Source organism: Desulforhabdus sp. TSK (assembly GCF_022836495.1).
GTDB lineage: Bacteria > Desulfobacterota > Syntrophobacteria > Syntrophobacterales > Syntrophobacteraceae > Desulforhabdus.
Genome location: NZ_BQXM01000018.1, coordinates 1 through 96,965 on the forward strand (window position 1 = coordinate 1; position 96,965 = coordinate 96,965).

General features: G+C 51.9%; 76 protein-coding genes and 1 pseudogene. 58 read left to right on the forward strand and 19 right to left on the reverse strand.

Annotation, left to right across the window (positions count from 1 at the left end):
- Nucleotides 1-108: 108 nt before the first annotated feature.
- Nucleotides 109-957 carry a hypothetical protein gene (locus MWC30_RS11900; protein ID WP_244084403.1) on the forward strand — a complete coding sequence of 283 codons (849 nt, stop codon included), beginning with the start codon at nt 109-111 and terminating at the stop codon, nt 955-957.
- A gap of 131 nt (nt 958-1,088) precedes the next feature.
- Here MWC30_RS11900 and MWC30_RS11905 read toward each other — a convergent pair whose 3' ends face one another.
- Together MWC30_RS11905 and MWC30_RS11910 are read right to left on the reverse strand one after the other, a co-directional pair.
- Nucleotides 1,089-1,643 (reverse strand): GNAT family N-acetyltransferase, encoded by a 555-nt coding sequence (locus MWC30_RS11905; RefSeq protein WP_244084404.1) that lies wholly within the window; start codon nt 1,641-1,643, stop codon nt 1,089-1,091.
- A gap of 1 nt (nt 1,644) precedes the next feature.
- Nucleotides 1,645-1,947 (reverse strand): DUF1778 domain-containing protein, encoded by a 303-nt coding sequence (locus MWC30_RS11910; protein WP_244084405.1) that lies wholly within the window; start codon nt 1,945-1,947, stop codon nt 1,645-1,647.
- A 198-nt stretch (nt 1,948-2,145) separates the two neighbouring features.
- On the opposite strand from MWC30_RS11910, the gene MWC30_RS11915 reads away from it, so the two are divergent.
- From MWC30_RS11915 to MWC30_RS11990, 16 genes are all read left to right on the forward strand, one after another.
- Nucleotides 2,146-2,550: a hypothetical protein gene (locus tag MWC30_RS11915; protein ID WP_244084406.1), complete on the forward strand. Its 405-nt coding sequence runs from the start codon at nt 2,146-2,148 to the stop codon at nt 2,548-2,550.
- A 54-nt stretch (nt 2,551-2,604) separates the two neighbouring features.
- Nucleotides 2,605-2,913, forward strand: a complete 309-nt coding sequence (locus tag MWC30_RS11920; RefSeq protein ID WP_244084407.1) for a DUF4326 domain-containing protein — start codon at nt 2,605-2,607, stop codon at nt 2,911-2,913.
- Nucleotides 2,914-3,037: 124 nt separating this feature from the next.
- Nucleotides 3,038-3,265: a hypothetical protein gene (locus MWC30_RS11925; protein ID WP_244084408.1), complete on the forward strand. Its 228-nt coding sequence runs from the start codon at nt 3,038-3,040 to the stop codon at nt 3,263-3,265.
- A 139-nt stretch (nt 3,266-3,404) separates the two neighbouring features.
- Nucleotides 3,405-4,049, forward strand: a complete 645-nt coding sequence (locus MWC30_RS11930; protein WP_244084409.1) for a DNA-processing protein DprA — start codon at nt 3,405-3,407, stop codon at nt 4,047-4,049.
- A gap of 222 nt (nt 4,050-4,271) precedes the next feature.
- On the forward strand, nt 4,272-4,598 hold the full coding sequence (locus MWC30_RS11935; protein ID WP_244084410.1) for a hypothetical protein: 327 nt from the start codon (nt 4,272-4,274) through the stop codon (nt 4,596-4,598).
- Nucleotides 4,595-5,137 (forward strand): hypothetical protein, encoded by a 543-nt coding sequence (locus MWC30_RS11940; RefSeq protein ID WP_244084411.1) that lies wholly within the window; start codon nt 4,595-4,597, stop codon nt 5,135-5,137. Before MWC30_RS11935 ends, MWC30_RS11940 begins: the two co-directional genes overlap by 4 nt.
- Nucleotides 5,138-5,152: 15 nt before the next feature.
- A complete protein-coding gene (locus MWC30_RS11945) occupies nt 5,153-5,356 on the forward strand; it encodes a hypothetical protein (RefSeq protein ID WP_244084412.1) in 204 nt (67 codons plus the stop codon).
- A 192-nt stretch (nt 5,357-5,548) separates the two neighbouring features.
- Entirely contained in the window at nt 5,549-5,995 is a 447-nt protein-coding gene (locus MWC30_RS11950; RefSeq protein ID WP_244084413.1) for a single-stranded DNA-binding protein, read from the forward strand.
- A gap of 257 nt (nt 5,996-6,252) precedes the next feature.
- Complete coding sequence (locus MWC30_RS11955; RefSeq protein WP_244084414.1) at nt 6,253-6,537, forward strand: hypothetical protein; 285 nt, start codon at nt 6,253-6,255, stop codon at nt 6,535-6,537.
- Nucleotides 6,534-7,424: a DUF3150 domain-containing protein gene (locus MWC30_RS11960; protein WP_244084415.1), complete on the forward strand. Its 891-nt coding sequence runs from the start codon at nt 6,534-6,536 to the stop codon at nt 7,422-7,424. The genes MWC30_RS11955 and MWC30_RS11960 overlap by 4 nt, the downstream gene beginning before the upstream one ends.
- A 53-nt stretch (nt 7,425-7,477) precedes the next feature.
- On the forward strand, nt 7,478-8,914 hold the full coding sequence (locus MWC30_RS11965; RefSeq protein ID WP_244084416.1) for an AAA family ATPase: 1,437 nt from the start codon (nt 7,478-7,480) through the stop codon (nt 8,912-8,914).
- A 113-nt stretch (nt 8,915-9,027) separates the two neighbouring features.
- Nucleotides 9,028-9,231, forward strand: a complete 204-nt coding sequence (locus MWC30_RS11970; protein ID WP_244084417.1) for a hypothetical protein — start codon at nt 9,028-9,030, stop codon at nt 9,229-9,231.
- Entirely contained in the window at nt 9,228-9,461 is a 234-nt protein-coding gene (locus MWC30_RS11975; RefSeq protein ID WP_244084418.1) for a hypothetical protein, read from the forward strand. The genes MWC30_RS11970 and MWC30_RS11975 overlap by 4 nt, the downstream gene beginning before the upstream one ends.
- A complete protein-coding gene (locus MWC30_RS11980; protein WP_244084419.1) occupies nt 9,439-9,858 on the forward strand; it encodes a hypothetical protein in 420 nt (139 codons plus the stop codon). Before MWC30_RS11975 ends, MWC30_RS11980 begins: the two co-directional genes overlap by 23 nt.
- An 8-nt stretch (nt 9,859-9,866) precedes the next feature.
- A complete protein-coding gene (locus MWC30_RS11985) occupies nt 9,867-10,088 on the forward strand; it encodes a hypothetical protein (RefSeq protein WP_244084420.1) in 222 nt (73 codons plus the stop codon).
- Nucleotides 10,085-10,285, forward strand: coding sequence for a DUF2997 domain-containing protein (locus MWC30_RS11990; protein ID WP_244084421.1), 201 nt, complete (start codon nt 10,085-10,087; stop codon nt 10,283-10,285). Before MWC30_RS11985 ends, MWC30_RS11990 begins: the two co-directional genes overlap by 4 nt.
- A gap of 40 nt (nt 10,286-10,325) precedes the next feature.
- Here MWC30_RS11990 and MWC30_RS11995 read toward each other — a convergent pair whose 3' ends face one another.
- Both MWC30_RS11995 and MWC30_RS12000 read right to left on the reverse strand, forming a co-directional pair.
- Nucleotides 10,326-10,535, reverse strand: a complete 210-nt coding sequence (locus tag MWC30_RS11995; RefSeq protein WP_244084422.1) for a hypothetical protein — start codon at nt 10,533-10,535, stop codon at nt 10,326-10,328.
- Nucleotides 10,507-10,713, reverse strand: coding sequence for a hypothetical protein (locus MWC30_RS12000; RefSeq protein WP_244084423.1), 207 nt, complete (start codon nt 10,711-10,713; stop codon nt 10,507-10,509). Before MWC30_RS12000 ends, MWC30_RS11995 begins: the two co-directional genes overlap by 29 nt.
- A 251-nt stretch (nt 10,714-10,964) precedes the next feature.
- Between MWC30_RS12000 and MWC30_RS12005 the strand changes: the two genes are divergently transcribed.
- The 6 genes from MWC30_RS12005 to MWC30_RS12030 all read left to right on the forward strand — a co-directional run bounded on the left by MWC30_RS12005 (nt 10,965) and on the right by MWC30_RS12030 (nt 18,684).
- Nucleotides 10,965-12,413 (forward strand): AAA family ATPase, encoded by a 1,449-nt coding sequence (locus tag MWC30_RS12005; protein ID WP_244084424.1) that lies wholly within the window; start codon nt 10,965-10,967, stop codon nt 12,411-12,413.
- A 211-nt stretch (nt 12,414-12,624) separates the two neighbouring features.
- Nucleotides 12,625-13,548: a hypothetical protein gene (locus MWC30_RS12010; protein ID WP_244084425.1), complete on the forward strand. Its 924-nt coding sequence runs from the start codon at nt 12,625-12,627 to the stop codon at nt 13,546-13,548.
- Between the two features lie 116 nt (nt 13,549-13,664).
- Nucleotides 13,665-14,495, forward strand: coding sequence for a hypothetical protein (locus tag MWC30_RS12015; RefSeq protein WP_244084426.1), 831 nt, complete (start codon nt 13,665-13,667; stop codon nt 14,493-14,495).
- A 339-nt stretch (nt 14,496-14,834) separates the two neighbouring features.
- Entirely contained in the window at nt 14,835-15,815 is a 981-nt protein-coding gene (locus MWC30_RS12020) for an AAA family ATPase (RefSeq protein WP_244084427.1), read from the forward strand.
- Nucleotides 15,816-15,827: 12 nt separating this feature from the next.
- Nucleotides 15,828-18,302, forward strand: coding sequence for a S8 family peptidase (locus MWC30_RS12025; RefSeq protein ID WP_244084428.1), 2,475 nt, complete (start codon nt 15,828-15,830; stop codon nt 18,300-18,302).
- 55 nt (nt 18,303-18,357) lie between these two features.
- The gene (locus tag MWC30_RS12030) at nt 18,358-18,684 is read left to right on the forward strand and encodes a DNA-binding protein (protein ID WP_244084429.1); all 327 of its coding nucleotides are present in this window, start codon (nt 18,358-18,360) and stop codon (nt 18,682-18,684) included.
- Between the two features lie 56 nt (nt 18,685-18,740).
- Here the strand turns inward: MWC30_RS12030 and MWC30_RS12035 are convergent, their stop codons facing one another.
- Together MWC30_RS12035 and MWC30_RS12040 are read right to left on the reverse strand one after the other, a co-directional pair.
- Nucleotides 18,741-19,148 (reverse strand): PP2C family serine/threonine-protein phosphatase, encoded by a 408-nt coding sequence (locus MWC30_RS12035; RefSeq protein ID WP_244084430.1) that lies wholly within the window; start codon nt 19,146-19,148, stop codon nt 18,741-18,743.
- A 590-nt stretch (nt 19,149-19,738) separates the two neighbouring features.
- Nucleotides 19,739-20,182 (reverse strand): hypothetical protein, encoded by a 444-nt coding sequence (locus tag MWC30_RS12040; protein ID WP_244084431.1) that lies wholly within the window; start codon nt 20,180-20,182, stop codon nt 19,739-19,741.
- Between the two features lie 324 nt (nt 20,183-20,506).
- On the opposite strand from MWC30_RS12040, the gene MWC30_RS12045 reads away from it, so the two are divergent.
- The 8 genes from MWC30_RS12045 (at nt 20,507) to MWC30_RS12080 (ending at nt 34,377) form a co-directional block, all read left to right on the forward strand.
- Nucleotides 20,507-21,607, forward strand: coding sequence for a hypothetical protein (locus MWC30_RS12045; RefSeq protein WP_244084432.1), 1,101 nt, complete (start codon nt 20,507-20,509; stop codon nt 21,605-21,607).
- Between the two features lie 107 nt (nt 21,608-21,714).
- The gene (locus MWC30_RS12050; protein WP_244084433.1) at nt 21,715-22,650 is read left to right on the forward strand and encodes a hypothetical protein; all 936 of its coding nucleotides are present in this window, start codon (nt 21,715-21,717) and stop codon (nt 22,648-22,650) included.
- 58 nt (nt 22,651-22,708) lie between these two features.
- A complete protein-coding gene (locus tag MWC30_RS12055) occupies nt 22,709-26,809 on the forward strand; it encodes an ATP-binding protein (protein ID WP_244084434.1) in 4,101 nt (1,366 codons plus the stop codon).
- Between the two features lie 105 nt (nt 26,810-26,914).
- Nucleotides 26,915-28,003: a hypothetical protein gene (locus tag MWC30_RS12060; protein WP_244084435.1), complete on the forward strand. Its 1,089-nt coding sequence runs from the start codon at nt 26,915-26,917 to the stop codon at nt 28,001-28,003.
- A gap of 117 nt (nt 28,004-28,120) precedes the next feature.
- The gene (locus tag MWC30_RS12065) at nt 28,121-30,877 is read left to right on the forward strand and encodes an ATP-binding protein (protein WP_244084436.1); all 2,757 of its coding nucleotides are present in this window, start codon (nt 28,121-28,123) and stop codon (nt 30,875-30,877) included.
- Between the two features lie 2 nt (nt 30,878-30,879).
- Nucleotides 30,880-31,812, forward strand: a complete 933-nt coding sequence (locus MWC30_RS12070; RefSeq protein ID WP_244084437.1) for a hypothetical protein — start codon at nt 30,880-30,882, stop codon at nt 31,810-31,812.
- Nucleotides 31,813-32,068: 256 nt separating this feature from the next.
- Entirely contained in the window at nt 32,069-34,129 is a 2,061-nt protein-coding gene (locus MWC30_RS12075; protein ID WP_244084438.1) for a hypothetical protein, read from the forward strand.
- A 95-nt stretch (nt 34,130-34,224) separates the two neighbouring features.
- Nucleotides 34,225-34,377, forward strand: a complete 153-nt coding sequence (locus MWC30_RS12080; protein ID WP_244084439.1) for a hypothetical protein — start codon at nt 34,225-34,227, stop codon at nt 34,375-34,377.
- A 217-nt stretch (nt 34,378-34,594) separates the two neighbouring features.
- Here MWC30_RS12080 and MWC30_RS12085 read toward each other — a convergent pair whose 3' ends face one another.
- Nucleotides 34,595-36,010: a hypothetical protein gene (locus MWC30_RS12085; protein ID WP_244084440.1), complete on the reverse strand. Its 1,416-nt coding sequence runs from the start codon at nt 36,008-36,010 to the stop codon at nt 34,595-34,597.
- Nucleotides 36,011-36,176: 166 nt separating this feature from the next.
- On the opposite strand from MWC30_RS12085, the gene MWC30_RS12090 reads away from it, so the two are divergent.
- From MWC30_RS12090 to MWC30_RS12145, 12 genes are all read left to right on the forward strand, one after another.
- Nucleotides 36,177-37,448 carry a hypothetical protein gene (locus MWC30_RS12090; RefSeq protein WP_244084441.1) on the forward strand — a complete coding sequence of 424 codons (1,272 nt, stop codon included), beginning with the start codon at nt 36,177-36,179 and terminating at the stop codon, nt 37,446-37,448.
- Nucleotides 37,445-39,478, forward strand: a complete 2,034-nt coding sequence (locus tag MWC30_RS12095) for an AAA family ATPase (RefSeq protein ID WP_244084442.1) — start codon at nt 37,445-37,447, stop codon at nt 39,476-39,478. Before MWC30_RS12090 ends, MWC30_RS12095 begins: the two co-directional genes overlap by 4 nt.
- A 4-nt stretch (nt 39,479-39,482) precedes the next feature.
- Nucleotides 39,483-40,139: a 4Fe-4S single cluster domain-containing protein gene (locus tag MWC30_RS12100; RefSeq protein WP_244084443.1), complete on the forward strand. Its 657-nt coding sequence runs from the start codon at nt 39,483-39,485 to the stop codon at nt 40,137-40,139.
- The gene (locus MWC30_RS12105) at nt 40,136-40,816 is read left to right on the forward strand and encodes an FHA domain-containing protein (protein ID WP_244084444.1); all 681 of its coding nucleotides are present in this window, start codon (nt 40,136-40,138) and stop codon (nt 40,814-40,816) included. The genes MWC30_RS12100 and MWC30_RS12105 overlap by 4 nt, the downstream gene beginning before the upstream one ends.
- Nucleotides 40,813-41,742, forward strand: coding sequence for a PP2C family serine/threonine-protein phosphatase (locus MWC30_RS12110; RefSeq protein ID WP_244084445.1), 930 nt, complete (start codon nt 40,813-40,815; stop codon nt 41,740-41,742). Before MWC30_RS12105 ends, MWC30_RS12110 begins: the two co-directional genes overlap by 4 nt.
- Nucleotides 41,739-44,468, forward strand: a complete 2,730-nt coding sequence (locus tag MWC30_RS12115) for a serine/threonine-protein kinase (protein ID WP_244084446.1) — start codon at nt 41,739-41,741, stop codon at nt 44,466-44,468. Before MWC30_RS12110 ends, MWC30_RS12115 begins: the two co-directional genes overlap by 4 nt.
- A gap of 72 nt (nt 44,469-44,540) precedes the next feature.
- A complete protein-coding gene (locus MWC30_RS12120; RefSeq protein WP_244084447.1) occupies nt 44,541-45,482 on the forward strand; it encodes a hypothetical protein in 942 nt (313 codons plus the stop codon).
- Nucleotides 45,483-45,498: 16 nt separating this feature from the next.
- The gene (locus tag MWC30_RS12125) at nt 45,499-46,950 is read left to right on the forward strand and encodes a BON domain-containing protein (protein ID WP_244084448.1); all 1,452 of its coding nucleotides are present in this window, start codon (nt 45,499-45,501) and stop codon (nt 46,948-46,950) included.
- A 10-nt stretch (nt 46,951-46,960) separates the two neighbouring features.
- Nucleotides 46,961-47,236 (forward strand): hypothetical protein, encoded by a 276-nt coding sequence (locus tag MWC30_RS12130; RefSeq protein WP_244084449.1) that lies wholly within the window; start codon nt 46,961-46,963, stop codon nt 47,234-47,236.
- Between the two features lie 26 nt (nt 47,237-47,262).
- The gene (locus MWC30_RS12135) at nt 47,263-48,120 is read left to right on the forward strand and encodes a hypothetical protein (protein WP_244084450.1); all 858 of its coding nucleotides are present in this window, start codon (nt 47,263-47,265) and stop codon (nt 48,118-48,120) included.
- On the forward strand, nt 48,111-51,110 hold the full coding sequence (locus MWC30_RS12140) for an ATP-binding protein (protein WP_244084451.1): 3,000 nt from the start codon (nt 48,111-48,113) through the stop codon (nt 51,108-51,110). Before MWC30_RS12135 ends, MWC30_RS12140 begins: the two co-directional genes overlap by 10 nt.
- A 95-nt stretch (nt 51,111-51,205) precedes the next feature.
- The gene (locus MWC30_RS12145; protein WP_244084452.1) at nt 51,206-51,967 is read left to right on the forward strand and encodes a hypothetical protein; all 762 of its coding nucleotides are present in this window, start codon (nt 51,206-51,208) and stop codon (nt 51,965-51,967) included.
- Nucleotides 51,968-52,445: 478 nt separating this feature from the next.
- On the opposite strand, the gene MWC30_RS12150 is transcribed toward MWC30_RS12145, so the two are convergent.
- The 10 genes and pseudogenes from MWC30_RS12150 to MWC30_RS12195 form a co-directional block, all read right to left on the reverse strand.
- The gene (locus MWC30_RS12150) at nt 52,446-53,120 is read right to left on the reverse strand and encodes a DUF1566 domain-containing protein (RefSeq protein WP_244084453.1); all 675 of its coding nucleotides are present in this window, start codon (nt 53,118-53,120) and stop codon (nt 52,446-52,448) included.
- 189 nt (nt 53,121-53,309) lie between these two features.
- Complete coding sequence (locus MWC30_RS12155; protein ID WP_244084454.1) at nt 53,310-54,788, reverse strand: WD40 repeat domain-containing protein; 1,479 nt, start codon at nt 54,786-54,788, stop codon at nt 53,310-53,312.
- Nucleotides 54,789-54,861: 73 nt separating this feature from the next.
- A complete protein-coding gene (locus MWC30_RS12160) occupies nt 54,862-55,893 on the reverse strand; it encodes a hypothetical protein (protein WP_244084455.1) in 1,032 nt (343 codons plus the stop codon).
- 2 nt (nt 55,894-55,895) lie between these two features.
- Nucleotides 55,896-57,494, reverse strand: a complete 1,599-nt coding sequence (locus tag MWC30_RS12165) for an Hsp70 family protein (protein ID WP_244084456.1) — start codon at nt 57,492-57,494, stop codon at nt 55,896-55,898.
- A gap of 124 nt (nt 57,495-57,618) precedes the next feature.
- The gene (locus MWC30_RS12170) at nt 57,619-58,275 is read right to left on the reverse strand and encodes a DUF1566 domain-containing protein (RefSeq protein WP_244084457.1); all 657 of its coding nucleotides are present in this window, start codon (nt 58,273-58,275) and stop codon (nt 57,619-57,621) included.
- Nucleotides 58,275-62,039 carry an AAA family ATPase gene (locus MWC30_RS12175; protein ID WP_244084458.1) on the reverse strand — a complete coding sequence of 1,255 codons (3,765 nt, stop codon included), beginning with the start codon at nt 62,037-62,039 and terminating at the stop codon, nt 58,275-58,277. Before MWC30_RS12175 ends, MWC30_RS12170 begins: the two co-directional genes overlap by 1 nt.
- A gap of 35 nt (nt 62,040-62,074) precedes the next feature.
- Nucleotides 62,075-62,332 (reverse strand): hypothetical protein, encoded by a 258-nt coding sequence (locus MWC30_RS12180; RefSeq protein ID WP_244084459.1) that lies wholly within the window; start codon nt 62,330-62,332, stop codon nt 62,075-62,077.
- 208 nt (nt 62,333-62,540) lie between these two features.
- Nucleotides 62,541-63,947 carry a hypothetical protein gene (locus MWC30_RS12185; protein WP_244084460.1) on the reverse strand — a complete coding sequence of 469 codons (1,407 nt, stop codon included), beginning with the start codon at nt 63,945-63,947 and terminating at the stop codon, nt 62,541-62,543.
- Between the two features lie 2 nt (nt 63,948-63,949).
- Nucleotides 63,950-64,600 carry a 4Fe-4S single cluster domain-containing protein gene (locus MWC30_RS12190; protein ID WP_244084461.1) on the reverse strand — a complete coding sequence of 217 codons (651 nt, stop codon included), beginning with the start codon at nt 64,598-64,600 and terminating at the stop codon, nt 63,950-63,952.
- 578 nt (nt 64,601-65,178) lie between these two features.
- A pseudogene (locus MWC30_RS12195) lies at nt 65,179-65,733 on the reverse strand (DUF5685 family protein); the annotation flags it as partial.
- Nucleotides 65,734-66,065: 332 nt separating this feature from the next.
- Between MWC30_RS12195 and MWC30_RS12200 the strand changes: the two are divergent.
- Both MWC30_RS12200 and MWC30_RS12205 read left to right on the forward strand, forming a co-directional pair.
- Complete coding sequence (locus tag MWC30_RS12200; protein ID WP_244084463.1) at nt 66,066-66,596, forward strand: hypothetical protein; 531 nt, start codon at nt 66,066-66,068, stop codon at nt 66,594-66,596.
- Nucleotides 66,597-66,599: 3 nt separating this feature from the next.
- Entirely contained in the window at nt 66,600-66,950 is a 351-nt protein-coding gene (locus tag MWC30_RS12205) for a transposase (RefSeq protein ID WP_244084464.1), read from the forward strand.
- Between the two features lie 432 nt (nt 66,951-67,382).
- On the opposite strand, the gene MWC30_RS12210 is transcribed toward MWC30_RS12205, so the two are convergent.
- Nucleotides 67,383-67,616: an ATP-binding protein gene (locus MWC30_RS12210; RefSeq protein ID WP_244084465.1), complete on the reverse strand. Its 234-nt coding sequence runs from the start codon at nt 67,614-67,616 to the stop codon at nt 67,383-67,385.
- A 695-nt stretch (nt 67,617-68,311) separates the two neighbouring features.
- A complete protein-coding gene (locus tag MWC30_RS12215) occupies nt 68,312-68,449 on the reverse strand; it encodes a hypothetical protein (protein ID WP_244084466.1) in 138 nt (45 codons plus the stop codon).
- 441 nt (nt 68,450-68,890) lie between these two features.
- Between MWC30_RS12215 and MWC30_RS12220 the strand changes: the two genes are divergently transcribed.
- From MWC30_RS12220 to MWC30_RS12280, 13 genes are all read left to right on the forward strand, one after another.
- The gene (locus MWC30_RS12220) at nt 68,891-69,118 is read left to right on the forward strand and encodes a type II toxin-antitoxin system Phd/YefM family antitoxin (RefSeq protein WP_244084467.1); all 228 of its coding nucleotides are present in this window, start codon (nt 68,891-68,893) and stop codon (nt 69,116-69,118) included.
- Nucleotides 69,115-69,528: a type II toxin-antitoxin system VapC family toxin gene (locus tag MWC30_RS12225; protein WP_244084468.1), complete on the forward strand. Its 414-nt coding sequence runs from the start codon at nt 69,115-69,117 to the stop codon at nt 69,526-69,528. The genes MWC30_RS12220 and MWC30_RS12225 overlap by 4 nt, the downstream gene beginning before the upstream one ends.
- Before the next feature lie 370 nt (nt 69,529-69,898).
- The gene (locus MWC30_RS12230) at nt 69,899-70,399 is read left to right on the forward strand and encodes a hypothetical protein (protein ID WP_244084469.1); all 501 of its coding nucleotides are present in this window, start codon (nt 69,899-69,901) and stop codon (nt 70,397-70,399) included.
- A gap of 3 nt (nt 70,400-70,402) precedes the next feature.
- Nucleotides 70,403-72,685 carry a DNA sulfur modification protein DndB gene (locus MWC30_RS12235; RefSeq protein ID WP_244084470.1) on the forward strand — a complete coding sequence of 761 codons (2,283 nt, stop codon included), beginning with the start codon at nt 70,403-70,405 and terminating at the stop codon, nt 72,683-72,685.
- A gap of 82 nt (nt 72,686-72,767) precedes the next feature.
- Nucleotides 72,768-73,793, forward strand: a complete 1,026-nt coding sequence (locus MWC30_RS12240; protein WP_244084471.1) for a DUF4007 family protein — start codon at nt 72,768-72,770, stop codon at nt 73,791-73,793.
- Nucleotides 73,790-77,287 (forward strand): hypothetical protein, encoded by a 3,498-nt coding sequence (locus MWC30_RS12245; RefSeq protein WP_244084472.1) that lies wholly within the window; start codon nt 73,790-73,792, stop codon nt 77,285-77,287. The genes MWC30_RS12240 and MWC30_RS12245 overlap by 4 nt, the downstream gene beginning before the upstream one ends.
- Nucleotides 77,280-78,065, forward strand: coding sequence for a phosphoadenosine phosphosulfate reductase family protein (locus tag MWC30_RS12250; RefSeq protein ID WP_244084473.1), 786 nt, complete (start codon nt 77,280-77,282; stop codon nt 78,063-78,065). Before MWC30_RS12245 ends, MWC30_RS12250 begins: the two co-directional genes overlap by 8 nt.
- Before the next feature lie 22 nt (nt 78,066-78,087).
- The gene (locus MWC30_RS12255; RefSeq protein ID WP_244084474.1) at nt 78,088-82,716 is read left to right on the forward strand and encodes a protein kinase; all 4,629 of its coding nucleotides are present in this window, start codon (nt 78,088-78,090) and stop codon (nt 82,714-82,716) included.
- A complete protein-coding gene (locus MWC30_RS12260; protein ID WP_244084475.1) occupies nt 82,713-84,338 on the forward strand; it encodes a hypothetical protein in 1,626 nt (541 codons plus the stop codon). The genes MWC30_RS12255 and MWC30_RS12260 overlap by 4 nt, the downstream gene beginning before the upstream one ends.
- Nucleotides 84,335-89,638 (forward strand): ATP-binding protein, encoded by a 5,304-nt coding sequence (locus tag MWC30_RS12265; RefSeq protein WP_244084476.1) that lies wholly within the window; start codon nt 84,335-84,337, stop codon nt 89,636-89,638. The genes MWC30_RS12260 and MWC30_RS12265 overlap by 4 nt, the downstream gene beginning before the upstream one ends.
- Nucleotides 89,639-89,655: 17 nt before the next feature.
- The gene (locus tag MWC30_RS12270) at nt 89,656-90,504 is read left to right on the forward strand and encodes a DUF4007 family protein (protein ID WP_244084477.1); all 849 of its coding nucleotides are present in this window, start codon (nt 89,656-89,658) and stop codon (nt 90,502-90,504) included.
- 11 nt (nt 90,505-90,515) lie between these two features.
- Nucleotides 90,516-94,850 (forward strand): hypothetical protein, encoded by a 4,335-nt coding sequence (locus tag MWC30_RS12275; protein ID WP_244084478.1) that lies wholly within the window; start codon nt 90,516-90,518, stop codon nt 94,848-94,850.
- Nucleotides 94,847-96,955, forward strand: a complete 2,109-nt coding sequence (locus MWC30_RS12280) for a DNA phosphorothioation-associated putative methyltransferase (RefSeq protein ID WP_244084479.1) — start codon at nt 94,847-94,849, stop codon at nt 96,953-96,955. The genes MWC30_RS12275 and MWC30_RS12280 overlap by 4 nt, the downstream gene beginning before the upstream one ends.
- Nucleotides 96,956-96,965: the final 10 nt, after the last annotated feature.

Sequence of the window (96,965 nt, forward strand, 5' to 3'; positions counted from 1 at the left end):
CCACGACCCCTTGACACCCCCCCGCGCCCATGCGCCACAGCCCCTAACGATGCAGTTTTTCGGCTGTTTCACGGCCCGGTTATTACCCCTCTTCAAAAGGAGTCGGTCATGCATTGGACTACCCAACCCTATTGGCCCCGGTACGCTGTGGAGGTTTCAACCCTCGAAGGCGCCTTCGAGGATTTTCCCCATGGCGACCATGCACCGGTTTTCCCCCGGCAAATGGATCGCGCCATTTACGAGGAAACGCCCTTCGGCTTCCCCGTTCCTGCCGTAGCGCATGAAGTGCGCGCCACCTGCCCGCGGCACCTCACACTTTCCTTTGTGGCCAGGCGCGCCCGTTGTACACGCAAAGAGGCTGCCCCCCTTGCGGATTCACTGGCCATTTTGGAGGCCGATGAGCACACCGCCCGCGTCATTTGCCGCTGGGCAGCCGTTCGTGGAGTTTCGGCAACCGTTGATTACCTCTATCCGTTCGTTTTGGGAGTCGCGCAGGTCGAGCAGGTTTCAGAAGAAGACGTCATGACCCACGAGTCCGAATATGTCCCTGAAACGCTCGCTTATCATCCCATGGCCGAAGAGTCGAAAGGCCCCGATTGGGTCGAGCGGCAGCCCTCATGGTTTCAAAGGCTCCTGGAATCCATACGCGCCTGCAAAACGGAAGAAGCCCTCACGGCACTGGGCAAGGCTTATTATCAAATCAAGTCCCTCGATGAAAACCAAAGTGGCGTGCTTTGGTCTTTCTACCATGCCCAAAAGGTTTACATCCTCAGAAGGCAGCATCTTTCCGCCTTTGCCCGCAAGCTCAAGGCAAGGATAGAAGCGGAAAAAAATCTCCCCGCTTTCGGCCGGCAATTGCACCGCATCCAAAAGGGCGAAATCGAAGCGCCCGCCCTCAAGCCTCATGAATGGCGCATCCTTTGGGCAGCCTACCACGCCCGCAAGGCGCAACTTTAAGCAGCAAGGCCCCGGGTTTCCCCCCGGGGCCTTGCCCGGATGCTTCGACGGCTTTCAGGGAGCCGAAATGCAGAAGCGCAAAAAGCAAAGACAGGGAATCATTTCATCATGTCGGTTGAAAATGGCCTCTTCTATCCTTCAAGGTTTTCAACGGGCGTATCGGGCGGGACGTGGGGAAAAGCGAGCAGGATGGTCTGGCGGGGAAGCATCAGGGTAAGGGGTGCATCATGCAGGGGGATAAAGCCGAATTTCCGGTAAAAACCGGCCACTTTCGAATTCTTGGCATCCACGAACAAACCCACGACCCCCGCCACCTGTCTCATCGCACCGGCGACCCGGCGCATGGCATCGACAAGAAGGATTCTTCCGTAACTATTGCCCTGACAACGGGAATCAATGGCCAGACGCGCGAGCCTCGCTGCTGGAAGATGCGACTTGGGGAGTCCTTTCCTGTGTTCTACAGGTATGTCCGACACATCCGCTTCAACGAAGGAGAGCGTAAAAAAGCCCAGAACTCTTCGAGGTTCAGTCCTGCGGGTCAAAACGTAGGTATTGGCGATCCCCTTGTTCAGGTGCTGACAGGCTGTTTTTTTCAAGTAGTCGTCGAGGGCGGATTCGCCGCAGTCGAACGCCTTCCGATCGTGCTTTTCGGCGTCCAGCAGACTGATGATCAAATCCTTTGCCATTTCAATCTTGGGCTTCCACCAGTCGCGCATGGGCAGAAACGGCGTCCACCAGGGCCTCGTTTGGCTCGGGTGGATTCTCCAGTGCTTTCAGGAAAGTCTCGGCATCCCCTGAGGAGAGCTTAATGACCTCCATGCGCTGCAGGACTTCATTCGCACGCTCAAGAGCGGCCTGCACGATAAACTGGTTGATGGAGGCCCCGTATAAGGCTGCGGCACGTTCGATGATCAACCGGGTGGAGCTCGGTACCCGGGCGGTGATACGATCATCGGCCGGTTTTCGATCTCTGACTTGAGTGGCCGGCATTGTTTGTCTCCTTTTTTGACACATCATAAAACATTGGTGCCAGCTTGGCAACATTCTTTAATTCTTGACCTGGAAATGGGTCACGAAAGTCTTTAGGGAGTCATCATGTCACTACCGGCGATTCGGTCGAAATACTTCACCGTCAATTTTTGAGCCACACACTTCACTCACCCTATTTATCACGACAGGAGAAATCACATGACCGATTTTCACGACCAACAGGACCCTATGGAAATGCAGGACTATTTCGATGCGCTCGATATCGGGGAAATGGACAGTCCCGACCAGACCGACCGCAAGGTCAGGAGAGACATGAAGGAATTGAGCCTGGCCGAATTTCTCAGGAACATTCCGGACGAAGGCTATCGGATTTTGATGCTCATGGTGGAAATGCTCCAGGAACTGGATGATCCGAGCCGGAAGACAGCTTCGGCGAGCCTGCAATTCGAAAAAATTCGGAGAGGAATTCCCCTCACTGATTCCGATGCGCAAGCGTTGGTTCTGGACCAGATCCGCCACCTGCTTTTCGACAAGATTTCCTGCCAGGAATTTCTCCGGAGGATGTCCCTGATCGCCCATCTATCCGATCTCGAAGAGCAGTAGCGCCGAGAGATTTCATTTCGGCCTGCCTGGAGCAACTTTTTTGGGAGATGAGTTATGGCAATACAGGTGGTGAATAAAAAGCTGTTCAAGGGAGAAGGCATTTACATCGGTCGGCCCAGTGTTCTCGGGAATCCATTCGCCATAGGACGGGACGGGGACCGGGACGAGGTCATCGCCAGGTATCGGGCCTGGTTGTGGGATCAGGTAAAAGCCCGGAACGAGGTGTTTACCGAGTTGTTGAAGATTAAAGCGATGGCCGAACGGAGTGATGTCTATCTGGTCTGTTGGTGTAAGCCGTTAGCCTGTCACGGGGATGTGGTGGCGTCATGTGTCGAGTGGATGATCCGGGAGGGAATTGCGTAGAGGCAGAGAAATCGAGGACTTTCCGGATTTGAATTTTCACCGGTCCGAACCGACATCCCCAGCATCCAAGTTTTATTGCCGTCTACCTTTTGCAAACATTCACTTTTGCTGAAAGGAGACGGTCATGCACGATTACTGGCGAAAGCGTTTCGGAAACTGGAGCGATCCGGAGATGTACGAGCTGGCGAGAATCCACCATTACGATGTGGTTCACGAGATCGGGATCAGCCTCGATTCCGATCCGGAGGTCTGGAACGCAGCGGACTGGGAGGATTTCGAACCCTGGGATATGGATGCGGCGGAGGGCGCATCAAATCCTCTGCCCTCGATGAAGCCATCCAAAACCTCATGAGTTTTATTTTCTGCCTTCCGATCATTGCTTGTTTTACCATCGCTCTTTACCGCCACAAAAAATCTCGTTTCCGCCTCTCCAGCGTGGTTGTTGCTTCCTGGCTTTCTTGGCTTGGTCTCATTTCACGGGGAGGTGTGTCATGGCGGGTTTGGTGGCAGTGGTGGGTTCTCGGGAGTTGCCGGCGTCCCGGGCTCTGGCGGTGGCTGACGTAGTGCGGTCTCTTCTGCAGCGGGATTGCAAAATTGGAACGGGGGGAGCCCTGGGGGCGGACCTCTTTGCTCTCCAGGCGGTGGTGGCGTCAGGAGCCTCGGCGTGTGCCGGTTCCATGGTCTTCCTGCCAGGGGATATTTCACAGGCTCCAGCCCGATGTCGTCCGGTGCTCCACACTTTTGTCTCACAGGGAGGAGAAGTGGTGCCCGGTCAGGCAGTTCGCGGTTGCTCGCGGCATCAGTACCTGAGCGCGCTTTTTGCCCGGACCATCGCGTTGGTCAAGCGTGCCGAAGGGGTCGTGGCATTCATTTCCGGTGAATCTCCCGGCACCTGGTTCACCTGCCGTGAGGCGGCCCGGTTGGGGAAGCCGGTCGTGGTCTTCCCCGTGGCTGGCCCGAGAGGGTTGCGGTCCATCGGTTGTGGCTCGTGGCGCCCGGTTGGTGGGTGGGTCGGGGCCTGGCGGTGGTTCCACTCGGTGGCGCTGGGGGAAAAGTGCCGGCACGGGATCACGGTTCAGTGCTGTGCCGGTTTGCCGGAACCCGTTCGGGAGGAGGAAGAACGCATTGTGGCGTAACAGTGAGAAACGATGGGACGCTGAAGACGCTGACTAAAGCGCTGACTTTCGCTGAAAGTACTTCAACTTTTCTTCTTTTATCAGCGTTTGTCTGCGGTCATCAGCGTTTTCAGCGTCCCCTTCCACGACTTTTTCCCACCTCGAAAATTCAATTTCCGTCTCTCCAAAGTGAAGCGCCTGAAGAAGGCAAACATATCAACCATTCACTGAAGGAGATTCATCATGAAAAAGCATCTGGCAGTACTGAGTTTGAGTCTGGTTCTTACTTGTTCCGGAATGGCCGCTGCTGAAGATCTGCTCCTCACGGCCAGGGTGGAGCGGGCCATGCAGAAGGTCAACAAGGATGGCGCCCCGTACACGATTCTGTTCATTTCAGAAGATCGAACGCTTCAGGGAGTTTCCTACACGGCGGAGGCTCCGATTTTCGCCTTCGGCCCTTCCCACCAGGAAGCCTCGGCCGTCCAGGGTGGTGAGACCATCAAGGCCATCGTCTCCAGGAGGGACAATAACGGCGATGTGACGTACACCCTCAGAAAGATCGTCAAATGAGAGCCCGGCTGCTTCGCTTTCACAGGAGAGCGAAGCGCATGCTCTCCTTTCTCACGGTTTACCTGGCTCTCTGCGGTCTCGTGAGCTTTTCCCTTTTTATCCTCGAAGAATCCATGCAAACGGCCATGTTCGGCATCTGGCCTGCCCAGGACGCCAAGGACTGGCAGACGGTGAAAGCCGGGGCGGATTTCATCCGGACCACCAATCGGACCATGACTTTCATCAATTGGGCAGTCGGCTGGATACAGCCCCTGTCCTTCGTCTCCTATCGGACCTACAGCAAGGCGGCCGACATTTACGTGCAGGGAGTTCACGCCAAGACGTTCGCCAATGCGCCCGAACTGTTCGCCGGCGAGCGGGTGTCTCTCTTGTTCACTCCTGAAGTTGCGCGCGACGGCATCGCCACCAACCGCAACATCCATGTTCAAAGCCCTTCTCCTCTCCAGGCAGGCAAAAAATATCGCGTCTCCGGGATCGTGTCCCTCGATGACGGGGCGATCACGATCCGCGCGGATTCGATTTCAACCTGCCTGGAGTGAAAGGAGGTGATGCCCATGAAGGTCACGGAAATCACGGTTCTGGTGAGCAAAAAGATGTCGAAGGATTTCAATTCGTGGACGGTTTCTCACGGAGTCACGGCGGAAATGGAGCTCGGAGAAGATTGGAAGCAGGCAGCTCGAGCTTTGAGAAGAGACCTCAAAAAGCTCGTCTGTGGCGGCCTCAACGGGGAGGACAAGGTCCTCGTTCACATCAAATAGGATTTCCGTCTGTAGGCGGTGAAAGCGGGTCTTGGCCCGGCACTTTGCCCGAGTGCGGCTAGAGGAGCAAGGTGCAGCACTACCTGCCGTCCAGGCTGTCGGAGAAGCGTGTATCGGCAGCAGGGTAGTCTCCGGAAGGCAAGGCCCCATCTTACAACACTTTGTTAACACAACTTATAAAGGATTTTAGCCATGATCAATTCCGTCACCATCGCGGGAAATCTGGGCCAGGACCCCGAGATTCGGTACACCCAGTCGGGTCTTGCCATCGCCAACCTAAACATCGCCGTGAACGAGTTTGCCAAGGGACAGAACGGCGAGATGGAGAAAAGAACGCACTGGTTCCGCGCCACAGCCTTCGGGCGGACGGCGGAGATCGCCGTGGAGTACCTGAAAAAGGGCTCCAAGGTCTGCATTTCGGGGCAGCTCGTGCAGCGCTCCTGGCAGGACCAGTCGGGGAACAACCGCTCCTCGGTGGAAATCCGCATCAACCAGCTGGAGCTCCTTGGGGGAAACGGTGCCCAGGAGAGCCAAGACCGGTCGGGAACTGAAGCCTATCAGGCTTCGGCGCAGCGCCAGGCCCAGCAGCACTTCAACCCCGACGCCGATTATGTCCCCACCGAGGACATTCCATTCTGAGTGTAAGCGGTTCGCCACGAAGGCACGCTTATGGATTCCCCCCTGGAGGCATTCTTCATACGCTTCGTGCTTTCGTGGTGAGCCGTCAATCCCGACGGTCATGATGGTGCATCGTTCCCCCTCCATCATGAAATCCCCCCTGGCCCCCCTTTGCCAAAGGGGGGAAACGCAATAGCTCTCTGGCTGAGAAACACAACGCTTCCCCCTTTATCAAAGGGGGATCGAGGGGGATTTTCACAGTAAACAGGAGAAACGCCATGCAAATCCAACAGGGAAAACGCACCCATGATACCTCTTCCCTGCCGGCGTGGGCGCAGCGGCACATCGCCGAGCTCACGGCGGAGATCGAGAAGCTACGGTCCGCCCATGAAATCCTCACCCACCGGGAGTGGTTCGTTCTGAACGGCCCGCCCCCGGAAGAGGCCGAATCGGTCACCCGGCTGTGGTTCCTGGGAGCGACCGGAGCGCAGCTCGCCTTTGCCCTTTACCCGGGAGACACGCTGCTGGTGGGAAGGGCCATGAGAGAGGAGAGCGATCCATGAAAGACATTTTTCAAGAGGCTTGCCTCGTTCAAATGAGCACTTCCTGCTGGCAGGGTTCCAGGATCCTGGAGGCTTCGGTCATGGAGGAGGTGGGAGACAGCGACTGGCTGCGAGGCCGAAAGTATCTCGTGAATCCCGAAACCCTCCATCCCATCCGGGCCGTCATCAGCCGGGCGAGGAAAGACCTGGAAAAGAAAGCCCTGCCTTTTCCCATCCATGGGCTCACCCTGGTTCCCAAGGAGCAGATCGGCAACGTCGAAGAGGTTTTGAACCTCCACCGATCCGAGTTCTGCAAGGAGGTGGTCCGATTCGAAGAAGGTTACGAAGAAGCGAGAGAAATGGCGCGCCTGAGCCTGGGAAAGCTTTTCAGTGAAACCGATTATCCTGCGCAGATCCGGACCAAGTTCGACTTCAGCTGGACCTACCTCACCATCCAAACGCCGGGTCGGCATAGCATCCTCACACCAGAAATCTACGAGCGGGAAAAGGCCAAATTCGCAGCCATGATGCAGGAGACGGAGGAGCTTTGCATCGCCGCTCTCCGTGCCGAATTCGCCGACAACGTCGCCCACATCGTCAATCGTCTCACAAGCGAGGAAAGCGAAAAGCCCAAAATCTTCAAGCGCTCCATGATGGAGAAGATGCAGGCCTTCCTGGATTCCTTCGAGGCCAGGAACCTCTTCGACGATGACGAGCTGCAACGTCTTGTTTCCGAAGCGCGGCGCATCGTGGGCGGCGTATCCGCGTCCGCCCTCCGGGAAGATCCCTTCCTCAAGCATCAGATCGCCGCCGAAATGGGGAAGGTCAAGGATGCGTTGAATCTCGCCCTCGTCGACATCCCCCGACGAAAGATCCACATCCAGGAACCACGCTCCTTTGCCGCGTGAACAAAATATCCAGGTTCGGTCTGCGCCCCCAATCAAACACAAGGAGAAAAAACATGATCAAGGATTATCTTCGGGCGGGATATCCCGCCATCTGCCTGCTTACCCAGGAGCCCCACCGCGCTGAAACGGTACTTCCCTGCGAGGGCTGGAGCTTCACCGCCTGGGATTGCCTCCAAGGCTTTCGTACTGCGGAAAACGGCAAGCTCCTGGATGAGGTCCGCGACCCCGTCGAGGCGATCCACTGGCTGAGCACGCAGCAGGACAGCGTCCTCCTGGCCCACAACCTCCACCTCTTCCTGGAAATTCCCGAAGTCATCCAGGCCGTTCAAAACGGCGTGGTGCGATGGAAGTCCATCGGCTGCTGCCTGGTCATGGTCTGTCCCACGCTCCAGCTCCGTCCGGAAATCGAAAAGCTCTTCCACATCATCGCCATGCCGCTTCCCGGCGAAAGTGATCTTTTCTCCATGCAGCAGGACCTGGCCAAGGGAGTTTCCCTCCAGGATACCGAGGGGAATGCTCTTCCGGTGGAAGCCGACACCCACACGGCCCGGGCGGCCAAGGGCCTCACAGAGTTCGAGGCTGAAACGGCGTTCGCCCTTTCCCTCGTGAAAAAGGGACGATTCGACCAGCACGTGATCACCGAAGTGAAAGCCCAGATGATCAAGAAGTCGGGGCTCATGGAGTTCTGGGAGCCCGCAGACATCAGCCGGGTAGGGGGACTCGGCACCCTCAAAGCATACATCCGAAACCGCGCAACGGCATTTCTCCCTGGAAACGAGCACCTTCCCAAACCCAAAGGCGTCATGCTCGTGGGGATTCCCGGCACCGGAAAGAGCCTCGCGAGCAAGGCCACCGCCTCCATCCTCGGCTGGCCGCTCATCCGGCTGGATATCAGCGCCCTCAAAAATTCACTCGTAGGGGAATCCGAGCGGCGCATGCGTCAGGCGACCGGCATCATCGAAGCCTTCGGGGAAGCGGTGGTGTGGGTGGACGAGATCGAAAAGTCGCTGGCCGGGTCGCAGTCGAGCGGGCAGACGGACAGCGGCGTCACGGCTTCCATGCTGGGACATCTGCTCACCTGGATGCAGGAAACTACGGCCCCCATCCTCATGATGGCCACCGCCAACAGTGTCGGTATGCTCCCGCCCGAACTGCTGCGTGCCGGCCGATTCGATGCCGTTTTCTTCGTGGACCTGCCGGGCAGCGGGGAGCGCCTGGAAATCATTCGCATCATGAACGAGAAGTATGAAGCCGCCATCCCGGAGGAGATGGCAGCCCGGCTGGACGGATTCACCGGGGCTGAAATCGAGCAGATCGCCAAGGACTCCCTCTTCGACGGGCTCGATGCCGCCATGAGCGCCATCGTACCCCTTTCCCGCACCATGCGGGAAGAGATCCAGTCCCTTCGAGAATGGGCCAGGACACGCGCCCGCCCGGCCAATACCCCGGAAGATCAAATTACGGAGCAGCGCAAGATCCGCTCAATCTGACCATTGCCAAGGACCCCTCGCTGTCCATCGATTTCATTTCCGTCTTTTGAGATGGAATCGGTGGCGGGAGGAGTATCCGCATTGCCAGGAAACTTTCAAACAGGAGGACCAATATGCTCTTTCTTGCGTTCGATCTTTCAAGCTTTTCGTCCAGCTCCGAGAGCGCCATGAAAATGCGCATCGTCGAGCACCACAACTTCGAATCCGCCAAGGAGTTCGTTTCCACCTGTTTCCCGGGAACCTGGGCGATTGTGCCCAAGAAGCTCTTTGATCGGGGCATCGTTCAAAACATTCTGGAAAGAAAGGAAACCGTATGATCCTGAGAACTTTCAGCATCCAATCCTCGGTCGATCCGGAAGCGACCATTGCCGTCCAAGAATGCAGGGAACCCGGCACGGTGTGCGTCAGCATCGTGGGAGGGGACTCCTCCAGCAAGATCGTTTTGAACGAAGAGGAGCTGACGGAGCTGTGTGCCCTGCGTTACGACGTGCGATTTCAAAAATCTGCAATAGAGGAGAAGCTGTATGAGTCATGTTTCGAAAATTGAGCTGGAAATCAACGACCTGGAGACCCTCGAAGCGGCCTGCGCGTCTTTGGGCCTACAGTTCGTGCGGAACCAAAAAACCTACACCTGGTACGGCGAATACATGGGGGACACCCCCCTCCCGGAAGGCTTTTCGGCCGACGACTTGGGCAAATGCGACCACGCCGTCCGGGTCCCGGGGGCTGCCTACGAAGTGGGAGTGGTTCGGAAGGACGGAAAGTATTTCCTGCTCTGGGATTTTTGGAGGGATGGGGGGCTGGAGCGAGCATTGGGACCCGGAGCGGGGAAGCTCAAGCAGGCTTACGCCATCGAGCGCGTCAAGCGGGAAGCCCGCCTCAAAGGCTATCGCGTCCAGCAGGCCAAATCCGTAAAGGGCATCCGGCTTGTGCTCTCAATGTAGGAGGACCCATGAAAAGTCGTCTCGAGATACCCGACACCCCCCGCGCCGACCTCGTGCCCATCCGTCAGGCCTACTTCAGCCGCGAATTTTGGGACATGTGGGATCGCATGGGGGAACGGGGCCGGCATGCCAGCCTGCTTGGCTGGATCGCGGAGCTGGAAGGCGCCATTCGGCGCATGCAGCGAAGCATCGATCGCATCCACGAGTGTTTGGAGGGAAACGAAAAATGAAGCAGATCGTTATCGATATCACGGAAGATGGAGAGGTGAAGATCGAAACGCGGGGATTTACCGGCAAGTCCTGCGTGGAGGAATCCCGGTTTCTCAAAGAGCTCCTGGGGAAGGAACTGGCCCGGCAGCTCACCACCGCCTATTACCAGGTAGACGGCAAGACCTGCGTGAAAAAGCACCTGCCGCTTTGCGGGTAACGCATGAGCTTGGGGAGAATGAGAAAATGGCCGGGTCGCTTCATTGAAAGTGCTCTTTCAAATCAGCTTCAGAATAGACAAGAGGCTCATCTTCCATATCCTTCAAAGCCGATTCCAGCGAAAAGTGGAACCACTGTCGCTCCTCGTCTCTGCAGGCATCATCGATTACTTTTTTCAAGAGAAACTCCAAGAAATTCAGGGTGTCGGCCTGAATGGCGGGATCAACTACCAAGTTTTTCAAGGGCTTCATCGAATGGAATACTCTCTTTGCGATTCCTTGCATCGAGCAATCGTTTTTTCATGGTCTCACTCTTGAGCAAGTAAGCTGTCTCTTTCTCCGACTGAATCTCTCGCCATAATTCAATGGGCACGATAACCCCCGTGATCTTCTTATTCTCATCCGAAATGTATTGGATCTCTCCCATCATGCACCCCCCTGTTGGCGTCAAACTGGAATGCACCCCGTATCTTCGCCGACGTTCTTTCTATCTTTGAAACGATCAATTGCAAGTCCACACATTGACCACTTCTTTGTGTGGCGTCGTGCTTAAAAATTTAAAAAAATTATACCATGCTCCAGCGCGATCAACACAAGATTTCCGCCAAGGTTGTTTTCAGCATTTCCGGCAACGCCTATTTGGTACGACCCCCAAAACAAACTCTGAAGAGGAGGTACTTCATGCAACAGGATCAGCCTCTAAAAATCATCCAGCTTACCGCTGAAAACGTGAAAAAGCTCCGTGCCGTTCAGATCACTCCCGAAGGGCACATCGTTCAGATCTCCGGTCCCAACGCTGCAGGCAAGACCAGCGTGCTGGACGCGATCTGGTACGCCCTCGGCGGTGGTCAGGCTTTGCCTGAAGAACCCATCCGCAAGGGAGCCGCTAAGGGAGAGATTCGGCTCGACCTGGGAGAGATGCTGGTGACCCGGACTTTCACTCACAAGGGCAGTTATCTCAAGGTCATGAACAAGGAGGGACTGGAGTGGAAAAGCCCTCAAAAAGTCCTGGATCAGCTCCTGGGGAAGCTCTCCTTCGACCCGCTGGCCTTTGCGCGCCTGGATGAAGGCAAGCAGCGCGAGCTTCTGCTCTCCCTGGTGACGATTCCTCTCTCCTACGAGCATCTCCAAAGGCTGTCCGGCATCCCTGCTCAGGAAAACGGAGACCCCATCGGGGCCATGAATGCTGTGTACAAGACCGTCTATGAGCAGCGTGCCGACCACCATCGCAACGCCAAACGTCTGGAGGCTGTCGTCACGGCGGTCGAAATACCACCGGGAATGGAAACGGTACAACCAGTCAGTGCCGCACAGTTGCTTTCCGAGAGGAAGCGCCTCGAAGAGGAAAATGCGCGCAACGATGGGATGCGAAGAGAGCTGCTCGACCTCGAACGCAGCCATGAGGGGCTCAAAGAGCGGAAAGAAGAGCTAGAGCAAAAAAAGCAAGACCTCCTGCAGCAGCTCCGCGAGACGGAAGACCTCATGATCAGTACAGACTCCCTTATCGGAAGCTCCCGGGAAGAACTGCTTTCTGCGGTCAGTGCCGTCCGTGACCTCGTCGACCACGATCTCTCGGAAGTCGATACACGAATTGCCCAGGCTGACGAGCTGAACCGCATTGCCGCCGATGTCGAAAGACGCCGAGGGCTCGAAGAGGAGCTTGCCCATGAGCAGAAACAGGCGAGCGAATGCACCGCAAAGCTCGACGCCATCGCCCGCTACAAGACGGAGCTCATGGAACGGACCGATTTTCCCGTCAGCGGGCTCGACTTTCGAAATGGAAAGGTCGTGTACAACGGCGTCCCCGTCAGCCAGGCGAGTACCGCCGAAAAGCTCCGCGTCGGGATGGCCATCGCCATGGCTCTCAATCCCAGGCTCCGGATCATCCGCATCGAAGACGGCTCACTCCTCGACAGGGAATCCTGGAGGGTCATCGAGGAGATGGCTCGCCAGGGCGACTACCAGGTGTGGATCGAGACGGTTGCCGACGAGCCCGGTCAAGGCATCTACATCTACGATGGGCAGGTCTTGGGCGGTAATGGAAGCCAGGAAGCACGGCAGCTTTCTGAGACCCTTCCGCCTGAGAGTTTCCCCGAGCTCGATTCCCCCTCCGACTCCATGCTCATGTAGTCCCAATTGTATCAGTCTCGTTTCCGACGCGTCGGAAAGTTCTGCAGCCTCCTCCTCGAGCCCACACTCATCTGATTTCCGTCTACCGATTGTGAATCCATTTCGGTTGCATCGATGCCTCCCATTCATCGGGACGGCTTGAGCTTCCTCGAATGCCTTATCAACGCGCAATCCAACCATTCATCCCCTATCTTGCATAAGGAGAAGAGCCATGCCCTGGAAAAGAGCCCTTTGCCCGGACGGGCAGGAAAAGACCTTCGATGATTGCCTTGCCTGCCAAAGTGAATGCTTCGACCTGGAAATCCGCGAAGCCCTCTTCGAGCGCGAACGCAACTGGCAGGCTGCCGAGCACACGGGGGATCGCATCAGCGTGACGGCGCTCCTCGGATGCCTTCGATCGACCTACCTGGAACGGGTCACCGACTATGCGGCCACTCCCGAAAGCATGTGGTACAGCCTGCGGGGGGAGCTGATCCACCGCCTGGTGGAGCGCCCCGACATGGACAATCCCTACCTGCGACGCTCGGAGATGCGCCTGCGGGCCAGCGTCAACGGGCACGAGGTGAGCGGCCAGCTCGACAACTACAAACTGCGCTTCCTGGAACAGGGGGTGCTCAAAGACTGGAAATCCATCGGGGACAACGGCCTGCAGTACGTCATCTTCGAGGGCGCCAAGGAAGAGCACATCTGGCAGACCAACATCTATGCCTGGATCGCCCGGCAGAATAGGTTCCGCGTGGATCACATCGAGATCGCCTACCTCTCCCTCATGCAGGTCGTGAAAACGGGGCAGGTGACACCCTTCGTCGAATTTCTCGTCCATCCCCCGGTCAGGAGCGGCAAACGCCGGAACATGATCGGGCACCCGCGGCTTGTGCGAGAATACCCCTCGGGCAAAAAGAAGTGGGAATGTTACTACCGCATCCCCGAGGTCCCGCTTTACGATGACCGGAGCGTCCTCACCTTCGTTACTCCCAAGCTCGCCTGCCTCGCGCAGGCCTTCGATTCCGGTATCCTGCCGCCGGTCGCCGATGAAGAGACCCGCCGGTGGAAGTGCGACGGTTACTGCCGGGTCCGTGGGCTGTGTGAAGCCGAGGAGGGGAAACATGGCCGATCACTGGTGATTCCGCGATAGCGGAGGGGATGCACCATTTCACTGAACTATCTTGCCGGGCAGCATGAGGGCATCCGTGCATCCACCCCATTTCCTTGGTCCGGTTTTCACAGTCTGCAACCTAACGAGGATCAATCATGGAGCTCAAAACCATCACGGGAAAAGACTTATTCGAAGCATTCCGGGAGCTCGATCGGCAGCTACCGGCTCACGCCTACAAAAAGATCGAAGGAGGGAAGGGCGGCAAGCTCGGTCTCACCGACATTATCCCCGCTTTCCTGCCCGATCTGCTCCTGGAGCTCTTCGGACCCATCGGCTACGGCTGGGGCTTCAACCTGGACGGCATCGACTCTTCATCCAAGACCGTCGAGCGCAAAGGAGGCTACACAGAGGAAGACGTGACCGCCACCTGCAAGCTTTCCATCTGGTATCGCTTCCTGCGCGACGGCGAAGTGGCCATGTCCGATCCCGTCCCCGCAACGGGCGGCAGCACCAACACCCTCATCGAGTGGGCCATGAAGGGGGCGCTCACAAACGCCCTCGGCTGTGCCTGGTTTTTCGCCGGCTATCAGCTCAGTGTGTACAAGAACGAAAGGTCTCACAATGGCGACGGAATGCACAACACCGGGCATGGACCGAGAAATCAACAGGAACAGCACCACAGAAGCCCACAGCCCCCGCCCCCGAATCCATCCAACAGCCATGCCGCATGGCAAACGGCCGTGAGCACCATCGACCAAATGCTCACAGGCCTGAATCTTCCACAGGATCGATACTGGAAATATGCAATGGCCAAATACAAAACCCCGCGAGACAACCTCACTGTGCCACAACTCCAGGAGCAAGTGATTCTACTGACCCAGTGCCGCCAGAATCCGGCCAAGCTCGATCAATTCCGCGGGCTCCTTGGCGATGTTGCCGAAAAACACGCTGTGGCGCAGGGAGAACAAGACGGAACGATGTGTTGAGTATAGCTCGGCATAGTAAAGTGACCATGCGTGGTGCACCTGGGTGAGCCTTGAGAAACCCGACAAGAAGGGCTGCTCGATCGTGTTGCCGGCATTGAGCACCCCCTTTGATTTTTTAGATTTTTTGACTATTTCACATGATTGAGCACTAATAAATCCAGTAGATTAAGATCCTATCCGTTCAATGTCGGGCGTTCCATTGGGTTTTCATCATTGAACACACTCTACGTGTTTGTCATTCTTTCAACTTGTCTTACTTCGGTATTCGCATTAGTGTTTGTTCAATTGGTCCCGCGTTTATGTAGGTTCCAGAAACAAAAATATAAGATAGGGTTTTTTATGGCCACAGCGGAGCAAATCAAAGCATTGATCAAGAGCTACATAGAGGAAGATGATGCTCGCTTTTGTGCTGTCGCCATGCAGGTTGCAGCACACGCCGCCCGTCAGGGGCATGGACGTCTTGCCGATGAACTGCGCACTCTGGTCGATGAAGCCAAATCCAGTGCCGGGACCAAGTGCCGAAAAGGCCCCGTACCTATAGCCACTCCACGAGGTGAGCTCTCTGAGCTTCTGGCCGCATCCTACCCGCAAGCAAAACTGGCGGATATGGTGTTGACCGATGCTCTGCTGCGGCGTGTGACACGGATTCTCAGAGAGTATCGCCAGCAGCATAAGCTCCATGCCCATGGTCTATCGCCGCGCCGAAAATTCCTTCTCATGGGTCCGCCCGGGTCCGGCAAAACTATGACAGCCTCCGCTCTTTCGGGTGAGCTCAAGTTGCCGCTTTTCGTTATCCAGCTCGACGGCCTAATCACCAAGTTCATGGGAGAGACGGCTGCAAAGCTTCGGCTCATCTTTGGAGCCATGGAGCAGACGGCCGGTATTTATCTGTTCGATGAGTTCGATGCCATTGGCAGCGAGCGAGCCATCCCCAACGATGTGGGGGAAATGCGCCGTATTCTCACATCTTTTCTTCAGCTTCTCGATCAGGACAGATCAAACAGCCTGATCGTTGCCACGACGAATCATGGAGAAGTGTTGGACCGAGCCCTGTTTCGACGCTTTGATGATGTGATCGAGTACCAGCATCCGACTCGAGACTTGGCTCAGACCATGTTCAAGAATAGCCTGGCGGCTTTCGATACCACGGACGTGGACTGGAAGTGCATTCTCGATGCGGCCGGCGGCCTCAGCTATGCAGATCTTGTCCGAGCGTGTGAAGATGCTGCAAAGGAATCGATCCTCTCGGGAACGGTCGTCGTCACAACCGGACGCCTCCTCTCCGCTTTGGAAGAACGGCGTTCTGTAGTGCACCGATGAAGAAAGAGATAAATGCCAACTGAAGGAAGCCAACAGCTCAAACACCTCGTCGTCAAGGGAACAACCACCACCGAAAAGTATACCTCTCCACGGCTTGGAAGGCAGAGTTTGGCGTTGCCTTCCCGAAATGCGTCCATACACGGTGCCGGGCTTTTGAAACAGATCGAAGCCGCGCGTACAGCCGCACAGTCTATCGATGACAACAGAACCGCGGTCGGCATCCTCGATCAGAAGGGGATGCACATAGAATTCAGGAGTGAGCCAGAATTCGAACTGGCTTTGAACAGCCTCGAATCGTCTCAGCAAGGCATCGAGCTTGCCGCCGTTAGGCAGCGGGGCGAGGTCATGTATGCAACTGTATTCATACCTGAAGGCAAGTTCTCCTATTTCGTCAAAAAATTGGAGGACTATGCTGCCGGTGAAACACAGACCGGAAGGCCGCGAAACGAGCGGCTTGTCGCCGGCATTTCCGAAATCCACCTGGCAGCCCTCGAATCTTTCTGGACGGACGATGAAAGTATCTTTCCGGCCTCGGACGATCCTTTGTGGTGGGAGGTTTGGCTTCGAGTCGGTGGGGATCGTGAGGCCACCCTGACCACATTTCGTCAACACGGCAGCCGTCTTGGACTTGAAATAGGCCCCTCGGAAATTCGCTTTCCCGACCGCTCCGTGGTGCTCGCATATGGCGCCAAATCGCACATGAGCCGATCTGCGGAGCTTCTGGATTGCATCGCCGAACTGCGGAAAGCAAAAGATCCTCCAAGCTTTTTCATCGACCTTTCTCCCTATGAGCAGAGGGAATGGGCAGGAGACCTGAGCCAAAGACTCGATCCGCCGGATTCCAGTGCGCCCGCTGTGTGTCTCCTGGATACCGGAGTGAACCATCGACACCCTCTCCTTCAACCAGGGTTGAAGGACGACTCTGTTCTGACATGTCATCCTCGATGGCCCGCAGCGGATCATCACGGTCATGGCACCGAGATGGCGGGTGTGGCGCTCTACGGCGATCTAGCTCCATTGCTTGCGGCAAAAGAGAATGTGAAGCTGGTCCATCAGCTCGAATCTGTAAAAATCCTGCCGCCTATCGGGGAGAACGATCCGGACCTGTATGGGGCCATTACCCGTGAGGCTGTCGCCAGAGCCGAGGTGGCAGCCCCTTTCCGTCCGCGCAGCATATGCATGGCTGTCACAGCCCCGGATTTTCGGGATCGGGGATATCCCTCATCCTGGTCTGCTGAATTGGATCAGATTTGCTCCGGTTCCGAAGATGGTCAGCAAAGGCTCATGTTCGTTTCCGCAGGCAATATCGATCAGGAGGATTGGCGCCTGTATCCGGACATCAACCAGGCCAACGGGATTCACGATCCTGCTCAAGCATGGAATGTGGTGACGGTGGGTGCGTACACGGACAGGATTCATATTCACCACGAGGATTATATTGATTGGCGGCTCGTTGCCAACGCTGGCGCCTTGAGCCCTTCGAGTACGACGTCTCTTTGTTGGAGCCGCAAGTGGTCCGTCAAACCCGACATCGTCATGGAAGGAGGAAATGCGGCACGAAATCCCGTTACAGGTGAGGCAGTGCCCATCGACGATTTGTGTCTACTTACGACATACTGGCGACCGCTCTTCAAATCCTTTGTGACCACTCATGGTACCAGCCCGGCAACCGCGCAAGCTGCCAGAATGGCCGCTATCCTCCAGCATCGATACCCCGAGTTTTGGCCGGAGACCATCCGAGCGCTGATCGTGCACTCCGCCGAGTGGACCCATGCCATGATGGAGGAATTCATACCCTTCAAGACAAGGGGGAATCGGGAGCGATTGCTCCGTTGTTATGGGTTTGGAGTGCCGAGCCTGCGGCGTGCCATGTGGAGTGCCTCGAATTCAGTCACTCTCATTATCGAGGATTCGCTCAATCCTTTCCTCAAAGAAGGAAGTTATGTCAAGACCAGCGACATGCATCTCCATAGCATTCCCTGGCCGGTGGAGGTGCTCGAGAATCTGGGAGCGTCTCAAGTTGAAATGCGGGTGACTCTCTCCTATTTCATCGAGCCCAGTCCCGGTCGCCGTGGTTGGAAGTACCGACACCGTTATGCTTCTCACGGTCTGAGGTTCACAGTGAAGATGCCCACCGAATCCCTCGATGAATTTCGAAAACGAGTCAATAGAGCTGCGCGGGATGAGGAAGAGCAGGTAGCGGCCAGCTACGATACGGGTTGGGTTCTTGGATCTCAGCTCAGAGACCGGGGCTCCATTCATTCAGACCGTTGGCAAGGAACGGCAGCCGACCTGGCTCACAGAGGGTTGTTGGCGGTTTACCCTGTCGGCGGTTGGTGGAAAGAACGCCATCACCTTGGGCGTTGGGACCGGAAAGCCAGGTACTCCCTCGTTGTATCGATCCGATCCGAGCAAGTGGGAGTCGACATCTACACACCCATCGCAAACAGGATAGCCGTTCCTACTGATATTTCAGTCAGGAGCTGAGCATGAAGGTCAATAATCTGGAGGCTGGGGAGCTACGAATAAAGAGCTTATAGAAATGGCATTGACGAGAGATTTCAAACAGACTGTAATCGAACGCGTCCAGCGCGATCCTGAATTTTCCAGAGCCATGCTGGATGAAGCGGCCACGTTGTTTCTCAATGGCGGACCGGAGACAGCCCGGCTCAATCTGCGGGACCTGGTGAACGCGATAGTGGGATTTGAGGAACTGGCATCCTTGACGGCCAGGCCGAGCAAGAGCCTTCAACGGATGCTTTCTCCCAGCGGGAATCCGGGCATGGACAATCTGGCGGGCATCTTTGAGGTGATCCTCCGCAAGCTGAAGGTGGGGATTGAAGTCCGCACTGTGGAATTGGTGTCATAGCTTCATGTTGCAACGTACCCTTTCGAATATTGACTCCCTTCAGAACCAGTTGTCTGTCAGTCTTCCACCTCGAAAAGAAGAACCGTGATGTCATCGGAGGAGCCTTTGTGCCTGGACCGCTGAGCAAGCTCCATCACCGCACGCCGAATATCGGTGAATTCCTCCACCACCTCAACCGCTTCAAGCAGTTCGAAGGCCTTCGTGACTCCATCGGAAAACAGCAGTACTCGATCTCCCTCTTCCAACGAGTGAGCTCCGACGTCAATTTCGAGCTCCGGCCCCAATCCAAAAAACCTGTAAATCCCACCATTACATTCGTGAGAATGCGTGAGCACCGTGGCCTGGCCGTCCCGGATTTGAATTGCCATGGTGTCGCCGGCATGGAACACAAAAAGCTGATCTTCATAAATCCACGCAATGGACCCTGCACAGCCCCCCTTGTGCCGCCCACTCTTTGAGTCCATCCCCCACTCATGAATTGTGAGATTGGCCTTCATCAACAATTCATGAATCCCCTCTGCTGAGAGTGCCCAAGCCTCAGGATGCGTGTAAAACCGCCCCAGTTGGTCGCACAGTTCCTGGGGGCCCGCATCCCCAATTCCGTACTTCCAATCCCGTCGAAAACAGCGAAAATTTCTCCTCGGTTTTGTGACCCCACCAAAGGCACATCTTGCGAAAGTATTCGATAGCGGTCCTCATTGAACTGGTGGCGGGTTCCTTTGAGAGAAGCGACCGCCACATTCCCTTTTTGTTCAACTCTCGCGAAATTTTTTCCGGGGATGGAAGGCCTCATTTCACCTGGCCCTTCCCGCTGCAGGCCGGGCAGCGCAGTTCTCCAGTTCCATTGCACCTTGAACAATCCTTTCCTCCAATTCCCAGCACGGGCAGAGGATAAATGCGTCCCTTACCATTGCATGTAGAGCATTGGATAGTCCCTTTTCCGTTACACCTAGGGCATTTCCTTGCCATGTTCTTCTCCCTGCTCATAAGTGATTGCATGAATCAAAGGCCTATTCGGTACGATGAGGTACCGAGCATCCGGTAATCTTTTCGCTTACGCATCCTCAAGATCTTCCCAATTCTCGCACACCTCCCCAAGCCATTCCCGCAGGCGTTGCCTGGAGAGATCGTGAAATGGGATGTGAGTCACCCAAAAACCTCTTTTTTCCAGCTTGCGAATCTCGTCCGAAATGGATGCATTGGAATGGACAAGAAGCGGAACATCGAGGGAAACATACTGCATCACAGCATGGTAAACCTCTTTACCCGAAAGCTCTTGATCCCGTTTCGTAACTGCCTGTTTTTCAAGGTTGTAATCCAGGAGGATACCGGCATATTCTCCACGAGGCCCGTCCAGCCTGAGAATAGTCAAGGCTTTCCCTGCGCTGGTAGCCACTACGGGCTTCACCTCTTCCGGAAGCCAGCAATGCAGAAACCGAATCCGGTCCTGATCGTCTTCGACGATGAGCAGTCGAAAAGGTTTCTTTCTCGTTTTCATGGCGTTAGGGTTTCTGCCGATCTGATCTTGTCAGGGCATCAGGGAAAAATGACAGCCACGACTGGTCCTGTTGCGTCCGTCCTTGGAGTATTCCTCCGGTTACATGAATTCATTTTCTTGAATCTGTCAGGGGATTTTTCAAGTTCATGTCGTTCTCTCCCATGAATACAGCGCAATCTGGCGAAGCTACTGTTTTACCTGCACATTGATCCGACAAAAGGCTTGTCAATTACTTTGGGTTACTGCTAAAAGATTTGAATCATATCGATCTTATTCAATTCATTTTTATGGCCGACATAAAATATATGATGGCTGAAACCTGCGTTGAAGGACAATTTTTTACACAAATGGATCTTGCATCGCTTCTATCGCTGGAATTCCGCTTCGACCTGTCTTGAGAGGAGAATCGCCAATATGCTCGATAAGCGACATGATTGGGTCCATTTGATCTGTGCCGGCAGAGACGAACGTTTTCAGGATATCCCTTGTGAGGATTTTCGTGCGTCTTCAGGGCAGTGCACGAACTTGACGAAAATTAGCCAATGTCACCGCCTTTTCCATTCCATGGAAGAAATAGGCATTGATGTGCGCGGGATCCTTTTCAATCCTGCCCACGGATGTGGGTTGATGGAGAAAATGTGGGAGAATAGTCGTTGCGATCCCTTTCAAGTGATGCTGAAGGCGGTTTCCCTGAGCGCCACATCCCTGCAACGGTCTTATGGGCACGGCTTGGTTGATTCTGAAGAGGATATCGATCTGCGCTCCCTTGTGCAAAGGCTCAAACGCCCTGTAGAGCTCCGAAATGGTTGTAATCTGTCTGTATGGGCGGCTTACATACGCAAAGCGGTCGACAATGAAATGCTTGGAGTTTTGCGTCGAAGAGGGGTGATTTTGAGGCACGAGTCATGCCGGGCATGCGCCCATATCTCTCTTTCAAGGCCCTTCACATGTACTTTGGATGTCATCGAACCGATGGAAGGTGATATCCGTGGAGAACGCGCCAATCCTTACTATGGGATGGAAAGAAAAAGACGTGATCCTGTTTGTGCCGGCTACTCCGCCAGAGAATATGTCCTCCCATGTGTGCATAGTGAATATCGGCCCGATTCGGACCCCAGCAGGGATTTGCATCCAAGTGAGACGAGGCTCTATGTTGAAGAATTGACTTTTCTTTTGAAAAAAAGGTTCGAAAAATCACCAAAAGCCAGCAAAGCAAGACAGAAATGTGGGCGACAATTGGAGCTTTTTGTCATCCTTCTTTCCTTGTTGAAAGACCATGAGTGTACGGAACAGGAGGCTTTCCAGATTCTTGCTGAAACGTCTGGAATGAACAGGAAAATGATTCAACGCGACTTCATGGAAATTCGTATGTTCCTGAAGGATGCAATCGAAAAAGAGGGTGTGGAGGCCATGGAAACGCTTTGATAAGAAATCGCTCGGCCGTTCAAAAAAAATGTCCCTATGTGATGGGAAGGACCATCATATTTGATAAAGAGTTTTTGTCCGGCGGTTCTGATTCGGCGGAGGGCGCTATGAGTGAATCAAACGATTTGCAGATGACCGATAAGAAATTGAATGATGCTCTCCAAAACGACAGTGCGCTCTTTCTGCTCATGCGACAAGAAGCCATTTCAGACCCTTATGAAAAAGTGACCAAGATTGTAGAAGAGGGACGCCATCCGTCTCATGAGATGCTCTACGATTACGTGCTGGAATGGTTGGACGAGAAAACATTCGGAATGCTTTTGGAACACATCTCCATTTGCGGTTCCTGCGCCGGCGAAGTTTTGAGAATCAGGACCTTGGAAGAAGATGCCGAAAACAATTTGCCCGGATGGGACCATCCAACCGAGCTCCCAGACGAAGACCATTTGTCAGATCGGGTGCTCAAAAGTTTCTTGAGAGCGATCTTCACTGAGCGCAATCTCCTACACCTTCGGTCTTGTGAGAGCTGCCAAAAGCGACTCAGGGAGCTCGAGGGAGCCACCAGATTTTCATTGGACAGGATGGAATCCGTCGATTTTTCCCAGCTCATGCTCCGCTTTTCGGGTAAGTTGAACAAGCTCAAAGATGCTTTTGAATCCACTCTGCAAATTTTCCGTTTCATGCCGCTTCGGACGGTTGCATCGGCATCGACCGGGAAGCAGGATACATCCTGGATTACGGCCCTCGTGAAGGACTCGGACGGCAACACCACCGAGACCGTGAGTCTGGAAATGTGCAATCCCCCGCGTATCGAACGCGGTGTTTTCACCACCGAAATAGAAACGACTGACAAGCGATTCTTCGGCTGCGAAATGACAGTGGGGATATCTCTGCGCTCGGCAGGAATCCTTTTGACCGTTCGAGATGTGATTCCCTCCGATGGAAGGGTCTACATTCGGGAACTGACCGGGTTCGAAGGAACTTTCGATCTGCATCCGCACATGTTGATCGTGACCATTCTTTGTACCGCAAACAGAGGCTGAACAACTTCCAACCAGTCCTTCGGAGGTGTCCGTTGCGGCCCTTCGGGAAGGAACTTGTATGTCGAGTTCACTGTCAGAAAAAAGGATCCAGCTGGAAAAGCATCTCCAGTGTCTCGACAATCCCTCCTGCACACCGAAGCAACACTTTAACCGGCGCAAGGCCCTCGAAGAATTCATCGAGCACACGCTTCATTTCCTGAACAGTTCCCTAAACGGTATTTACAAGAATGACGATCTTCTCGAGGTGAAACATACCCTCGATACAATCCGGCAAACTGGTTTCCCGGCCGCGGACGCATACCTTGACCTGATGGGGAGGGTGGCCACTGCCCGCCTGAACGCCCACCGAGAACTGGTTCTCCTTGTCAAAAAACTGAGGTCGATGGAATTCCAGATTTGTCAGGATTCCAACGTGTTGGAAGTCTTGTGGGATCTCGGCAATATCCATGAAAAGTATGTGCATTCCTTGACGGGAAAAGCCCTGTTCGGGGAATACCGGGAACCCGGAGCACCTGAACCGCAGTCCAACCTCCCCCACGAGGTCCAGGAGGAACTGGAACAGTTCATCGAACAGGGTGGGCTTGATTGCACGGAGAGGCTTACAGCGCTCTTCAAAGTGTACTTTTCCTATCTCGAATCACAGGAAAAATCCCAGACTCTCGAAGATATCGGACGGATGGTCCGCCATGTTCTGGAAGACGAGGGCCGGACTGCGGAAGTCAATACTTTGTTCATTGAGAAGACGGTGGATCCCGACGGCATCGCTTTGCATCGCTGCGCGGCATTGGACCGGGTCGGCGTGAGGTTGTTAGACAATGGCTCGGGAAAAATTACGAACTCCGTGGACGCCGACGTATCCATGAACGATGCTGTTCGTAATGGTCTCGAGGCAGCCATGGACTGTCTCCGAAGAACTCTGCATCCCAATATACATTTCGCAATCTTCGATTACACATGGTGGATTCGTGACGCTTCGAAAGTCTACGAACATGAATCTATTGGGCTCTCGATCGCCCTGGCCGCCATTGCCGCATACACCGGTGTCGATGTGGATGGAAGCATTGCCGTTACGGGACAGGTCGATTCTTTCGGCAAAACAAGCAGAGTGGATATCGAGGAAAAGTGCCAAATGGAAGGCCATTTCCTCGAGACAATCATTGTCCCCGAGGAAAATCGTCCCGATATCCCTGCCCGACTGGCTGCGAAGGTCAAAACGGTAAGGCGCCTCGATGAGGCCATGAGCATTGTCTTGGGTGAGGCGACAATTCGTGAAATGGTTCTCTCCAGGCATAAAAGCTCTTTGAGAAATCTCGGAAGGTCCGTCTCGGATTATTTTTCCCTTCTGCCTCAAAGTGCTTACGACCGGAGAGCTTTCGTCCCGAGACTTGAGGCCATGGCCCTGGTGGACCGGTTTCTGAGCGACCAACCCTCTTGCCTGATCCTCACGGGAGAGGCGGGCATGGGGAAAACCTGGCTGCTCTATGAACTTTGTCATCGCTATCGAGCGGCAGGCTGCCACCTCTACATTCGCGACCCGAGCCAGTTGACGAGTTTCGATCATTTCATGCGGGAATTCATTGAAATCACGGATTCCACTCAAGATCTCTATGCCGTTTTCTCTCATCTCGATCAGTTGGCGGCACTTGCCGGGAAAAAGACAATCCTCATATTGGACGCCGTAAACGAAGTGGATCAGCCCCATGAGTGGTTCCGCCTGATCCATAACTTTGTGATCAAAATCCAGGCATTCCGCCATGTGAAACTGATCGTCGGTTGTAAAACGCATGTCTGGAATGGCGTTCAGGCTGCCTTGCATCAGGGAAGGTCCCTTTCTGCCGATGTTTACCAGGTGATCTCTCTGGGGGAATTTTCCCATATGGAGTTCCTGGAACTTGGGGAAAGGCTGACGGGCACTCCAATCCCTCTACCGGCCGTGTGCAAGTACCCCTTTCTCACGCAAATCCTAAAGATCCTTTATCTGACGCCGGGCAGGCCCATCCCTCCACGTGTTTCCATACTGCAACTCCTGAGGGAATACGTGGCTTTCTCCATCGAAAGACTTCCGGACACTCGGGTTCTGCTGGACGCGTTGATCTCGGAATCCTGGGAAGGAGCGACCTCCACGGTGTCGAACAGGAGCATGGGGTGCTCCGTTTCTTATGAAGAGCTGGCGTCGATCTATGACCGACGTATCAAGGGCCATGTGCTGAGCAGCCTCGATGAGCTTTTGGAATTCGCCAAGGCGCAATCTCTGCTGACGGAAACGCTGACCCAATCGGGGCCGGGCGTCCGGTTTCGGTTCGACTGGCTGGCTGAATATTTTCTCGGCGAACATTTGTATCGTCATGCGGGCCGCCGGGGGTTGTCTTCGTCCATGCTTCTGCTTTTCCTTCGAAACAAGCATCGGTCACCTTACCTCGAAGGGGCCATCAAGTACGCCTGCCTTTTGACCAACGATCCTCAGATACTTCTGGAGGTGGCGCGAAAGCTCGATCACTTCGATCCCACGGTAATTTCGGTCTGTGTCGCCTGGCACCTGGAAAACCCCGTCATTTCCGTGCAACTCCTCCACCAAATGGCTGGGATCAAGAGGAGAGTCTTCACCACCGCCAAATCCACAAACCCTTTGACCCTTTATTTTCAACTGATTCGCATCATGACCGTCCAAGGCCGACGCAAGATCGCTCGATGGTTTGGGAGGAACCGGCAAAAACCTCGTGAAACCGAATCGAGGTACAGTCTTCCTCTGTTGGCATTGAAAGTAGCATTCATCATCGGGTTTCCATGCACGGAGATCTTCCTGGCCTGCATGGTCGACCGGCTCAAGTCGGATGGGTTTCGCCGGAAGGCCCTGGATAATCTTGGAAACCTTTACAGTCGTTCCACACCTGAACAAAAGTCGATCATCCTGGAAAAGAGCTTTTCCTGTGCGCGTGCTCAGACCGATATGCCGACCCTTTCCAGGCTCATCTATTTCATGCTGCGATGTTACCTGGAAAGCTACACCAATCCTGTAATCGCCAGAAAGATGCGGGAATTCCTGTCCATCCTTCTTCATGGGTTTGGAAGGCATATGGTGATCCGAGGAGGGCGCCTGGCTGTTCGGGTATATCTTGCCAGGATCTCCAATCGGCCTACCGAGGTCTTCGATCGGTTCTTCCAAAGCGAGCAACGAGATGGGATGATCCGATTCGTGCGCATTCTGGATGATTCGATCTGTGTGAAAGCGGATGACATCCGCCAACTGGAGCGTTTCATTCTGGAGGTGAGCCGGTCGGAGCTTCCCGAAAGGTTTGTGTATTTCTTTTTTGGAACCAGGCTCTTGTACTATGTGGGCGTTGGAGATTTCGCCCTGGTGGAAGACGTGCTGGCGCGACTCTACCAAAATCTTTCTCATACCACTCGGGACCTTATACCGGCGGTCATCGCTCTCATCCATCGGGTGCATCCTACGGAGGAGTCCTTCCGGTTGCTGGAGAACATGAGTTGGAAAATTCTTCGCAACGACCGGGCCTACCTGCTGAGAGGCGGACATGAAGAAAATGACATGTATTATCCTCTGACACCGGTCGGGAGAGCCTCTGCCGAACGACAGGGTTCTCAGGCCTCCCCCATCCAGTTTTTTGTGGCAGCCATGGAAAACGCCGTCACTGAAGAAGATTGGGGACTGATGAATCACCTTTTGAGGGAATTGGGAAACGTGGGAATCACCCATCCCGACAGTGTTCTTTTGACCTTGCAATCGGTAAAAGGCTTTCTCCGAGAAGAAACGAAAAAGACCCTCATTCGGAGTCTGACTTTGCTTCATATGATCCATCCTGAAAAAGTGGACGATTTTATGTTGCACCACATAGAAAGGGACCACCCTCATATACAGGATATTCAAATCGGAGTGCTCACCTATGAAGACGACGGAACGATGCAACGCCTGGTGGATTCTTCCGTTCTTTATGACTTTTTTACCCTGATGTTCGTCCGGTCCGCAGCATTGCGGGGATATCTCATAGAACTGGCGAAGGACGCACAGCACTGTTCCAGTCTGGATGACCTTATCGGATATGGGCTCGAGAGGTTGGTCGAGTTGTGTTCCGGTTCAGATGCAGGCAAATCGGCTCCATGTGATTTGCGTGGTAAAGTTCAGATGTCATTGCGACGATAGGCATTTTTGCCCGCGATTTGCAGCATAGCCTCAACTATATTTTGCGCCAGGTAAGGTAATAAGTAGAGGACGGTTCTATCGAAAAACTGATCTGAGGAGAGTTTCATGAAATGTATTGATAAAGACTGTAACAGAGATATTCAGGACAGTTTGAAATTTTGTCCATATTGTGGAAGAAATCAGCAATTATCTGCCAAGAATGATCAACAGCCTGATGCGGCCTCTCAATCTTTCACCAAGGTTTATGATGCCCCACCGGTGATCGAAACTCTAAATCCAAAAGGGTTGGCTACTTCAGTAAACAATAAAAGCTTGACTCAAGATATAACGTCTATCGAACCTAAAGAAATCATTTTGCGTGCAGGTGATAAGATTTGGCATTTCGAAGATCCGGAAGGTGAAGTAAAACTGGATGTTGAAAGACCTCTGATTGTACTTGACGAACAGACCATTCACCTAGCACACACAGATCGAGTATTGACATCCGAGGAATTACTTCAAGATGTGAGGGATATTATTGAGAGCAAAGGCGTGCCTGTGGATGTGCTTTTGTGTCAAGCCAAGTGGATAAGTGATGACACCGAAGCACGTCCAAGACTCGTGGCTTCTCTGAGAAACCACCGTTTTAGTGATTTTAAAGTCATAATGGGCTTGGACTATCTGGGCAATTGGGCCAGCTTTCAACTTCAAGTCGCGAGGCAACCCGAAACCCTTCGGCCTCAAATACCCCCTACAGAAGGGAATGCCTTTTTTTTAAAGGTGGTTGGAATTTTAGTCATATTAGGAGGTGTCTATCTATTCAACTTTAAGGAAATGGGAACCAATAAGACAGTTTTTGGTGGGCAGTTACCTATTTCTATATTGTGTATACTTTTAGGAATCGGTGCATTCATATGGAGCTTTTTCTTACGTTCGAAAGAGAAACGAGAAAAAGCAGCATGGGAAGAAAAGAAACGACTGGAGAAGGTCAATAAGTTTATTGACCGTTCGACTCGATCTTTCAAAATTGACGACCTTCGCCTCTTTTCAGAATCTATGTGGCAGGTGTTTAAGGCAGTTTCGGATCGAATTGTCGAAACTGGGGCGAAAATCGTGCGAATCGAAGGAGGTAAAGGTGATTATTTCCATTCATCTGGTATCGAAGAAACACCAACGACTCTGCGCAAATCCGATGCAGGCGAATTGGATGTGTAAGGAAAAAGCCGCAAACCTTCTGACATCATCGGCAGTCGATCCATTTTGAGAATCGATCCTTATATGGGCATGACTCACATGTCCTATCCTGCACGCTAATGTACTTGAGGGATCACGATGGGAACAGTTCCGACTAACCAATGTCATCCAGTCATCCAGTGCCCCATTGCCTATTGGCATGGGGCTCGAGAACCGGGTCATGCGGGCGTATCACGCGTGGACGGTTACTCTGCCTTTGTTTGCTACGAAATACCAGCCCTGCCTGACTTTAGCTCACCGCGATTTGCTGATTTGTCGAGACTCGATGATACAGCACGTGTCAAAAAGGTCGGCGAGCGGCAAGCAGGATTTATCAGCACGCTCCATGTGTTAGGTCCAGGCGTTGCTGTGAGTCTCCGCTATTTGTTGGAGCGGGGGCAAAGTGGAATGAACAAAAGGATCAGACTATTTCTTGTTGGTAGGGCATTTGCTTTCGACAGTTCCGAGGCGAAACACAAGGCACGACAGTTTTGTGATCTGGTGGAAAGCGGTTTCCCCATGGAATATTATCCTCTCATTCCTATCAATGACCCGACCATCCTCAAAACAGTGGGATGTGGCGATCTTGATGACTATGGAGCAATTGCAGAAATACTTAAACCCGAACTGAATATTCCAGCTCATCACCAATTTGAGGTTTGCGGATTTCGAAATTTCTACGTCACCTCGTCCCTGACGCCGTTGGAGCACGGCGCCCTTGAGTTGTGCCGAACTCTCATACATTACCCAACGACAGAACGTGCCGTGGTGGATTGCTGTATCACACCCACCCCGGCGATGACTGAGGCTGAAGCTGCACATGCGGTTCGATTGACTCAGCTTGCCGAAAAGTGGAGCAGAGATCAACGCAAAGAGGTGGGTGGCGGTCTTTTTTCCGACCCTATGTCTATCGAGATTGCTGCAGATCCAAATGCACGGTGGGTAAACGAGGCTTTGTCCCGCACGAAAGAGCGTTATTCTCAGCCTGATGCACGATATTTTGTCTATGCCTGTCGCGTCCTTGCCGACTCAGAGGATGCTGCAAGGGCCATTGCGGCAACTTGGGCATCTTTTGCGGCACAGCGTGATGCAGGAATCTCGATCATCAGTTGTGCTGCGAGCGATGGATCCTTCAGTCGTGCTGTCAATGCTGTTCGCAATCTCATTGTCAGTCCATCAGTCTATCGCAAGGACATCTGGAATGAACCTGACGCACCGGAAACGTTAAGACGCCTGCATCGCATGGCGGATGTGAAAGAGCTTTCCACCTTCTTTCGCCTGCCGATTCCCGGAGCGACTGGGTGCCCTGGAATCATGACCGACTACGGGCTTTCAAAGGGGCCTTCCGCTACTTCGGTAACATCGAAACCGGCAATCGAGATGGGTCAAGTTTTCGAAAATGGACGTACCAATGGCCGAGTACTGAACTTGGAGCTTCCCGAACTCACTAAGCACTGCCTCATCGTTGGTACTCCAGGGTCGGGGAAAACCACGCTCTCCTTTTCGCTACTCACTCAGCTATGGGAGAAACACCGCATACCTTTTGTGGTGTTGGAGCCGGCCAAGACAGAGTACCGGGCACTGAAGCGACTTGCTGCTTTCCGGGATGATCTACTGATTTTCACGGTCGGCAATGAACGTGTGTCGCCATTCCGCTTCAATCCATTGGAGCCTATGGATGGCGTCGAATTGAGTGAGCACATCTCTACCCTGAAGACTTGTTTTAAGGCCGCTTTCTCTCTTTTCGATCCCCTTCCAATGATTCTATCCGATGCGCTACAGGGTGCCTACGAAGAACTCGGATGGTCTCTATACGATCTGGGTGGCGAAAACCCGGAAGCCGGCATCCCTACTCTCGACGCGTTGCTCCGCCAAGCCCTGGCAGTATTGGATACCAGAGATTACAAGGGAGAGGTTAGCGGCAACCTGAGGGGCGCAATTCAAACTCGTCTTGGGTCGCTTATCAATGGACCGAAGGGCCGCTGCTTCAATACGGTACAGTCCGTTCCCGTCACCGAGTGGATGAAAAGGCCGGTCATCTTTGAGCTGGACGCTCTCAATCTCGAAGAAAAGGCCCTCATGATGATGTTCATTCTCACGCAAATCAGGGCCTATGCCAAGGTGACTCCCCGCTCTAACGGAAAGCCCCTTAGACATGTGGTGTTAGTTGAAGAGGCACACAATGTCATTCCACGACGCAGGGGAGGAGGGACATCGGACAGCCGGGCCGACCCGCAGGCGGAGGCGACACAGTTCTTTACGAGTATGCTCGCCGAGATGCGTGCGCTTGGGGAGGGAATGTTGGTATGTGACCAACTCCCTACCGCTGTGGCGGAAGAGGCCGTCAAATTGACGGACATAAAAGTGATGCACCGGATTGTCAGTGCCGACGATCGAGTGGAACTGGGCGCGTCCATGATCATGAACGCCGGGCAGATAGAACAGGCTGCTCTTCTCGAGCCTGGGTATAGTTTTGTCTTTAAGACAGGTAGTGCGAAGCCTGACCTGGTAAAAGAAATCAACTTCAAATTGGAGCATGGCGAAACAGATCGAGCCATTGAGAATGCTCAGGTCACCGAGTGGATGCGGCCGGTGCTTTCTTCGGAATGTTTTCGCAAGGCGTATCTTCCCTATGATCGTTGTGGTGAGGAATGCACTCTATGTGACTCGAAAACAAGGGAGAGAGCTGAACGACTTGTGAACGACCTCTTGAGGAAGAATCCCAAAATGACGGAATCTGACATTAGGCAAAAAATTGCCCGCATCCCGTTTGACCCATCGCAGCCCAATGCATGGCACTGTATCAGCCTTCATTTCCATATGAAGCTACGGTCAAAAGGAGTCGGAGGAAATTAATCATGATCCGGGAGGGCGGAGAGCGTTGCTGGAAAACGAGTTGGCAATGGATTGCCCCCTTTGAACCGGAAGATGTAGCAGAGGGGCTTCATTGGAACAAGATTTCGCCCAAGGAGGTGGGGGAAAGTCTTGATGTACTGGAAAAGATGAAACCTTATCTGGGTGACATCACGAGACTGGATGAACGAGATGTAGCGTTAAAACGAGAGGCATTACGCAATATCAAAGGGCAGTCCGGAGAGAGGATTTTTAGCGATCGTGACCTTGGCTTTTATGACCTTTACTTTGGTTCGGCTCGGATTCGGGTGGATCGGCTGCCTTCAGGATTAGATATCACTAACGGCAGGCATCGGATCGAGCATGCCCGTTTTCTCGGCATCAAGAGCATACCGGCACTCGTCAGCGAACGCGTCGACTCAGATGATATTGAAACGCGACAGGAGAAGGTCATGAGAGAAGGTGGAGACATCAGAGAACTGATAGATGAGGCTGGCGAGCAGGAAAGCGAGGCTCAGGAGCTAAAGAAGGAAGCAGAGGAGCACAAAGAGCAGGTCGAGCGGCTGAAAAAAACTCTTCAACAGGTCCGAGAGGCACAGTCTTCACTTGCCACTGATTCAATGAAAAATGCGGAGGGTGATGTCGATGAAGCGCTGAGTCGTTCGGAACGTAAACTTGAGGATGTACGCAAAAGAAAGGCGGAGCTGACAAAGGAAAATCAGGAAATTCACGGACGCATAAAACAAGCGAACAACGAGAGAAGTGCTGTTCGAAGCGATGTCGCCAACAATATTGCTTCTTCAGGTCACATGAGTGATTCTGTCAGGGAGATGTGGAATGTCATTCAAAATGACATAGAAGCCGATCTGGCAGAACTGGCAACTGCAGAAGGCGATATTGTCAAAGCTCAAAAAGCCATTGAAGAAATAGATGTTTAGCAGCTGGCCTGCCGTGCAGAAAACCACATCGCGATCATAGTAAGGGTATTCGCTACAACAGGATGAAACCATGAAATACTGCTCGAAGTGCTTGATTCAGTTTGATTCCAGCTATGTGTTTTGTACGGAGTGTGGTGGTCCTCTGATCGTGGATACTGCCGTGCAAGAAAGCACAAACATTAAGACCAAGCGGTGCCCATCCTGTAAATTATCTAATAATATTGAGTACATTTATTGTGCGCACTGTGGGAGTCCATTGGCAGGCGAAGAACCCACGAAACCAACAAGGAAGGAACCAACCCCCGATATTGGTTTATCGGACATCATTGCAGATCTCGAAGATCCTCTGAGCGAGGAAGAGTTTGGGGCAAGCCCTCGGACCGGAACCATGGCTGGTACCGATTCTCAAGGCGTGCAGTTGAAACCGACCCCGCCCCAATGTTTTCCTGTTACTGTGACTACTATTGGATTCTTTCTTGATAAGTGGCGCGAATTGTCAAAGATTCGCATGCTTGTGATAACAGGAGTATCTGCTGCCGTTGTTGTTCTGGCGGTGACTTTTTTGTTGGTTCGAACGAACGACAAAGAGCGGATGGTAGCCTATAATCCGACTCGAGATATTTCGATATCCAGTGACCAACCACCCGTGCAAACTGGAGAACAAGGTTCAAGCCCAACGACATCTACAGCTTTAGAGAGAATAGGCTCCCAGGCGGTCTGGAATCCTCCAGAAGGTGAAGGGACATGGAGGGAGATCCATGAAAAGTGCCAGGGCAAGAACGGCGGCTACGATGTGTCCTGCATAGAATCGATGATGCGTGAAATGGGTGCCTCCGTGGAGGCTATCAACGTTACCAGACTCATGAAGTCTACAAGAAAAAGTGATGCCGATGCGGTTTATATGAGCGAATTCAGAAAGATGGGTAAGGTCGATCTGGCGCGAATCGTTGCTCCTGTGTGGAATGATCCGAATACTTCCGAATTTGTTTTGGTCAACGGCACGCCTGAGATTGTTCCGCTTTGGGATAATGTCAGGAATACGGATATCAGCAAGGACCGCCTTTACCCATCCCTCGTAAAGAGATTTCCCAAAATGGAGATATGGCCAATACATGAGTTTGTTGGCATGCAGCAATTTCAGCAACAAGGGCAAAGATTCGTGTTCAGCTTTGCCCTCTTGAATGGCTGCCATGCTTGTGAGAAAGCTGGGGGAGCCGAAATCGCATTCGATTTCGATTCGTCTGGAAAGTTTGTCGGAACGAGGTTGATACGACTGGTGGGGCCTGAAGCAGCAGTTTCCCAAACAGAGCCCCGAATGCAATCCGCCGCTTCGAGCAGTCCTGACGGCAGTGTTGACCAGATCGCACCAATTCCCGTGCATTCAATCGACACAGAGTACGTCATGGAGAGTAACAATTTGTCGAATCCCCAACAGAGTTATGTCGCCGAGAGGAAAATCACCTCCGTCGAGCCTGATCGAATCAGAGTCTCCATGCGGAACCTCAATAGTGGCTATGTTCGCACTCTCGAATACGACCACCAGTGGAATCTGATATCTTCGAGGGGTGCCGCCGGAGAAGGCTCTGATTATTCGCCGCCGATCAAGTACTATGACTTTCCTCTACAACGCGGCAAGCGCTGGTCGAGTGTTTCGACAGAGCGCAACATGAAGACCGGGGAGTTGCGCGAACACAGGATATCGGCAGAAGTTGGGGGATGGGAAACGGTATCGGTGCCTGCAGGAACATTTCAGGCAATCAAGGTCATGATCGACAACGAGGTCAAGGACCTCCAAACCGGCCAGACCACATCGGGGACCGATACTTCATGGTATGCGCCTGCAGTCAAACGATCTGTCAAATCAGAAATGACCCTCTACAATAGTCGAGAGGGGCGAGATGATCTCCAAACTTTACAGCTTATGAGCTATTCCTTCAAACCAGCTCCAGTTCAAGAACCTAATATCGCACCTGTTGTGCCCGCCCCTCTTGTCTTGCCACTTTCTTTGAAAGCGCAGGTTGAGAAAGAGTTGGTCGCTAAAGGATTTCCTGGTGTTATTGTTTTAGGGATAGAGAGCGGAAATGTCAGCATCTCGGGGACTGAAAAATATCCTAAACAGGCCGGAAACATTTCTAGAATCATATCGAAAGTGCCTGGTGTGGCCGACGTCAGGATTGTCTTAACCCCTTCGCCCCAGCGTAGCATAGAGGTACGGGATGATGCGCCTAAGAATCAGTTTAAGAGCGCAAGTCCCAAGGAGTCAAGGCCTGCAAGCAGGAGAGGGGCGTCAATAGCTCCGCCGTCCAGGGACTTCTGATTGACTTTCTCGAATCTCCAGTGTCGGGAAGTTGTCGCTCGATGGAAACACTCTTCCTTCCATGAAGTATTGAATATGAAAGGATAAGTTTGCCAATGGACGAGAAAGAAAAGGAATCCAACTTCTTTAGGGATGTGTCTCCTTACTATAAAAAGATCATCGAGGAACGTGCAAAACGTGAGCGGGAGAGTGAAAACAAAAAAAGGCGAGAAAAAATCAAGGTCGTTCCCCCTGGCAAAAAGGACTGATCTGTTACTCTCTACTCACCATTGGTTTGCCCGAGGTCGGTTTTTGGCTTGGTAGGGCAAGGGGTCTTCTCGGCTCGAGGTGAGATTCCATCGATCGTTCACAGCACATGAAGATGAGCGTGGAAGGTTCATCCCCGGCCATGGGCAGAGTGGCCTTTTTGTGTTCGGTGAGCCACTCCGTCCATGATTCGAAAGCGATCATTCCACAAGATCATCGTCAAAAAATTTCGTTTTTCAGTAAGTTCAACACAATCCGGTCTGCATTTCTTCTCATGAGGGATGTCTCCGTGGCGGTTTTTTCGGCGGGCGTTTGCTTGTCGATTCGTGCGGCAGTATCGGTCAGTGTGAATTCCGCGACGAGTTTCTTCTTGCTGGCGCCATATGCTTCCGTTTTCGTCGTGATCTCAAAAAGTGTGGCGAAGTCTCCCTCTTTCCGGCCGGGTTCGGTGGCCACCATGGATTCCTTCCTGGATTGAATGCTCAACACGATTTTCGCTCCCTCCCGTGAAGAACTCGCGAGATAGGCATTCCATTGATTGGAGTTTTCCGGGGATGCCGACGATTTGGAATCTCCGGCTCTCACGATCTCGTACATTCCGCTATTCGAAAGCGCTTGAGAGAGGATCTTGCCGCATTCATCGGACTGGGGATTTTTTGAATCGGATCTGATAACAAATGCGATATTGAGAGGATCGTTCAGACGTTCGATCCATTTCTTGCAGTCGGATGCCAGTTTGTTGTCCTTGGGATTTCCCGCCATTACACTTTCGAGTTTTGCCAGGGCCTTCTCCCTCCGACCCGTGAAAATATAACATACCCCAACATAGAATTGCGCCAGGGGGTCTTTGCCGTTGATGCCTTCCGCTTTTTGGAAGCCGTAGAGTGCTTGCTGAAAGTTCTTTTTATTGAAATGATACATGCCCTTTTGGTACAGGTTTTCAAAAAGCTCCGAGTTCGAAACGCTTTTTCGAGATTTGGATTTTGCTAAGGTCTTCATTTCCAGGAGGGCATAGAGTTCTGGAGGCCTGCTTGAATTGAATTCATTGACGATTTGTTGCGCGGCGGATAGCCCTGCCTGGTACCCTACCTGACCTACTTTGTCCATACCTGTCAGAAATGTGGTGACGAAATCAATCTGTCCACTGCGGCTCTCTCCCAGAGCGTTGCCTTCCCAAACCACGTTTCCGCTCAGATCGTACCCCTTGATACGGAATCTAACTTTTGCCTCGACCTCGCCGGACAGGGTCCCGATGGCATTGCCGTAAGCGTAAAGGATTTCGGGCTCGATGACTGCTTCCACATCAGGCTGATAATTTCCCATGTAAGGGGGAAGAGAATTGACTTCGACGGCCTCGTCGAACAGGGAGGATATCATTTGCATCGCGATGGGAACCATGTATTTTCCCACTTCCATCTGGAACACCATTCCCATTTTGTTTTGTTTGCACACATAATTCCGGAGGTCATCACTGAAGTAAACCCCCACTTTGGCGTGAATCTTCTCGGTATTGGGGAAAAGTTCGCGTGTCGCCGGTGCTACATTGAGTGGAACATTGTGAACGCACCCAGATTGTGAAAGCACCAGTGCAAGCATGATGGCTGACAAGATTCCGGTGTGTTGCAAACGTTTCATCCCTCTCCCTCCCATTCGTAAGGCGTGTCCTTGCCAATGACTTCTCATGTCTTCCAAGCCAAAGAAAAACTGTCCTGAATTCATCCTTTTAAACATCTTTCATATTAGAAGAGAGAATGACTTGTCAATGAATAGGGAATGATATGCTTAATTGGTGGGGACCGATATGAGCGGAGAGGTCGTTGCATTTCCTGTGGTTGCTTTGCTTCCCGTTGCGGGAATTGTAGGAATAGTCGCGGTGGGCTCTGCCGCGGCCCGTGCGGTTCAGTCCATTGTGGACCATCAGGTGGAAGCGGCCCGCAAAAAGGCGGAAGAAGAAAGACACCGTCTTCGAGAATGGGAGGATTTTCAGGGGAGGCAGCGGCAAAAACTGGAAGAGGCGAGTCGTCTCCAGAACGAGCTCAGGCAAGCGGAATCAAGACTTGCAGGCATTGGCCTCGGTGACGCGGCGGAAGCGGGCGCCTGGGAGCGAAGAGCCCCTTCCTATGCTGGTGGGGGGAAGAAGGCAAATATGCCTCACGACGCCCTGCGTTCAGAGCTCCAACGCATAGGAAAATTGCTTCAGGAACTTCCCGAGAGCTTCCGGTTGAATCCCCATTCCCCATATGAGCGCATGGAGGAATGGCATGCAAAGCTCGCATCCGCTGCGGAACAGTCGAGATCCTCGAGGCCCGAGACGGCATCTACGCTCAGGGAGACCATTCTCCGGACGTTCAGGGCTTACATCGAGAAGGAAGAGGCCGAGTCTCGGAAGCAGAAGGAAATGTACAGTAAAGTGAACAACCTCATCGAGGATGTGATGCTTGTCGGACAGCTGGCTGGCAGCCAAGTGGCCCATTCCGAATTGAGATCCATCCGCACTGACCTTCTTCACCTTCTTTCGGCAGAGGTTATCTCTCCCGGACAGATTCAGCTCATTGAAAAGTGCTTCAACGGCATTCGGCAAAGGGTCGATGACGAAACGGCCATGCTGGCCGGCAGGCGGGCGCTGGCCGAGTCACTTACGCGCCACCTCAGTGCTCTTGGCTATCGAACGATCGCGGACTTTTCAGATCATGTCGACGCCGGTTTCTCAGAGGCTCTTCTTGCCATGCCCGGGGGGGAGCGGGTGCGGATTCGCATCGCCGCCGACGGTGGCATGGCCTGCCAACTCATGCATGAGTCCAGGCATTCCGTCGATGCGCTCTCACGGGAAGTCGTTGCGCTCTTCAAGCGCCAGGAAACCAAATGGTGTACGGATTTCAAGGAAGTCATCCGCCGCATGACTGCCGAAGGATTTCTCTACGAGGTGAAGTTTGAGCAAGAAATTCCGCTGGAGCGGATCCCGGTCGTGGTGATGGAAACTGCCGATGAGCTTGCACGGTGGAAAGAGGATCGGGAAGAAGAGGATGAAATGGAACGATTTCAACGGGAAGATCAGAGGAGATACCTCGAATGATCGTGCTCGACGATGAGAGCAGTCCTCGGTGGCTCAAGGAACTGGCTCGTTTTCTGCCGCTCAAGAATCTGATTTTTGTTCAGGGCAATGTCCTTGACCTGTTATCATACTCGATTCAATCCCAGACACAGGATGGAACATCCATCCTGTGGACCGAAAATACCTTGCCTCTTTTTTTCCGAAGGTTACTGGAGGAACTGGGATACGATGTGGTCGGATTGTTCGATCCGGTGGATGGGCTTTCTTTTGCCCTACCGGAAATGGAGCAGACCTACAAACAGTTGTCTTCAGGGAAGCGCCCCGTATCGACTGCGTCCGCCAGCGGACCGCGTCCTGCCGTCTCCCTGCCTCCGACTACAGTGGGATACCAGGAGGGAGAGTCCTCTACTATCGTACCGACTCAGGGAAGAGCCTCCGCAGAGCCTCCGGAGGAACAGCCACCGCCCCAGGGAATGGCTCGTTCCCGGGAGATGGACCTCAACAGCGCTTTCGACGGCATCCGGGCAGCTCTGCGCAACACCTGCGCGCCGTGCGCCTTCGTGTTCAACCTGGCTTCGCGGTTGGTCACCTCCCCGGGCCACCTCACTCGGGACGAACGGGTGCTTTTCACCAAGGTGCTCAAGGCGTCCACAGAGTGTGCGGATGTCCACAGGGATGGGCTGCACTGGAAGAACGTGATGATATTCATTTGCGACAAGCTCAACGATCTTCCTGCATTTCTCTATCTGAACAATCCCAGAGCGAGATCGATTTTCATCGACAAGCCGGACCGCCTTGCTCGCTCACGCCTTTTCAGGCGCTCATACACCAATTTCCATGGTGTCGAGCCAAGCTCCGAATGTCCGGCCGAGCTCACCTCCCAATTTGCATCCCTGACAGACGGAATGAGCAATCATGAGCTCAAGAGCCTGGGGCTACTTTCCCGAAGGGAAAAGGTCCCTGTCAAGACACTGAAAGACGTTCAAAAGCTCTGCGAACGGTACAAGTACGGCATCACCGAAAGCGAATGGGATAAGATCGACCGAACGCGACTCGACCGGTCGGAGGAATTCATCAGGGAGCGTATCAAAGGTCAGGATCTGGCCATCGCGCGAGTGCTCGACATCGTCAAACGGGCAAAAATCGGTCTTGCGGCCGGTTCGGGCGTTTCCAGCAGGCCGCGGGGCGTGCTCTTTTTTGCCGGACCGACGGGCGTCGGCAAGACGGAGCTCGCCAAGAGCCTCGCCGAGCTGCTTTTTGGGCAGCAGGACCGGTGTATTCGTTTCGACATGAGCGAGTATGCCTCACAGCATGCCGACCAACGTCTCCTTGGCGCACCGCCCGGCTACGTGGGCTACGAAGAGGGCGGTCAACTCACCACGGCCATTCGAGAGAAACCCTTTTCCGTTCTGCTTTTCGACGAAATAGAGAAGGCGCACGGCAGTATTTTCGACAAGTTCCTTCAGATCCTCGACGATGGAAGACTGACCGACGGCAAGGGGGAAACCGTATACTTCTCGGAGTCCATCATCGTCTTCACAAGCAACCTCGGCACAGTGTCTCAAACTGCAGAAGAGGGGGAAGAGACCGTGGCTGCCTGCATGCCTCCCTACGAACGCATGCAGGAAAGTGTCCTGAAGGCCATCAGAGACCACTTCAACCATCAGCTCGGGCGCCCGGAAATCTTGAACCGTTTTGGTGACAACTTCGTGGTGTTCGACTTCATTCGCCCGCCGGTGGAAGAGCAGATCATCGATCTCCTCCTGAAACATCTCACCGAACGCGCCATGGAGAGTCACAAGATCGCTTTGTCAGTGGCGCCTGAAGTGAGGGAGAAACTCATCGCCATGGGCCGGGGCAATTTGCGGCATGGTGGCCGCGGACTTCGAAATGTCGTCGATTCCGCCATGGTCAATCCACTAAACAGAGCGCTCTTCGATTGCAGCGACATCGAGGAAGGGAGCACCGTTCGCGTGGTAGATCTCCTCGACCACGGCATCACCGCAAGCTACCGTTTCGAGCTTCGAATAGAGACCGACCGGAAGGGATGATAGTGTGAAGGGGGTGGACATCAATATCTACGGTATCGCTCATCCCGTGCGTTGTCTGGGGCCAGGATGTCGACTGGTGCTCTGGGTTGCCGGCTGCTATCGGCGGTGTGAGGGATGCGCTTCCCCGACTCTTCAGGATCCTGCAGCGGGGAAATTGATTCCGGTTGATCACCTCGCACGGCGTATTCTGGCAATCCGGCTACCTCTGGACGGGATCACCCTCACGGGCGGTGAGCCGGTGGATCAGGCACAGGCCCTCACCGGACTTCTCGATCGGCTGCGGGCCGAGAGACCGGAGTGGAGCACTATCCTCTATTCCGGATATACTCTGGAGGAGATTCAAGGGAAAGGGGGAGCGGAGGGCCGCCTTCTCGATTTGACCGATATACTGGTGGACGGTCCATTCGAACGCCATATCCCTGCGTGCCATCCCCTTGCCGGCTCAGGCAACCAGAAAGTCCACTGTCTCAGTTCACGAGGCCGCCAACTGAAGCGAAGAGCGGATGAGGTTTTGGCTACTAACTTCGAACTGGGTATCGGTCCGGATTCCACCCACCTGCTCATCGGCATCGGAGCACAAAGGGAAAGAACCGCCGTGAAGACAGCCCTTAGCCGGTTGAATGAATTGAATAAACGATTGGAGGGGAGGCGCCTGTTGTGACAAATTACATCAAAATATGCCCGATTTGTGGGGCGTTCAATCCCGAGAGTGCGCAAGCCTGCAAGAAATCCGACTGCAATGCGTTTCTCGACGGAGTGGAAGCCGTTCCCGAGCCGTATCCAGAAAAGCCGGAGCAGCCTTTTGGGGAGGGTAAGGGCGATGAAGAGGCAGCTCCTTCGGAGCTCGATCCAGACCAGTTACCTTTGCCTGAGAATTTGCAGGGCTCTCCGTTCAAGCTATGCCCCCAGTGCGGCGCGAGAAATTCAAAGGATAGCTTCCTTTGCGCCACGCCGGGTTGCAATACGAGCCTTGCATTTGTGGAGGCTGTTCTTATGCCCGAAGGCTCCACAAACTTGCTGCCGAGGCGCCTCTATCTGGAAAATCCGCATCTCCCGCATCCCCTCGAGGTCAAAAGCGGGCAGGTGGTTGGACAGGCTCATCCTACGAGCGGCGCCGATGTCAAACTTTCGGGCATTCCCGATATCGAGTGCGTGTCTCGGTCTCACTGCCGCTTCGATTTCGACGGAAGCTCATGGATGCTCACTGCCCTTCCAACGACCACGAACAAGACTTGTGTCAACGGAAAAGTCATTCCCAAGGGGCAAAGTGTCGCCTTAAAAAATGGGGATGTGGTGACTATGGCGATCTGTGATTTCCGAGTGAGGCTGATGGAGTGAGCAGCACCTATCGGATTGTCGGGCACACGGAAAAGGGGCCAGTCAGGGCTGCCAATGAAGACCATATCCTGGTCGCCCGGTTTGTGAAAAATCGGGGGCGCATCTGGATGACCATCGATCAGGAAGACGATTTCCTCGGCGGATACGGCATCCTGCTCGCGGTTGCAGACGGTGTGGGAGGAGAAGCCGGAGGAGCGGTGGCGAGCAGGCTCGCACTCACGACCATCGAGCGGCATTTTTACGGTGTCGAAAAAACAGGGCGGGATCTCGGCGATTTCGGGGAAACGATCAAATCGGCGGCCGGGCGCGCTAACGAGACCCTCTTGGCCCTCGCAGCCGGACGACCTGAACTGTCCGGAATGGGTTGCACTCTCACGGGCATCTGTCTAACCCCCCATGGGTACCTCGTTTTCAATGCGGGCGACAGCCGGGTTTACAGGTACAGGAATGGTGCCATGGCGCTCACCTCTGACGACAGCCTGACAGGTGTCATCATTCGAGCCGGACACATGTCTTTTGACGAGGCGCAGACATCCCCACTGCGCCATACCATTACCAACTGCCTGGGACAGGCATCCTTTAACTTGAACGTGATGCATGGTCGCGAATTGCGCGACGGAGACATCTTTCTCGTCTGCTCGGATGGGGTGCACGACCTCGTCACCGAGGATGACCTCGACGAGATCATGGCCAGTAACGGGTCTCTGGATGCGGTCATGAATGAAATCGTGGATCGGGCCGTGAATCGGGGTGGCCATGATAATATATCGGCCATTCTTGTCGGCTTTGGCCCCCGTGAGGAGACGTGTCCGGACAAGGCTCCCGTGTTACCCGAAAGTATAGAGCTATCGACATCCACTGACTTGCCGGAGCGGGTGAACGTGGCTGCCGATGGTAGCCGGTTGAATGAGGAGGAATTCCCATGACGGACGATAGCCGGCGTGACGGTCCGTTGACCGGAAAGCCCGAGGAAAAGGGAACGGAAGGGCCGAACACCGGAGTTCAACCCGGCATAACACGGAAGTTGCCTGACGACGTCCTTGTGACGCGGGTATTACACGAGGAAGGACCGGCGCTGGGCTCACCCTTCAAGACGACCCGACTGAACGAGTCGGAGCCTTTTCAGACGACAAAACTCAATGGGAATGAAAATCCGGGTACGCCTGAGCATCAAGGTGAATCGGGAACCGGCGGTTTTACCCGTGTGTTGAATGCCGAGGATGATCGAGTTGATGCACCCCTGACCCTTCTCGATCATGGAGATCTTGTGGCTGACCGCTATCAGGTGGTCCGCGGGCCTATAGGAGGTTACACGGGAGAGGCCGATGTTTTTGCGGGGAGAGATTCTTCGAGCGATACCGATATCGTCATAAAGTACTACCGGCCAAACCTTTCGCCTAAAGTGGAGGTGCTGCAGCAACTACGGGATCTCGCTCATCCGGATATCGTTCGCCTTCTCGATTATGGTGACTGGGGAGGCCGCTTCTACGAGGTGCTCGAGTACTGTGTCGGGGGCTCTGCCATCGACTTCGCTCCGTACACCGAGGAGGAGCTCAAAAAATTCCTTCTCGAAATCGTCAACGGGCTCGCATCCTGCCATACTCTCGGCATCGTCCACCGGGACATAAAGCCCAGTAATCTCTTTTTTCGGCATCCCGGTAAAAAGGACCTGGTCATCGGCGACTTCGGTGTGAGCTCGGCCTTCGATTTCCTGGGTGAAGTGAGGACCACCAAGACGCATCGGTTCCGCACACTCCATTATGCCGCGCCCGAGCTCCTCAACCGCCGACAAATCGGTCCAAAGACGGACTTCTATGCTCTGGGCATCACGCTCGTTCATCTTCTGACTGGAAAATCACCTTTTCATGACTTCAGGGACGACGAAGCGGTCATCAGCGCTCATTGCCGCAGTGAGGTTCCCCTTCCGGACTCGATGTCCGACGATTTCCGGCAACTGCTCAGCGGGCTCTTGCGGTACAGTTATGAAAGGCGATGGGGCTTCAACCAGGTGATGGCATGGCTCAAAGGTGAGCCCATCCTGGCTGACGATGGCCGCCCGGACTACGATGATCCCCATGTCGGCAAGGCGATGCCTTACAGCAGGGTCCCAGAAGCAACCACGCCGCTGGAGCTAGCCCGGTATCTTCATGCTTTCAACGCCACGGAAGATTTATTCAGAGGCAAAATTAGCCAATGGGTCAACCTCTTCAATGCCCGTCTTTCGGATCGGATCGATGAAATCGCGGACAACTATACGAGCGAAAAAGAGCTCGGTGTCTTCAAACTGCGCTATGTCCTCGATCCCACGGCACCATTGGAAGCGGCTGGAAGGAAGATCCACACCATCGAGCAGCTCACGGATCTCTTACGTTCATCCGAAGAGGAAGTTCTGTCCGCCATCGAAAAGCTTCTCTGGGGGAAGCAGCTGGAGTGCTGGATCGAAGTGGTACACAATGATGCTCAGGGTATGGAACTGGCTCATAAGATCATGGAAATTCGCGAGAGACTTCCCGAACACTACTCCGAAATCCAGGCGGACCGGAGGAAAAGGCTGGGAGTGCTATCCCTGCGGTGGCTCCTCGATCCGGCCTTTCCTTTCCAGCTTGCCGATGGGGTCGAGATTTCTCGTCCTGCTGAGCTCGAAATGGTCCTGGGTCGGGATATGAAGCTCATCGCCTCCGTACAGGCTCATCTCTTCGGAGGGACTTTCGAGGAGTGGCTAACTCAGTGTTTTCCGAATCGAGAAAATGATTGTGACTTCATCTCCGGATGCCGCAAGCGACATGCCGGTAATCCGAAGCTCGGAGCCTATGCGCTCCGCTGGCGGTTCTGCCCCGACCTGCCTTTTCCCTTCCGGGCTGGTGAACATGCCAGATTCCCCAAAGATCTGGCGGCGCTCATCGACCGGAACGAAGAGAGCTGGAAGCGGGGAATCGTTGCGCTTTCCGAGGGATGGATTCGCGAATGGCTTGTCGCCACAGGGCGACTGTCGAACGCAGTGGAGTTCGACAGAGTGATGCCGCAGGATTCCACCCCGTCATCCCGGACCATGGAAGCGGTTCAGCACCTTCTGGACCCTGATCTGCCCTGGCCCCGGATCAGCGCAGACAGGACGGCATTGCCGTTCGGGAGCATCGGGATGGAATCGTCGAGGACACAAAGAATCACTTTCAGCAATGCCGGCAGAGGCTTCCTGGTGGGGAATTTCAGGCTGCAGGGTCAGGGACACGGGATTGCCATCGACCAGGAATCCTTCGAAGGAGGGCCTGTCGTGGTCGAAGTCACCGCCGACGCCCGGGGGCTTCCCGCCGGTTCTAGCCAGATCGTCACCCTCGTTGCTGAAGCCAATGGCAGCCGTATGGAAATCCCCATCTCTTTCACGGCGGGGATCCCCTGGTTGGAGATTTTTTGTCGTAGCCTGGGCGTTGGTTGTATCTGCGCGGTCGTTTTTGGCATCTTGCGGTTCATCATTGGAAGCAGCACGGGAATCGCAGGGCCACTTTGGTGGATCTCGTTCGAAAATGTCGAGGGATACTGGTTCAGACACCCGGATCTCATTCTCTGGGCTGCCCTCCTTATCGGTGGTGTGGGAGGGGGTCTCTATTACCTCATTCGAATGGGAGGTGCAAACAAAGCGCGGCGGGATGAGTGACTTCTGAACATCTCCCCGGTGTTACTAACCCGGCGCGAAGGGTGAAAGACTTGCATGACAGGAGAAAGATCGATGCGCATGGCTGGAGAGAGGGCAGTGAAGGCTGTCTCCTGGCGTCACGCCTATAAGGATGGTCTGGCGATCACGTTTCACCATAAGGTGCTCCTGCTGATCGCGGCCTTCTCGGCAGTCTGTGAACGGTCCATTACCCTGTTCACCGATTATACCGGTGTGAGCATCGAGCAGGCGGCGATAGACTATCGGGATCTCCTCGCTTCTTCTCCTTATGGCATAGACCAGGATTTAAGTGTCCTTTTGCCCTATAGAGGACTTATGACCTTTCTGCCATTGGCTTGCGGACTTTTCATCCTTGGAGCCTTTCTGCTGGTAGGTCTCCTTGGTCTATTGCGGGACTTGCTCACTCGTAGAGGCTACCGGGTCCAGGAGGTTTTTGTTAGAGGGCGGGAGTATTTCTGGACGATCTTCAAGTTCAAACTGCCCATCTATGTCGTCAATTCAACTTTTATTGCCGTGGTTGCTCCGCCCCTGCTTTCCTTTCGGGGAGAGAGGGGAGCTTACGTCTTCTGGGTGTCTATTGCCTCGTTTACCTCTTTCCTACTCTTCGCCGCAGCTCGTGTCCCCCTTTCTCTTGGCCCTAAAATCATCGTGGTGGAGGAACTCCGCCGAGTGATCGCCGTTTATCGAAGGGTCACCGAGGTTATCAAGCCCGTCATGGGGCAGACCGCGATTTTTTATATGATCCTGATGGGGATCGTTGGACTTGGATTCCTGGTGCCCATGGGAATCACTCGGCTTGGACTACCCGCAATCAGTGAAACCGTTCTTTCCGTTTTTTTCATAGCTTTTGTGACGGTGGTGATGAAAGCCTCCTCGTTCAGTTTCTACCTGCAGCTTTTGTCCGTTTCGGCAGCGTCGCATGGGGACATGAGCTGTGAAACGTCTAGAATGGCTGTTGCACCTGTGGGGATTTCTCGGCGGGTCGAAAGAGATTGAGACAGGAGAGATTGGCATGGAAGATTTTGTGGGATGGCTGATCGGGGCTGTATTCGTAATATTTATTGTGGGCGCGATTCTCAAGTACATGTACTTTACCATCGTGCTCATCTCCGCAAATATACTTACTGCTGCAGATAAGATGCTTGGCGCATGGTCCATGTTTCCTCCGGTGGTCTCATGGGCCTTGATGGGCTTTCTGTTGGGTTCACTTCTTTACTTTGCTTTCATCGAGGCAAATCGTTTGAATCGGCCAGGGCTCAAGGAGAGCGTGATCGGAGCCTGTGCTGTCATTGTCCTCCTCTGTCCCCTGATGGGTCCGTGGATCAACGATGGGCTTCAATCCTTGAGTCGACAGCCGACTCCGGTGGAAGCGACTCCCCAATTGACTCCTAAAGCCAAGAATGCAGGTCAACTCCCTCCTGCTGAGACAACACCAGTGAACTCCACTCCGCAAACAGTCGTTCAGCCCGTTGCTGTCCCCATCACACCTGCGGTGAGTCGGCAGAGTGCAGCACAACTTTATGAACGTGGCATGGAATTATTTGCCGGCAACGATTTCAGTGCTGCGGCTCCCTTGTTGGAGGATTCCATAAAAGCGGGACTATCCGGCGAGCGGCTTGGGAAGTGTTATCTGAAGCTCCTACGTATTTTCAGAGAGCTGAAGGATGCAAACAAGTATGCATACTATTCGATAAAACGCAGGGACTTCAGCGATTCAGCCTTTACTCATGCCTATGTGAAACTGTTTTGTGATGTTTATACAGAAGATGGTCATGATACCAAGGACATAGTGTTCGAAATACCCAATATGGTCAAAGGCCCCTGGGACCGCTCTACCATGGGTGAATTCTCTGGTTATACGGTGAGATCCGGGAATGTTCGAATCACTTTCGACAAGTTGGGATACCAAACCGGTAAAATTGAATTTCCGGCAAAGCCCGGTGAGATTGTGACAGTGATAAATCAAACAGTCATACTGAAAAAAGATAAAAAAACAACCGAGATCGCTTCGTCAAAAAATGCACATGAGGAATTACGCCAAATCGAAGATCAAAGGGACATGCAGTATGGAACCCCTCAAACTCGAGCTTCACAACCTGCTGTGCAACCTCCGAACCCGATACACAGTCCCGTGCATACAAGAGATGTGTCGGTAATTTCTCCGGCCGCTCCTTCGAGGCAGGAGCTAAAAACGAGAATCGAGCGGGAGTTGGAAAAGAAAGACATTTTCTCCGTTTCCGTGTACGTGCAAGAGGGGGGGATTGTAAACCTTTCCGGAGTGGTGGCAAGTTCCAGGGAAATCGAGAGGGTCAGAGGCATCGTCACTAAGGTGCCGGGAGTCATTCGAATCAAGAGCTACCTTTCGGCCCGGACCGCTCCTCCACCGCCGCCCAGGCGCGCTGTGACTACCGATAGCTCCCAATCCACATTTCATCCGGCGATACGGCCACAATCAGAACGGTAAGGAACACTTCATGGAAATTTTTGGACCTTTATCTTTACTCGCCGTCATGATCTTCGGTTTTTTGGTGATGTTTGGAATCGTCCCATTGCGCAAGGTGGGAAAGTCCCTGGTTCTTCTCTTGCTCTTTATCGCCCTGGCCCCCATGTTCTTCAGTTCCGCGCGCTCCGGAAGCACACAGTTTTTCTCCATGAACCACAGCTGGTGGGTGTACCTTGTCCTCTTCTTCGGGATTCTTGTTGTCATCAGGGTTGTTTTGAGTTTGCTCTTCCCCTCGCGGCGCAGGTAGAGTGGTGGAAAGGATGATGGGCGAAGATGGCTGAAAGCTGCGGCAATTGTGGATATGCGGGAAACGAGGACCAGGCGGAACGGTGCTCCATGTGTGGCGCCTCGTTGCAGGCAAGGCCTGCCCCTAAGCGCAGGTCGTCCATCGGAGAGATCACCCACGAAGTCTCAGGTACCGTTCCCGCCCCAAAGGGAGGAGGAACTTCTGCTCCTTACCCTAGAAGAGAGTCTTCCGAGAGAGGACCCCAACCGGAGACACGAGCTTCCACTGCCACGACAGGCATGGAAGCTGCTTCAGGCAATGCTGCCGACCGGGAAGGTGTACGAGGCCGCATCAGCCACATGGAGCGCTTCGATGAGCCACCACCGCCCAATGTCTATCGGACCCTGTCCTGTTTGATACTCTCCTTGCTGTTTGGCGTTCCCATCATGGCCGTTTCACTCCTTTTAGGGATCATCAGCCTCGCTTTTGCGATCATCGGGTTTGCAGCCATTTCCCGACTCTTCAACCCCTACGCTTTTATCATGACGATCTGGCACATCATCGAGATTTTCGTCCTGGGAGGCATAGGGCGAACCGATACCATCCCCGTTTATCGGGGGATGGTAGAAACCCTGCAAGGAGAAGAACAACAGTTCCTGTTCCACGGCCCCATTGAATATGGAAACCTTGTGGTTGGGCACCATGTCCGGCTGACGGGAACCTGGCGCGAGGGAACATGGTTGGTCGCTGAGGGGTACGACGAGACAGTGAGGTCCGCCATCACGACGCGTTTCAGAAATCGATGGAGGGTTTTCTTCTTTGTCCTGCTCTTCGTCTTGCTGGCTGTTGTCATTTCAGGATGGATATTCTACTCCAACTCCCACGGCAGGCTGCCATGGCTGTAAGCGTCGAACACAACCTCTTTCCCGACCTGCCGCCTCGAGCGGAGCTTTTCGAGAAGGTGGGACTCCTGGAAAAATCCTGGCTGGATGGGACTTTCCTTGGGTTTCCTGGTCATATCGGAACGATCCTAAGGGAATTCCAGTTTTTCAGGATCACCGGATCGCCTGCCGTCTTCGACGAAAAGAACAGTCGCCTGCTGGCAAAAACCGCGCTTTATGGTTTCTTTCCAGCGATACACAATCAATCGCTCCCCGTTATCTACATCATTCGTGGCAACCGGGAGGGGGTGCAGCTTTACATGGGCACAAACGCAATGGGTCCAGCGAGCTTTTCAGCCCTTTTCGCCGGACACCTGAATCCTTCCCTCTACGCCGTCGCACCCGAAGTCAGTGGCTGGGATCTGCAAAGCTACCGCCACGGCGTCGCCCTCACGGGCATTCCTCACCTGCATCGCGAACGCGAACAGGACCGCGAGGGACCGGCGGGCTTCCAGGCGCCGCTTCATTTTGACCGGATGCTTTTGGGACTTCTTCGAGAGGAATGGATTTACATCGTGCAGGCCTTTCCCCTCATGCGCCAGCAGACGAACGGTTGGTTCGAACAGTGTGCAAGAGAGGTCAAGGACACCAAGGAGTCGTTCCTGCTGCGGGATTCCCAGAAACCCAACCGGACGGCATCCTATTACGTCGAAATTCTGGAGCGATCCATTCAGCGTCTCAAGCGCGGCAAGCAACAGGGGCTCTGGCAAACCGGCGTGTACCTGCTCTGTGCCAACCCCGAGACAGCCAGGCGCGGGGCGGCGCTCCTGTGTTCCATCCACGCCGGTGAGCGGTCGATCCCCGAGCCGGTGCGCTGCCATATCTGTCGGCAGGATGCCACTCTCTCTCCTTTTCTCAACTGCTATCATTCGGAAGAGCTTCAGGCATTCATCACTCTTCCCGGACGGGAATTCCCCGGATATCGTCTGCAGGAGCAGCCGGTTTTCGATGTCGATTTTACCTCAGGAGCGGAAAAGCCCGTAGCCATGGGAAGCATCATCGATCATGGTGCGGTCTTGAGCCATCGATGTTCCATCCCGGCGGACGATTTGACCATGCACGGTCTGGTGGCGGGAGTCACGGGAAGCGGGAAGACCAGCACCATTCTCCACCTTTTGCTCGATCTCCACCGCCGCTACCATGTGCCCTTCCTGGTGATCGAACCCGCCAAGTCCGAATACCGGCGCCTGATGAGGGAGATCGATTCCCTGCTCGTTTTCACCCTCGGAGAAGAGCGCCCGGGTGTTTCCGCTCCCTTCCGCCTGAACCCTTTCGCGTTTCCTCCGGGTATCTCGCTCCAGACCCATATCGACTACCTCAAAGCGGTCTTCAGTGCGAGCTTTGTCATGTATGCTCCCATGCCCTATGTCCTCGACGAATGCCTATACAGAATCTATGAAGACCGTGGCTGGAATCTTGTCACCTCGACCAACCCCCGCGGCTGTGACGGCGCTGCCTTTCCGACCCTCATGGACCTCTATCGCAAGATCGACGAAGTCGTGGACGGGCTCGGCTACCAGGACCGTACGACCATGGACATCAAGGCGGCGCTCAAAACCCGGATTCGCAATCTGTGCCTGGGGGGCAAGGGGATGATGCTCAACACGGTATCTTCCGTCCCCTTCGGGGACCTCATGACGCGCCCGGTGGTCCTGGAGCTCAAATACCTCGGCAATGACGAGGAAAAAGCCTTCATGATGGGGCTGATCCTCATGGCCCTCTCGGAGCACTGGGAGGCGGCGCAGAGCCGCGAAACGGCTGCGGTATCCGGGCTGAGGCATCTGACCGTGATCGAGGAGGCACACCGCCTGCTCAGAAATGCCCCTTCGGAAAAAGCGTCCGAGGAGCAGAGCAACATCCGGGGGAAAGGGGTGGAGACCTTCTGCAATCTCCTGGCGGAAATCAGGGCCTATGGAGAGGGAGTGATTGTCTCAGAGCAGATTCCTTCCAAGCTCGCCCCGGATGTGATCAAGAATTCCAATCTCAAGATCATGCACCGCATGGTCTCGAAGGAAGACCGGGACATGATGGGCGACACCATGAATCTGGATTCGCTGCAGAAGCGCCAGGTGCTGAGTCTCGGGGCTGGCGAGGCCATTTTCTTCCGTGAAGGGCTGGACCGTCCGATGCGGATTTTGGTTCCGCTCCCCGAAGTGAAGTCGCGAGTGGAGCTGCTCAATGACAGCGACGTCCGAACCGGCATGATAACGCGCTATTATCGGGAGCGTCCGTATCTGCTTCAGGAAAAGGCCGCCTGCTCTGTCTGTCCGGCATCGAATGTCGAAGAGTGCGAGCAGGTCAAACGAGAGGTGCGGAAGCTGTGCAGCCGGGAGGGCTTCGAGGAGTTGCTGGTGCGCTGTTTTCTGCCTTACCTCCTTCAGCCCGACAGGCGGGAGCTCCGGGAGCATTTCACGGCGGTCTTAGGATCGAGGCAGGACTTTGAAGGGGGACGGTTTCATTGCCTGGCATCGGAGCTCATCCGACGGTATCTCGGGGCGAAGGGGGACTTTTTGTCATGGTCCTTTGAAACCATCGGAAGACTTACAGCGGAAGCGGAGGAAAGCATTGCGAGCAGGGAAGCGGGCAGGATCATCGGCTTGCACTGCCTGCGAGAAGGGGCGAAGGGGGAAGGGCAGGCATCTCCCGTGTGCGACCAGTGCAGGGTGCGGTGCCTTTTCGCCTACGAAGGAAAAGTGATCGGAAAAGACCCGCTTCTCCACAACCGCCTGGTGCAACTTCTGTCCGGTGCTGAACACGGCCTGAGATTCTACCAGGATCTTGTGATTCTCCTCCTGGACCATCTCAGGGACATCCTTGCGGTTGAAGAGGGACGTCATGTGACCGATCTCGCCTTTTGCTGTCTGGTGAACAAGTTGGTGGAGCTTGGATTTTCTGTCCGAACGCAGCGGAGCATCCTGGAGCGGTTCGTGCAAGTGGCTTCGAGCGTGATCTGAGCTGTTGGTCGAAATGGCAGAATTTTGTGATTCTTTTGGGGCAACATGGAAACCGGGTGCTTTCGGTTGTTATTGTGACGTGCGGAGGTAGGTGAATGCACGACTATGCTTCGAGAGGGGTGCATGCGGCAAGTGAGGCGAGGGAGCGGACGAATCAGGCGGAAAAGACAGACTTGGGGTTACGCCGCAGCCAGTCACCCGAGCTCCGTGAGAACATCGAGCGGGCGGAGATGAGGGATGTTCCCCTGGGAAGGAGACTGGAGCAGGGGTTCAGAGACGATCGTGAACATCGCCGGATTTTCGCCGCTCCCCAAGTGGAAGGATTCGAGAAAAGCGGCGTCGTTACCAATTGGGAAATCCGCAGGTACCTCGAGGAAACCTTCCCTGACCGCCACTGCAACAACATCACCATGGAGAGCGTCCGGTATAGCGATCAGTATGTAGGAGATACAAAAAAAGTGGAACTGGGACACTGGGCAGACACCAAGCCCTATCCTGGCATGGATATCCACAACAAAGACATCACTATCAACTGCCAGACGCGAGACGGCATCATGGACCGGGAGGAGCTCAAAAACACGATCGCTCACGAAGTAGGGCATCAGGTGCACAGAGCTTATCTTGAACCCTCTCACTGGACCGAGTGGACAATGCTCAGCGGGGATCGACCCGCAGAAAAGTGCGTGAGTGATTACGCCCGGCAGAATGCCTATGAAGATTTTGCCGAGAGCTACATGGCTTACGTGAGGAATCCCGAGGCGCTGCAGGATGTCAGTCCGGAGAAATATGGCTTCATGCGCGACCGGGTCTTCGATGGAAAAGAATACAATGGCGAGAGGAAAAGGACCGAAGGCTGAGGAAGCCTTTGAGATGCCCTCAATAAGATCGTCTTAATTGGTATACAGGCAGTTAATTTTAGCAACTATCATAACCAGTCAGCATAGAAAAAGTAGTAACCATCATCTTTTTTCTTGTTTTAAGATGCTAAACAGTATATAGAATTAGCGGCATTTTATGCGCCCTCTATAAGACACCGGTTGATCGCGTCACGAAGGGCCCTTTACGCCTGCAATTACGCAGGGCTTGCTCCAGGTAGGTGCGCTATTTGCGGTCAACGCGGTTGTCGTCGATAGGAACCGGCTTTACAGCGATCGAGATTAAGTCCCTAAAAGGGTAAACCTTAAAGAGGGGGCACTTAGAGCATGAGAAATGAGAATGGAGTGCAACGTAAATCCTGGAGTGGGGGGAACGGTTTCACTTGAAGCCGTTCCCGTTTTTATTTTTTTTAACAAGAGAACCAAAACATTGTGTGTGTGGCAACTGGTGGGAAAAAATCTACTGGCCTGGTTTTCGGACGCACCTTACATGATGATGGCGATCCTGGTGACTCAACCCCGGTTGGCCAGTATTAAAATCGACAACCCATCCCTCAGCTTTTTTCTTCCGGGGAAAATATAGCTCAATGAACGTTGGCAAGGCTTCTGCTTCGTATTCGTTGCTGGACCAGTAAATCCTCCCACGAGATTTTGCAGGCTCATTCATTTTTGCAAAATAGCCAAAAGTCACAATCGATTTCAACTCCATGACCGTGGGCAAACGCCACTCGCTATAACTGTATCCTCCCAGCCTCAATCCTTTGGCATATTCCGAAGCCTCTTTCCATGTTCTCTTTACCCCATCGCATTTTTTTTGCCACATCAAGCGTGTCTTGGTATCCGTCACAGTACCATCACCATTGTCAATAAACCTTATTCGATGGTTCGTGTTCTTGGGAGTTGCTTTTGCATTGCCTTGTCGATTTCTCTCGGTTTTCCTTTCTCCTATTATGTTTGTACACTCCGGATTTCCCGTTCTGCGCCTCAATTCCTGAAGTTCATTCCAGTTGCGACGAGCGATCTCGAGTTTCCTCCTGTGAAGAGCTTCCTCTTCACTCGAGAGTCTGATGAGATAGACTATAAATTCCCATCCACACTGAGGGCACAAAACTTCTAGCTCGTCTTGAATTCTCATTCCACATACCGGGCACTGCATCATTACCTCGCTGCACAGATTAGAGCGGTAATTCAATATGTAAATAATTTTCCAATGTTTATCTCGTGATCTTTATTGTTATGCATTACCTTCAGGCACTTTTATCTACCTTGCGGTCCACTCTTAACTGTGTATTCGAGAGAAATGTGCCATACACTCGGAAGAGAATCATTCCAAAGCCTTTTCTATGAGATCTGGCCGATGAAAATACGACTTAAATGCTTCAAAAGGGTACGTTCTGCATTTGGCAGGAGGAATGTTCGCAATATCTTGTTTTGACACAAAGATCACACGCCTTTTCAAACTTTTAAAAGATCCTATGAAATCGTAGTATCCCTTTGGAGTGTAAGTGACAGACGTATCCTCGGATAGTATCTGAAAAGTCAAGAGCAATGCTTCGCTTTCAACCTCCCATATGTGTACCGTACCATCAACACTTCCCGATGTGACCAATCTGCCGTTCGAACTGAAACAAACGGAACGGATTTCCTCCCCTTTTTCCCAACAGGGGAACCAACGAAGGGTTTTGAGCAGTCTTTTGCTTTTGCTTTCAACTTCCCATATCTCTACCGTGCCATCATTATCATCTCCCGCAGCGAGAAGGGTCTCATCTGGATGGAAGCAAACTGATGAGTATCGATTATGATCATGGCTATGCAAATATAAACTAATTGGCTCTCCACTATCTAGGTAATCGTAATCAAGATAATCAATATTGTGTATTTTGACATAACTTTCATATGAAGCAGCTATTGATCTATTATCAGGACCAAAGCACACTGGCATCCCTTCGAAAAGATCATAGCCGCTTGTAGCCTCTGTCAGCTTTCCGCTGCTTAGCTCCCAAAGTGCCACTACGCCATAATCACATCCGGCTGCAATGAACTTTCCATCTTGGCTGATGGAAACTGAAAGCAAATCGGGTTCACACACTATAATTTCTGATTCTTGGAAACATCCGGAATCATCATGAATATCGTGTATTACTTTAGCAGTCGCCCTTTCGCTCGGTAGTAGTATACCAGTATTTAATTCATGTAGGCATAACGTGCCATTGGTACTTCCTGAAGCGGCAAATCTTGCATCAGGGCTGAAACAAATGCACCTGACAGGATTCTTATGGCCCTCGAAAGAACGAATAAGTCTCCCACTCTCCACTTCGTTCAGTCGGAGTGTACAGTCATCACCTGCTGATAGAAGCATCGATCCATTTGGGCTGAAGCAGAGAGCATGGACTGCTTTTTGATGGTCTCTTATAACTGGGCGCTGAGAACTGCCGAGAATATCCCAGAGGCGTATTATGCCGTCCTCGCTTCCCGTGGCAAGTATTCCCCCATCAGGTGAAATAGCTATAGCGCTAAACCGATTCTTGTTGCATCTCGAACTCGAGAGCGGTATCAACATAACATTTCGCGGGTCTTCTGGAAGTGATGCTTGGTCAAGATCCTCCGAAGCAGAGAATCCCTCCTTGCCTCTGAGTTCCTGAAACGCGCTCCAGTTGCGCTTCATTATTTCCAGCTTTTTGCTATGGAGTTCGTTCTCCTCAGGCGAAAGTTCCGTGACATAGAGTCTAAACTCCCACCCGCACTGACGGCACAAAGCATCGAGATCGTCTTCGATTCTCAGTCCACAGACAGGACAATTCATTCAAGCAACTCCCTTTGACACCGTCATCATCTCGTATTGCATGGCAGTGGCATCACACAAGTCCTACTGAAATCTATGCCGTCATATTGAGCCGCCGAATATCTCGAAGAGTTTCTTCGACGACAACGATCGCTTCCCGGAGGGCAAGATCGAATTCCTGTAATGCTCCGGCGATCTTGCTCGACATGTCGGACAGTCGAAGAACGCGCTCTCGGGCAGTAGCTCCAAATGTTCCTGCATCATGTCTCCATTTTGCCTGCAACTGAGCATCGGCTGCGAAGTGCATGTCGTAAAGTTCCCGATTCACCTTTTCTGCCTCGGTCACTGTCTCGAGCTCTTTCAAGCATTTGTCGAGCTCCGTCGTCACTTTCCTGTATTCGGCATTTCGTTGTTGAAGCTTCCGTAATTCCCGGGAGAGCCTGCGGTCGCATTCGTCCCACCCGAGATCTAGTGATGAAGCCAGTTTGGAAGAAAGCTCCACCAGTTGTCCGATGGTATCCTCACGCTCCAGTTGCAGAGTCTGCAGCAACTCTTGGCCAGTCCGAGATATCTCCTGCAGACGATCACGTTCCTGGACGAGTTTCTTCATCTCGTCGCGCCGTGGTTCCACTTCAGCGCGGAGGGTTTCGATTTCTTCCCGCAAAGCGATCAGTCTCTCGGGCTTGGTCATCTCCCGCAGTCGCTGGAGTTGATCGAGATGATCTTCCAAGATTTTCAGTTCCTGGGACTGGGCAGTCAACAACTCGGACTGCATCAAAAGTTCGGCATGACTTTGTCGCAGCCCTTCAGTCCTTTCCACGACAGCGGTAAGTTCCGTGGCGATCTCACCCACCTGTCGTTCGAATTCGCTCGCCTTGAGTTCTGGTTCGACCTCCGGCAAAGCCCTGATTAGAAACGTCCCCACATGTTCCGCAGCATTCAAGTAGGCAAGCAGGAAGTCGGTAAGATCGTCGGTCCCGGCAATTGATTTGAGCGTCTGATCATCCATCCGAGCGTGTTTGAGGAGCAATGCCGCCAATTCTACCATCCGCATGCGCCTTGTTTCAGCAACATCGTCGTTACGAATCGCTTTCCAGAGATCTTCAGCCTGCTGAAGCTGTACCATCCTCAACCCTCCTCTAAAATGATCCCTGCGACTTTTTCGAGCAGGGCGCCAAGGGGAGTTTCCTGCACGGAACCGCTTAGATCCACTGCGTGGAAGGTGAAAAGATAGTTCTCATCGACGGAAAAACCAATCTTCCACTGGTTCCCCTGCTGATGAGCATTGGGCAAGAGTCGATCCACGGCCTTTTCGAGAGAAATTCGCCAACGTCCCCGTTTATCTCTGAGAAATATCGTGATAGGAAGCTTTCGGTTACGGGGATCGATGCTGAACCGGGCCAGTCCTTTGAGGAAAACGGACGCGAGGTATTGCGATATCTTGACCCCTTTTTTCAGAAAAGGAATTTCGGTAAACTTGTATTCCCCTGTTCCATCATCCTTCCAGACCATCAACCCTACGGTGATGGGGCAGACGGGGTCGATACTGAACATCTCGTTGGCGATCAGTGCCGCCCCCTTGGAAATGGCCAACGCTGTGTCCTCGACCGTAAAACATGAATTGAATCTTTGATCCTCCGTGGTCTCGGAACCAAAAAACTCCCGCACCGTTTGCTGTACCAGGTAAAATCCGCTGAAGCCTCCCACCATCACGACGCGGAAGCGATCACTATCGTTGCAGTCTACCTGGTGCTCATCGAGATAACTTTTCATCTCGGTGAGAGCATCCAGAAGCTCGGATTTGATGACGAGGTTGAATGCGTCGGCAAGATCGGACGCTTTGAACTCTACCGAATTGACCTCGAAAGCTTTCTTGTTGACCGTCTTGTTCTTGAGATATTGTTCGAGAATCTTGTCCACGTGCTTTCTGAGCTTGATTTTCCTTTCTTCGAATTCCCTCATGAATCCTGGAAAAGTTTGTTCAGTTCTCGAGAGTCGCATTCCTTTCAGTCGTTCATAGACAGCCATCACCGTTGCCTCATCGAAGGCTACTCCTGCTTTCCCGAGAGTTTGGCTGTCATATCCCTTTCCTGTGCACTCGAGTACCGAGATCCGTTCCGCTTCGACTTTCGAGAGACTGAGGTCAAGGGTGCCGCCGCCATAGTCGCATACCAGCACGTGGCCATCGAAAGACCGTCCATATTGTTCTCTGAAACAATGGGCAAAATAAACTGCCGCTGCAACGGGTTCGCTAAGGAATCTACGAACGGGCAGTCCCAGCTCCTGACAAATTTCTTTGAGGCATTCTCGGGAGGCGTGCCTGCCTTCCCTCACCCATATCTCGGGCACTGTAATCACGACATTTTCAATGCTGCTCTCGATATTTTGTTCCTGGCAATAATTCTGTATGAGATATTCCACAAAGGCCTTCGCACAGTCCCGTGGCGACTGGTGTTCGTAGCCGTATCTTTCGAGCTTCTCTTGCCGATCTTCGGAAAGAAGCATTTTGAAACGGGAGAAGATCTTGTAATCACTATCGCCTTCGTTGATGCGTGCCGAATCCCCTATACAGATCGAACCATCCGAGACATCGTAGCTGACAAAAGATGGTATATAAGGTGAGCCATCGGCCCCACCCATTCGATAGCATTCGATCACCTTGCGAGAGGGATCCAGATAGCTGAGAGTGCTGTTCGTGGTCCCAAAGTCAAGGCCAAGCTTGTGCATGGTATAGTCCTCCATCACTTCAACCAAAACTGTCGTACAGCAGTAGGAGCTTCTTTGAATCTTCTAGGCTGAAATTCAAGGGAAAGGCGGCGTGCAGAAATAGCTGATCATTATTTAAAATACCTTAAGTATCTTGCAACCTTCCTCTTACCGGCCAGACATGTCCACCCCAACCACCAGCTCTGCTTATGATTTTACCGTACCATATATCTATGTGCGCATATTTCTGCCAGTGTTCATATACTGAAATTATGCATTTATCTTTATAAATATATTTTTTGATGTTTCTGAAAGGATGGTTGCATGGTAACGCTGGACGTTGCCGACCAGTGTCAATGAGAGATACAAGTTCGCGTTCAGTGGAGATCCGCCAATCACTGTAAGGACCGGTGCTCAGTTCACTCACCCAAGTCTCTGCATCTTCTCTCCAACTAAGATATGGGAATTGCCGTCCGATATCTCTTGTCCACATTAAGCCGGTCTTATTGTCTTCAACAACATCGTTATCTACAATTCTAAACCGTTTATTACATAACTCTGATTTAGATAGAGATTCTTTTATATCATATTTTTGATTTTTTATTTTACTCTCTAATTCCTGTAACTTGCTCTGCAGTTCCTTCATGGCATGCCAATTTTGCCGGGCTATCTCCAACTTCTTTCGATATAATGCCTCTTCCGCTTCCGAAAGCTTTGTCAGGTAAATCCTGAACTCCCAGCCACACTGTGGGCACAGCACTTCTGGTTCGTCAACTTTGAGTGTGCATACAGGGCAATCCATTATACGTGCTCCTCTGTCACTGCTACTGGTTTTGCAGGACCGGGTAGGAAAAACTCCTGCCAACCGTACCGCACTGGGCGAAAGAAATTGATTCCCACTGCATCCTTATGGTTGAATGCCCCCAAGAGTAAACCCAGCACAGTGCCGTCCCTGCGTGAAAAAACCGGTCCTCCTGAACTTCCAGGGTGAGCGAGAACAGAACATTGAACGAGGTCGCCATATTCATCCGATTGCACGGATGTCACATTCCCTTCCGTATAACAGGAATCATCGGAAAGCTGCTTTCCCAAAGGATATGCCAGCAGTCCGATGGCTTCTCCCTTTTGCAGAGACCTGTCAGGGGAAGCCAGAACGGCACTGGGAAAGTTCTCCCCTTCGAGCTGTATCATGGCCAGATTGATACCGTGCACTGCCTTGGCGACACGACATGAATGCCAGGATTCCCGGCCACCCCAGCGGACTCTCGCCCTGATGGACGATGCCCCTCGTACCACATGCTCGCAGGTGAGTGCCAGGCCATCATGGGAAATGATGAATCCCGATCCACAGGCCTCACCATCCTCCGCCTGAACCACCAGAAATAGGAGGGACGGCTCTACCAGAAGATGGGAGGGCCTTTCATCGTCTACCTCTCCATTGATGCTCCGAGGATAGCTTTGGGCGAGAATGGAAGGCGAAAGAGGTAAAAAGGGTGGCTCGCATTTGGCGGGTTTGGGCGCTGTACTATTCCGCATGCCTTGGGGCAGGTCCGAAATCTCCAATGTGAAAAGGGATTTCCTATCGGCGCTGCCCAGGTCTCCGGCGAATCCGGCCAATCGGTCAGCCTGTCGGGAGCATATTGCATCGAATAGATTCCTCACTTCCCTGCCGTTGCCGAAGGTCCGTCCAGCCGTTTCTACCAGACCCTCAAAGCTTGCGAGGAGAGCATCGTCGAGTCCATCCCCGAGAATCATGTTTCGATCTGCAGCCATCTGCCTGAAAATCGCTAGCATCTCCTCTGCGGAATAATCGTCGAAGACGATCTGTGAAGGGAATCTCGAGGGTAGTCCAGGATTTTCCTGTATGAAACGGTACATCGGTTCAGGATAGCCCGCAGCAACGATGCACAGGCGGTCTCTGTGGTTTTCCATGAACGCCACCAGGGTTTCGAGGGCTTCCTTTCCGAAGCTGTCGTGCGAATCTTGAACAAGCTGGTAGGCCTCGTCGATGAAGAGCACTCCATCCAGACTTCGCTCGAGGATATCTTTGGTTTTGAGTGCGGTGTGTCCCTGATAGGCTCCAACCAGATCCGAACGTCCCACCTCGACAAGATGGCCTTTCTTGAGCAACCCGAGTGCATGAAACATGCTTCCCATCAGACGGGCCACGGTTGTCTTACCTGTACCTGGGTTCCCCACGAAGAGGTAGTGGCCCGGGGCCAGTTTTTCTTCATTTTCTCGAGCCTTTTCCACCTTGATCCGGTTGATGAGACTGCGGACGGTTTCTTTCACTCTTGACAGTCCGACGAGGTGATCCATTGAGCCAAGAATATCTTCCAGCCGGTTCATTCTTGTGCCAATTCGCTTGCGGTCCTCATCAGGGATGTCCTGAGGCAGAAACATCAACATCTCAGCATCGGAACAGTTCGACAGATCAAGACGCTCCGACCGGCACTCACGCATTCTTTCGACCAGTCGGTGAACGTCTCGGGCGTTTCCAAAATCCTTCCCCCTATCCACTGTCCATATCTCGAATAGCCGTTCGAGATCTTCTTCGACACTTGGCGCAAGGGTCTCATTATTTCTTTTTACGATGTTTTGAAAAACCTCCAATAGCGCCGTTGCGTCAAAGTCCTCGAAATGGATGATCTTGGTGAAGCGGGATCTGAGTCCTGGATCGAGGTCCAGAAAACGCTCCATTTCTTCGGGGTAACCGGCTGCGATGACGCAGAGCCTATCCTCATTGTTGAGCATGAATGGGACAAGCTCCTTCACCGCGACCTGCCCAAACAGACGATTGCCGTCTTCAGCGAGTTGATGGGCTTCGTCGATAAAGAGCACTCCGTTTATGGCTTTCTGGAAGACTCTGGTGGCCTTTTCGTTCGTACCGCCGTGTCTATCTATGAGGTCTCCCGGGCTAACTTCAAAAGGTTCCGATCGACCGAGCAAGCCAAGTAGTTGGTAGATACTTCCCACAAGTCGGGCCACCGTCGTTTTTCCTGTGCCGGGCCGGCCAACGAACAGGTAATGACCCGGCAGAGGAGGTTCGGTATTTATTCCTCTCTTGATTCGTTCCTGCTGCTCCTGGATTCTTCGTGTCAAGCGATGCAGCCACACCTTGACTTCTCGCAGTCCCGTCAGCCCGGAGAGACGTTCCATCACTTCGTCGACTGTCGCGGCTTTTCGAGCCTTGAGGTAGCCCCGGAGGGACATGGGAACATCCTCTAGAGTGATCGTAAACCTAGCTTCCCGTTCAAGGTTCAATCCGTACACACGCTCAGCCCGACGGCCATCTATTTCTTGAAAAATATTGATGGCATCTCCGGCGTTCCCGAACGTCTGCGGATCTCTCGCCGCATGCCAGTTCACAAAGAAATCGGGCAACAGTTGCTGGAACGCACCGTCGAGTCGCCGTCCGTTGGCCTTGACCTGTTGTTCGAAAATGTGCTGTAGAAGGGGGGGATCGTAATCCGGAATGTGGATGATGTTTTGCTTTCCGAACCTGCGCATCAGCCCGTCGTTCATTTCGATAAACTTCTGAATACGATCCGGGTAGCCGGCGATGATGACGGAAAATTCCCCCAGGTGATCCGACATGGCCTTCATGATCGTTTCAACGGCTTCCTTCCCAAAATCGCTCTCACCGCCTTCAGCAAGGCAATAGGCTTCATCGATGAAAAGGATTCCTCCCATGGCTTGGTTGATCTTTTCGGCTGTCTTCAGGGCGGTTTGTCCGACGTATCCGGCTACGAGATCCTGCCGGGAAACTTCCACCATGTGTCCCAATTCCAGGAGTCCTTCCTCCCGGAAGATCTCCCCTACCATACGGGCGACGGTTGTCTTACCCGTGCCGGGACTACCGGTGAGAACCAAATGGAGGTTGAGCCCTCTATTCCCATCTTTTTGAATGGGCAGCAATCGAGATACCGCAGAGGACTCGTTGTCGAAGGCGGCATGTGCCCCTGTCGATCCTGGTTCCTGTGTACCTTCTTTCTGTAGAGCTACAAACTTTTCGACCGCCTTCGAAACGGTTTCCAGTCCTCTCATATTCTTCAGTCTCTGGAGAGCGGGTTCCTTTGGGCTATTTTCCGAAGCGAGCATTGACAAGGTGTCCTTTCCGAAGTCGCAGCACTCTCTGAGTCTGCCGCTCAGCAGTTTGAGCGTTTCTCCTTCGGAACAGATGCGGCGTGTCACCGTCATAGTGGTTGAAGTAAACTTCGTCCAGTCCGTGGCAAGCTCTTTTTTCAGACGCCAATAGTGGAACAGACTTTCCACTTCGTCGGCGCGAGGAGGCCCTGTATGAATGAGTCGTCTGGAAGGTCGGTCCTCGACGAACATCTTGCTCTGGAGAAATTTCCATTGTGGTGCCAGATCGAACAACCGTGACAGGTCTTTCAGGTCCACATCTGGAAAAATAAAAATGCAAATGTTTTCGTTGGTAGAGAAAAGACCGCCCCACTGGTTCATCCGGATGGCCATTTGTCTTACAGCAGCAGGTTCCGTGTGATTCATGAAATCGAGTCCATCGGTAAAAACTACCGCTGTTTTCAGCGAATCGTCATGCATGCTATGGTCCAGAATTCCCACAACCTCGAGGTCGCTCACCTTCCCGAGATGCAGAGGTTCGTCTCGTCGAGGAGTAGAGGCTTGCTCGGAACTGGAAGAGGATGTCTCACCCTGATGATTTTGACAACGAATTCGGCGCATACCCAGTGGGCCGGGACAGATACGACTTCTGCCGCCCGTTCGGTCCGTCCGTGAATTTTCTGCTGGGGTAGGTGGTCTGGATTCTCTTTTGGGTTTTCCAAAAAGGAGCTCTTTGGATTCATGATCGTAAAAATAGAGTTTCTGATGCCCATTGAAAAAGAGGATTCTTGAAAAACCCAAGGCACGCAGATGCAAATGCAATACTTCTTCGAGGTGAAGAATACCATAAGGTAAAAGGCAAAACTCGTCGTCCGTCTTGCCGCAAAGGAAGAAAAATCTGTCACTATAGCGACTGAAGAAGCTCGAAGTACAAAGAGTTGTGCTCATAGTATCGACTCGCACTCTTTCTGTTCGGGGGGCTCAAGACCTGCTGGTGCCACTCCCAGGGGAGGTTGGCTGAGCCCTTCTCACCCTGTCGAAATCGAGCAGTGAGGAATTTTCACACGACTTGCCCTCGGTTCCTGGCCTGCAGACCGGATTCGAACACTCCAAACCTTCCTCCTCGAGCACACCCATTAGAGCTTTGAGTCTCTCTTGTCGGAAGGACTCATCGTTGGTCGAGCGATCGAAAAAGTGAACTCCCAGACGATTCTGAATGGTATCGTGCGGTCCGGAATTGGGAGTGATGATCGTCACAATCTCGTCTCCTTGAGGATTTTGCAGCTTTACATGCACAGCCCTGCGAAAATCTTCCGCTTCGTAGGCTGCATCTGCGATCCGCCAGCCGGCTTGCTGGAGTGCCGTCTCGATGGTCTGTCCGATGTTATTCCTCAATTGTGAAGCGATCAATGCTTCCTTGGCTTTTTCAGCGAGTCCCATACCCTCCTGGCGCCATTGTTCGCAATGAGCAACGGATTTCTTGAGATCGTCCAGGGAGAGATTCTCCGATTGGCCGAGACGCTGTAGTTCTTTTTGCGCTCTTTTTCGCAGTTGGCTCAGCCCCCCTTCCGTCCAAAAGTCGATTTCTCCGGCTACCTCTTCGCTTCCGTCATCGGTTTCAAAAGCGAAGCGACATGCCTCCTGCGCATCACAATCGGCAAGGACTTCTGCTGCGCTGCGCTTGGCCATCTCGAGATGTGCTTCCCATTCCATCTCGAGTCGTTCCAGTTCGATGCGCAGTTCGGATGCCCGCAAAAATGTCTGCTGGGCCGAGGCTATGGCGGACTGAAAATTGCCCTGCTTGAAGTTGCCTTCGCTCAGAATCAGTTCACTGCGCAGTCGATCCAGTGCCCCGGGTTTGAATTTGTCGTGGCGATACTCGCTCTCGATCATATTCATGCATCTGCGAACGTCCTCGAGCCACTGAGAAGCCTGGTCTCTTTGGCTTGTCTCCTTACGATCGAGAGCGTCTTGAATATTCTTGATTTGCCCTTCGAGATCGCGGCGCTGCATCTGCATAGCCCTCGTGAAGGATTCGCCTTGTTCTCTTATAAGACTCAGATACTCTTCTCTCTGCTCAATCATTGTGTCCGAAAGAGTCTCCATGCTCCTGCGAAATTCCGCAGCCTGCTCCTGCAGTCTGCGGTTCTGCTCCCGTTCGACCCGGCGCATCTCTTCACTCATTCCGGATATGTGGCGCTCCATGTTTTCGTAGCGTTTATTCATGGAGGACATGCGATCGTTCAGCTCGCTTCTCAAGTCTCCGGAAAGTCTTTCCATACCGGATTTCACATTTCTTTCTACATTATCCAGGCGATTGCAGGAATTCATCATCCGGTTGTATTCCGACTGACGCAGGTTCACGTAACTGTCCTTTTCCCCGCTCATGATCAATCACTCCTTTCTTTCCATTTTCTAAGCGTTTCAGAACCAGGTATTCCCACCAGGAACAATTCAGCCTTCAACAGGTGAAGCTCTGCTTCCCTTCTCGGGCGTCCGTAGTGGTCTGGAACCAGCGCATCATAACGATTCGAGAGCAGGTGAACTCTCTGATTGGATGACCCGCGCAAGCTCAGTCCGTCGTCGAGTTCCTGCACGTACGGTCCATCGATGAGCAGATCTATACGGTCAAGGAATGCTGTGTTTGTAACCCTTTCCAACGATGAAGAGGAATTCTTGAGTTCTTCTAACGTGTATCCGGTATAAACAATAACGCCCAGATCCCGATGATCTAATAGAGCACTTATGAGCTTGGTGAGTTGTTGCGCCTGTAAGAACGGTTCTCCTCCACTGATGGTGATCCCTTCGATATCGCGCTCGCGAAGGATCTGATCCGCCAGGACGTCTATCGCAATTGAAGAGCCTCCATCAAAACGTCTGGATTCAGGACTCATGCAACCGGAACATTTTCGAGAACAGCCTTGTGTCCACAGGCCATAGCGAAGAAAAGGCCCAAGGGCCAGCGTATTGGGTAGGAGAGCGTAGAGGCGAAGGTGGTGGTTCAATAGCTTTTGTCTTTGAGTTTCGATAGCTTCTTTCATGGTAGGGAATCCTGTCTCACCGGAAGTCATCGAGCCTAGCAACAACTGTCATCCCTATATCTGCCACTACAGTGGTCGCGGCGGTAGGTTTTACGCCCGCCACATCCGTGGTCGACAGTTATGGTATCAGGCCCCCGGCGACGGCAGCCCAGGCAGTTTCGGCCAATGGCGATCAGGATGAACAACATGAGTGCCGGTGCGACCAAGGGTTCGAAGGGGCATCCCGTCGACTTCCCGCCATTCGAGGCGGATGCAAAGGTGGGTGAAGAAAGGACGGAAAGGATAGTCATAGGGCCTTTTTTCAACAGCGACAGGCTGTGATCGGGTTTTGGGATAGGACCGTTCAAGATCTCGGTGATTCGGCGTCGAAGCCTCAAAACCAACAGGTCTTGGAGGTAGTCGGTCGCTGGCAACTCGCCTACAGTTCTCTCCACTTCCAGCAAAGCCGCGTCGAGAAGGGCTTTGACCTGGTGTTTCAGCCTTGCGGGAGGTTCTTCCACCGTTTTGAAATGCCTTCCAAAACAGTGGTGCAAAGGATTGAAGATTCCAGCCAGGACATCGTGCCGGTAGTAGAGCATTCAGTCAAGTAGATAAACCATTTTGCCCAGAGCGCGCCCGATTTGGCGGTATACCCCCTGAAGATCGGGTAAGCCTTGTACAATGGTGAGATGTGAATAAATGGCCCTCATGACCTCGGCAGTTGGGGAAGCGAGATCGTGCAGTGCCGGAGCAGCCTCAGCTTCGATCTCCCGCTGCCGCATGAAGACCTCTGGCAAAATTGAGGGAGTAAACCCAAGGGACTCCAGTACAGATTGCGCATGCAGGCTCTTGCGTTCAAGCCACCTCCAGCCTATGGCAACAGGTCGACGACCCTCATCGTAGAAATCTTCCAAGACCTTTTCTCTGACGAGCAGAACAGACATGGCAGCCAGATACCTTATTGCCGAATGACGTGGCTCTATGGAATCGTTCCGGCAAAAAAGAGGGCACAAGCGTTTCGGCACCGTCTGAGACGTGTGCTGTGTGTTCACGAGTACAGCGAGGCAGAGAGCTATGTCGTAATTTGTGAAAAAGCGTGCTGCCTGCCCGTATTCTATAGCCAGTCCATTACAAAGGCTGCACAAGTATCTTTTGAAATGCTCATCGGATGAAAAATTTTGCTACCGGACACATTTTTTACTGGACAGCCTCCTGTAAAATCAATATCTTAGACTAAAACTCTTGAAATCGATGAGAGAAAGGAGTCTGTGATGTCTGATAACAAAAAATGTTCACCGCCGTTCGCCGAGCATTGACTGTAATCTGCTCAGCCCAAGAATCCGTTAATGGTGGCAGGATACTCAATCTCACAGCTGCTCTCGTTTGCGGCATCATACGAAATAAGGATTGCCATCTTTCCCATATTGCCGATGAAATGCCGGGCAACGCACTGCCTGCAAGCAACGAAAAACGGCTTCACCGTCTCATGAAAAACGAGAAGTTCGATCTGGAAACCTACTTTCTGCCTTTCGCAAAAGCTCTCCTCTCATGCCTTTCCCGGGAGACCCTGGTGTTGGCCATAGATGGGAGCACGGTTGGCCGCGGTTGTATGGCACTTGTGGTTTCCGTAGTCTACAAACAACGAGCATTGCCAATTGCCTGGCTGGTGGTCAAGGGGAAAAAAGGGCACCTTCCCGAAGCGGAGCACATCAAAATCCTCCAGCAGGTGCACCCTCTAATTCCAAAAGACGCCAAAGTCGTTCTCGTGGGCGATGGTGAGTTTGACGGCATCAATCTTCAGGCTGTCATCAAAAACTGGAAATGGCACTATGCATGCCGCACGGCGTCCAACATTACTCTCTATTGGGAAGACGAGCCCTTCGTATTCCAGGACATGGGCGACCACACTGCCCCTGGCGAAATCTTTAACGCTCCGGGATGCAAATTCACGCAGAAGAAATACGGGCCTGTTCTTGCTCTCTGCTGGTGGAGGAGAGACTGCAAGGAACCCATTTAACTCGTGTCCAATCTGAGCTCTGCCGAAGAGGCCTGTCATTTCTATTCCAAGCGATTTCGGATTGAAACCTTCTTCTCTGACGCCAAAAGTCGCGGATTCAACCTCCACAAGAGCCACATTTCCAACCCGGAAAGAATTTCCAGGCTTATGATCGGAGCCTGCCTTGCCTATTACTGGATCGTTTATGTCGGTGCCGTCGCGATGACCGGTGGCTGGTGGCGGAAAATCCGTCGCTCGAACCGCTGCGATCTGAGTCTCTTTCAGCTTGGCCTGAGCCTTTTGAAGTACTTTCTCAAGAATGGATTCGATATTCCCTATCGCTTCTGGTGTTTACCCGAAACTACAAGTGGTTAGCGACGGAGGAAACCTGTGGACACCCAAAGGTGTCCGGTAGCAAATGAAAAATCCAGATTCAGATGCCCGAACACGATTAATCCCACTTCTTTCACCGCCGCAACACTTTCAGTTGTCCACTGATTCACTTCGCAAACATGCGTGATTTTCCACCGAATACTTTACACCGAGGCCAAGTTGTTCCATACGGAAAGAGTTTGTATGAAAGGGTAGGTCGGGCAAGAACCCCGACCTACCCTTTCATGCTTCTTTGTGACCTATCGGGTCATGGAAGCTAATTCGGACAGAAAATAAAATTTCATGGGCAGTCCCGTGCTAGAGCGATTTTCTAAAAACCTCGCTCAAATCAACTGGCTCAGCTCAGAAAAGCTGACTGAAGGATATTGTCGATCGTCAAGGAAAACTGACCCCTGACTCAGGGATGATGGGGGATCATTTGGCGGCCTCCTTGAGTTTTTCTTTCATGCGAAAGCCGTTTCGGTTGATGGCAAAGATGTGAGAGTGATGGACAAGCCGGTCGATGATGGCCGTTGCGACCACCTGATCGGCGAAAACAGGTCCCCAGTCTTCAAATCCACAATTGTTTGGTGAGAATGACGGCTCTTTGTCAAAGCGGGTGCAAGCCAGCTGGAACAGAAAATTGGCCTGATCCTTCTCGATGGGCATGTAGCCCAGTCATCAATGATGAGGAGGTGAAGCCTCGACAAATCAAGAAGCTTGGTTTCGATATTTCGACAAGCCTTGCCAAGGGGGTTAGGCTTCGTAGGTGAGTCTCTCGCGGACGGCCCTCTCGGCCTCCTCCTGATAGTGGGAGAGAATCTCGCGCAGGTCCAAGGCCTTCAACTGCGATTGGAGGCGTGAGGTCATCGTATTCCTCCCCCATAGAACGGCCTGCAATCGGGGAGGAGACGCTTAGGAACCGACCGTAAAACCGGAACATCCAGCTTAAGTGGTTGCACAGGCTTCCTGAGATCTTCCTTGATGAGCGTCCGGAGTTAACGGTTGGAGTCCCGAGATGCAGGCACTCACGAAGAGCCTCCTGGACTGCCGAATCCTTGTAGATGCCGGTGAGATCGATGATTTTTTGCAGATGGCAGCCTGGGTTTTCCCCGCACCGATTTTTCGGCAAGCTGGACGGAAGCTTCTTTCGGATCCGAGAAAGTTTCCAGGAAGTGGACTTTGGCCCGAGATCGGCACCTCATCTTTTTATCAAGGGATTTCGGTTCATCGCCGATTAGCGTGAAACCGGCTCCTGTCATTCCGAGGCCTAAAGCCGAAAAATCTTGGTCTCTTGAGGCATCACAACAAGATTCCTCGCTTCGCTCGTAATGACATGTCTGCATGACGCGATGGAGATTACGTTAATCTGCGATGAGCTGAAATTTCTTTTCGAGTGGCTCGTACTCCGGATGAGGAAGAATGATTCCGTTGCCCTGCACGAGATCAAACCCGGCGATGGGGGTTAGGGCTGGGTCCAGGATCTGGAGTTTAAGCCCCATCACTTTTTCCACCCACACCCTCTTGCCGGATGGCCAAGGGAAATCGGATAGTGATTTGAATCGACATGGACATACCCATTTCAGCTGACTTTCCTCAGCTCTCTGCGGAAAGTCAATGAAACCGGGCGGAGAAACGCCCTCAAGGGTTCCTCAGACCAAAGAATCGAGGGTGCCTTTCCGGTTCTACTCTTACATCCGATGGAAATGTCTTCGTCGGATAACCGGCAAGGGGGTCAATTTTTAATGTGGATTTTCAAATGGCCTAATTAAGAAAACACTGGCTTTGTCACCCCAACGGTATTTGAATGAGCCCCGGAAACGGCAGGCAGTCCACCAGCGTGCAACCATACTTCACCATGACCTGTTGCGTATTGTTTGCAATATGTACTTTTAGGTGTACAATGCTCTCAATGGAGTTCGTCTCATAGCGAGGTAAGGGATATGCAGGAAACGAACGTCGTCGAACTGAGAAAGCGCATCAAGCACTATTTCGATGCAGTTGAAAGCGGTGAAGTTGTACGCGTTTATCGCAACGGCAGGCCTATTGCGGAGATCGTTCCGATACCGAAAAGCGATCGATCATGGCAGCGGGAAGTGCCCCGTCTGACCATCAAGGGGCTCTCCCTGAGTCGTGAAATCTTGAAAGATCGGGCGGAATCGGAATCATGAGAGTCTTCTTCGATACATCCGCTTTCGTCAAAAGGTACATTGAAGAACCGGAAAGCGAGAGGGTCATGGAGATCTGCAGGGAGGCAGAACATCTGGTACTGAGCCTCATATGCCTTCCCGAGATGATCTCAGCCCTCAACCGTTTGGTTCGTGAAGGGAGGCTTTCCGGCGATCAATACCAACAAGTCAAGGATCTCATCCTGGATGACTTCGAGGATGTAGAGGTTTGCGAGATCACAGCGGAAGTTATCAAACAAACGATTAAATGCATTGAGTGTCATCCGCTGCGTGCTATGGATGCCCTCCACCTTGGGTGCGCTCTCGTTGTGAAGCCTGATCTCTTTGTGTCTTCAGACAGGCGGCAAATTGAGGCGGCAACCAAAGAAGGCATGGAAGTCAAAGAGGCCTAGAGCTTGGGGGTGGAATGAAGACTTGATCTTCATGTGGTCGCTGTCCAAAGCCGCAGAATTCGCACGCATTCCAAGCTATTCTCTATGTCCTAATTGTGCGGCGGCAATGAACAGATGGAGATGCCATTGTGGCATTTAAGAGGTCCGTAGGTAATGAAACAGCTTGCCGAGGCTAAAATTTTTTTTCTGAGAGATGATAATGCAACATCAATTTAGGGCGTCAGCTATTTCCAAGGTTCCTCATACCACAGGATTGTACGCTTGGTATTATAAACCATGTGCTTTTGATCAAGAATCCATCAAAGGGGCATTTACATCAATTTTAAACAATTCCATCGAGGTTTCCAATAGTATCCAGATGAGATACGGGATGAGATATATATCGACCTCACAACTTTCACTCGTTTTTGGCCATAAGCAACAAGGTGTTTCTGATGTACTTAATGAAGTTATTGTAACATCAGATGAATTCTTGGCTAGTTTTTTCAAATCGGATGCAGTCCAAACCTTTACTAGGCCTATATATATCGGGATAGCCAAAGATCTGTACACTAGAGTGTATGACCAACATTATTCCTCTCTTCTCTCCATGTGGGAAGACACATCTCCAGTTAGCAAGTATCTTTCGGTTAACGCTGATGCAACTGTGCAAACAGTCATGGATAATCTCAGTATACCACATTCGTTTGCATTGGAGGCGAGGGTAAGGCAGATAGCTCCAATCGACCTGATCGTGCACATCTACCCGACAGAAAGTCTGCCGAAGGATATTGGGCCTGATGTTGATGATCCACAGTGTGAAAGTGCCGCTAGGCGAGCGCTGGAGACTCTTTTACAGTTAGTTGCAGATCCAATTTGCGGGAGGCGTTAAAACATGGCTTTTAAGTTCGGAGTACAGAAGAGCCAGATTTTCGGTACATATGGAGAATTTGCAGTAGGCTCTGATGATGATCGCGTTCGTGCGCAATTCCTATTGACCAAAATGAGACCTGGCTCGGAAGGAACTTGGGAAAATGAATTCGCTTCACAAATGGTGCCTTGGCGAGAGATGTTCAAGGTTGAAGAACTCACATTCGATGAGTTACTGCAGCGTGATTTAGACGACTCCCGAGTTGCACACGATCTGATTCCCTACTTACTTGGTGATAAGGGGGATCATGCTCGGTTCTTTCCGCCCGTACTTGCTGTGCTAGTTCCTAAAAGAACTAATCTAACTGGTATCCTGCCATATTACCCAGTGCCTCAGAATGGGTCTGATGACTCTATTAGCTTTGGAGACTTGTTTGACTTCCAAAAAATCAAGTTCAATGGAGACACAACCCCTCTAGGTGTAATTGAATACAACAGGCATAAAGCCGGCTTTGTAATTGTTGATGGTCAACACCGTGCAATGGCTGTTTTGGCTTTACATCGGCAGCTCACAACCTGGGGTGGCGATCGCTACGCTTCATATTACAATCATATTCCATTACAGGCAAAACAAGTAGAAAATATTGAGCTTCCTGTTTGCGTCATTTTCCTGCCTGATTTGCATGAGGGAAAACGAGAGTACTATGAAAAGAAGAGCATTAGTCTCAAAGAAGTCTGTAGAGAAATCTTTCTAGTTGTCAACAAGACAGCGAAAAAAGTCAGTGAATCAAGGCAGCTACTTCTAGACGATGAAGATTTCGCTGCCAGGATGATGCGTGCGACACTATCAAAGCTCAAAGGAAGAGGCGAAGAAGATGCAACATGCTCCCGAATCTATTCCTTTGCTTTTGGGGATTCAGATTCAGATCTAGGGAAACAAGTTGTGAGTGGGCAACTCGAATACTCGACGGCTGTTGCGCTCTACAAGATGCATTGCGCAGTTTCCTTTGGCATGCCTGATGCCTTTAACTTGGAGAATCCATCAGACATAACCGACTTAAGGAGGACCAAAAATCCCTCTCGGCCCGTTGAACTCTTAAAGGGATCATCTCTTGCTAAGCTCAAAGCGCTTTCCAGGTTTTCAGCGAAGTACATGCCATCTGACGATGTCAAGATAGCCGTAGGTCTCCTCTCAGAGGTAGGAGATATCCCCCTACTCAAGCTGTTCGATAAATTTCGGCCCCTTGCAATCCATAACGCTGAAATGAGAGCTTTACGAACTCGTTTGTCTGACCCTGACCTTCGTGCAGACCCAATCCAATCTAAGTGTTTCAGCCTACTGTTTGAGGGCAGTGGTGTACTCAATGTTTTCATTGATCACCATAAACGACTCAAGGAAAAGGAGAAAGAGCTTATCGAGGAGGGTTCTCCCGTAGGTGATTACGTCAAGAATCAGTTGAAAGATGCTGAAGCCGTTTTGAAAGCCTTGGATAGACATGAACGCATGATCAAAGAACGGAGATCAGCCAAGCTCTTTAGTATAAATCCGGATAAGTTTTTCAGCCAACCGGGAAATGAGGTTGAAAGGACAGAACTGATCAGCATCGCTAAATCTATCTTCGATACCATAGCCACTCAGGCATTTCAGCTAGGCTATTTAATGGCTGTTCATTCCATTGTGGAGGCGATGATCAATCTGGACGATTACGATAAAAGAATTACCGTAATCAACTTTGTCAGCGATATGTATGTAAAAGCTCTTAATACCTATTTTTCTCCTGGATCGGAAACTGAGCATCATACTTTCGCTGGGTACGTTAAAGAACCTCGAGCTGGGGTGTTTGCTACCGACCGCCTAGGATTGAGAGGTCTCCTCTCGCTTAGTGTTAGAGAACTCAATGAAAAGCAGTGGGTCTTCTTTCGATACGCCATCCTTGAGATTGTACATTCCAAGTATTCATTCGCAACTATTCACGAGGGGCTGAATTCTGACGGCAGCCAAGAGCTGAAAGACGCATATCTACAATGTCTGCCCGGACTCATACAAGATGTTGTCAAACTGCGGAACGGCTACATCGAAAAAGCTGTTCATGCATCACTAGGTTCACCAACTTTCACACGTGAAATAGAACTTCTTAAAGCCGAATTAAAGGGCAAAGGCAAGACAGAAGATGAAGTGAATGAGAGTGTGAGTAGCAAGAAGAAAGACGAATCCGCTAGAGTGCGCGTCAATTGCGAACACAACATAATCGCCAGCTTAGGTGAGACAGCAACTGCGGAAGTGATTGTCCAACGGCTGGCAGAATAGCGGATCGAGAAGAATATTGCGACACCTGAAGAGTTGAGGGCAAATCTTGCTACATACAAGTATTCCACAAACGGCTAAATCAATGGACACACCGCATATCCCGACGTCTCGCGTAAGTCTTTGGGAAGAATGGCTAAAGGAGGGCTTCTTTGCCCGGCATGAGACCTTTTGCCCACGATATGGGTGGCTAAAGAAGGGGTATGATGGTGCTGCTGATTCCACAATTTTTGAGAATGACGACGCCATCGTGAAGCTGGGAGTTGGCAAGAACATGGTGAGGTCCATACGCTTTTGGTGTATGGCCTTCGGCATAATCGAGCCTGAAGCATCATCCGGACCGCGGCGTCTTGGAGGCCCTGTGCGGCGGACTCATTTTGGGGACTGCTTGCTCTCCGATAGCGGCTGGGACCCATTTTTGGAAGACCCGGCAAGCCTTTGGCTGCTTCACTGGCAGCTCTTCTCATTTCCCATCACGGCGTCAGCCTGGTCCTTGGCGATCAACCTCGGACATATGGGATCATTCACGTTAAAAGATTTGGGCCGTGCACTCGTCGAACGTAAGGACCAGTTTCCGGCATTATTCCGCTACACCGAATCCTCTATACTCAAGGATGCTTCATGCTTCATGCGCATGTACGCGCCTCCCGGAAACCAGGTATCAGAAGAGATTGAATGCCCTTTCACCCACCTGGGTCTTCTCATCCCAGGCGACGAGCGTCAAACGTATCGATTCAACCTGTCTCCCAAGAGCAGTCTGCCGGATGAGATTTTTCTCGCAGCCTGCTGCAACTATGCCAGGAATGTCGTGCGAGGAGAAATGCCCCTGTCCTTGAATGCCGAAGAAGACTCGCCGTCCCGCAAGATGTCTCTATCCCTAAACCGGATATCTTATGATTTCAATGCACCTGGAGTTGTCTTCAGGCTCTCTGAGACAGAGATTGGTGATCGTCTTGAGAGAATCGCACACTCGTCCAAGGGGCGTGTCCATTTCGTCGAGGGTTACGGAAGCCGCCAACTGCAATTCGAAGAGAGTCCGGAAAAACTCTATTGGCAGGCACTGGAACGTTATTACACTGGAAAGGCGAGCGCGAGGCCCATCTACTCATGATCACTCTATCCGATTACATAAAGCCTGAAATTATGATCGCCCGGTCAGTCAACATAGAACGTGACAGGGGCGATATAAAAACTCTACAGCAGTATCGCCTTACCGGAAAAGGCCTGGATATCATACAACGGCTCACGGCAGCGCTGAATGGCGAGCGCATATCGGCGTGGTCATTGACCGGCCCGTACGGAATGGGCAAATCATCCTTTACCAACTATCTCCTCGCCCTCTGCGGACCTCCACACGACAAGGAGACCAAGATCGCCCGGGACATGCTCAAGGAGAAGGATCTAGAGCTTGCCCATAAGTTTCAGAGGATCATGGGCGATCGATCTCCGATCTCCAAAGGCCTCTTCCGTGTGCCGGCAACGTCTTCTTTTGAATCGATCAACTGCACCCTGGCAAAGGGACTCTATCGTGCGCTGATCGCTAACACTCCTTCGCAGGCTAACTTGGTGAGTGCTGTTCAGGAACTTCGCCAGGAAGCAAGGGATCTCGCCGCGCAAACTACTCCCGAAACCCTGCGCCTTGTGGAGCTTTTCAGGGCTGCCACTAAAGTTTACAGTGCGCCCGTAGCCATCGTTATCGATGAATTCGGAAAGAACCTGGAGTTCATGGCTCGGTTCCCGGCACAAGGGGATCTGTTCGTGCTGCAGGCATTGGCGGAGAGTGAGCATGTCTACCTTTGGGTTTGTCTACATCAAGCCTTCGACGAATACACATCTCGGCTCTCCGCTCGACAGCTTCAGGAGTGGGGGAAGATTCAAGGGCGGTTCGAGGATATCTCCTTCATTGAGCCCAAGAGTCAAATGCTCCGCTTCATTTGCGAAGCACTGAAACGGAAAAATCCTGATCAACAGCTGAGCCAAGCTATCCGGCGCTGGGCCGAGCACTTTCACGAGGCGAGCAGAGCATTAGATCTTCAAGATTTCAAAGATTTCGATCCTGATTTGATAGAGCTCTTCTACCCGCTGCATCCGCTTGCGGCATTGGTTCTTCCCGAGTTATGCGTACGGTTTGCACAAAATGACCGGACGCTTTTCGCTTTTCTGTGCAGTGGAGAGCCGAACGCTCTTCCTGCCTTTCTCTCCACCCAATCCATTGATCCTGACGCGGAACAACTTGCTACATTCAGTGTCGAGCTCCTCTATGACTACTTCCTGGCCTCAAGCACAAGCGCGTTGATGAATAGACCCGAGTCCCAAAGGTGGATCGAAATCCACGACATTATCGAACGGTCGAGAAACCTGGATTTCTTCCACCTGAATGTTTTGAAAGCCATCGGTCTGTTGAACCTGATATCCGGGCCATCCGGTTTCCGTGCGTCTTCAAAGCTGCTTTCTTTTGCCTTTCTTCAGTCCGGCTCGGAATCAGAAGCATCTAAGGAGGCGATCCAAATCGCTATCGATGAGAACATCAGCAAGGGAGTGCTTGTCTATAGGGAATACGCCGAGGAATACCGCCTATGGGAGGGGAGTGACTTTGATATCATAGCAGCCATTCGTGAGCGAAAGGCTCTGCTCTCAACGCAATCTCTCGAGGAAAATCTGCAAAGTACACTGCCCCTGCCGCCCCTGACGGCTTCACGGCACTCATATGTTACGGGGACACTGAGGCACTTTGAGCGGAGATGGTGTGATCTGTCGCAGATGGGATCAGCGTTGCCCCAATGTTCCACTGACGAAATCGATGGACTTCTGCTTTATTGCTTTGGCAATGAACAAGATCCGCCGGATTTCCCTAAAGCAACGAGAGATGGGCGTCCACTGATCATCGCATATGCCGCCTGTGAAGAGCAAATCCGTGACATGGTCTTGAACGCGGCTGCAATCAAAGCGGTTCTGCGCGATGCTCCGGAGCTTGAACGTGATGGGGTAGCCAGAAAAGAGGCACGCTTCAGGGCTTCCGCATCTGAACAGCAACTTCGTGATCACCTTACCGAGCTTTTTTCGCCCGGAAACCCTGAGGTGAGATGGTTTGTCGCAGACAAGAAAGAGGAACTGACCTCCTACGCAGAGCTCTCGCGATTGTTATCCCGCTGCTGCGATCAGACCTATCATGGATGCCCTAAAATAAGGAACGAATTGATCAACCGCAGCCGCCTCTCCTCTGCTGCGGCAAGAGCCAGACGAGAGCTTATGGAAGCTATGGTGCTTCATCAAAACGTGGAGGCCCTAGGACTACAGGGAACCGGGCCGGAAAAGGCAATTTACCTCACTATGCTCCAAGATGAAGGTTTGCACATTCAAGTGGAGGATGGGCAATACCGGTTGATCCCGCCCGGCCGTGATAGCAGCTACGGGCCCGCATGGAGTGCATTAAAGGAAATAATGGAAAGAGCTGGGGACGAAAGCGTTCCAGTCAGCCATCTAATCGACAGACTCCGTCATCACCCTTTCGGTTTAAAAGAGGGACCGATCCCGATTTTGCTCTGCCTATTTCTGAGCGTCTATTTCGATGAAATGGCACTCTATCAAGATGGAGCATTCGTTCCACAGTTCGGGCCGGAAGAGATGGAACTGATGACCAAACGACCGGAGTATTTCTCCATAAGGCGTTTTACTCCTGAAAAAGCCCGTGGAGAGCTTTTTGAACTGTACCGCAATCTTCTCAATGCACAGGTGAGCAGCGAAGCAATAGAGGTAAGGAATGCAACCCTGATCGGCGTGATTGCGCCCCTTATCCAGTTTATTAAGCGACTCCGTCCTTATGTGATCCATACTCGGTCTATAAGTCGGCAAGCACAGAATGTACGCCATACACTGCAGCAGGCGCGAGATCCGATCGATCTGCTTTTCAAGGATCTGCCAGAGGCTCTCGGTTTGCCTTCAATTGATGACCGTGTCACCGGTGAGTCAGAGTTGCTAGAGACATTCCGCACTCGCTTCACAGAGGCTATTGTCGAGCTCAAGCAGGCATATCCCAAATTGGTTGACCGCATCAAGAACGTTATTTTTGAGGTATTTGGGGGAAACTGTGCCGATATCGAAGTCTTGCGTGGTCAACTCAAAGCCCGGACACAGCATCTGGTAGCGAGATGCAGCGACCGAGAGCTAAAGCCTTTCTTGGCTGCTCTGGCAGGCTTTTCCGGGACAGACACAGACTGGATAGCTTCTTTGGCGACAATTGCTACTCAGCGACCAGTTGATTCCTGGCGCGATAATGACCTAGAGACTTTCTCTGTGCGGCTTGCCGATCTACACACACGCTTCTCAAACCTGGAGACACTTATTGCAAAAGCCGACAAAGTTCTTCCAAATGGGTCCGACGGCCGAGAGCCCCGAATGGTCTCCTTCACACGAGCGGATGGCAGTGCTGCCAGTAACATCCTTTGGGTAGATCAGGATAGTCTTCAGGACGCGAAGGCGATGGTCGCTCAATTGATTCAGGAAGAACAGATAAGCAGACCACAACTACAGGCGATCTTTCTTCTGCTGGGTGAACACTTGTTGTCGGAAGTCAAAGAATCCACTGAGGAAACAGCTCATGACTAAAGATACCGGAAGAACCCGACATATCTTGGCCCTCTCAGGTGGCAAGGACAGTGCTGCGCTTGCGGTCTATCTAAGAGATAAGATACCAGATTTAGAATATGTCTTTCTAGATACCGGCCATGAGTTGCCGGAAACTGGTGAGTTTCTGGATAGAATGCGGGCCATTCTTGGGATTGATGTCAAAAGAATTGAACCTAAGAGGTCCTTCGAAGATTGGCTAAAGATAAAAGGTTTTTACCTCCCTTCCCCTCAGAAGAGGTGGTGTACTGAGGTTCTTAAGATCAAGCCTTATGAAGATTACATAGGGACTGATAAAGTGTGCAGCTACATCGGCTTACGAGCTGACGAGGACCGTGATGGCTATATATCAAGTAAGCCAAACATCATTCCGCGTTATCCGTTTATTGAGGATCAGATGGTTTATTCTGATATTGAAGATTTACTGGAGTCTAGCGGCCTCGGTTTTCCAGCTTATCATCGATGGAGGAGCAGATCTGGCTGTTATTTCTGCTTCTTCCAACAAAAAGTTGAATGGCTGAACCTCTATAAGGAGCACAAGGAACTCTTTCTTAAAGCGATGGATTTTGAGAAAGTAGATTCTCAAACTGGGAAAAGGTTCACGTGGTGTCAGGATGAGAGTCTTGAAGAATTGCTAAACAGAGCAGATCAAATTAGATCGAATCATGACGCATACTTCAAGCCAGCTATCAAAGGCAAGAAACTGATCGACCGATTAGGTGATAACATTACCCGGACTTGCATAGTATGTGATCTTTGAAGTACATCTATAAGGATCAAGCATGAAAGATAAAGATGGCCTCAAGCAAAGGATCGATTCTATACTTCCGGATCGCCAAGCTGAATCTAAACCACATAAAGCTCTCCTTTTTCTGACATTACTTCAAGGTATTGAAGACGGAAAATTCACTCAAAATAAATTCTATTACGATGAGCTTTTAATAAAGCTTTTCACAGATATATTTATTAAATTCGCAAGGCCAGAAGATAGCAATAGACCTCATAATCCTTTCTTCCACCTTAGAAAGAATGGCTTTTGGCACCTTGTAGCGCACAAAGGTAAAGAGGAAGCGCTTGCAGAAGCGAAGACTGTAGGGGGTCCAGGCGATATTAGAAATCTTGTAGAATACGCCTACCTAGATACCGACTTATATATTTTGCTACAAAACAGGCAAAATAGACAAGAACTCATTCACTACATTCTCGATCACCTTCCATCCCCACAGTATGATGAGCTACGGAAGCACAGTGATGATTTATCGCAAGAAAAAATGCTGCCAAACGGTGTTGAAGATCAAGATCAACAGAAAGCTAATGATGCTAACCATGTTGTAAGCATGGATGAGGTTAGCTCGACTTATGGAAGTCTATTGAATGTAGTAACTCCCGAGCAGCATGCAATAAACACGATATCAAATGCTCTAGAGAAGTACATTGAATTCATTCCAAATTACCAAGTCTTTGACCCGAGATTTAATCAGTACCATGAGTGTGACCTGATTGCTATTTGCCAAGACCGGTTAGCCGTTATTGAACTTAAGCACTGGTCAGGAGATATAGATATCTGTCCACATGCATGGATGATCAACCGCAAATTCTATCGTGACGATCCCCATATCTCGAATGGTTTTAAATGCAAGCTCTTGAAGTCATTTTATTTGAAATCATTTCCAGCGCTACCGGGAATTTGGGTCGAGTCGATCGTCGTACTGACCAATGACGAGGCTATCGTCCATGATTCCGACTCTTACAAGACGGACAGACACAATCCTACTTTCCATGGAACGGCCACGCTCATCAAACATATGAACCATCGCCTTGGGGGCCTACCCATAATCCCAGAGACAAAGAAACTCAAGCCCTTTCAACTGAAGCAGGTAGCGAATTTTCTGCGCGAGCAGCTGAAGCTCAAGCCCAGGCAATGCTTGAACATCCCAGGTTTTGAGATCGTAGAAGACTTGACCAGGAGCAGGCAGAAGCTCGAGTTCCTCATAAGACCAACCGAAAGACGGCTTCATACAATCAAACGAGCACGCATTTTCTGCCCTGATCTCTCTGTACCTCCAGATGTGCAGAGGAGACAACGCGCGGAATCTCTGAACAGCTTGGGGGCTCTTGAACGTATCTCAGATCATCCGAATGTTCTTAAGGTTTGGCAAATTCCCAATGATGAGGGATTTGTCATAGAGGGTTCGGATTGGTCGCAAGAGGGGACGTTGGCTGACCTTATCAGGCAGAAAAAGCCCCTGAGCTTTGAGGATGCTTATCCGATATTACATGGTATTTTAGAGGGATTGGGGGTCATTCACGAACAATCAGTCATCCACCGTGCTTTGCGACCAGAGAATATCCTAATCTCCAAGGGTGTTCCAAAACTCATGAACTTCGATCTGTCCTATTACCTCGAGGAGGATCGGGTAACGGTAGTTCCGGAGACATCCGTCCTGGAACCGTCTCCTTATATGGCCCCAGAAGTATTTCGAGGTGATAGCCTTACAGAGGGGGCAGACCTTTTCAGTGTAGGGGTAATGCTGTTTGAAATGCTCTGCGGAGAGCCGCCATTCAAGTATTCTTTGGACCTCGAAAAATGTGGAGGATCGCTGGACGATAAAGCCCTGCAGAAATTGGAAGAGAATAATGTACCCGAGTTGGTGCGGACATTGATTCTGGAATTGATCCAATTTGACCCTGCCAAACGGCCGCAGAATGCATTACGCCTCCTCATCGACTTTGAGCAGATACGTCCCGGTGAGGCACCTGTTTCGTTGCCATCCAACCGCAGGTTGGAACCTGGCGAATTTCACGAGCAGTATGAGATCGAGTCCTTCCTGGCTGAAGGCAGAGAGGCCCAAGTTTACAGGGCGAGGCGTAGAGCGAAACATACTGTTGCCCTCAAGATCTTCAATCATGAAATAGACCGTGAACGCATTGATGCCGAACAAGCGAGCATCGAACGTGTGAAGTCGCCGTATGTTGTCCACTGCAAGTCTGACGGCATATGGAGCGACAAGCGGATGTTTCTCGTACTTGACCTGGTCGAAGGGCGAACTCTTCGCTCCATGATTGACAATGGAGATCGGCCTGAACTCGAGATGTTTAAGAGCATTGCTCGTTGTCTTTTTGAAGTGCTGGATCGAATGCACAACGATCCAGACTATAGTGAGCCGCTGCTCCACAACGACATCAAGCCGGATAACGTAATCCTGAATTCTGAGAATAATCCTGTCTTGATTGATTTCTGTACGGCATGCAAGCCACAGATAGGTGCTTTCATGGGGACACCAGGTTATATAGCTCCGGACTTACTTCAAGGAATAGACATCGATTTCCGTGAGAGTGGCGACCTATTTGCGTTAGGGGTGACCCTGTACGAGTGGCTGTGCGGCTGTGCACCATTTGATGAGACACCAAAGTTGAGCTCCATACCAAAAGCTCCGCACGAGGTTTTGGATGTCCGACCCGAACTGGGTAGATGGCTCCTCAAGGCTGTTCAACCGCTAGAGGAATGCCGATTCAAGACAATACAAGAGATGAGAGATGCTTTTGAGTGCATCTTTAATCCGCCGACAGAACCAGAGTTGCTTGAGGACATCCGGGAGGAGCTCCGCCTGCCTCGGCCCCGCACATATGAGGAGGAGTCTGGAAACCCATTTGTATCTTATTTGAACACACTCCACAATGTCACGGCGGAGAATGAGAATGCGCTAGCGGAAGCACAAGCAACAAATGAATTCTTCGGCTACATTCATGTTCCTCTTGAAGTCACTGAGATCATCGAGCGATTCCTTATAGCTCCAGATGGGGGTCACGTTGTTCTCACCGGTCATGCAGGTGACGGTAAGTCGACTATTGGACTTGAACTTTATAAGAAGCTCAAGGGAATTCCAATGGCTGAGCGACTTCCGGTTCCATTGCGAGAGCAGGAAGAAATCATGACCACAGAAGGGCGGAAAGTGCGCATGATCAAAGATATGAGCGAGCTTTCCGAGGAGCACCGCATTGCGGCAATGAAAGAGGTGTGCAAAACTGATCAGCAGTTCGAGCGCAGCCTCATCGTCACCAACACTGGGACATTCCTTGGAACACTCGAAGGTCTAGCAAGAAACACCGGACTGAATTGGATCGAGCTCGAGAATGAAGCCCTCAGCCTCTTGGAGAGTCCTGATCCTGGCCTGCTTGATGGTCTATCTGTACCCATCAAGGTTGTCAATCTGGCCAGGATTGACAACCTTGCTACTGCCCGGATTCTCCTCCAGAAGATAGCCTCCGCACCATATTGGGAACAGTGTCCTGAATGCGATCTCGCCGGCAACTGCCCTATCTATATCAATATCTCCGCAATTCTGGAACGGTTGGATATGGTAGCGGAAAGGATTGAATGGATTTATCGTCGACTATATGAATACGGGAATCGCTTGACCATGCGCCAGATTGCAGGTCATTTGGCCTATTCCATTACGGCGGGTCTAGATTGCCGTTCGGTGCGAGATTTAGCTGTTCAGCCGATCCCCCCAGACCTGGTAGATTTTCTTTTTTTCAATCGCTTCTTCGGCTTTGAGGGTTCCCTTCCGGAAAAGCGAGGAGAAAGACTGACAGCTGTGCAGTACCTGCTCCCCCTCGAGCTGGGGTCAAAGCCATACCCATCGTTAGATCGCCGGTTGTGGACAAATGAGGGGGGTGTTAAGCCCGCAATTGCATCTTCACTGGAGAGTGCCTTTGTGAAGCTCTGCCAGTTAATCCGTTTGGGACCAACGAGCAGCGGTGTTCCGTTGGGACGGTTGCGCCAGCAGGTGAGAAGACTGCTCTATCTCTTTGCTGATATGACTGATGATCTCGAGGGCTTTCCTTCGAATTTCTTGGAGTCTCCCATGCTGGTCAAAATGGAGGCATGGCAAAGGGACGGCCGAATCGCGAATGTTGTCGTCAAGAACGATCTGAAAAAAAGAGTTCTGCACGTTCTTCAAGAGCAGTTTACTGGAATGCCTCTTTCGGAGGAGAACGGAGATATGGAGCTCTACATCACCCTAAAGCGTAGCGATGAAGAGCTGCGCCAAACCGTTCAAGTCCTCCTTGCCAGGGTCCCGAAAAGCGTCTTTTCGATCACTATGGACCCAGCAAGCACAGCAACGAGATCAACACGGTACATTCTCAAACTGGCCGATAGGATATCCGGTAGACAGCTGGCCCTGGAATTGCCTTTTCTCGATTTTGTCATGCTGAGATGTATGGGTGAGATAGGGCAGAAGATTGAACCGGGGTATGCAGATAGATTGGAAAGTTTTAAGGCTGAACTCCTCGATTTTGAATCATACCGTCAAATGGACGGTGTGCAACTGCTGGAATTCACAAATAATGGCACCTTTAATGTCCGCAAACTGATCATTGGTGAGAAATTACAGGTGATAGGATGACGATCGAACGCTTTCCACGACTCGGTCACCAGGAAGAAGACAATAACCCGGCCATTCAGATGTTCGGGCGGCGTTTCTATGCAGACCAAACCAGCATAGAATATCTTGCGGAACTCCTTCTTCTTTTCATCTCCAGAAAGCGGGTAGGAGATGGGAATTGGAACTGGGAACGCAGTTTTCCTGATATCGACGTATTGAAATCTTGGCACGATAACGAAACATTGAAGTATGCGCCTCCAGCAAGGCTATCTCTCAAACTATTCGCTTTTTTGGCTACATCTAGGTTAGAGACACGTCATGCATGCCACCGTGACCACTTTGAGATAATAGCCGAGGAGTTACTGAACAGGATAGAGACATCCTCATCCCTTACGAAGGATCAGGTACTCACTTTGCTTGAGCAAGTTCTTACAGGATTCACTGGTATCGCCAAAAGTCGCACATGGTGTACTCATACCTTTCTTCCTATTTGCCCTGAACTTATTGCTCGTGAAACCATTTGGAAACACAAGGATGCTTTTAAAAAACCAAAGCTTACCTGGCATGGTGCAATAGACAGCGGCCTGTTCGTAGTATCAAACCATGATTTCATGGCCCGTGGTGGCGAGGTGCTGTTTCTTCAACTATGCAATCTCTTTCAGAAACTGGACAGCCAGGAGGCGGCATTATTCGAGCAGGAGATCGGCTACTCAGCGGGTAGTCGCCTTCAATTGAGGAGCAGAATTGAGAATGGCATCAACAAACTCTTTGAAACTACGTCATCCATAGACAAGCTGGCAGAGTGGATCAGCAGCGCAGATAGGCAAACGCAGCAGGAACTGGATAAAGATGTATTTAAACCTATGACCTGCGGGTGGTGTCCATCTGAGAGTTGGAAGGAAGGCTATTTATTTGCCTGTGAGATCGCAAATCTCTGTGATGCTGGAATCGATCCTTTAGAGAAAGTTAAAATGTTAAAGCTCGGCTGTGTATTGCAGGTACTGCGGTCCATTTGCGCACAGTCGGCTCGCAAGTGGACAGGTCTTAGTGAAGAAAGCTCAAATCTTGGCGGTGCCAATGGATTTGCGTGGATCGTAACAGATCCACAAAGCGGGGATTCTGTCTTGAAGGATGCAGCCAGCCGGAATCTCGTACGCATCCAGGAAATGGTCCATGGCGCCATTAGGCACCCGGATATTCAACTATTCGGAGATTACGGAAACGATCCAAGGAAATACAAGGATGCCGACGCCCAGGCGCATTTGCTCCTCGTTAAACTCGCCAAGAGTATGGATTTCATCATCCCCTATAAGGGTCCCAATCCAAGATTCGCCATGACCGACCAGGTTTTACGTTTTCTAGTGCTTGCACTCGTTCCGCCCGGACAGCGCATGACGCTCAACTCTTTTCAGAACCAACTGTACCTACACTACGGCATCGCCATGAGTGGCCCGTTGTTGAACCGTGCGGTGCAGTGGACTTTTCCCGATCAGAGATTCACACTCCATTCCGTCGAGCAGAGCTGGGTTGAGGATAAATTGAGAGCCACCGGCTTTTTGATTCCCTTATCCGATGCAGTGTCGTTGGTTCAAAATCCTTTCGGCCAAGGCAGAGATCTCAGAACTAGAAAGGTTGAACGATGAATCGGGGGGTATTTGCACAAACGCTGGCTAATCACCTGGTGACGATCTGCCGCCAAACGCTGACAAGTCAAACGGGCGGTCGAGAGCTTCGCATTTTTCTCTCTTCCTTCCCGCCTGATGTCGTATGGGAATCCATGAGGGAGACAGCAGAATTCCTGTCATCAGGGACACACCAAGTCCAGTATGTCTTTAGAGTCGGAACTGCGCTATGGTCGGAGTGGAATGCATCGCCGACCGATCCTGAAAGAGCTGCTCTTACTTGCATTGCAGACAATGGCTGGGTAGACCTCGAGAATCGGATGACGCACTACCGCAACATGAAATGCGCACGCGATTTTGAGCACCTTGTCGTGGTACTCATCGGCATAGAAAAGGCGACTGACCGAGCAAGCCTGCAGGACTTCTACATCGTCGATACAGCCCGCTTATGGCATGATGAGTTGAAAGGCACTTTTCAGGGCTGGATCAAGGGACTCCTCAATGCTCACCATATCTCCTGGAACAAGGAAGACATCAAGGAGATGGACGATCTCCTGAAAACCCTTTACCGATACGGAACCGGTGACTTGGTTCAGGCATCAAAGTTTCTTGAAGGTATCGCATTCAATGGAGCTCAAGACAGTCGTGATGCCTTGGCCCTCTTGCACGAAGGGCTTCCATTCTGGGGCCTACCTCCTTTGCGCGATATTCCCTTCAAGCGAAAGGGCTCGAGTTACTTAAAGGATGCCGTGGGCTTCTTCAGCTATCGAGACTACCTCAAGGAATCAGAGAGAGCCAAAGCCTTGAGGAAGATCGATCTCTTCGAGGAGAATTTTCAAGCGGGCAGAATCGATGGGCTGCCGGATCCCTTCACGGACCTCGATGATTTTGTCGCTTGCATGCGGAATTACGTCCTGAAGAACGACGTAGATGCCCGTACTCGTCTGATCAAAGTCGACTTTGCTTTTATCAGGGATAAGGTTCTAGGGATCAAAAGCCCTCCATCTAAGGGGGATAAGCTAAAGCCACAGAAGATCGATGCTCCGCCCCTCGAGGCAGTACTGACTGCTGTATGGCGTACACTCAGCGATTTTAAAGCGCGATGTTTTACCAAAGGCATACAGTCAGGCAAGGCATTGAATGAGATCAGGCTCCGGGCTGAATGCTTCCGTCATGATTTCGAGAACAACGAAGACGCACGCGGGCTCATTATCGGATGCCTTGGCGGCATTGATTCGCTCATCCTGGATCACTTGAGAATAGAGACGGTCGTAGAAGGAGAAACAAAACACATTGAAGTCTCCAGTTTTCTTTGCCAGGTCGAAGAGATAGATGATCTGAAGCTGGAGAGACACAAGTCGAGTACGCCAGGTTTTCAGTTTATAGTCGAGTTTGTGGCCGACGATGAGCTGGAAATGGTCCGTTTGTTCCAGTGGCAGCTTCCTGAGACACAGCCATACCGTACTCTTTGGAACTTTGCCGAAGCCGTGCATACTGAGATGCAAAAGAATCCCGGCTACTGTCTGCCTGTATTTACAGTCCCCTACTTCGACGAGCTTTTTCTCGCACCGGATGAGGAAGAGACAAACCGAATCCTGAATCTCAGTCTTAATGGGCTTAAGGTCCGCAACCTCCTCAAGGCTCCCGGTATTGCTGATGGGGATCCGATGATTCCGGTGCTCAAGGACCTTGCCACCGCGTTTGGCGAGTTTCTCGAGGCTGTAGTTGATCGGGGATGGTTTACTGCTCTAGATAAGGTATGGGGAGACACTTTTTTCAAGAAGACCAGGGCTGCGTTTAGCCGATTACTCTCCTATGATGGAACAGAAGAGCTCTCGCCGGTTGCCCCACTGCTCTACAAAGCTTTTATGCTGCTGCGCGAACAGCCGGATGAGATGTTTTCGCATACGGTTTGGGTTCCCCACGTCGAAGCAGCTGCAATCACCGGGTTACATCCATGTTTGATCGAGATGTTGCATCACCGTGAAGCATTCCTCTTCCATGGCTTGGCAACAAGAATGCAAGAGGCTCTAAACGACCTGAGCGGGTTGAAGCTTCGTGAATCCATGTGGCAGGATATCTGCGATATGGCAACCGTTAAATACCCGCTTTTCGGAATTGTCCGAAATAGCAACAGAGACCTGGAGACGGATGTAGCCTCACTGGGGCTAATCCATCGTTTCGGAAAGGCGGGTCCCAAAGGTCAGACGCTGTCGGTCAAAATGTTGCTCCGATACGATGCACCTGACGATGAGGAAATGTCAGACAGTGATTTGTTCCGGCAATCGAGGGAATCCCAAGTTGTCACACGCGTTCTGACCGAGTACACAGACTTATACCCACACGTATGCGATGGTCTCTCTCTATGCGTTCTGAATGTCAAAGATCTTCAGACAGTAATCGCGGGTATCGATACCTTTCTCAAGCAGCGGGCAAAGCTAAAAGACGCAGAAGTTGAAGAGCCTGGACCTCCATACCATTTCTCTTTGACGATCTTTGTCGGGGTGAACGAGACCCAGGGGATATCCCGATGGCTGCAGGAATGGCGAAGACGATGGAGCGTCGCACAGGACAATGGCAAGTCTGCCTATACGGGTTGCAAGCTATCCATCTCACAGCGTGTCGTGAAGGATAGGAACGATTACATCCATCTGCTTGCCAGAGAGGCCTTCGAAGTTGATGTGGCGCTGCTGCCACACTTTATCGACGCGGGATCAGCAGGCAATGATGTTTGCGCGGCGATGCCATATTACAGCTGTTGGGATTATCTCCTGAAATTTCCGATCGTCGAGGTTCCGCATTGTGCCGAGGCTCATCCAGCCATGGCATGTGAACGCAGTCGGATCGTCAGCAACCGGCAATTTGAACTGCCGACACTGCACGCCGAGCTGAGTGCCCGCTTTAAGCATCCGGGCAATCCGGCCTCTCATAAATATCTGGTGATACGTCGCGGTGACTATACCCCTTGGATGCCCATAGTAGATGAATTGCACAAAAGGGCGACTTGGGTTGTCTGCCTCGATAGCAGCATTGATGAGCAACTCATAAGGCAGAATGCCTCGTCAAATGCGTGGAAGCGTGAGATCATCGGTTTTTCATCCGGACTTGGAGCGCACGGAGAGCTCAACTATACCATCTCAACTGAGAGATCCTCACTCGTGGATGTAGAGCGGGCTATTCGTGACCAGGTGAATGGTCTGTTTGGCCCGTGGAGGCATGAAGAGATCGCAAAGGCATCCCACCGGCTCGTTCAGGAGTCTCGAAGGCTTTCCGGGTTGTCTTTGGTGCGAGCAACCGGTCCCAGTCAGTACGTCCGAGACCTTATCGCTTACACTTTGGTGCGAATCAGTCTGCCCGAACTGCCGGCTCGTGGTGTGCTTTTGTGCGATGAGCTCTTGGCTCTCGACACCTTCCGTCATTGGTTCGACACGGCGGAGAGTGGCGAACGCCCAGACCTCTTGAGGCTTGTCGTTTTCCTCCGAGATAATGGCCGAATCGAAGTTGCAGCACAGCTGATCGAATGCAAATTGGCCAAACAGGCCGAAGCTCACTTGCAGAAGGCTCACGAACAGTTGGAGAACGGCCTCAGGCATCTCTCAATGATTTTCCATCCTCGCTGTGGAAAATCAGGGCGCTTCGATCAGCGCTTCTGGTGGGCGCAACTTCAGCGACTTATCGCAAGCAAAAGCGTGGTGAGCCCGGGTATTTCGAAGCAGGCTGTGACAGCCACTCTTGAGACATTGGGGGAAGGACGCTTTGACATAAGCTGGCAGGCCGCTGTCGTTGCCTTTTGGACCGATAGCACGAGCGATCGGTTCACTGTCGAGAAGAAATGGGAATTCGAAAACGATATTGGAAACCTTGGCATTGAAGTAATCTCCGGGGGCACGGGGCTTGTCCACAAGGTTTGTTGTCTTGGTGAAACAGTCTGTCTGCCTCTCCCCGAAACCATGATTTTCTTGAAATCAGAGGATGGCGAGAAAGTTGGAGATGTATCGTCAACATCTTCTCCTGGTGAGGAAGCAGCAGAGGAAACGATCGAGGCACGGTCGGGAACCTCATATTCTCCAGAGGAAGTTGATATAGAAGCTCCTGCCGAGATCGAGACTGTCGAGATGGAGGAGATGGAAGTACAAGAGCCATTGGCGACATCCATTGCTCCATCAGTCTTTTCTGAAGATCCCCGCATTCCCGGGCGCATCCTACTTGGCCGCAGCCTGAAGGGGTCACGTGAGGTCTTTTGGGAATTCGGTCATCCGGAGCTTTCCAATCGGCACATTCTCCTCTTTGGTAGGTCCGGTTCCGGCAAGACGTATGCAATACAGGCCCTGTTATGTGAGTTGGGCATGAAGGGGCAAAACTCAGTCATTGTCGATTATACAGATGGATTTGAGAAGGCCCAGCTCGAACAGGAGACTCTCAATATCCTCAATCCAAAGCAGCACTTCATCTACTCTCAGCCCCTTCCGATAAACCCATTCCGGCGGCAACTCTCGTCCATTGGCGACGAAATACTCCCTGAGAAACCCAACAACACTGCACAACGGGTTATGAGCGTATTCGCTTCCGTTTATAGCCTCGGTGATCAACAAAAGAGCCTGCTCTATGAGTGCATTAAAGATGGCATAGAAGTCCATGGAGCGGAGATGAACCTTGAGCGTCTCATCGATCTCTTCCATGCATATGTTTCGGATGGTGGGCGGAAGGAGACGGCGATCAGTCTGCTCAGCAAGATCAAGCCTTTTGTTGATGGAGACCCCTTCGGCAAGGAAGATCGTGAGAGTTGGCTCAGGTTCTATGACGACCGCGAGAGCCGCGCGCATATTATTCAATTAAAGGGGTGCGGTAGGGAGTTTGGGTGTCTCGTAACGGAATTTGCGCTCATTGATCTTTATTGGTTTGCTCGGGCGAGCGGAGATGTGCGTCATCCGAAAGTAGTTGTTTTGGATGAAATTCAGAACTTGGATCACAGTCAGGAAAGCCCCATCGCAAAATTTCTGACAGAAGGACGTAAGTTCGGTCTCTCCATGATCCTCGCGACTCAGACACTCCGGAACCTCCGTGAGGATGCAAGGCATCGGCTTTTCCAGGCATCTCACAAGCTCTTCTTTAGACCAGCCGAAACCGAAGTGCAAGAATACGCAAAAATCCTCGAGGCGACTGTCGGAGAAAGTGCCGAACTTTGGAGGAGGCGTCTAACGGGCCTAGGAAAGGGTGAGTGCTTCTCCCTCGGTCCGTCCATGAACCATCAGACGGGAAGGCTCGAGGACAAGGCTTTTGCAATAAAGATCTCTGCCTTGAACGAGAGAGTGAGAGGATAGGAAGGGCAAGGAAAGTCATGGAAAAAGGTGAAGAAACGGTTCGCTTACCAGTTAATTTCCACCAAACCTTCATTCCTGAAAGAATCTATCTTTCATCACTTCTTCGTCTAGCTGCACGTGGTGGCGAGGGAACATACAAAGAGATCTCTGCCGAAACGGGGATTCCAGTAGGACAATCCTCGGGAAAAGTCCCCGCCATTCTAAACTACTGCTCGGGCATGGGATTGATCCGAGTTGAAAAAGGTACAGCTCCCGGGCAGAAACGCCCAGTGTTGACACCCTTTGGTCGCTCCGTACTCCTTGAAGATGCCAACCTCAGCGAGCCTTTGTCACAGTGGCTGGCCCATTTGCACTTGTGTCGTGAAAATGGAGGCGCCGAGATATGGCACCTGACATTTGGTCGGAGCAGTGATGTCTTGGGAATGACCTTTTCTGAGAATGATTTGGAAGAGTACCTGGCGAGTATCTGCGGGAGGAAAAATCGCTCGCTGATTGGCCCGCTTATGGGCACTTATGAAGAACCTGCAGCTCTGAAAGGTGCAGGAGCTATAGTCCGCGGTGAACAGGGTTTGGTACGAACACCCGCTCCGTTACTTCGGGGATTTCAAAACGGTTACGGAGTCTTGCTGCTCTCTCTATGGGAATTCTGTTTCCCGAACGCCGGCCAAGTGACTCTTTCGGACTTCGAATCAGGCACCTACTTTCGAAGAATCTGCGGCTGGAACGATGAGCAATGCACAATGGTACTGGCATTGCTGCAAGAGAGAGGCGTAGTTGATATAGATAAGCAAATGCACCCGTGGGTGCTCACTCGCAGGAGTGAATCCAGCTCTCTATGGCGAATGCTCTATGAGGATCTGGCGTGAAAGGATCGACGATGGCACAGGTCAAGGATTTAGTCGGCTTTAGGCGTGACCTTTTTTTCGATGGTGCAGTACAAATCGGATGGTTTGAAAAGAACCCCGAGCGCAGGGACCAGGCTGCTGCCGGGTTCGTTTTTCATGGGCCTGCATACCACGGGATTTCAGAGGACGATCTGAGGGATGCCGGCAGCGCTCCTCTTACAGACACAGCCCGATTTACTGTCGAAGTCACTCAGTGCTTGACAAAAGGACACAGCTCAGATCTGCCCATTGCTTTAGCCATTGCAGGGTATGGGACAGGCAAATCACATCTTGCCTTGACTTTGGCTACCCTTTTCTCAAACCCTCAAAGCACGATTGCCGATGTAATCTTACAGCACATCGAAGAAGCGGATTCCGAGATTGGTGGACGGCTACGCCATCAGTTTAGCGTTTTCCAGCGACCTTATCTCGTCTTGGCCATCAATGGCATGGGCAATTTTGATCTTGCCGCTGAACTGAGCCGCCAGGTGCTGGTTCAGATGCGAGCGCATGGAGTCAGCACACAGGCGATAGAAGAGCTTTCACCCCGCTTCCAGCTTGCAGAAAGGTTTGTTGAAAGAATCTATGAGTTTCGAAACGAAGAGTTCGTTGAGCGGTTCGGAGCTGGAAGTACAAAACAGGATATTCTGCAGCGATTACAGGAGCGGGATGAGGACACGTATATCCGGGTCAATGAGATATACGAAATTACCAATGGCACTTACATCAATGCTACCGGCCAGGAAACACCTCAGCAACTCATCGAGACAGTATGCCATGCCTATTGCGGAGATGATGGCCCATTTCTGGGCTTGCTTATCCTTTTTGATGAGTTCGGCCGTTACCTCGAGTTCGCTGCCGATAGGCCTCACATAGCGGGTGATGCTGCTTTGCAGCAGCTCTTCGAAGGTGTACAGAACAATGCAGACCGCTGTTTTATGTTATGCCTTGTTCAATATGACCTTAAAGTCTATTTGCAGCGAATCTCACGGTTGGGGCAGAGCTCTCTACAACGATATGTGACCCGCTATGATGCCGCCAAGAAGTATTACCTCTCAAGCAACCTTGAAACACTGATCGCTCACCTAATTGAAAAAAAGAACCAGTCTTTTCTTCAGAAGTACCTGTTCTCTTCGGGGGGGCAGAAAGAGTGGCGTGACTATTACGAGCTCAGCCAGAGATTCTTTCCTAGAGCGAACAAGTACGTTGTCTGGCGTGATCTTGATCGCTTCCATAAGGTCATTGTGCAGGGGTGTTGGCCCCTCAGCCCTTTTGCAGCATGGTTCCTTTGCCGAAATGACGACATACTGCAAGACCGTACAACGATCACAATAGTCAAAGACATTCTTGAGCTTGAAGCGAATCGCAGCGTCCCCGAGACGGATAAACCATGGGCAATATCAGCGAGTCAACTCTGCCTTAGCCGCCGAGTCGATGATCTGGTTAGCCCGCTTATCAATGAGTTGGTTGCACGGGAAGAAGATGGCGGCAAAGGGGCAGTCGCTCAGGCATATAAAGCTGTTGAGGAAAGATACCACAATGATCTCTCGGATGATGAACGCCACACCCTGATCTCAATACTAATAGCCGCTAAGATCGGCATCAAAGTGAAGAATCAGGAGGAGGTTCATCAGGCGCTTTCCCTGGTTTGTGATCTGCCCATCGAGCGTTTGAAGCAGGCCATTGAGGAGCTGAGCACAGAATATGGCGTCATCGAATGGAACGACCGCTTCAACCGGTATGAGATCATCGGAGATGCTGTTCCACGCAGCGCATTCCTGACGTTCCTAAGACAGAAGACGCAACAAATCCCAGCCGAGCAGGTCGAAGAGATCTTTGCCGCTCATATGAAGAATTGGGCCGGATTGGGTGATCTGGATCCCGATTTTTCCACGAACAAGCGGATCGATACCACCGAGTGGCGATTTCAAACGTTTTGTTCCCAAACCAAATATTTGCGGCAGGATCTCGAGAATGCTTTCAGGGACTGGAAGTCCGCAATCAAACCTGACAGCTGCCGAGGACAGCTCATTTATGCCTACGTCCCGCGTGATGCTAGATTAGAGCTGGTGCGGAGCTCAATCGAAACCGATTTGCGTGATACTCTTCAGAAGGCTGGATGCACATCTCCAATTCCTCTACTCATCGTCTTGATGCAAGACGAAGATGGAAGGCTTGGACGGGCTCTATCCGAGTTCTTCGTTCTTTCTACATCCCTTGCGGAGGAGGATAAGCAGAGGTTCGGGCACTTTATTGAGAATCATAAGTTGCAGCTCCAAGATGAGCTGCAACGGCTTCAGGAAGAGCTCACCAAGAAACGACTTTACATTCTCCCACCTGGATTCGATGGTGAGTGTACGCGGCTTCAGCTGATGACATTCTCACTCTTTGAGTGGGCATATCCTGAAGCGGTCCCATTCCCCTTCGATGGCCTTAAGACGGCAAGAGGCAATGGGCCAAAGGACTGCCGAGAAATCACAGCAGAGCTATTCAAGGGAACTCTCAATTTCAATTGGATCAGTTCGAGACCTGTCGTTACACAGAACCGTGCCAGATCACTTTTACAAAGTGGCCCGCTTTCTTGGGGGGTTCTGGATCAGAAGGGGGACCCGACACTCTATCCAAGCCACAAGGGTATACGGGAAATTATTGTCTGGCTTGACAGCAAGTTGAAGGAAGAGAAAAGTCTCCGGCTTGGAGATGTTTTTGTATCTCTGACGGCTCCACCTTACGGATTCAACATTGCTTCGGCAGCTATTCTGATGGCGGCTTTTGTCGCTCCTCGTCAAGACAGTGTTGCCTTCATGCTGGGGGGGCAAGAAACTACTCCCGCCTCTTGGGTTGGTAAAGCGCTTTCCGGGAACTTTCTAGATCTGGCCGTTCTGAATGCGAGCGAATTGCGCTATGTCCTGCCCTCTGAGGCCAATGAATGGGAGGATTTGTTATCTCGATGGGATTTAGAGACGGCGCATGAACGTTGCGTGGAATATATGGACGAAGCCGACACGCTTAGAGATCGAATTCCTTTGCCATCGGGAGCACTCTACGAACGATGGAAACGACTTCAGGAAAAGGCTGAGAGCTCTTTGAAAATTCTTGAGGATTACAGAGAGCAGATTGAAAAACAAGAGCGCTCCTTTGAAAGGGCATATGCGCAACAGGATGCGGGAAGCCTGGGCTGGATCGGAAAAACACTGGCTGAACGTTACCAGAATATGCGCCGGGAAAAGGAGTTTTGGACTGGTGAGCAGTTCAGCATGATTCAGGAATTAATCGAAAGGGTGCGAGTAGCCGTTATGCAATTCTTTGAGCCGTGGCTGAGACAACAGAACTGTCTTTCTTCTGCTCAGGTCGGTGATTTCAGGCATCGCATGATTAATACGGCATGTCGTAATTTGAATGCGCTAAACCTGCCGGATCTTGCTGAAAAGCTGGAGCGGCATGTACACAGAGTCATTGGTCGGGTTGAGGAGCAGCAAAGACTCTTGTACATTGTGGAAAGAGCCAATGCATTTCTTACTGGGCGCCGAGTCTCTGATCAATCCAAAGTGGCTGAACTGAAAGAGTGGCGCAAGGAATGCAATTCTCTCACTGAAACACTGCAACAGGCTAGAGCCCAAAACGGGAACGTGCCCGAAATCGATAAGAAGATAGGACAGCTCCAGATCTTTCAAAAGACATGCACAGAGCAAATTCAGAGGCACAAACAACGCTATGAACAGTTGTGGAATTTAGAGATTTGCGATGTTCAAGGGATTCGGAATGCACACTCCGAAGTGAAAGACCTGATGATCATTTATGCCGGTGAGGAGGTTAGCGCAGAAGACCTGAGCACCATGGTCCGTCAGCTCGTCCAATTTGATAGGGATTTTACACTGTGGAGTGATCTCAATATTCCAACGGCGGAGCTTCGTTCAATGATTGAGAAGCGGATATCAGAAAGCGAGATCCTTGGGTCGAATGATGATGATGCCGAACCGGTTTGGCCCCCGGATGAGGTCTATAAGCGCTTTGCCGAGCATGTACTTGCTCAGCGTAAGCAAGCTGCTGAAGACTGGATCAATAAGAATTGTACCGATCCGGCACGAATTACGGGCATGAGAGCGGAAGATTGCCAGATGCTGTTGCAGCGCATTAACCGAGCCCCAGCTTATTTGGAACCTCCACATATGGAAGTAGTGAATAAACTCTGCAAGAGTGCGGAAAAGCGCCTGGATAAACTCCAAGTTGAAGGACTGCTTGCACGCTTTCGCAGTATGCCACCTGCTCTGCAGAAGCAATTTTTGGACATTGCGACCGCCGAACTTATACAGAAGCCTGGCACATGAATCATGAAAACTTCATAAAATGCGTGTCGGAGCTCCCGTTCGGAAAAAGGATCAACAAGTCTCTATATGTTTTTGCCGAGAGCTTACCATCCCGTTCAGAGAAACTGCTCGGCCTTGTGGAGCAGATCAAGCGGCAATTTGAAGTAGGTCCGGAGTTTAACGTCATTAAGTTCTCTCTTTGGGAATTTCGGATCTCCTTTCTTTCTTATCCCAACTTTTTTGAACAGCCTCATCCGGAGCTTCAATCATCAATCACAATCAACTTGGCCACTGGCCGAATCAGAGTGCACCACTACCAATATTCGGATAATCCACCCATACTGCATCGCAAGGAGGCTCTTTTGGGATGCGCTCATCCCTATGCTGATGAGTTTAAGTCTCTTACCGATGAGGAAGAAGCTCAGGGACTCTATCGAGATCCAAAGATCATCGGCTTCAAAAGAAATTGGGAGTCTCTTCTAGAAGAGAAGGGTCTGAGCTACTCAGGGCACAAGCTATTGAAATCAAATGGCCCTTTCACATTACCTCAGACGGAAAAAGTTCCAGTCTTGAGACACAAGACCGCTATCGTGCGATATAAATTCTCCAGGCCAATACAAACACTTCTCGAGTATGGTTTCCTCACCGAAGCTGCAAGCCTGTTGGATTATGGCTGTGGCCAGGGGGATGATGTCAATCGGCTGCAGCAGATGGGGTTCAATGTATCAGCGTGGGATCCGGTTTACTATCCCAATGGCTTTAAAGAGTCTGTGGATATTGTCAACCTTGGTTTCGTACTCAACGTCATTGAAGATCCCGTCGAGCGCATGGAGGTCTTGCACGAGGCTTACAAACTGAGCAGTAAATTGCTCGTCGTTTCCACGCTGATTGCAAGCTCATCGACTGCTCAGTTGGGCCGGCCGTACAAGGATGGAATCCTCACAAGCAGGAATACATTTCAAAAGTATTTTCACCAGGATGAACTCGAACGTTACGTTGAAGATGTCCTTGACACTTCCGCTGTCGCGGTCGGACTTGGCATTTTCTATGTCTTTCGCTCCCCTTCCGACCAACAGCAATTCCTTTCAAATCGTACCAAACGAACAATCAACTGGGTGGAGCTCAGCCAGAGAATTCGTCCAGTAAGGGAGAAAAGCCCACGACTTCGAAGACCGGGTATTTACGAACGGAATCCAGAACTGCTGGACTCCTTCTGGGCAAGAATGCTCGAGCTCGGGCGGGTTCCCACAAAGGACGAATTTGATCGGTATGATGACCTTCGAAAGGAAGTCGGATCGACCAATAAAGCCAAGAATTTGTTCATGCAAAGGTTCGGAGAGGAGACTCTTTCCAAGGCATTCGAGCTCAGGCGGAATGATCTTCAGGTGTACCTTGCGCTTTCGAATTTCAGAAAGCAAGTTCCATTCAAACATCTCCCCGACGAACTCCGCATCGACATCAAAACCTTCCTGGGTGGATACAAAGCGGCGCTCGAAGAAAGCCAGGCTTTGTTGTTTTCTGCCGGGAATCCGGAGGTAATTACAAGACTCTGTGATGACACCTCGTTTGGATTTCTTGATCATCAAGCACTCTTCATCCAGAGAAGCCTCATTCAGGAGCTCCATCCCATCTTGCGCATCTATGTCGGGTGCGCCGAGGTATTGTACGGGGATCTTAAGGACGTTGATATTGTCAAGATCCACAAGCGATCCGGCAAAGTCTCCCTGCTCAAATACGATGATTTTGAAGGTAAAGTCTTTCCCGAACTGCAGGAGAGAATCAAAGTAAATCTAAGACGTCAGGCCATTGAAGTGTTCGATCATCGCTCAACAGAGCGACAGGAAGTGCTTTACTTCAAAGAACGCTACGTATCCAAAGACCATCCTGAACGGCAAAGGTGGGAAGAGTTCAGCAACTGGTTGAAGAACTTGGGGCTAGATCTCGAAACCGGCTACGGCCCCTACAAACAGGAGCTGCTTTCATTCTTGGAGAGCAGAGATCTGGCGGCCTATCAACGGCGGCGAGCATTCAGTCCAAAATGGGCGGTGAGGAAGCCGTCCGCCACGGCTTTCGGCAATAGACCCGTCTCGTCGTTCCCTTTTTCCACCCACTCAAGATTCTTTTAATTCAATCCTT

Coding starts and splice junctions, on each gene's coding strand:
- MWC30_RS12150 (WP_244084453.1), bottom strand. CDS start 53,120: ATGAGAATTCAAGACGAGCTAGAAGTTTTGTGCCCTCAGTGTGGATGG.
- MWC30_RS12200 (WP_244084463.1), top strand. CDS start 66,066: ATGAAAAACGAGAAGTTCGATCTGGAAACCTACTTTCTGCCTTTCGCA.
- MWC30_RS12070 (WP_244084437.1), top strand. CDS start 30,880: ATGATCCGGGAGGGCGGAGAGCGTTGCTGGAAAACGAGTTGGCAATGG.
- MWC30_RS11905 (WP_244084404.1), bottom strand. CDS start 1,643: ATGGCAAAGGATTTGATCATCAGTCTGCTGGACGCCGAAAAGCACGAT.
- MWC30_RS11910 (WP_244084405.1), bottom strand. CDS start 1,947: ATGCCGGCCACTCAAGTCAGAGATCGAAAACCGGCCGATGATCGTATC.
- MWC30_RS12135 (WP_244084450.1), top strand. CDS start 47,263: ATGGCTGAAAGCTGCGGCAATTGTGGATATGCGGGAAACGAGGACCAG.
- MWC30_RS12160 (WP_244084455.1), bottom strand. CDS start 55,893: ATGGTACAGCTTCAGCAGGCTGAAGATCTCTGGAAAGCGATTCGTAAC.
- MWC30_RS11935 (WP_244084410.1), top strand. CDS start 4,272: ATGAAAAAGCATCTGGCAGTACTGAGTTTGAGTCTGGTTCTTACTTGT.
- MWC30_RS12020 (WP_244084427.1), top strand. CDS start 14,835: ATGGCCACAGCGGAGCAAATCAAAGCATTGATCAAGAGCTACATAGAG.
- MWC30_RS12065 (WP_244084436.1), top strand. CDS start 28,121: ATGGGAACAGTTCCGACTAACCAATGTCATCCAGTCATCCAGTGCCCC.
- MWC30_RS12060 (WP_244084435.1), top strand. CDS start 26,915: ATGAAATGTATTGATAAAGACTGTAACAGAGATATTCAGGACAGTTTG.
- MWC30_RS12185 (WP_244084460.1), bottom strand. CDS start 63,947: ATGAGCGGGGAAAAGGACAGTTACGTGAACCTGCGTCAGTCGGAATAC.
- MWC30_RS11965 (WP_244084416.1), top strand. CDS start 7,478: ATGATCAAGGATTATCTTCGGGCGGGATATCCCGCCATCTGCCTGCTT.
- MWC30_RS11900 (WP_244084403.1), top strand. CDS start 109: ATGCATTGGACTACCCAACCCTATTGGCCCCGGTACGCTGTGGAGGTT.
- MWC30_RS12000 (WP_244084423.1), bottom strand. CDS start 10,713: ATGATGGGAGAGATCCAATACATTTCGGATGAGAATAAGAAGATCACG.
- MWC30_RS11975 (WP_244084418.1), top strand. CDS start 9,228: ATGATCCTGAGAACTTTCAGCATCCAATCCTCGGTCGATCCGGAAGCG.
- MWC30_RS11980 (WP_244084419.1), top strand. CDS start 9,439: ATGAGTCATGTTTCGAAAATTGAGCTGGAAATCAACGACCTGGAGACC.
- MWC30_RS12210 (WP_244084465.1), bottom strand. CDS start 67,616: ATGCCCATCGAGAAGGATCAGGCCAATTTTCTGTTCCAGCTGGCTTGC.
- MWC30_RS12280 (WP_244084479.1), top strand. CDS start 94,847: ATGAATCATGAAAACTTCATAAAATGCGTGTCGGAGCTCCCGTTCGGA.
- MWC30_RS11970 (WP_244084417.1), top strand. CDS start 9,028: ATGCTCTTTCTTGCGTTCGATCTTTCAAGCTTTTCGTCCAGCTCCGAG.
- MWC30_RS12115 (WP_244084446.1), top strand. CDS start 41,739: ATGACGGACGATAGCCGGCGTGACGGTCCGTTGACCGGAAAGCCCGAG.
- MWC30_RS12095 (WP_244084442.1), top strand. CDS start 37,445: ATGATCGTGCTCGACGATGAGAGCAGTCCTCGGTGGCTCAAGGAACTG.
- MWC30_RS12245 (WP_244084472.1), top strand. CDS start 73,790: ATGATCACTCTATCCGATTACATAAAGCCTGAAATTATGATCGCCCGG.
- MWC30_RS12260 (WP_244084475.1), top strand. CDS start 82,713: ATGACGATCGAACGCTTTCCACGACTCGGTCACCAGGAAGAAGACAAT.
- MWC30_RS12040 (WP_244084431.1), bottom strand. CDS start 20,182: ATGAAAACGAGAAAGAAACCTTTTCGACTGCTCATCGTCGAAGACGAT.
- MWC30_RS11950 (WP_244084413.1), top strand. CDS start 5,549: ATGATCAATTCCGTCACCATCGCGGGAAATCTGGGCCAGGACCCCGAG.
- MWC30_RS12250 (WP_244084473.1), top strand. CDS start 77,280: ATGACTAAAGATACCGGAAGAACCCGACATATCTTGGCCCTCTCAGGT.
- MWC30_RS12015 (WP_244084426.1), top strand. CDS start 13,665: ATGGAGCTCAAAACCATCACGGGAAAAGACTTATTCGAAGCATTCCGG.
- MWC30_RS12240 (WP_244084471.1), top strand. CDS start 72,768: ATGGACACACCGCATATCCCGACGTCTCGCGTAAGTCTTTGGGAAGAA.
- MWC30_RS11955 (WP_244084414.1), top strand. CDS start 6,253: ATGCAAATCCAACAGGGAAAACGCACCCATGATACCTCTTCCCTGCCG.
- MWC30_RS12275 (WP_244084478.1), top strand. CDS start 90,516: ATGGCACAGGTCAAGGATTTAGTCGGCTTTAGGCGTGACCTTTTTTTC.
- MWC30_RS12025 (WP_244084428.1), top strand. CDS start 15,828: ATGCCAACTGAAGGAAGCCAACAGCTCAAACACCTCGTCGTCAAGGGA.
- MWC30_RS12155 (WP_244084454.1), bottom strand. CDS start 54,788: ATGAATTGTCCTGTCTGTGGACTGAGAATCGAAGACGATCTCGATGCT.
- MWC30_RS12235 (WP_244084470.1), top strand. CDS start 70,403: ATGGCTTTTAAGTTCGGAGTACAGAAGAGCCAGATTTTCGGTACATAT.
- MWC30_RS12270 (WP_244084477.1), top strand. CDS start 89,656: ATGGAAAAAGGTGAAGAAACGGTTCGCTTACCAGTTAATTTCCACCAA.
- MWC30_RS11995 (WP_244084422.1), bottom strand. CDS start 10,535: ATGAAGCCCTTGAAAAACTTGGTAGTTGATCCCGCCATTCAGGCCGAC.
- MWC30_RS12215 (WP_244084466.1), bottom strand. CDS start 68,449: ATGGGGCTTAAACTCCAGATCCTGGACCCAGCCCTAACCCCCATCGCC.
- MWC30_RS11940 (WP_244084411.1), top strand. CDS start 4,595: ATGAGAGCCCGGCTGCTTCGCTTTCACAGGAGAGCGAAGCGCATGCTC.
- MWC30_RS12050 (WP_244084433.1), top strand. CDS start 21,715: ATGAGTGAATCAAACGATTTGCAGATGACCGATAAGAAATTGAATGAT.
- MWC30_RS12080 (WP_244084439.1), top strand. CDS start 34,225: ATGGACGAGAAAGAAAAGGAATCCAACTTCTTTAGGGATGTGTCTCCT.
- MWC30_RS12090 (WP_244084441.1), top strand. CDS start 36,177: ATGAGCGGAGAGGTCGTTGCATTTCCTGTGGTTGCTTTGCTTCCCGTT.
- MWC30_RS12190 (WP_244084461.1), bottom strand. CDS start 64,600: ATGAAAGAAGCTATCGAAACTCAAAGACAAAAGCTATTGAACCACCAC.
- MWC30_RS12140 (WP_244084451.1), top strand. CDS start 48,111: ATGGCTGTAAGCGTCGAACACAACCTCTTTCCCGACCTGCCGCCTCGA.
- MWC30_RS12055 (WP_244084434.1), top strand. CDS start 22,709: ATGTCGAGTTCACTGTCAGAAAAAAGGATCCAGCTGGAAAAGCATCTC.
- MWC30_RS12125 (WP_244084448.1), top strand. CDS start 45,499: ATGGAAGATTTTGTGGGATGGCTGATCGGGGCTGTATTCGTAATATTT.
- MWC30_RS11960 (WP_244084415.1), top strand. CDS start 6,534: ATGAAAGACATTTTTCAAGAGGCTTGCCTCGTTCAAATGAGCACTTCC.
- MWC30_RS12255 (WP_244084474.1), top strand. CDS start 78,088: ATGAAAGATAAAGATGGCCTCAAGCAAAGGATCGATTCTATACTTCCG.
- MWC30_RS12145 (WP_244084452.1), top strand. CDS start 51,206: ATGCACGACTATGCTTCGAGAGGGGTGCATGCGGCAAGTGAGGCGAGG.
- MWC30_RS12265 (WP_244084476.1), top strand. CDS start 84,335: ATGAATCGGGGGGTATTTGCACAAACGCTGGCTAATCACCTGGTGACG.
- MWC30_RS12005 (WP_244084424.1), top strand. CDS start 10,965: ATGCAACAGGATCAGCCTCTAAAAATCATCCAGCTTACCGCTGAAAAC.
- MWC30_RS11945 (WP_244084412.1), top strand. CDS start 5,153: ATGAAGGTCACGGAAATCACGGTTCTGGTGAGCAAAAAGATGTCGAAG.
- MWC30_RS11915 (WP_244084406.1), top strand. CDS start 2,146: ATGACCGATTTTCACGACCAACAGGACCCTATGGAAATGCAGGACTAT.
- MWC30_RS12170 (WP_244084457.1), bottom strand. CDS start 58,275: ATGGATTGCCCTGTATGCACACTCAAAGTTGACGAACCAGAAGTGCTG.
- MWC30_RS11990 (WP_244084421.1), top strand. CDS start 10,085: ATGAAGCAGATCGTTATCGATATCACGGAAGATGGAGAGGTGAAGATC.
- MWC30_RS12165 (WP_244084456.1), bottom strand. CDS start 57,494: ATGCACAAGCTTGGCCTTGACTTTGGGACCACGAACAGCACTCTCAGC.
- MWC30_RS12225 (WP_244084468.1), top strand. CDS start 69,115: ATGAGAGTCTTCTTCGATACATCCGCTTTCGTCAAAAGGTACATTGAA.
- MWC30_RS12230 (WP_244084469.1), top strand. CDS start 69,899: ATGAGATATATATCGACCTCACAACTTTCACTCGTTTTTGGCCATAAG.
- MWC30_RS11920 (WP_244084407.1), top strand. CDS start 2,605: ATGGCAATACAGGTGGTGAATAAAAAGCTGTTCAAGGGAGAAGGCATT.
- MWC30_RS12120 (WP_244084447.1), top strand. CDS start 44,541: ATGCGCATGGCTGGAGAGAGGGCAGTGAAGGCTGTCTCCTGGCGTCAC.
- MWC30_RS12220 (WP_244084467.1), top strand. CDS start 68,891: ATGCAGGAAACGAACGTCGTCGAACTGAGAAAGCGCATCAAGCACTAT.
- MWC30_RS12010 (WP_244084425.1), top strand. CDS start 12,625: ATGCCCTGGAAAAGAGCCCTTTGCCCGGACGGGCAGGAAAAGACCTTC.
- MWC30_RS12130 (WP_244084449.1), top strand. CDS start 46,961: ATGGAAATTTTTGGACCTTTATCTTTACTCGCCGTCATGATCTTCGGT.
- MWC30_RS11925 (WP_244084408.1), top strand. CDS start 3,038: ATGCACGATTACTGGCGAAAGCGTTTCGGAAACTGGAGCGATCCGGAG.
- MWC30_RS11930 (WP_244084409.1), top strand. CDS start 3,405: ATGGCGGGTTTGGTGGCAGTGGTGGGTTCTCGGGAGTTGCCGGCGTCC.
- MWC30_RS12030 (WP_244084429.1), top strand. CDS start 18,358: ATGGCATTGACGAGAGATTTCAAACAGACTGTAATCGAACGCGTCCAG.
- MWC30_RS11985 (WP_244084420.1), top strand. CDS start 9,867: ATGAAAAGTCGTCTCGAGATACCCGACACCCCCCGCGCCGACCTCGTG.
- MWC30_RS12035 (WP_244084430.1), bottom strand. CDS start 19,148: ATGGACTCAAAGAGTGGGCGGCACAAGGGGGGCTGTGCAGGGTCCATT.
- MWC30_RS12085 (WP_244084440.1), bottom strand. CDS start 36,010: ATGAAACGTTTGCAACACACCGGAATCTTGTCAGCCATCATGCTTGCA.
- MWC30_RS12180 (WP_244084459.1), bottom strand. CDS start 62,332: ATGGGCATCAGAAACTCTATTTTTACGATCATGAATCCAAAGAGCTCC.
- MWC30_RS12175 (WP_244084458.1), bottom strand. CDS start 62,039: ATGCATGACGATTCGCTGAAAACAGCGGTAGTTTTTACCGATGGACTC.